Below are 115343 nucleotides of genomic sequence, written 5' to 3'. Positions count from 1 at the left end.
TCGACGTGCGCCGCGAGGGCGGGCTCTACCGGTGGGAGCGGCGCTATCTCGAGCGCGAGGACCGGGCCCGCATCCGGGTCGTCTACACCGAGCTGCACGACACCGTGGCCGCCGCGATCGCCGGGCTGTACCCCGACGCCGATCCGGCCGACACCCAGCTGCGCGCGGCCGCGCTGCTGAGCGCCATCGGCTCGATCACCGCTCACCGCACCGCGCTGTCCACCACCCGGCTGGTCAACCTGATCACCGAGATCTGCTGGGACATCCTGCGCACCGACCTGCCGCCCGCGCCCGCCCCGATCACCGGCGACCCCATCCTGCGCGGCCTGCCGGTCATCTCCAAGCGGGAACAGCTGCTCACCGAGGCCATCCGCATCTTCGGGCGGCAGGGCTACCACGAGGCCAGCATCGAGGAGATCGGCGCGGCCGCGGGCATCAACGCCTCCAGCGTGTACCGCTACTTCGCCAGCAAGGCCGACCTGCTCGCCGCCGCCTTCAACCGCACCGGCGAGCGGGTGGCCATCGGCAACAACGAGGCGCTGGCCGAGGCCACCAGCCGCTCCGACGCGGCCGTGCGCATCGCCGACCGCTTCTCCCGCATGACCTTCGCCATGCCGGAGATCCTGCCGGTCTACTTCTCCGAATTCTCCAATCTGCCCGCCTCCGAACAGCATCGGCTGCGCTCGGTGCAGCGGCAGAACGTGCTCGAGTGGGCCAACCTGCTCGATGGCGACCAGGTCGAGGCCCGCTTCCGGGTGCACGCGGCCATCGCCCAGGTCATCGACGTGGGCCGGCGCATCCGGTTCGACGGGCGGGCGGAGAACCTGGCCCGGGTGAGCGCATTGATGCGGTCCGTGCTGCTGGGCGGAAACGCGGGCGAGTAGCCCACTCCGGCGGACCCCGACTCCGTCATTCCGGCGCGCTTTCGGCCGGAATCTACTGCGGCCGGGGTGGATCCCGGCCAAATGCCTGCCGGGATGACGACTAAACCCGGTGCCGCATGCGGAACAGCGCGCGCGCCATGCGAAGTCGCCTCGGATGCTTCTCGAAGGTGGCCGAGGTGATCTGGTCGGGCGGATGCTTCTCGGTGATCGTCTGCGGCCGGGTGAATTCCCGCAGGACCCGCGGATCGCGAATCCGGCCGGGACCGTTCACGCCGTACACCGGCACCGCGTTGACCGTGATCAGCTCGCTGTGCAGCCGGGCCGCGAACTCCGGGACGCTGCGCACGTCGCGGGTGAAAACCGCGACGGTGCGCGACCTTTCGGCGGCGTTCACGCGATCGGCGGCCTCGTCCATGCCGGCCACCCGGTTCACGATCAGCACCGGCCCGGCGGCCTCGCCGGTGACCACCGTGCTCACCTCGGGGACCTCGGTCAGCACGATCGGCTCGATATAGGGCTCGCGAATCGACTCCAGGCTGCCGACGACCGGCCGCGCGCCCCGGGTGATGGCGTCGCGCACCTGGCGGCGCACCACATCGATCTGGGCGTCCAGGGTCATCGGTCCGTAGGAGGCGCGGCGATCCGCGCCGGGGCGCAGCCGCCGGGCCTGATCGGCGACCAGCTCCAGGAACGGTTCGTACACCGAGTCCGCCACGTACACGCACTGCACGCCCGCGGGCTGCTGTCCGGCATTGGCCATCGCGCCGTACACCGCGGCCGCGGCGGCGGTGTCCAGCTTGGCGTCGACCTGCACCACCATGGCTCCGCGTCCACCCTGCTCGACGACCAGGGGAGTGGACGACTGCGCGGCCAGCGCGGCCACCTCGCGCGCGCCCCCGCTGGACCCGGCGTAGGCCAGCTTGTCCACCCGGGCGCGGCACAGTGCGGCGGCGGTCGAGCTGTCGCCCGTGACCACTTGCAGCACAGGCTGATTCGGGGCCAGATGATTCCAGGTGTCGGCCAGCCACGCGCCCACGCCCGGCGTCAGCTCGCTGGGTTTGAACACCACGGCATTGCCCGAGGCCATTGCGCCCGCGATCGAATTCATCGGTGTGAGAACGGGATTGTGCCAGGGACCCAGCACCCCGACCACGCCCAGCGGCAGGTAGCCGATGGTGCCGGTGCGCTCGCGCCGCAGCCTGGCGCCGAGCCGGTTGGTGCGGCCCAGCGTCCGCTCGGCATGGCGCGCAACCCAATCCAGGTGCTCAACCGCCAGTGTCACCTCGACGGCCGCGTCCAGGCGCGGCTTGCCGGTCTCGCTGCTGATCAGCTCGACCAGGTCGCGGGTGCCGCGGGCCAGGCTGCGTTTCCAGTCCAGCAGCCAGCGTTTGCGCGCATCGAATCCCAATGCCGCCCACCATTGTTCGGCGGTACGCGCCGACCGGACGGTGCGGGTCAGTTCGCCCGCGCCCATGCTGGCGTATTCGCCGACGAGCTCCCCGGTCCGTGGATCATAGGACGACAGCACCTTGGAACGGCCCGCACCAGCGCGCCCGGTTGCCGGCTGCGCCGACTCGGCCATGGTCAACCTCTCGTGGCCTGTGAATGTCTCTCCCCGCCAACGCCAGACTATGGTTCGAGTCGCAGATGCGACAAGGTAGCGAAATCGCCGCATACCGGCCGGTCTGCGCCTGGATCAGCGGCTATTCGGGGACTCATCGGTTTGTGACCAAGCGCACAGTTTGAATACCGTTGCTTCTGCAAAGAAAAGCCCTCACTTCGGATGCACCGGTAACATCACGGCCGACGGAGTGGATCATCCCGGCGGGGCCGTATCCACTCATCCCTGCGGGATGCGGGGACCCGTCGAACGGGGCGACATCGTTCAGCCCGACCAGCCGATAGTGGAGAGTTGATGCCCAGCTTGGACAGACCGGAGTCCGCAGTGCCCGAAGATCCGGCCGTTTATGTCGAAGACGTCCGTAAGTCCTTCGGCGACGTACATGCGCTGCAAGGGGTCAGCTTCACGGCCGCGCGCGGCCAGGTGCTCGGCATCCTCGGTCCCAACGGAGCGGGCAAGACCACCACGGTCAAGATCCTGTCCACCCTGCTGCGTCCCGACTCGGGCGTCGCCCGCATCGCCGGGCACGACGTGCGCGCCGATCCGGCCGCGGTCCGCCGGTCCATCATGATGACCGGACAGTACGCGGCCCTCGACGAGAACCTCTCCGGCCGCGAGAACCTCGAGCTCTTCGGCCGCCTCATGGGGCTACCCCGCAAGGCCGCCCGGCAGCGCGCCGACGCCCTGCTCGAGGAATTCGACCTCACCGGCGCGGGCCGCCGCGCGGTGCGCCACTACTCCGGCGGCATGCGCCGCCGCGTCGACATCGCCTGCGGCCTGGTGGTCCGGCCCGAGGTGGTCTTCCTCGACGAACCCACCACCGGCCTGGATCCGCGCTCGCGCCAGGGCGTTTGGGATCTGGTCACCGCGCTCAAAACCCAGGGCATCACCGTCCTGCTGACCACGCAGTACCTCGAAGAGGCCGACGTGCTCAGCGACAACATCATCGTCATCGACAAGGGCACCGTCATCGCCGAGGGCACCGCGGACGCGCTCAAGGAGAAGACCGGCGGCAGCTACTGCGAGGTCGTGCCGCTGGATCCCAGCCAGCTGATCGCGGCCGCCGACGCGCTCGGCGATCTGGTGCCCGCCGCCGTCCGCGCGGAACTGTCCGGCGGCGACCGGCTTTCGATTCCGGCCCCCGACAGCGCGGCCACCCTGTCCGAGGCGCTGCGCCGGCTCGACGCCGCCGGCGTGCAGCTCGCCGACATCGGGCTGCGCCGCCCCTCGCTCGACGACGTCTTCCTCACGCTCACCGGTCACTCCGGAAGCAAGGAAACCGAACCCGAGGGCGAAGCGTGACCGCGGTCGCGGCCGACACCGCCGCCGACCTCTTCGCCGGGGTACCGCCCGCCCGGCCCAACAGCTTCGCGCAGTGGCGCGCCCTCACCGGCCGCGTCGTCTGGGTGATGGCCACCAAGGGCGAGCTCATCGTCGCGGTCATCGTGCCGCTGGTCTTCACTCTCGGCTTCTACCTGCCGCTGAAGTTCGTCATGCAGTTCCACGGCATCAACTACGCGCAGTTCGTCATGCCGATCATCGTGCTGCAGACCATGTCCTTCACCATGATGTCCAATGCGCAGCTGGCCGCCTACGAGGCCATGACCGGACTCAACACCCGCATGCAGACCATGCCCATCGGGGCCATGGTGCCGCTGGTGTCACGGCAGTCCGCGGGCTTCGTGCGCTCGACGGTCTCGCTCGCCGCGGCCCTGGGGTGGGGCCACCTGATCGGCTTCCGGTTCGTCGCCGGATGGGGGCAGACCGTGCTGTTCTGCGCGTTCTCCCTCGCGGTCGGCACCGTGCTGGCCATCGGCGCGGACGGGCTCGGGTCGCTGACCAAGAGCCCCGAATCCCTGAGTCAGGCACTGACTCTGCCGACGCTGATCTTCGGCATGCTGTCCTGCGGCTTCGTGCCCGAGAACCAATTCCCGATGTGGATCCGGGGATTCGTGCGCAACCAACCCATCTCGCAGTTCTCCTACGCGCTGCGCGACATGGCCGCGGGCGGCGTGACCTGGCATGTTCTTTGGGTGCCGCTGGTGTGGCTGGCAGGCGGCCTGGTCGTCTTCACGCCGCTGGCGGTCTGGGCGAGTGTGAGGCGATCATGAGTACCGCGACCACGGCCGCAGCGGCCGAACAGGATTCGTGGGCGGGGCACCAGCCGCTGCCCACGGTGGCGCCCCGATCGGAACGCCGGTTCTCGATCCTGGTGGAACAGAGCCTGATCCAGTGCAAGCGACTGCTCATGGGCTGGATGCGCGATCCCTCGACCACCATCCAGACGCTCGTCTACCCGGCACTGACCCTGGTCATGTTCCGCATCGTGATGGGCGACGCGGTCGGCTCGGCCACCGGCATGCCCGCCATCTACGGCTACGTGCCCATGGTGATGATGGTGGCCGCCATGTCCGGATCGGTTGTCAGCGCACTGGGATTCAAGGCCGAGAAGGCCACGGGCCTGCTCGGGCGCTTCCACACCATGCCCATCCACCGCGCCGCCGGACTCACCGGCCGGCTGCTGGCGGAGGCCGTTCGAGTGCTCATCACGTCGCTGTTCGTGCTGGCGGTGGGTCTCGTGCTGGGCTTCCGGTTCTGGTATGGGCCCGCGGCTTCGATTGCCATGCTGGGCATTCCGATCCTGTTCGCGATCGGGTTCGCGATCATGGTGACGGCGCTGGCCACCCTGACCGAGGGCATCATCCTGGTGGCGCTCGTCGGTCTGGTCAACACGCTGCTGATGTTCTTCAATTCCGGGTTCGTGCCGGTGTTCGCCTACCCCGCCTGGTTGCAGAAGACGGTGGAGAACCAGCCGATGAGCACGGCCATCGACGCCATGCGCGGGCTGTCCTACGACGGGCCCATCGCGACTCCGCTGTGGAAGACGTTGGCCTGGACCCTCGGCATGATCATCGTGTTCGCGTATCCGGCGATCCGCGGATACCGGCGGGCGGCCGAAACCGGCGCGTAGCCGAGCCCCGGTCGGTCTGTGGCGCGGGTCACGTTAAGGTGGCCCCATGGCTTACCTGGTTACCGGGGCGACCGGGTTCATCGGGCGGTTTCTGGTTCCCGAACTCCTGAAACGCGGTGCGGACGTCCACGTGCTGGTGCGTCCCGGCGAGGACTCCGTGCTGCGCTTCAACCGCTGCCTGCGCGAATGGGAGGCCCGGGACCGGGTGCGCCCGGTCCGCGGCGACCTGGCCGCGCCCGGCGTCGGCGTCGACGCGGGCTGGATTGCCGCACACCGCGGTTCGATCGACCATGTCTTCCACCTGGCCGGCGGCTTCGACGCCACCGCACCCGGCGGCACCCGGCGGGTGGCCGAGCTCGCGGCCGCGTTGGAAGCCGGACGGCTGCACCACCTTTCGACCGCCCGCATCGCCGGGACCTGGGACGGCCTGTTCACCGAGGACATGACCGACGTCGGCCAGCTGCTGCCCACGCCCTACCAGCGCGCCATGCTGCGCGCCGAACAGGACGTGCGCGAACAGACCGCGGTGCCGTGGCGGATCTACCGGCCCTCCATCGTCATCGGCGACTCCCGCACCGGCGAGATCGACCGCATCGACGGGCCCTACTACTTCTTCCGGCTGCTGCGCATGGCCGCCCAGCTGCCGCGCATCCTGCCCGTCGTCGCCCCGCAGCTGGGCGAAACCAATATGGTCCCGGTCGATTTCGTGGCCCGCGCCCTCGACCACATCGCGCACCGGCCCGGCGACGGGCCCCGCACCTACCACCTGGTGGACCCGCGCGAGCAGAGCGTCGCCGAGGTCTTCAACCTCTTCGCCGACGAGGCCGGCGCGCCGCACCTCATCGAGGTCATGCCCAAACGGACCCTCGACGTGACACTGCGGGTGCCCGGCATGGGCTGGGCGCTGCGCCAGCTCGGCGTCCCCATGGACGTTCTCGAGGACAGCGAATTCGCCTGCCGCTTCGACTCCCGCCACACCGCCGCGGCCCTCGCCGGCACCGACATCAAGGTGCCGCCGCTGGCCGCCTATGCCTCGATCATCTGGAAGTACTGGATCGAGAACTGGGTGTGAGGGCTCAGGAGGTCGCGCTGTCCTCGGGGAGGAGCAGGTCGCTCTCCGGGCGCGCGCGGCCGTAATCCCAGTTCACCCAGCGGTTCCGGTTGCGCCAGCCGACCAGGTCGAAGCGCCAGCGGAACGGATGGGTGGTGCCGACCGTCATCCACAGGGCCGTGCCGAGGGCGAGATAGTCGTCGTGGGCGGACAGCAGGGCGCGCTGCTGCCGGGGCGGGCGGGTGAAGAAGGCGTCGAACATCGAGATGGACTGGTCGGTGGTGAGGCGGCCCAGGCCGTACACCCCCCGCATGCGCATCCAGTGCACCAGCCGCGCCTGCCACGGCCACAACGCCTCGACCGGATCGGTGCCGGCCCGCACCGCGTCCAGCGCGGTGTCCACCAGCGACAGCGAATCGGCCACGCAGTAGCCGGTGATCGGATGCATCATGCCGCCGCGCGAACCGAACGGGATCACCTGCCCGCGACCGGCTTTCGGGGGCAGCTCGTCGAGGGGATAGTGCGCGGCCTCGGTCGGCTCGTCGCCGCGCAGCCGAATCCCGTGCGCCGCCAGCCGGTTCAGGGTGCGCCGCCGCAGTTCGTGCTGCGGCATGCCGCCGCGCAGGCCCAGGCTGGTCTCCTCGAAGATGACCGTGCCGTCGCCGAGGGGCACCGAATACAGGAACGACGGCGGCTCGTCCGGACCCGCGCCGTTCTCGTCGCGCCAGTCCAGCAGCAGGCCCTCGCCCGCGCTCACCATGGGAGCGGCGATGTCCTCGTCCACGAAGATGCCGTGCGCGCTGGCCGTGCGCCGCGAACCCGGCGCGGCCTGCCCGCGGGTGTCGAACACCGTCGCGGCCCGCACCTCGGTGCCGTCGGCCAACTCGACCCGGTGCGCCTGCACGGTGCGCGCGCGACCGGTGATCACCGTCGCGTCATCCAGCGGCAGCGCGTCGAACAGGCCCTGCTTGGACAGCACGCAGTAGGGCCGCGGAATCCGGTGCGCGGCGTCGGTCCACACCACCGGCGCCTCGATGCGGCTGGCGATCGCACTCCGGCCGAGCCACTCCGGCAGCTCGTCCACCCAGCACGAATACGTCGGGCCCCACAGCCGGGTGGGCCGTGGATCGATCGCGACCACCCGCATCCCCGCCGCCATGGCGCGATGCGCCAACGCCCGACCCGTGGGACCGAGCCCCACCACGCACACGTCGGCCGCCGCGCCGACCTCTCGGCCACTCATACCCGCATTCAAACAGCCGCGCCCGATCGCCGCCAGGCTGGCACCTACTTCGCTCCGGATGCGAACGATTCACATCGTTGATACCGTGGCCGCCGCATCGCGGGAACGTCGGGAATCCCGCCCGCGGATCACCCGGCGTGGGGGGATGGAGCGCGCGAAAACGTGCTTCTCCGTGAAAATTTGGACCAGCCGCCCCCGAGCCACCTGGACATATCGTGTCGCAATCACACGCCGCCCCGCCCGTGCTGTCGGTCGTCGTACCCGTCTTGAACGAGGCCCCGGTCATCGAACGCTGCCTGCAACGCCTCGTCACCCAGGACGCGATCGACGAGATCATCGTGGTCGACAACGGCAGCGACGACGGCAGCCCCGAGATCGTGCGCGCCTTCGCCGCCGCGCACCCCAAGGTCGAACTCGTCCACGAACACCACCGCGGCATCACCCCCGCGCGCAATACCGGATTCGACACGGCGAAAGGCGATTTCATCGCCCGCACCGACGCCGACACCCTGGTCCCGCCGCATTGGGGCCGCACCATCCACGACTTCCTGACCGAGCATCCGGAGACCGCCGCGGTCACCGGCATCTGCACCTACCACGACTCGCCCGTCGGCTTCCTCCTGGATTTCGGTGTCTACCTGCAGGATCGGCGCGGCAAGATCGGCGGCCCGGTCGGCAACATGTACGGACCGAACATGGCGCTGCGCCGCGACGCCTGGCTCGAGGTCCGCGCGGACACCCAGGTCCGGGTCGACGTCGCCGAAGACCTGGACCTCGCCCTGTGCCTGTCCAAACGCGGCCTGCGCATCGACCAGGTCAAGGACATGCACGCCCTCACCTCCGCGCGCCGCCGCCGCACCAGCCCCCACCACTGGTGGCGATTCCAGCTCATGGGCCTGCGCACCATCGCCCACCACGGCTACCGCGTGCTCCCGCTGCACCGGGTGCTCATCGTCGCCGCCTGGACCACCCACACCCTGCAATGGCCGATCTACCGGTTCTGGGACTTCGACCGCAAACGCTTCGCCCTGCGCCCGGGAGCCGCCCGCCGGTCCGCCGTGGGCCACTGAAAACGGCAAGTCCGCTGTCCCGCAGCGGACTTGCCGACAAGTTATAGGTGCAATCCGGTTCCGAACTCACTTGGTGGGCGGGGTGGCCGACGAGGACGTGGGCGGGGCGCCGTTGCCCGAACTGGACGGCGTCCCATCGGGATTGCCGCGAGCACGCGCATGAATGATCCGCGTGGCGGCGATGGTCCCGTTGGATTCATGGCCCTGCACCATGACCTGATCCCCGACCGCGAACTGCGCGGCGGTCTCGCTCTTGGACTTGGTGCCGAATTCGGTGGTGGGGGAAATGGTCACGGTCTCGGTGCTGCCGTCCTGCTTGGTGATCATCCAGGATCCGGACCCCTCGGTGGTGATCTTGCCCCCGATGCCCCGTCCACCCCCTCCGTGCCCACCCGGACCTTGCTCCTGACTACCGCCTTTCGCGGCATGATCACTCGGCGAACCGCAGGCCGCCAGGCCCAGCGTGGCCGCGACCGCCACCGCCGACCCCGCGATCGCGAGCGTGACGCGACCGGGCCGACGCCGCCCTCTCGGGGTCCGGGAACCGTCCGCGGCAGGTATTGAATCTGTCATGGCCGCAACGCTATTGACGGTGACTGTGAGTTCCCTCGGCGTCGGCTGGTGAGTCACTTTCAGCTCGGTGCGAGACCGGTCGGTCAGGGACGGCCGGTCAGCACGGCGGTGACGGCGTCCAGGAACGGTTGCCCGCCCGTCGCGTACCCGCCCGCGATCCCGCCCACCAGCAGGCCGATCGGGCCGGTCAGGAGGCTGAAGAAGCCGAGTCCGAGGACGGTCCCGATCAGCCCGCCCAGCACGCCGCCGACCGCGACCGCGGCCACGTTCTGATTGACCTCGTTGATGAGCTGTGTCATGGAGCTGACCGGCTGCATCTCGCTGATCTCGGTGGCGGTGACCGCGGGCGTGAGCACGAGCCGGTGGCCGTCGTCCGAGATCGCCCGGTCGACCTGGACGGCCGCGCCGGCGATCCGATAGGCCAGCGGGATCCGCGCCACCACGGCGCCCGTGTCCGAGGTCAGCATGACCTCACCGCCGTCGGCGGTGGTGGTGAACGCGCCGCCGGAGACGGTCGTGGTCAGCACCCGGGAGAAGTCGGAAACGGTTGCGCGGTAGCCGATGCCGTCCTCGACGCCGGTCGCGATCTGCTCGGGGAGAGTGGTTGGTGGCTGTGCCGGCGCGGTGGCCGCGGTGATCCAGACGGTGACGCCGGCCAGCAGGGCGGCCGCGGTACAGGTGCCGAACTTCATTCAGGATTTCTCTCTCGCCGGGTGGTACTTCAGCGATCGAACTCTGGTGCCGTGGAGGGTAATTCGCGAGCCCCGCCAAATCATCGTTATGTAATCGTGATTTGGTCGTAAGACCAGCCGCTGTTCTAAAAGATTCGAAATTCACAATTCGACGCGCCGTGTCCGGTCGTGTAGGAAATGTCGTGTTTCTCGGATCGACTTCGGACGCGGGTGGGCTTGGTTCGATACGGCAGCTGTGGAGGGTGAAGGCATGTCGCGGCGCAAGGGCCTGGCCGGAATCACGTTGGCGTGCTTGCTCGCCGGCGCGATGCTCGCGGTGGTGGCGGGACTGTTCACGATCCTGCTCGCCTCGCTCGGCCATCGACGGCCGGGGCCGGTTCCGGACGAAAACCTCGCCGCCGCGAACACATCGGTGAGAGTCTCTCCCGAAGACGCGGCCCCGCAAGGAAATACCGAACCCGAGAGCGGGGGCTTCGCCTCCGCCGTCCACCGGACGGCCACCGTGCGAATTCCCGGACGGAACGTGAATGCCGGTGACTGCGTGGAATTCGGCGCCGACGCCACCCATATCGAAAAGGTCGCCTGCGGCAGCGGGAATTCCGGCTACAAGGTGTCCGATGTGGCGGCGCAGGGCGGACGATGCCCGCGCGACGCCGACCGCACCGTCGCCCGCCCCGTACCCGGCGCGCCGGACACGCTCTGTCTCGACATCGATTGGGTGGTAGGCGATTGCATGGACCTGACCGCCGGGAACGCCCGGCGGACGGACTGCGCCGCGGACATCCCCGACAGCGTGCGCGTGGTGCAGATCGAGCAGGGCACCGCCGACGTGAACACCTGCTCCGCGGGCAATCGCGGCTTCGTCTACGACGAGCGGCGGATCGTGGTCTGCGTCAGCTCCCGATAGCCCGCGCCGGACCTCTACTTGGGCGTCACCCAGGTGGTGATGTCCGCGTGCACGACCTCGACGCCGTCCTTGTCGAAGATCGACACCGGCACCACCAGGTCCTGACCTTCGGTGATGAGCGAGAAGTCCGGCACCTCGGGCAGTTTCGCGACGGCCCGCAGCCCCGAGTTCGCCTTGGCCAAGTACTGCACGTTCATGGCCTTCGGAATCCAGCGATGCGTCTCCGGCACGGTCGCCTCCGACAGCATCCCCATCGCCACCTCGGCCAGATTGCACGCCGCGATCGCATGGAAGGTCCCCAGATGATTGTGGATCCCGAACCACTTGGGCGCGGTCACCTCGCACACCCCCGGCTCCAACCGCACCACGCTCGGCAACACGGTCCCGAAGTACGGCACCCGAGCCACCATCCCGAGCGAGAACAACGTATGCCCGATCCGATTGTCGGGAAGCTTCTTCCACCCGCGATACGTAGCGGTCTCTTTAGCCATACCCGTATCTTACTCATAAGTAAGTTCGACGGAAGCGCGGTGTTCCCCGCCCTCGTATAGGTAGTCGAATCGGTCACTCGTCGATTCGAGCTCGCGAGACCGGTTGGTTTTGAGTTAGCTGGACAGGTTGCGCCGGGGGCGCGGCTGGGCGCCGACGCCATACCGGTCGGCGGTCGGGGAAATCAGGAGTTCTTCACATCATGCGTATTCGTACCGCGGTGGCCACGGTTGGCATCGCACTCGCGGGGGCGGCTGCCGCCACCACCGCATCGGCCGGCTCGGCGGCCGCCTTCACGCCTTACATCAACCCGGGCGGCGGCATCATCGTCGGTGTGGCCCTCAATCACGACGAGACCGTGGCACTGGCCAACAGCTGGATCCCGGCGGCCATCACCCAGGTCAACAGGGGGCACGACCTGATCGCGCCCGACCCGTACTTCTCCGACATCCCGGTGTACAACGGCACGACCTACGCCACGCTGTCGCAGGCCGTGGGCGAGGCCGCCGATACGCCGGGCGGTGAGGTCAGCCTGAACGTGGTCGACCCCAACGTGCACCACGGCGGAAACTTCCTGCTGGTCGAGGATCTCGGCGGCTGGGACTACTACCTCGGTGACCGCTGACTGCTGGATCCGAGACGGCCGGTGCGGGAATCGAGTTCCCGCACCGGCCGTCGCGCTTTCACGACCCGTTGTGACCAGGGCCATTGGCTCGAGGGTGGGGGAGGGGGCGATTTGAAGTCGCCCCATGGCTCGAGGCATACTGTTCGGGTTGCCCACACCGGGTTGCGTCTTTTCCGTTGGATCAGCGCAGGTCGTGGGTGAGCAAGACCCAATTTTGCACCCCGCTGGATTGCGGCGTGGGTGCGTCCGGAACAATGTTCCGAGGCTTACAGGATTTTGGTCCGGGCCGAGGAATGGGCGGCGGAGCGACACGCCCGACCGCGTGGACCGGATGAACCATGACAGATGAACAGCGGCGATGGATCGGGCCCAGGTGGGCCGGTCGTGTGGTGGCTGATGCGTCTTCGTGTGTTCGGGCTGTGCAAATGAGGGTGGTACGGGAGCGAAAGCTTCTGGGCCACAACGTAAGCGGAGAAAAGGACACTCAGCGTGGCGGGACAGAAGATCCGCATCAGGCTCAAGGCCTACGACCATGAGGCGATCGACGCGTCTGCGCGCAAGATCGTCGAGACGGTGACCCGTACCGGTGCCCGCGTCGTCGGCCCGGTGCCGTTGCCCACCGAGAAGAACGTGTACTGCGTCATCCGTTCGCCGCACAAGTACAAGGACTCGCGCGAGCACTTCGAGATGCGTACGCACAAGCGGCTGATCGACATCCTCGACCCGACGCCGAAGACGGTTGACGCCCTGATGCGCATCGACCTGCCGGCCAGCGTCGACGTCAACATTCAGTGACGGGGTATTCGACTATGACTGACAACAAGAGCCGTCCGGCCGCGGGCATCCTGGGCACCAAGCTCGGCATGACCCAGGTCTTCGACGAGAAGAACCGCGTCGTTCCCGTGACCGTCGTCAAGGCGGGCCCGAACGTCGTCACCCAGATCCGCACCGTGGAGCGCGACGGCTACTCGGCCGTCCAGGTCGCCTACGGCGCCATCGACCCCCGCAAGGTGAACAAGCCGGTCTCCGGCCAGTTCTCCAAGGCCGGTGTCACCCCGCGTCGCCACATCGCCGAGCTCCGTCTCGCCGATGTCTCCAACCTCGAGGTCGGCCAGGAAATCGGCGCCGACGCCTTCGAGGCTGGTTCCTACGTCGACGTGACCGGCACCTCCAAGGGCAAGGGCTTCGCGGGCACCATGAAGCGCCACGGCTTCCGTGGCCAGGGTGCCTCGCACGGTGCGCAGGCCGTGCACCGCCGCCCGGGTTCCATCGGTGGTTGCTCCACCCCGGGCCGTGTCTTCAAGGGCATGCGCATGTCGGGCCGCATGGGTAACGACCGCGTCACCACGCAGAACCTCTCGGTCCACAAGGTGGACGCCGAGAACGGCCTGCTGCTGATCAAGGGCGCGATCCCGGGCCGCACCGGCGGCATCGTGATCGTCAAGAGTGCAGTGAAGGGTGGTGCCCGGGCATGAGCACCGAGACCAAGACCAACCTGACCCTCACGGTCAAGGCCGCCGGCGGCAAGACCGAGGGCACCGTCGAGCTCCCCGCGGAGATCTTCGACGTGACCGCGAACATCGCGCTGATGCACCAGGTCGTCGTGGCCCAGCAGGCCGCGGCTCGCCAGGGCACGCACGCCACCAAGACCCGGGGCATGGTCTCCGGTGGTGGCAAGAAGCCGTACCGCCAGAAGGGCACCGGCCGCGCGCGCCAGGGTTCGACCCGTGCGCCGCAGTTCGCCGGCGGTGGCACCGTCCACGGCCCGCAGCCGCGTGACTACTCGCAGCGTCTGCCCAAGAAGATGAAGGTCGCCGCGCTGCGTGGCGCCCTGTCGGACCGGGCTCGCAACGAGCGCATCCACGTGATCACCGAACTGGTCGCGGGTCAGACCCCGTCGACCAAGGTCGCCAAGTCTTTCCTCGCCGAGCTGTCGACCCGGAAGAACATCCTGGTCGTCGTCGGTCGCGAGGATGTCACCGCGTGGAAGAGCGTGGCGAACCTGCAGGGCGTGCACCCGATCGCCCCCGACCAGCTGAACACCTACGACGTCCTGAAGTCGGACGAGATCGTGTTCTCGGTCGAGGCGCTCAACGCCTTCGTGCACGGCCCGGCCGAAGCTGCACAGGAGGAGAGCAAGTGACCACCATCGCCGATCCCCGCGACATCCTGCTCGCGCCGGTGATCTCCGAGAAGTCCTACGGGCTGATCGAAGACGGCACCTACACCTTCCTGGTGCACCCGGACTCGAACAAGACGCAGATCAAGATCGCCGTTGAGAAGGTTTTCGGCGTCAAGGTGACCAGCGTCAACACCGCCAACCGTCAGGGCAAGCGCAAGCGGACCCGCTTCGGCTACGGCAAGCGCAAGGACACCAAGCGCGCGCTCGTGACGATCTCGGCCGACAGCAAGCCCATCGAGATCTTCGGAGGCCCGGTCGCGTAAGCGGCGGGGACTTCAGAAAGGCAGAAGAACTCATGGCAATTCGTAAGTACAAGCCGACAACCCCGGGTCGCCGCGGTGCCTCGGTCTCGGATTTCGCCGAGATCACCCGCTCGACCCCCGAGAAGTCGCTGCTGCGTCCGCTCACCAAGACCGGTGGCCGTAACGCGCAGGGTCGCATCACCACTCGTCACAAGGGTGGTGGCCACAAGCGTGCCTACCGTCTGATCGACTTCCGTCGCCTGGACAAGGACGGCGTGCCGGCCAAGGTCGCTCACATCGAGTACGACCCCAACCGCACCGCCAACATCGCGCTGCTGCACTTCGCCGACGGCGAGAAGCGCTACATCATCGCGCCGAAGGGCGTGACCCAGGGCACCCGCATCGAGTCGGGCCCGGGCGCGGACATCAAGCCGGGCAACAACCTGCCGCTGCGCTCGATCCCGACCGGTACCACGATTCACGCCGTGGAGCTGCGTCCGGGCGGTGGCGCCAAGCTGGCGCGTGCCGCCGGCATGTCGATCCAGCTGCTGGGTAAGGAAGGCGCCTACGCCGTCCTGCGTATGCCCTCCGGCGAGATCCGTCGCGTCGACGTGCGCTGCCGCGCCACCATCGGCGAGGTCGGCAACGCCGAGCAGTCGAACATCAACTGGGGCAAGGCCGGCCGTATGCGGTGGAAGGGCGTTCGCCCGACCGTCCGTGGTGTGGTCATGAACCCGGTCGACCACCCGCACGGTGGTGGTGAGGGTAAGACCTCCGGTGGTCGCCACCCGGTCTCCCCGTGGGGCAAGCCCGAGGGCCGCACCCGTAAGCCCAACCGTCCCAGCGACAAGCTCATCGTCCGCCGCCGCGGCAAGAAGCGTTAAGGAGGAGGTTAGACATGCCACGCAGCCTGAAGAAGGGCCCGTTCGTCGACGAACACCTCCTCAAGAAGGTGGACGTTCAGAACGAGAAGGGCACGAAGCAGGTCATCAAGACCTGGTCGCGTCGTTCCACCATCATCCCGGATTTCATCGGCCACACGTTCTCGGTCCACGACGGCCGCAAGCACGTGCCGGTGTTCGTGTCCGAGAACATGGTTGGACACAAGCTCGGTGAATTCGCGCCGACTCGTACGTTCAAGAGCCACGTCAAGGAAGATCGGAAGAGCAAGCGGCGATGAGCACTGAAACTCAGAACCCGACCGCGCGCGCGACCGCGAAGCACGTTCGCGTGACCCCGATGAAGGCTCGCCGCGTCGTGGACATGGTCCGCGGCCAGCGGGTCGAGGACGCGCTGAACATCCTGAAGTTCGCGCCGCAGGCCGCCAGCGAGCCGGTCGCCAAGGTTGTCGCTTCGGCGGCCGCCAACGCCGAGAACAACCTCGGCCTGAACCCGGCGACCCTGGTCATCTCGACGGCCTACGTCGACGAGGGCGCGACCATGAAGCGTTTCCAGCCGCGGGCCCAGGGCCGCGCGTTCCGGATCCGCAAGCGCACCAGCCACATCACCATCGAGGTCGAGAGCGTGCCCACCGCCGGCGCTGCCACTCGTAGCCGCCGGAAGGGAGGGGCAAAGTAAATGGGACAGAAGATCAATCCCCATGGCTTCCGCCTCGGTATCACCACCGACTGGAAGTCGCGTTGGTACGCGGACAAGCAGTACGCGGACTACGTGAAGGAAGACGTCGCGATCCGCAAGCTCCTCGCCACTGGCATGGAGCGGGCCGGCATCTCGAAGGTCGAGATCGAGCGCACCCGTGACCGTGTGCGTGTGGACATCCACACCGCGCGTCCGGGCATCGTGATCGGCCGTCGTGGCGCCGAGGCCGACCGCATTCGCGCCGAGCTGGAGAAGCTCACCAAGAAGCAGGTTCAGCTGAACATCCTCGAGGTCAAGAACCCCGAGTCGGATGCGCAGCTGGTTGCTCAGGGTGTGGCCGAGCAGCTGTCGAACCGTGTGGCGTTCCGTCGCGCGATGCGCAAGGCCATCCAGTCGGCCATGCGTTCGCCGAACGTCAAGGGCATCCGTGTGCAGTGCTCCGGCCGCCTCGGCGGCGCGGAAATGTCGCGCTCGGAGTTCTACCGTGAGGGTCGCGTGCCGCTGCACACGCTGCGCGCCGACATCGACTACGGCCTGTACGAGGCGAAGACCACCTTCGGCCGCATCGGCGTGAAGGTCTGGATCTACAAGGGCGACATCGTCGGCGGCAAGCGTGAGGTCACCGCGGTGGCCCCGTCCGGCCGCGACCGTGACGACCGCCCGCGTCGCGAGCGTCCGAGCCGCCCCCGTCGCAGCGGTGCCCAGGGCACCACGGCGACCAGCACCGAGGCCGGGCGTGCCGCGACTGCCGTCGCGGAGGCTCCGGCAGAGAACCAGGAGGGCTGACCTATGCTGATGCCCCGCAAGGTCAAGCACCGTAAGCAGCACCACCCGAAGCGCAACGGCATGGCCAAGGGCGGCACCGCGGTTTCGTTCGGCGAGTTCGGCATCCAGGCTCTGGAGCCGGCCTACGTGACCAACCGTCAGATCGAGTCCGCTCGTATCGCGATGACCCGCCACATCAAGCGTGGCGGCAAGGTCTGGATCAACATCTACCCGGACCGCCCGCTGACCAAGAAGCCGGCCGAAACCCGAATGGGTTCCGGTAAGGGTTCGCCCGAGTGGTGGATCGCGAACGTGAAGCCCGGTCGGGTCATGTTCGAGCTTTCTTACCCGAACGAGGAGACCGCTCGCGAGGCCCTGCGCCGCGCGATGCACAAGCTCCCGATGAAGTGCCGCATCGTGACCCGAGAGGAGCAGTTCTGATGGCTACCGCCAATCCGGCCGCAGAGCTCCGCGAGCTCGACAACGAGGCGCTTGTCGCGAAGCTGCGCGAATCCAAGGAAGAGCTGTTCAACCTGCGCTTCCAGATGGCGACCGGTCAGATGACCAACAACCGTCGCCTGCGTGTGGTCCGCCACGAGATCGCCCGCATCTACACGGTCATGCGCGAGCGCGAGCTCGGCCTGGCCTCCGGTCCTGAAGGCAAGGGAGACGCCGCATGAGCGACGTAAAGGGCCCGGCCAAGACGCCGGCCAAGCAGGAAGAGCGTGGCTCGCGCAAGGTGCGCATCGGCTACGTCGTTTCCGACAAGATGACCAAGACCATCGTGGTCGAGCTGGAAGATCGCGTGAAGCACAAGCTTTACGGCAAGATCATCCGCACCACCTCGAAGGTGAAGGCCCACGACGAGAACGAGATCGCCGGCATCGGCGACCGCGTGCAGCTGATGGAGACCCGTCCGCTGTCCGCCACCAAGCGGTGGCGTCTGGTCGAGGTCCTGGAGAAGGCCAAGTAAGCCTGCTCCGTGACTTGATCGAGTCATAGAACATCGGCCCGCTTCCCAGTAGGGAAGCGGGCCAATGTGTTCAAGGGGGGGAGGTCCCGCTTCCCATCAGGGAAGCGGGCCAATGTGTCAAGGGGGATGAGAGGTCCCGCTTCCCATCAGGGAAGCGGGCCTTATCTATTTCTGGGCATTTTTCTGTGAGTCCGTAGTTGATATGTGGGCATCTGTCCGAGTGTGACCAAACCGAAACACTGTATGTCCAAAGGGAATTAGCGTGTCGCCCCGTCGAAGCGCTAACTTGGTTGGGCTATGAGGGATGCTGCAACGACTTCGGGTGCCTGGCGTACTAATTCCGACGAGACGGTGACCTTCCGCGACGCTTCCGTCGCGTGGGCACTGGCCGCACATGAGGTGCTGGCCGAAACTGCTTCCGGCTACGGCCATTTCGTGACCGTGAACGAACTTGCCGAGCAGATTCAGGAGATGTCCGGTATCCGGACCAATGCCCCCACGCGCACCTGGATGGACGCCATCCTGCGCAAGGTGGCGCGGCGTTGCCACAATTCCGCCGAGCCGCCGCTGACCTCCCTGTGCGTCAAGCAGAACCACAAGGTCAGCGAAAGCTACAAGTACGTCCTCGAATTGGCGCACCTGCCCATCCCCGCCGACCTCGAGGTGCACGCCGCCTACGCCCGCTGGCAGTGCTACGCCGCCTACGGTGCGGACATCCCCTCGGACGGCGGCATCCCGCCCCTGATCCCGCGCAATGGCGGCGCGCCCCGCCGCGTCACCGCGGCCGGCCCGGTCTCCACCCCGAAGCCGGAGCCGGAGGCCCGCAAGGCCGTCTGCGCCTCATGCTTCACCGAACTCCCCGCGAACGGCGTCTGCTACTACTGCTGAGGCTGAGCGTCCTTGTGGCACACGGCTTCCAGCATGATCCCGTCGAAGCCGGTCCAGAACGTCGCGTAATAGGGCGGCGGGTACTGCGGGAATTCCTGTGGCACATGCAGGATTTCATCACCGCGCCCGGCCGCCCATTCGTGTACCCGCCGTACCGCGTCCCGGGTCGGCACCATGAACGCCAAATGCTGGAGTCCCGGCAGCGAGCGTGAGTACCCCGGCGTCTCGGCCGGGTAGAAGAAGACATACGTCCCGATCTTCCGCGCGGCGGGCCAGTAGGCGAACTGCGTGTCATCGGCCAGCAGCGGCTCGTAATCCAGCAGCGGCATCAACTCGTCGTAGTACTTCCGCGCACCCGTCAGATCGCTGACGTTGATCCCGAGATGACCCAGTGGCATGTTCTCGAACCTACCGGCGAAAGCTGTTGGGGGAGTGCCTATCAGACCGGGGTCTTCAGGTTCTCCAGCGTGTGCACCAGCGGGGCCAGTTCGGGGTTCTCGGCGGCGGCGGTGAGGGCTTCGCGCAGGGCCTTCGCGTTGGTGGGGCGGGCGGCTTCGAGCAGTTCCCGGCCGGAGTCGGTGACCTTGGTGTAGATGCCGCGGCGGTCGTCGGGGCACAGGTAGCGCTCGAGCAGGTGGCGGTCCTCGAGGCGGGTCACCAGGCGGGTGGTGGCGGATTGGGACAGCACCACCGCGTCGGCGACCTGCTTCATCTGGAGCATGCCGCCCTTGCCGTCGTGCTGGCGGGAGAGGACATCGAGCAGTGAGTACTCGCGGACGCTGAGGTGGTGGGCCGATTGGAGGGCGCGTTCGACGTGTGCCTCGATCTTGCCGTGCAGCAGGGACAGCGCGCACCAGCCCTGCGACAGGGCGGTCATGGCGGGGTCGGTGGCGGTCATCGCGTTTCCTCTGGTCGGGAGGGGATTACCACCAGGATAGCCGACGTCTGCAATAGCAAGCGCTTGCAAGTAACGCGCGTCTGCAACTATTGTGTGTGCACGTATAGCGCTCTTGCAACTTCTTGTCGGAAGGTTTTGTCATGCCACTCGCGCTGCTCGCCCTCGCCATCGGGGCCTTCGGGATCGGCACCACGGAATTCGTGATCATGGGCCTGCTGCCGCAGGTCGCGGGGGACTTCGGGGTATCCATACCCACCGCCGGGTGGCTGGTCACCGGGTACGCGCTGGGCGTCATGCTCGGTGCGCCGGTGATGACCGCGCTCGGCACGAGGATCTCGCGCAAGCGGATGCTCATGCTGTTGATGGGCCTGTTCATCGCCGGGAACCTGCTCTCGGCCGTCGCCCCGGTGTTCGGCGTGATGCTGCTGGGCCGGGTGATCGCCTCACTGGCGCACGGCGCGTTCTTCGGGATCGGGTCCGTGGTGGCCGCGGAGCTGGTCGCGCCGGACAAGAAGGCCGGGGCCATCGCCATGATGTTCACCGGGCTCACCGTCGCGAATGTCGTCGGCGTGCCGCTGGGCACGTTCGTGGGTCAGAGCCTCGGCTGGCGAGTCACTTTCGCGTTGGTGGCCGCGCTCGGTGTGGCCGGGCTGGTGGGCGTCGCCAAGCTGGTGCCGGATCTGCCGAAGCCGGAGGGCGTGCACCTGCGGCACGAGCTGGCCGCGTTCAAGAACGTTCAGGTGCTGCTGGCCATGGCCATGACGGTGCTGGGCTTCGGCGGTGTCTTCGCGGCGATCACCTACATCGCACCGATGATGACCGAGGTCACCGGCTTCGCCGACGGGTCGGTCACCTGGCTGCTGGTGCTGTTCGGCGCGGGCATGTTCGTCGGAAATCTGGTGGGCGGCAAGTTCGCCGACCGTGCTCCCGTGCTGATGCTGACCGCGTCGCTGGCGGGCTTGGCGGTGGCGCTGGGGTTGTTCACGGTGACCGCGCACGACAAGGTGGCGGCCGCGGTGACGATCTTCGCGATCGGCGTGCTCGGGTTCGCGACCGTACCGCCGCTGCAGAAGCGGGTGCTGGATCAGGCCCACGCCGCCCCGACGCTGGCATCCGCCATGAATATCGGAGCGTTCAATCTCGGAAACGCGATTTCGGCGTGGCTGGGCGGTCTGGTGATCGGCGCCGGGTTCGGTTACACCGCGCCGAATTGGGTGGGTGCGGCGCTGGCGGTATCGGCGCTGTTGCTGGCGTTCGTCGCCGAGGGGCTGGAGCGGCGCGCGGGCAAGTTTGCTCCGAATACCGTTCCAGCAAACAATATTTCGACAATTCCGGCTAACGAGGCGTACCGTACCGTTCATTCTTGAGCGCCTCTGCGGGCAGGTCTAATCTCGGCGGGGTGTCCGGATTCGGGCGTGGTTAATCGAGCGCGATCGGTGAGTTTGCATGCTCGACAATGTTTTACGGATCGCCATCGTCGGTGTGGGTCCCCGCGGGCTGAACGTCTTCGAGCGGATTTGCGCCAACGCCCGGCAGCTGGGTTTCTCCGCCGGTGTCGAGGTGGTGGCCATCGACTCGAAAAGGGTCGGTACGGGCGCGGTGTGGCGTACCGACCAGCCCGCGAACCTGCTCATGAACACGGTCGCGGAGCAGGTCACGATATTCACCGACGACAGCGTCGAGATGGCCGGTCCGGTGGAGCGCGGTCCCAGCCTCTACGAATGGTCGAACTTTCTGGCGAAAATAGGCAATTTCGCCGGACTGCCCGGCGGCGCATTCCAAGAGGCCCTGCGTATCGCGCCGGAAACGTATCCGCCGCGGGCCTTCTATGGTCATTATCTGCGTTGGGCTTTCGAGCGCACCCGCGACAGATACGCCGAATGGGTGCGCGTGCGCGAAATCGTGGCAACCGCCGTGGATGTTCTCGATGGGCCCGGCGGATTCCAGGAACTGGATCTGAGCACCGGCGAACGCCTGCGCGGCCTGCACGCGGTCGTGCTCACCCAGGGCCACCTGGCGGAGACCCCGCCCGCCACCCGCGGTTCCCTCGCCGATTCCGCACAGCGCCTGGGCCTCACCTACATTCCGCCCGGCAATGCCGCCGACGCCGATATGGACGCCGTTCCCGAACGCGAGCCCGTCATCATCCGGGGCCTGGGCCTCACCTTCTTCGACTACGTGGCCCTGCTGACCGCGGGCCGCGGCGGCCGGTTCAAGGAGTCCGACAGCGGCCTGGAGTACATCCCGTCGGGCCGGGAGCCGCTCATCATCACCGGCTGCCGGCGCGGCGTCCCGCATCACGCGCGCGGCGAACACCAGAAGGGCGTCACCGGCCGCTACGAACCCCTGCTCCTCAACGCCGACCGCATCGCCGGACTGCGTGAGCGCGCAAGGAGATTCGGTGACGTCTCCTTTCGTCGTGACGTCTGGCCGCACATCGCGCGGGAAGTGGAGTCCGTCTACTACACCCGCCTGATCGCCGACCGCGTCAGCCCGCACCGGCTGGCCTCCTTCCGCGACCGCTACCTGCTCGCCGCGACCGCCGCCGACGCCGGAGAACTGTTGAGCCGCTTCGGTGTTCCGGACGAGGATCGCTGGGATTGGAACGCCCTGACCAACCCCACCGGCGGCCGCTGCTTCACCGATCCCGCCGACTTCCACGCCTGGCTGCTGGCCTATCTGGACGCCGATGTGCACCAGGCTCACCTGGGCAATGTGGACGGACCGGTGAAGTCGGCCCTGGACGTGCTGCGCGATCTGCGCAACGAGGTCCGGCTGATCGTCGATCACGGCGGCATCGCGGGCTCGTCCTACCGTGACGACCTGGATCGCTGGTACACGCCGATGAACGCCTTCCTGTCCATCGGCCCACCGGCGCAGCGGATTTCGGAACTGGCGGCCCTGATCCGCGCGGGTGTGGTGCGGGTCGCGGGCCCCGGCATGCGGGTCCGGGCGGACAGCAGGCGCGAGTGCTTCGTGGCCGACTCGCCCCTGGTGGGCGACTCGGTGACGACGGCACGTTCCCTCATCGATGCCTGGATGCCCGTACCGGACCTGCATCGCACCGCGGATCCCCTGCTGGCCAACATGGTGCGCCGCGAGGAGGTGCGCGACTACGCGATCGCCTCCCCGGACGGCACCCGCTACCGCACCGGCGGACTGGCCGTCGCGCCCGGCTCGCATCACCCGGTCGACGCGCGCGGCCGAATCCATCAGCGCCGCTATGTCTTCGGCGTTCCGACCGAGGCGGTGCGCTGGGTGACGGCGGCGGGCCCGCGCCCCGGCGTCAACTCGGTGACCCTGGCCGACGGCGACGCCATCGCCCGCGAGATCCTCACCGCCCACCGCTACGAGGGTCCCGCCCCGAAACACTCCGGGGTGCAACGACATTCCGAGATCCCGGACGAGTGCGAAAGGCACGATATGACGGTGGAGTGCGGCCTGCTGGCCCCGGTCGGGGTGGGCACACCGGTGGAATCCCTGCTGGGAGACGATGCCTGGATCGAGGCCATGCTGGAGGTGGAACTGGCGCTGGCCCGCGCGCAGGCCCGCCTGGGCATGGTGCCCGACACCGTCACCGGCCATCTGGCACTGGCCGTGCGCGAGCACGAGTTCGACACCCGCGAGATCGCCCGCGCCTCCCGGGGTGCGGCCAACCCGGTGGTGACGGTCGTGGAGCGCCTGCACGACGCGGTCGCCGACGTGGATCCGGTGAGCGCCAACTACGTTCACTACGGTTCCACCAGCCAGGACATCCTGGACACCGCGACCATGGTGATCGCCTCCCGGGTGCTGGCCGTGGTGATCGCCGACCTGGACACCGTCCTGGCCGCCCTGGCCGAGCTGGCCCGCCGCCATCGCACCACCCCGATCGCCGGTCGCACGCTCGCCATGCACGCCGTGCCGACGACCTTCGGCGCCAAGGTGGCGATCTGGATGCAGGGCCTGCTGGACGCTCGCGAGCGCCTGACCCGCGTCCGCGCCACCCTGCCGGTCCAATTGGGCGGCGCCGCGGGCACTCTGGCCTCCTACATCGAATGCGCCCGCTGCGCCGATTCGGACCTGTCGCAGGCCCCGACCGGCGAGATCATGGAACGCCTGACCGGCGAGTTCGCCGCCGAACTCGCGCTCACGGTGAGCGCCACCCCCTGGCACACCGTGCGCACCCCGATCGCCGATCTGGCCGCCGCCCTGGCGCTGACCTCGGGCGCCCTGGGCAAGCTGGCCGTCGACGTGATCTCCCAGTCCCGCAGCGAGATCGCCGAACTCCTCGAACCCGCCGCCGCCGGCCGCGGCGAGTCCAGCGCCATGCCGCAGAAGCGAAACCCGGTGCTGAGCACCATGATCCGCGCCGCCGCACTGCAGGTTCCGGCTCTCGCCTCGACCCTGTTCGGCGCACTGCTGGCCGAGGACGAGCGTCCCGCCGGGGCCTGGCACGCGGAATGGCAGCCGTTGCGCGAATGCCTGCTGCTGGTCGGCGGCGCGGCCCACACCGCGGTCGAACTCGCCACCGGCCTGACAGCCGACGCCGACCGCATGACCGAGAACCTCTCGCTCACCGAGGGCCAGATCGTCTCCGAGCGGCTCTCGATCCGCCTGGCCCCCTTGCTGGGCAAGCCGGTCGCCAAGAAGACCCTGCAATCAGCGGCTTTCGAGGCCCAATCCACAACCCGCCCGCTGGTCGAGGTGCTGGCCGAATCCCCCGACATCGCCCTGTACCTCACCAAGCCCGAACTCGCCGACCTGCTTCGCCCCGAAAACTACCTCGGCGCAGCCCCCGACCTCGTCGACCGGGTGCTGCGCCGACTGTGACGCGCCGCGTGGACTACTTGCCTTCGCCGAATCGGTTCTTGGGCGGCCGGTTGGTCGAGGCGCGCCGGGTGGCTTCCTTCTCCTTGACCCGTTCGGCCTCCTTGCGGACCTCGATGAGGTTGTCGCGTTCGCGGATCAGCCATTCCGGCGGGTCGGCGAGGAGGGTATCGATCTCGGCGGCGGTCAGCGCGTCCGAGATCCCATTGCGGGCCAGCCCCGAATTGGAGATGCCGAGCTTGCGGGCCACCACGTCGCGCGGGAACGGCCCGTTCTTGCGAAGCTCGGTCAGCCATTCCGGGGGATTGACCCGCAGCTCTTCCAGCTGCGCGCGGGTGACGGGTGAGTTCCGGAATTCCTCGGGGGTTGCCGGGAGGTAGATGCCGAGTTTGTCGGCCGCGGTCAGCGGCTTCATGGTCTGGGGGTTCTTGTCCGGGCTCACCGATCAAGGGTATCGGGCGGCCCGGGCGAACCTGCTGGCCGGTGCAATAACCTTGGTCCAATGAGCCGTCTGGAGTCCATCGACACCACGCGCCTGCGCTGGTTCGTCGCGGTTGCCGAGGAATTGCATTTCGCCCGGGCGGCGCGCGGCCTCGGTATCTCGCGGCAGCGGTTGAGCGGAACGGTCATCGAGTTGGAGGAAGAGCTCGGTACCAAACTGTTCGTCCCGGGCGCGCAGCCCACGCAATTGAGCCCGGACGGGCAGGAAGTGCTGAGCGAGGCTCGCGCATTGATCGCCGCGGCCGACGCGGCGGAACCACGGGTGGAATCGGCCGCGACGGACCGGTTGCGCGTCGGTTTCGTGCCCGGCGTGACGGTCACCAAGTGGGAGCGCATCTGGGCCGACCGGTTCCCGGACATCGCGTTGACCTTGACCCCGATTCCGATGAAGGAACAGGAACAGGCGCTGCGCGAGGGCGCGGTCGACATGTGCTTCGTGCGCCTGCCCATCGACCGCGAGGGCATGAGCGCCATCCCGCTCTACCGCGAGCTGCCGGTGGTCGTGGTCCCCAAGGATCATCCGATCGCCCTGTTCGAGCAGGTCGCCACGAAGGATCTGGCCGATGAGCGCATGCAGGACGCCTCGGATCTGGACGACGCGGCCATGACGATGGAGTTGGTGGCCGCGGTCAGCGGCGCGGCGATCGTGCCGCATTCGATCGCCCGGCTGCATCACCGCAAGGATCTGGTCTACCGGACCGTCACCGATGTGCCCGAGACGGAGATCGCCCTGGCCTGGCCCGCCGCCAAGACCACCGAGCTGGCCGAGGAGTTCGTGGGCGTGGTCCGTGGCCGCTCGCAACGCAGTTCGCGGTCTCCGTCCGGTCAGCAGCCGGAGAAGAAGAAGCAGCCCGTGGCCAAGAAGGCCGTGGTGAAGAAGGCCGGGGTGAAGAAGGGCGGGGCCAAGAAACCCGCGACCCCGTCGCGGCAGGGTGGCGCCAAGAATCCGGGTAAGCGGCGCGGCCGCTAGATCTCAGGGGAAGTTCAGGGTCGAATCAGGGTTGCGCTATACGTATACGTCTACTTATAGTGACTGAAGTCGGACGTTGCGTCCGCGAACCCTGAGAAGCGATGCGGCACAGCGGATATCGACCCGCGGTGCCGTGTAGTACTCGCATGCCCATATGCGCATTCACTGATGATTTGGAGCACCCCAATGGACTTCGACAAGGACACCCAGGACACCGCCGCCACCACCGAGCTCGTGATCGACGCCCTCCCCGAGGGCATGCAGGAGGTCACCCTGCGCGTCGGCCCCGGCGGCGGCCGCACCCAGCGCTTCGTGGGCCGGCTGCTGTCGCAGGCGCACCGGGTCACCAAGGAGGGCAGCGAGACCGTGCGGGTGTACCAGAGCCGCAAGGGCAAGCTGGTCGTCCACAGTCACATCATCGACTGGAACGACTTCGCCACCGCCACCAAGCATGCCGCCCAGGAGAAGCGGGAGGAGTTCATCACCGCGAAGAACAACTCCGATTCCTCGGACTACTCGCCGATCATGAATTGGGCCAAGGGATTTAAAAACTGGCGCGAGATGCTCGGCCTGGACGACGATGGATACGGCGACTTCACCCTGGAGATCGTGGACTCGCTGGAAGAGCTGCGCGATCGGATCCCGGCGAAGGTCTACCGCATCGTCGCCGACGTCGTCGAGAACCCGTCCACTCAGGTCCTCGATATCTGATCACGGAGATATCGCAGCACGCATCTGAATAGCGCGGCCGAACCCTGAAAGGACTTCTCCCGCATGTTCTCCAGACTGGGGCGCTTCGTCGTCCGCTTCCCGTGGCTGGTGATCGCCGCCTGGGTGATCGCCATCGTCGCGGTCGTCGCGTCGGCGCCGAAACTCACCGCGACCACCGACCAATCCGACTTCCTGCCTTCGCATTACGAGTCGGTGCAGGCGATCAACCTGCAGCAGAAGGCGTTCCCCAACAGCAACGTCCCGGCCGCGCTCGTCGTCTTCGAACGCTCCGACGGGGCTCCGATGACCGATGCCGACACGGCCGCGGTCCAGGACGCCGCCACGAAGCTGACGCAACAGAACATCAAGGACATCACCGGGGTGCAGGTGGTGCCGCCCGCGGAGAACCGGGCGATCGAGGTGGTCGCGGTGCAGATGACCAAGGTCACCAGCCCCAACGACACCAAACAGTCCGATGCGGTGAAGTCCCTTCGTGACTCGCTGAAGGAGCAGGTGAAGGGCACCGACCTGAAGGCCGGTGTGACCGGTACCGCGGCCCAGAACCTGGATCAGCAGGATTCCAGCAAGAAGGGCCTGATCATCATCGGCGTCGCCACGGTGCTGCTGATCCTGGTGCTGCTGCTGGTCATCTTCCGCAGCCCGATCATCGCGCTGCTGCCCATCCTGGTGATCTTCCTGGTGGTGTCCCCGATGGTGAACGGGCTGCTCGGCATCGTGAGCGACGCGTTCCACCTGAAGATCGACAGCTCGGTCGAATCACTGCTGGTGGTAGTCCTTTTCGGGGTCGGCACCGACTACATCCTGTTCCTGATGTTCCGTTTCCGGGAGCGCCTGCGCGCCGGCGACGACGCCAAGACGGCCGTGGTCAACGCGGTCACCCGGGTCGGCGAGGCCATTACCTCCGCGGCCGCGGCGGTGATCATCGCCTTCGGCGCGCTGACGCTGTCCACGCTGGGCATGTTCCGGTCCATGGGCATCGCGCTGGCCATCGCGGTGGCGGTGACGCTGCTGGCCGGGCTCACCTTGATTCCCGCGCTCGTCTCGCTGTTGGGCACCAAGGTGTTCTGGCCTTCCAGGGCCTGGCAGACCGAGCCGAGGGGCGCGCGTTTCGCGGCGATCGGCAATGCGCTGGGCAAGCGTCCCGCGGTGTTCGCGACCGCCTCGGGCGCGGTGCTGATCGCCTTGGGCGTCTTCGCCTTCGGTTTCAACCCGACCTTCGACCTGAGCTCCGGTTCGACCTCGGACACCTCCGAATCCGTGGTCTACGGCAAGGAATTGCTCAAGGGCATGCCCGCGGGCAGCACCCAGCCCTCGCAGGTGTACCTGCAGAGCCGGCACGGTGCGCTGACGGCCGACGAGCTGAACACCTTCGGCGCGGCGCTGCGCGGGGTCAAGGGTGTCGGCGAGGTGGGCGCGCAGCCCGCGCTGTCGTCCGACAAGACCGTCGCCGAATATCAAGTGACGCTTGCCGACAAGCCGGAATCGGATGCCGCGCTGAAGACCGTGAAGGGTCCGCTGCGCGATACCGCGCACGCGGCGGCCCCGGTCGGCACCTCGGCCGTGGTGGGCGGCATGACGTCGGTGTTCGTCGACTTCCAGCACGCCATGAACCGTGACTACACGGTGGTGTTCCCGGTCGCGGGCATTCTCATCATGATCGTGCTGGCCCTGTTGCTGCGCAGTCTGGTCGCGCCGTGGTACCTGATGGCCTCGGTGTTCCTCGGCTTCGCCGCGACGCTCGGCTCGGCGGTGCTGGTCTTCCAGCACGCGCAAGGGGATTCGGGTCTGATCTTCACGCTGCCGCTGATCATGTACCTGTTCGTGGTCGCGCTCGGCACCGACTACAACATCCTCATGGTCGCCCGGCTGCGGGAGGAGGCCCGCGAGGGGCACGATCCGCACCGGGCGGCGGCCCTGGCCCTGCGGCACACGGGGCCGACGGTGGCGGCGGCCGGTGTCATCCTGGCGGGCACCTTCGCCTCGATGATGCTGGCGGGCAATACCGTGCTCACCTCGATGGGTTTCGCCATCTCGGTCGGCATCGCGATCGCGGCCTTCGTCATGGCGATGTTCTTCACCCCGGCGGTGACGGCCCTGATCGGCCGCCGCGCCTGGTGGCCGGGCCACGGCGGTGACGCCGAGCAGCCGGCGCAGTGGGATGAATGGGCGCCCACCGATGCGGTGAGTCGCCGCTAGCCGCACACGGTTTGCCGCGTTCGCCGGGTCCGTCGCTTCGAGCGGCGGGCCCGGTGTTCGTGCTGGTCGGTCCCGCTGTCCAACATCTGACAGAAACATGTTTCAGTTTTTTCCCAAAAGTGCCACGCGTGGAACTGGACAGGCGATACAGTTCGCTCGACGTTCGGTGCGGCCCGACCCGCCGAACTGTCCCGGGCCGACTGACCATAATCCTCTGTTCCCAGGTCAGTCGGCCCCCCTTTCTTGCGCGTCAGTGCACGGTGACGTGCCAGACCACCGCCGCGGCCAGCGCGCCCGCGCCGTTCACCGCCCAGTGCAGCGCGATCGGCGCGAGCAGGCTGCCGCTGCGCCGCCGCAGCCAGGTGAAGACCACGCCCGCGCCGGCCGTCGCGAGGACCGCGAGCCCGATGCCGAGGATCTGTCCGGCCGGTCCGCTCCCGAGGAATCCGGTGAGCCCCTTGTTGCCGCTGGTCAGCCCGAGTGACGAGGCGATGTGCCAGAGCCCGAAAAGCATTGATCCGGCGGCGAATACGCCGCGCGCCCCGGCCACCCGGTCCAGCGTGCCGTGCAGCACGCCGCGGAAGGCGAGTTCCTCGGGAATCGCGGTCTGCAGCGGGATGACGACCATGGACGCGATGAGCGCGCCGGAGATCGCGGCGTAGCGGTCGTTGAGGAAGAAGGGCCGGGTGATGGGCAGCGCCGCGCCGATGACCACGGCCGCGAGCACCACGCCCACCGCGGCCAGTGCCCACAGCGAGCCGCGGCGCCACTGTTTCGGCGAGAGTCCGAGCTCCGCCCAGCCGAGTCCGCGGCGGCGGACCAGGGCCACCAGCACTATCGCGGCGATCGGCACCGAGAGGATGCTGGCCCATTTGTTGGTGAAGTGCGCGATGAGGTTCGTGCAGACCAGCACGGCGACAACGACGGCTACATCCACGTAGGCGTGCAGCTTGTGACCGGCCGGAGTAGGCGGGAGATCGACCACCGCGACCGCGCCGTTATCGTTCTGAGACATCTCGGCCAGTGTACGAGCGAATTCTTGGAATCCGCTTCGAATGTGGTTAATCACGCTGCCGCAATACCCGCGGCAGGTCAGTTCCCGCGCGCCCAGCCCTCGGGATCGTCCCAGGCCCGCAGGCTGCGCGCGGTCTCGAACCGGCGCGGCTCCCGGGTGATCGGGTCGGTGAATTCCAGTGTCGAGGCCAGCAGCTGCAGCGGCCGCGTGTAGTCGTCGACCGATTTGTCGGTGAGTTCGGGATAGAAGTCGTCGCCCAGGATCGGCACCCCGAGGCTGTTCATGTGCAGTCGGAGCTGATGGGTCCGCCCGGTTCTGGGCCGCAGCCGATAGCGCCCCAACCCGTCGCGGTGGTCGAGCAATTCGACGTAGGTCTCCGCGTTCGGTTCGCCGTCGGTCTCGTAGGCCTGCAGCACCTGTCGTTCCTTGACGATCCGGCTGATCACCGTGCGCGGCAGCGCGAGTTCGGGATCGAAGCGCGCGATCGCCTCGTATTCCTTGTGCACCAGCCGCTTGTGGAACATGGTCTGATAGGCCCCGCGCCGGGCCGGATTCACGATGAACAGCACCAGCCCCGCGGTGACCCGGTCGAGCCGATGCGCCGGAACCAGATCCGGGAGATCGAGTTCGCGGCGCAGTTTCACCAGCGCGGTCTGCAGAATGTGCTGTCCGCGCGGAATGGTCGACAGGAAGTGTGGTTTGTCCGCCACGAGAATGTCGTCATCGCGATACACGATGCCGATGGGGAACGGGACTTCCTGCTCGTCGGGCAGATCCCGGTGGAACCACACCGCGCCGCCGGGCACATAGGGCGTATCGAGCGCGATGGGACCTTCGAGATCGACGATGCCGCCCTCGCGCAGCAGCTCGTCGATGCGTTCGGGGCGAACGCGGGGCAATCGCTCGACCAGGTGGTCGCGAATGGTCGCCCACTCGCCCACTTCCGGCAGTCGCAACCGGGCCGGATCCAGTCCGTGCCGCTTGGGTAGCGGGGGTTGCTGACGCCTTCTCACTCGCCAAACCCTAGTCCCAGGTTTTGTGCGGACCAGCGGGTACGGTTGGTCCACGCCCGGAATGCCCGGGTAAGGGACGAGCAACCGGGGGTCTCGTGTATCCGAATGACCAACCGCCCCAGGGTCAGCCGGGGCAGCCGGACCCGAATCAGCCGATGTACCCGCCACCGGCCGGGCAGTGGAACTACGGTCAGCCGGGTCAGCCGGGCTATCCGCCCGGGTACGCGCCGGGGCCGCCCGGATATCCGATGGCCCCGCCGCCGCAGGGCACCAATGGTTTCGCCATCGCCTCGTTCGTGCTCGGCCTGCTGGGCTGCTGTCTGCTGGCGGTGCCCTTCGGCTTCATCGCGCTGTCGCAGATCAAACAGCGCAACCAGGGCGGGCGCGGTCTGGCCATCGCGGGTCTGGTGATCACGGCGGTGTACGCGGTGCTGGCGGTCGGGTTGCTCGCCATCGGTGTGGCCACGGACTCGCACAAGTCGGCGTCGCCGGACAATTCGACCCGAACCTCGGATCCGAACGGACCGACCTCGGTCTCGATCAGCGATTTGAAGACCGGCGACTGTGTGCAGACGGTCAAGGAGGGTGACCACGTGAAGCGGGTGACCATCACGCCGTGCGATTCTGCGCACGACGCCGAGGTGATCACCACGGTGCAGCTGCCCGGTTCCTGGCCGGGGTCGGAGGACGCGGCGTTCAAGAAGGCGAGTGATACCTGCGCGGTCCAGCTCGACCAACTGATGAGCGGCAGTTCGATGTACGACCAGCTGGAGAACTTCATCCTCTATCCGGCCAACGCCGCCCAGTGGAATCTGTCCAATGGCCGGGCGAGCTGCATGGTGCACTACGCCGACGGCCGGAAGCTGACGGGGAAAGTACCGCGCTGAGCGTCGGTCTGGTCGTTCATGGAAAGTTAGCCTAACCTATCTTCGCGTCGGTGCTCGTGGGGAGCACCGACGGATGAAGGTGGGAGGCGGACTGATGACGGTCGAGTCACCGCCCGCGGTCGAGGCGCATGCCATCGACCCGGGCCCGGCGGCAGCCGACGGGGGAGTGCCCGACGAGAAGGCGGCGGCCAAGGCCCGCCGACGACGAGAAGCCGCGGCGCGCAAGGAGATCCTGGCTCCGGTCAGCGGTGCGCTGACCATCGCGGGCGTGGTCGTGGCGCTGGCTTCGGTGTGTTCGGTGGCGCCGTTCCTGCTCATCGTCTCGGCCTGCCGTGAGCTGCTGGCGAATTCGCCCGACACCGATCGGGTGTGGCGGCTGCTGTCGCTCGCGGTGCTCGTGCTGGTGGTGCGCGCGATGCTGCAGGCGGCGGCCCTCACCTGGTCGCATGCCGTGGACGCCCGCTACCAGCTGAGTCTGCGGCGTGCCCTGGCCGACAAGCTCACCCGGGTGCCGCTGGGCTGGTTCGGGGCGCGCAGCTCCTCGGAGGTGAAGAAGTATCTCCAGGACGATGTGGAGGCGCTGCACTACCTGGTCGCGCACGCCCGCCTGGACTTCATCGGCTCGGTGACCGTCCCGCTGGTGACGCTGGTCTACCTGGCCACGGTCGACTGGCGGCTGACCCTGGTCCTGCTGCTGCCGCTGGTGATCTACGCGCTGTGCATGCGCGCCATGCTCGACGAGCCGGGCCGCGAACGGCTTTCGGCCTACAACGCCGCCGAGCAGCGCACCCGCGTGGCCACCGTCGAATTCGTGGACGGCATCCAAGTCGTGCGCGCCTTCGGGCGGGCGGGCAAGGCGCACAGCGAGTTCCGTGCGGCCGTCGCGGCGCAGACCGAACGGCTGCGCCGACTGAAGATGCCGGTCATGACCGTGCAGTCGGTGTCGGACACCGTGGTCTCGCCGGTGTTCGTGATGCTGCTGGTCGTGGTGGCGGGCCTGGCCGGTGTCGGCCTGGACTGGCTGGAACCGCTGGATCTGTTGCCGTTCTTGCTGGTCGGGCTCGGCCTGGGCAGCTCGCTGCTGGGTCTGGGCTACGGGGCGCAGGCCCTGCGCACGGCCGGGGATGCCGCGCTGCGCCTGCACGAGCTGCAGCAGACCGCCGAATTGTCCACCGGGTCAGGGGAATCCGGGACACGCGAGTCGCCGGCCGGGCTGATCCGCTTCGAGGACGTGAGTTTCGGCTACCGCGCCGACCATCGGGTGCTGCGCGGCCTCGACCTCGAGCTCGCCCCCGGCACCATGACCGCCCTGGTGGGTCCCAGCGGTTCGGGCAAGTCGACGCTGGCCAAACTGCTGCCCCGCTTCTACGACGTGGACTCCGGCCGAATCACCATCGGGGGACGCGATATTCGCGATATCCCGAGCGAGGAGCTGTATCGCACGGTCGGATTCGTCTTCCAGGATGTCCGCCTGATCCGCGGCAGCATCGCCGACAATCTGCGGCTGGCCCGCCCCGACGCCGACGCCGCCGCCCTGGAGCGCGCGGCCCGCGCGGCCCGTATTCACGACCGCATCCTGGCCCTGCCGCGCGGCTACGACTCCGAGATCGGCGTGGACGCCATCCTGTCCGGCGGTGAGGCGCAGCGACTTTCGATCGCCCGCACCCTGCTGGCCGACACCCCGATCCTGGTGCTCGACGAGGCCACCGCCTTCGCCGACCCGGAATCGGAGGCGGCGGTGCAGGACGCGCTGGCCGAACTGGTGGCCGGTCGCACGGTGCTGGTGATCGCCCACCGCCTGCACACCATCACCGGTGTGGACCGAATCCTGGTGCTGGAGCACGGAACCCTGGTCGAACAGGGCGATCACGCGAGCCTCCATGCCGCCGGTGGCCTCTACCAGCAGCTCTGGGAGGTCAACGCCGCTGCTTTGGAGACCGTTGCCGGTGTGGGTGTCGGTGAGGGACGCAATGCCGACACCGGTGCCGGAGGTCTGTCCGGCACCGCACCCCGTAATTCCGCCGACTCCGCGCCCGGTCGTGCCGGCGCGGCTTCGGCAGGAATCCAGCCGGTGGCTGTGGATCTCGGCCGAGAGCATGCCGGGATGACGAGTGAGACTCCGGGTGTGGCGGATGAGGAGGCGAAGCGATGATCCGCAAGGTGCTCGGGCTGGTCCCGGCCGAATATGCCCATCTGACACCGCGATTGCTGCTGGTCATCGTCGCCCAGTCGTTGTCCCAGGCCGCCGCTTATGTGCTGTTGGTGCCGGTGCTGCAGGCCCTGTTCAACGATGATCTGGGACGGGCCTGGTGGTGGACGCTGTGGTTGGCGCTGGCGGTGGTCGCCGTCGTGGTGTTCGGGTATCTGCAGTCGCTGCTCGGTCTGCGCATCGGCGTCGGTATGCAGGACGGATTGCAGACCCGGCTCGGGGATCAGCTGAATGCGTTGCCGCTGGGCTGGTTCGACGATCGGCACGCGGGGGAGCTGTCGCGGGTGGTGGTGGAGAACGTCCGTGAGGTACAGGGTCTGATCGCCTACCTGCTGGCGAAAATGCTGACCGGCGTGCTGGTTCCGCTCGGCGTGGCCATCGGCATGCTCTTCGTCGACTGGCGCATATCTCTGGCCATGCTGGTGGCCGCGCCGGTGTTGTTCGTGGTGAATCTGTGGGCGAACCGCTCGTATGCCTCCGCCGACGAACGTATGCACGAGGCCGCTGCCGAGGCCAATGCCCGGGTGCTGGAATTCGCTCAGGCGCAACCGGTGTTGCGTTCGCTGGGTGCGGTCGGCGCGGGCAATCGCGCGCTGGACGCCGCCCTGGTCCGGCAGCGCAAGGCGGCCTCGGGCCTGCTGATCGCCGCCGTGCCCGGCCTCATCGTGTTCTCCCTTGTCGTGCAGGCCATCTTCCTGATCCTGGTGTATCTGGTGGTGGGCCGGGCCACCGACGGTGCGATCTCGGCGGCCGCGGCCATCGCCCTCATCGCGGTGAGCTCCCGCTTCATCGAGCCGCTGACCCAGGCCGCGCAGCTGGGCGGCGCGCTGCGCACCGCCGCGGCGGCCGCGGACCGGGTGACGGCGCTGCTGTCGGAACAGGCACTGCCGCAGCCGGAATCGCCGGTGGTCCCGGGCGCACCCGCGGTCGAATTCGACGGTGTCACCTTCGGATACGGCCCGGACAAGCCGGTGCTGACCGATGTCACCTTTGCCGCCGCCCCGGGCACGACCACCGCCATCGTGGGCCCCAGCGGCGCGGGCAAATCCACCCTGCTGCGCCTGGCGGCCCGCTTCCACGACGCCGATTCCGGTCGAGTCGCGGTGGGCGGCCACGATGTTCGCGTCCAGCCGACGGAGACGCTGCTGAACCAGCTGGCCCTGGTCTTCCAGAACGTCTACCTCTTCGATCGTTCGGTGCTGGAGAACATTCGGGCGGGCCGTCCCGGCGCGACCGATGCGGAGGTGCTGCGCGCCGGCGCGGTCGCCCGCGTGGACGAGATCGCCCAGCGCCTGCCCGATGGCTGGCAGACCTCGGTCGGCGAGGGCGGGTCCGCCTTGTCCGGCGGTGAACGGCAACGGGTTTCGATCGCACGCGCCCTGGTCAAGGACGCCCCGATCGTCCTGCTGGACGAGGCCACCAGTGCCCTGGACCCGCACAACGAGGCGGTCGTGGTGCGCGGTGTGCACGAACTCACTCGCGGCAGAACCGTTCTCGTGGTCGCGCATCGCCTGGCGACCATCGCGCACGCCGACCAGATTCTGTTCATGGACGGCGGTCGCATCGTCGAACGCGGCACGCACGTCGAACTGCTCGCTCTCGACGGCCGCTATGCCGCCTTCTGGAACGAGCGCACCCGGGCCGCGGGCTGGCGTCTGGAAGCGGCGGTCGGGTAGTCGGCCCGCGCTCGGCCGGGCATGCGAAAACCCGGGCATCGCATGGGATGCCCGGGATTCGCTGTTACCCGTTGATCAGAGGCTGCAGGGCACCATGGCGATGCTCGCGACGGTGCACTCGGAGTCGCGCGTCAGCTTCCAGGTGCCGTCGATGTCGCGCCAGGTGAGGGTCCAGTTCCACGGATCGAACCCGTCGACGGAGGTCTGCAGTCCGGCGGTCATGGTGTCGCCGGAGACGTTCACCGGTCCCAGCACCGACCATTTGAAGCTCGGCGGGGCGGCCGCGATGACGGTGCCGACCTGATCGATCAGCGGCAGTCCGGCCTCGCCCGCCTCGAGTTCGTTGGCCCGCGCGGCGCGGTCCGCGCTGGTGTCGAGGATCAGCGCGAGCTTCGAGTGAAGTTCTCCCACACCGGGATTCGCGGCCTTCATCGGCGCGGTGACCGGCAGCGCGGAGGCCGGGGCGATCGCGGCGGCGCTGCCGCCGAGGACGGCGGCCACGGTGACGGCGGCGGCCGCGACGCGGCGCCATCCGGAGGAGTGCACAGGCATGGACTTGTTCATTCGGTATCCCATCGTTTTCGGTCAGGTGTCCGATCCAAGGGCTTGCGCTGGAACCGGGACCCGACCAATATAAGGTAAGCCTATGCAAACATAAGACCCTACGGTTTGGAAGTGCGTCGTTCGATCCCGTTCCCCGATCGGCCTTTTCGACCTGCCTGCCGTGGGGGTAGCTGCACAGTGGCTGCCATCACAGTCAGGAGCATCAGTGGACACACTTCTCGTGGTCGGAGCCGGTCCCAAGGCCATGGCCGTTGCCGCCAAGGCGCACGTCCTGCGGGAACTCGGCCTGCCCGCACCGCGCGTGGTGGTCGTCGAATCCCATGCGGTGGGCGGCAATTGGCTGCCCAGTGGCGGCTGGACCGACGGCCGTCACCGGCTGGGCACCAGTCCGGAGAAGGACGTCGGCTTCCCGTATCACTCCACCTGGGCGCGCGGGCGCAATCGCGCGATCGACGAGGCCATGCGCGCCTTCAGCTGGACCGCCTACCTGGTCGAGCACGGCACCTACGCCGAATGGATCGACCGCGGCCGCCCGAGTCCGCAGCACACCCTCTGGGCCGACTACCTGCAGTGGGTCGCCCGCCGCAGCGGTGTCGAGGTCGTGATGGGTTCGGTCCGAACGATTTCCGCCGCGGCCGACGGCTGGCTGGTCACGATCGCGGATGCCGACGGCGCGCTCAGCACCCTCGACGCCGACCGCCTGATGATCACCGGTCCGGGCAACAGCCGCCGCGCGCTGGCCGACCATCCGCGGGTGCTGAGCATCGCCGAGTTCTGGGATCTGGCCGCCAAGCGCCGGCTGCCGGTGTCCTCGCGGGCCGCGGTGATCGGCGGCGGCGAGACCGCGGGCTCGGCCATGGACGAGCTGGTGCGCCACGACGTGCTGACCGTCTCGGTGATCTCGCCCAAGGCCACCATTTACACGCGCGGCGAAAGTTATTTCGAGAACTCGCTGTTCAGCGATCCGATCAAATGGCACGCACTGAGCGTGGACGAGCGCCGCGACGTCATCCGCCGCACCGATCGCGGGGTGTTCTCGGTGCGGGTGCAGGAGAGCCTGCTCGCCGACAGTCGCGTGCATCACCTGCAGGGCCGCGTGGTCCGGGTGGCCGCGCGCGACGAAGCGGTCGCGCTGACCCTGCGCAACGAGACCCGCGCCGATCAGCTGCACACCTTCGATCTGGTGGTGGACGCCACCGGCGGTGAATCGCTGTGGTTCCTGGAGCTTTTCGACACCGATGCCGCGGACCTGCTGGAGCTGGCGGTCGGCGGCCCGGTCGATCAGGCGCGCCTGGAGTCCGCCATCGGTTACGACCTGGCGGTCTCCGGTCTCGGGTCCAAGCTCTACCTGCCGAATCTGGCCGCCCTGGCGCAGGGTCCCGGCTTCCCCAATCTGAGCTGCCTGGGCGAACTTTCGGATCGGGTGCTGGCCTGCGCTCCGGACCGGGTGCCGCGACCGGCGGCCGCGGTCGCGGCGCACCACCGCCTCGGTAGGTAGACAACCGGCCTAGTAAATAGGTTAGGCTTAGCTTACTTCGAGCAAAGATGAGGTTCGGTTCAATGCGTATCGTCTCGTTCGGCTTCCAGACCTGGGGCCGGAAAACCCTGCAGGCCCTGATCGATTCGCGCCACGAGGTGGTGCTGGCGGTCAGCCATCCGGCCGCGGAGTCCACCTACAAGGCCATGTGGTCGGATTCGGTGGAGGAGCTGGCCCGCGAGCACGGGATTCCGGTGCACCTCACCGAACGTGCCGACGCCGAGACCATCGACCTGGTCAAGCGGGCCGAGCCGGACGTCATCGTGGTGAACAGCTGGTACACCTGGATGCCCGAGGAGCTGTACAACCTGCCGCCGCACGGCACCCTCAACCTGCACGATTCCCTGCTGCCCAAGTTCACCGGATTCTCGCCGGTGCTGTGGGCGCTGATCAGCGGCGAGGCCGAGACCGGGCTCACCGTGCACCGCATGGACGAGAACCTCGACACCGGCGACATCCTGGTGCAGAAGCGGCTGCCCATCGGCCCGGACATCACCGGCACCGAATTGGTGCTGGCCGGAATGGAACTCATCCCGGACGCCGTGAACGAGGCGCTCGACGCGCTCGAGCGCGGCACCGCCGTGTGGCGGCCACAGGACAAGGCCGAGCGCACCTATTTCCACAAGCGCGCCGATCGCGACAGCCGGATCGACTGGTCCTGGCCCGCGGAGGATCTGGAGCGCTTCGTGCGCGCCCTGTCCGCGCCGTACCCGCCCGCCTTCACCTACTACCGGGGTGAGCGCGTCGAGGTGCTGGACTCGCGGATCGCCGAATTCCATTGCGGCGGCACGCCGGGACGCGTCGTGGTGCTCGACGGTGGCGCGGCCGTGGTGTGCGGCCCGGAGGCGTTCCGGGGCCGCAACCGGGCGCTCGTCCTGACTCGGGTGCGCACGGCGGACGGGCGTGAACACGCGGCGGGCGAATTCTTCTCGCGCGGCGGCTATCTGACCGATTCGGCGGAGTAGGAGTTCACGTCATGGCTGCACAGCTCAGCTGGGTCCGCCAGTTCCACAAACCCGCGACGGCGGGGCTGCCGCCGCTGCTGATCTGCCCGCACGCGGGCGCGGGCGCGTCCAGCTATCGGGCGTTCTCGAAGGTCTGCAGCGAGCGGTTCGACGTGGTCGTCTTCCAATATCCGGGCCGTCAGGACCGGGTGCGGGAGGCGGCGCTGACCGCGCTTCCGGAGCTCGCGGCGGGCGCGTACGCGGATTACGTTGCCTCCGAGCATGATCGCGGGCTGCCGCTGACCGTGTTCGGGCACAGTATGGGCGCGATGGTGGCCTTCGAGCTGGTGCGGGTCGCCGAGGCGGCGGGCCGCGAGGTGCGGCTGCTGGCCCCGTCGGCGGCGGTGTCGCCGGGCCGGGCCGCCGAGCTGCCGCCGCATCCCAGCGAGGACGAGCAGATCCTCGACCACCTCGGCCGACTGGACGGCACCGGCGCGGACGTGCTGGGCAGCCGGGAGGTCATGCGGATGGCGCTCCCGGTGGTGAAGGCCGACTACCGGGCCTTCGACTCCTACGAGTGCGCGCCGGATATCAAGGTGCAGGCCAGGATTCAGGTGCTCGGCGGTGCCGAGGACCCCTTCGTGACACCGCGCGATCTCTACGGCTGGGCGAACCACAGCGCCCAGGAGATCGACGTGACCGTCTTCGACGGCGGGCACTTCTATCTCAACGAGCACACTTCCGGCATCGCCGACCTGCTGGCCCCGTCGTTGAACACGGTCGGGTGAGCGGCGTGGACGTGGATCCCATCGTCATCGCCGGTATGGCGATCGAAGCACCCGGCGGCGTGGAGACGCTGCCCGACTACTGGGCGGCGCTGTCCCAGGGGCGTGAGCTGATCGGCGCGTTCCCGCGCGATCGGGAGTGGCCGGTCGAGCAATTGCTGTCCCTGCATCGGCTCGAGGGCTGGAGCCGGGTGTCCGACGCCGGTGGATTCCTGGACGGGGCAACGGAATTCGATCCGCTGTTCTTCGGAATCACGCCGCGCGAGGCCGTGTCCATGGATCCGCAGCAGCGGGTCGGGATGCGGGTGGCGTGGCGGGCGCTGGAGAACGCGGGCATCGATCCCGGCTCCCTCGACGGAGCCGAGGTCGGCTGCTTCATGGGCGCGTCCGTCAACGAGTACGGGCCGATGTCGGCCGCGGTCACCGACTACAGCGGCTATCGGGTGACCGGCACCGCCCTGGGCGCGGTGGCCGGGCGCATCTCCCACGGCCTCGGGCTGATCGGGCCGTCCATGAGCGTCGACACCGCCTGCGCCTCCTCGCTGACCGCATTGCACCTGGCCGCCAACGCCATTCGCGATGACGAATGCGAATGGGCGCTCGCCGGCGGCGTCTGCGTGATGGGTTCGCCCGCCGCCTTCTACGAGTTCTCCAAGAACAATGCGCTGGCCGCCGACGGCCACTGCCGGGCCTATGCCGCCGACGCCACCGGCACGCTGTGGGGTGAGGGTGCGGGCGTCGTTGTGCTGGAACGGGAATCGCGGGCACGCGAGCACGGCCATCACGTCTACGCACGGGTGCTGGGCACGCGGGTCAACCACAACGGCAAGGGCGCGCCGCTGGCCGTGCCGAGTTCGACCGCGCAGCGGCGGCTCATCGAGAAGACGCTCGCCGCGGCCGGTGTGGACGCCGCCGCCATCGGCCTCATCGAGGGCCACGGCACCGGCACGCCGGTCGGTGATCCGCTCGAATTGACCGCTCTCGCACAGGCTTACGGTGCTCCGGAGCGTGTGCGCGGTCCGCTGCTGGGCTCGGTGAAGTCCAATATCGGTCACGCCCAGGCGGCCTCGGGCATGCTCGGCCTGATCAAGGTGCTGCTGTGCGGCCGCAACGGCCGGATCGCGCCGACCCTGTTCGCCGACAATCCCACCGACCGGGTCGACTGGGACGCCACCAGTTTGCGGCTGGCCACCGAACTCACTCCGTGGGAGCCGCTCGACGGCGTCCGCTACGGGGCCGTCTCCTCGTTCGGCGTCGCCGGTACCAATGCCCACGCCGTGCTCGCCATGCCCGCTCTGGAGGATCTCCATGTCTGAGTACCGGCTCCCGGACGGCACCGTTCCGGTCCTGCTGTCCTCCGAGACGGCCGGAGGGTTGCGTGCCGAGGCGGCACAGCTGGCTCGCTATCTCGCGGAGCGGCCGGAGGTGACGCCGGATCGCGTGGCGGACATGCTGTTCCGGACTCGCACCGCGCGCCGCCGCCGGGCACTGGCCATGGTGTCGGGCCGCGACGAACTGCTGTCCGCGCTCGAGGCCGTCGCCGCCGACGCCGAGCATCCGGCCGTGATATCCGGCCTGGGCGTGGCCACCGCGCGCCGGATCGGCTTCGTCTTCCCCGGACAGGGCAGTCAGCGGCCGGGCATGGGACAGCTGTATCACGAACTGTCCCAAGCATATCGGGACGAGGTGGAAGCCTGCGCCGAACTGCATCGCGAGCACTACGGCCACGTCCAGCCGCTGCACTATCTGCTCGGTGACGAGGGCCGTTTCGAGAACACGGTGTGGGAAGTCCAGCCCGCGTTGATGTTCCACATGACCGGCCTGGCCGCCATGTGGCGCGCGGCCGGGGTGCGGCCCGCCGCCGCCATCGGCCACAGTCAGGGCGAGCTCGCCGCGGGTTGGGTGGCGGGCGTCATGACCCGCCGCGACGCCGTCATGGCGGTGACGGAGCGCGCCCGGCTGGTGGAACGCATTTCCCCGCGCGGCTATTCGATGGCCGTGCTCGGCATGGACCGCGAGTCGGTGGAGGCCCTGCTGGCCCGCCACTCCGGCTGGGCCGAGCTGTCGGTGGTGAATTCGCCCCACATCCTGGCCATCTCGGGCGACCGCCACACCATCGTGGACATGGTCGCCGCCGCCCGGGCGCAGGGCTGTTTCGCCAAGGAGATCCAGGTCGCCTACCCGGCCCACACCTCGATCGTGGCCGAACTGCGCGCCGACTTCGAAAGCTTCCTCGGCGAGGAGATGAGCGCGCCGACCTTCGCCACCGGCGACATCCCCTGCTACGGAGCCACTCTGGGCGCGGAGATCACCCCCGACCTGGAGCACGAACAGTACTGGTACTGGAACCTGCGCAACCGCGTCCGATTCGACCGCGCCATCGTGGCCGCCGCCGTGGACGGCATCGACACCTTCGTCGAGGTGGCCGAACACCCCACCCTGCAGCTCGCCGTCCAGGAGAACCTCGGCCTCGTCCCCCAGGAACCGGCCCTCCCGCCCCGCGACTTCCGCGTACTCGGCACCTCCCTGCGCACCGCCGACACCCTCCGCGACTTCACCCGCAACCTGGCCACCGTCGCCGTCCACGACCTCGGCTACGACTGGCAGGCCCTGCGCACCACCGGCACAGTGCGCCTGCCCCTGCAGGATTTCCCGAACACGGTGATGAACCCCCAGCGCCTGTGGGCAGCCTTCGAACCACCCGCCGGGCAATCGATCCCGGAGCCGACCCGCCGCCGTCCATATCGCCTGGCGGAGACCTGGATCCGCCTCGACAAGCGCTCTCTGGTTCCTCCGCGCGACCTCCTGGTCATCGACCACACCGGCCGCAACCCGGAACTAGCGGCCGCGATCTGCACCGCCGCCCACAACCACGGCGGTTCCGCACACGTGCTCTCCGGCGCAGCCGCCCAGGATTCGGCGGCCTCGGCGACAGGCGCGACGCCCGTCGCGGGTACTGCGGCATCCGCCTTGATCGGAGTCTCTGTTGATCCGAGCGCGGTCCCGGACAGCACCGCCGGTGCCGAGAGCAGCGGTTCCGCTCGGCGCGAACTCGTCTCGGCCACAGGCTCGGCGACCCAGCCCGGTGGCGACGCGGCGACCGCCACCGCCGCTGTGGTCGACGGGTCAGGTGCTTCGGCCGCTTCCGCCGGCGCTGCGGTTGGTGCGAGGCACAGTGCCTCCACCGTGGGCGGAGACTCGGTCATTCCTCCCGATTCCCATGACACCGTGGTGATTCTGTTGCCGGAGATGCCGGCCATGGATGCGCCGGGCGCACTGGAGGCGGCGGCCGAGTTCTTCGCGAATCCGACGTGGCTGCCCGACTTGGCCGGGGTCCGCGATTGCTGGCTGGTCACCGTCGGCGGTGAGCAGGTGACCTCCGGCGATCCGGTGCCGCACCAGTTCCACGGTGCGGTGACGGCTGGATTCCGGTGCTTGGGTATGGAATCGCTCGGCGTTTCCTTCCGGCGTGTGGATCTGGCCGCCGGACAGGCGGATGCGAGTCGGGCGGCGGCGCTGGTGCGTGCGGTGCACGTCAAGAACGAGCCGGAACTCGCGCTGCGCGATGGGGCCGTGTACGCCAAGCGGCTGGAAATCGATGCCGTGCAGCGGGGCCCGGCCCGGGACGCCGACCTGGCACACGTGGTGATCGTCGGTGGTACCGGCACGCTCGGTGTGGAGTTCTGTGCTCACTACGCCCGCAGTGGGGCGGGCCGGATCACCCTGTTGAGCCGGTCCGGTGAGACCGCGGAGGTGACTCGCCGTCTGCGTCCGATCCGGGCGCTGGGTGACACTCCGATCATCGTCGAGTCCTGCGATGTCACCGACGCCGATGCGGTCGTGGAATTGGCTGAGCGGCAGGAGATTCCGGCAACCGTCCTGGTGCACGCGGGAGTCAACTACGTGCGTGCCGAGCTCGCCGAGGTCACGCCGGAGAAGTTCCGCGAGATGGCCGGGTCGAAGATCTACGGCACGGAGCACATGCTGCACACGTGGCCGCGCACCCCGGACTGCCGGATCGTGCTGTGCTCGTCTGCCGCAGCCACTTTCGGCGGTCGCGGCCAGATCCTCTACGCGACGGTGAACCGGATGCTCGACGTACTCGCCCGCCGCCTGCGCGCGGCGGGCGTCGACGCGGTCGCCGTGCAGTGGGGACTGTGGGATCTCGAAGGTCCGCTGCACGCGGTCGGCACCGGCCCCGTGCAGGCGGCCGGTGTCACCCCGATGCGGGCCGCTGATGCGCTGGCGGTCGGATTCACCGACCACGCCGACCATTCCGGCGCGGAGAACCGCCTGGTCGCCGCTGCCGACTGGAGCGACGTCCAGGCCCTGATGGTCGCGATCGGCCAGGGCCCGTTGCTCGACGACGTGGTAGCGGCCGCTGCGGAAAGTGCTGTGGTGCAGCCGGATTCGCCGGGTTCGGGACATCGGGACGGCAACTCCCCTCGAATCGCCGGCACACCGGCGGACGGGCACCGTGGCACCGCTGACTCGGCGGCATACCCGAGCGGGCCGGACCGCGTGCGGGCGACGGTCGCGCAGGGCGGCACGAAGGCGATGACGCAATTCCGCGCTGCCGCAGGGCAACCCGGCGCGGCGGGCGGGAATTCCGCGAACCTGGCCGAGCGGGTGCGGCGGCAACTCGGCCGGGTGATGGGCGCGGATGCCGACGCCCTCGACCCCTCGGTGCCGCTGGTGGCGCTGGGCCTGGATTCGTTGCAGGCCCTGGACTTCCGCAAGCGGGTGCAGGTGGAGCTGGACCGGGATCTGCCGGTGGCGGCGATTCTGGGCGGTGCGTCGCTGGACGATGTCGTCCGGTTGATGGCCGGCAGCCAGGCATAAGTCGACATACTTTCAGGAGCGAGACGAGACATGGCGAACGATGCCGAAACCCTGCTGGAGCGGCGTAGGGAACTGCTGCGCAGGCGGATAGCCGAGAGCGGTGTCGCCGCCGCGGCCGCCACGCCGGTCTCCGCGCCGCGCGCGGTCGCGGGGGAGCGGCATCCGCTGTCGGACGGGCAGCGGCGCATGTGGTTCCTGCAGGCGCGGGATCCGCGGGACACCACCCTCAATATCTGTGTGGCCTACCGGCTCCGCTCCGTCGACCCGCGCTCGGGTGAGCTGGACGGCGAGCGGCTGCGGCGCGCGATGGCCACTGTGGCCATGCGCCACGACATCCTGCGCACCACATACGGTCTCGGCGATGACGGTGAGCCGTATCAGCTCGCGCACGCCGAGCTGATGCCGGGCTGGGAGACCCACGACCTGGGTGAGTTGCCCCCGGCGAGCCGCGCCCGCCGCCTGGAAGTGCTGGCGCGCAGGGAATTCGGCCGTCCGTTCGACCTGTCGGCGGAATCGCCGCTGCGCCTGAGCCTGGTGCGTCTCGCACCCGACGAGCACGCCCTGATCCTGGTCGCCCATCACATCTGCTGGGACGACGACTCCTGGGGCGTCTTCTTCGGCGAGGTCGCGGCCGCCTACCGTGACACCGAACTCGCCATGCCCGCAGCACAATTCGTGGATATCGAGGTTCTCGGCGTCGAGCCCGCCACTGACGCGGATCTCGACTATTGGCGCGCCGCGTTGCGTCCGCTACCCGAGGCCCTCGAACTGCCGGGAAATTCCGGTGATTCGGGTTCTCGTCAGGCCGAACGCCGCACGCTCGCCCTCCCCGCCGACCTGATGTCCCGCGTGGAAGTCTTCGCCCGTGAGCGTTCGGCGACCCCGTTCATGGTGCTGCTGGCCGCCTACGAGGCGCTCGTGCACCGGTACACCGCCGCCGGCGACTTCCTGGTGTCGGTCCCGGTCACCGTGCGCCGCAATGCCACCGCCGAATCCTTGATCGGCTACTTCGGCAATACCCTGCTGCTGCGCGCCACCCTGTCCCCGCGGGACAGCTTCACCACCTGCGCCGACGCCGTCCGCGATACCTGCCTGAACGCGTTCGCGCATCAGGGTGTCGGCATCGATCGCGTGGTGCGCGAGGCGAATCCGGACCGCCTCGGCGGCCGGGACGGTCTCGATCAGCTGGTGCGGCTGGGTTTCAGCGTCCGCAAGAGCGTGTCCGGATTCGCCCTGGCCGGCGTCGAGGCCACCCTGCTCGATCTCGGCAGCACGGTCGCGCAGCTGCCGCTGAGCCTGGCGGTGGTGCTCGAGCCCGAGGGCGCGTACCTGGAGGCCGAATACCAGCTCGACATGCTCGACGGCCCGCTGGTCGACCAGCTGCTCGGCCACTATGCGCAACTGCTCGGCGCGGCCCTCGACGAGCCCGACCGGCGCATCGCCGATCTGGACATCCTCGGTGCGGCCGACGCCGCCCGCATTCTCGAGCTCTCGCACGGCGCGCTCGTCGACACCCCGGCCACCACCCTGGTCGAGATGTTCCAGCAGCGGGTGGCCGCGGCGCCCGACGCAATGGCCGTGGTCGCCCCGGACACGGATACCGAACTCACCTACGCCGACCTGAACCGTCGCGCGAACCGCCTGGCGCACTGGCTGATCGGCCAGGGCCTGGGCGCCGAGGACCTGGTGGGCCTGCGCCTGTCCAACTCGGTGGAGTTCGTGGTCGGCATGCTGGCCGTGCTCAAATCGGGTGCGGCGTATCTGCCCATCGATCCCGCGTATCCCGACGACCGCATCGACTACCTGGTCGAGGACGCCCGCCCGCGCCTGGTGCTGGGCCGGGTCGAACTCGACGCCGCGGAACTCTCGGCACTGGAGCTGCCCGAGCACGACCCGGACGACACCGACCGCGTGCGCGCCCTGCGCCCCGCGAACCTGGCCTATGTCATCTACACCTCCGGCTCGACCGGCAAGCCGAAGGGCGTCCCGGTCCCGCACGGCGCGATCGCCGAGCACTTGGACGGCTTCGTCGCCGAATGGGGCATGACCGCGGAAGACCGGCTGCTGCAGTCGTCTTCGGTGAGCTTCGACGCCTCCCTGCTCGACATCTTCGTCACCTTCACCGCCGGCGCGCGGCTGGTGATCCCGAAACCCGATGCGTTCCGGGACATTCCGTATGTCGCCGAGGTCATCACCCGCTGCGGTGTCACGGTCCTGCACATGGTGCCGTCCATGCTCAGCACCTTCCTGCTGCTGCCCGAGGTCAGCCAGTGGCGCGCGCTGCGCCACGTACCGGTCGGCGGCGAGGCGCTGCCGGGCGAGGTGGCCGACAAGTTCGCGGGCATCTTCGACGCCGAACTGCGCAACCACTACGGCCCGACCGAGGCCGTGGTGTGCGCGACCCACCAGGACGTGGTGGGACCGCAGGGCACCGCCATCGTCCCGATCGGCACCCCGAACCGGAATGTGTTCGTCTACCTGCTCGACGAGGCGCTGCAGCTGGTCCCGACCGGGGTGGTCGGCGAGATCTATCTGGGCGGCGAGCAATTGGCGCGCGGCTACCTGGGCCGGGCGGGCCTGAGCGCGGAGCGGTTCGTGGCCGACCCGTTCGGGTCCGGCGGTCGCCTCTACCGCACCGGCGACCTGGCCCGCCGCAATGCGGCGGGTGAGATCGAATTCGTGGGCCGCGCCGACGAACAGGTCAAGGTGCGCGGCTTCCGCATCGAGCTCGGCGAGGTGGAGGCGGTCATCGGCAGCCACCCGGGTGTCGGGCACTGCGTGGTGATCGCCACCGAGGACGCCGCCGTCGGCGCGATGCTCGCGGCCTACGTGGTGCCCGCCGACGCCGCGACCGTCGACCTCGAGCAGGTGCGCGCGCATGCCGCCGCGAGCCTGCCGGAGTACATGGTGCCCAGCGCGTTCGCGGTCATCGACGAGATCCCGCTGACGGTGCACGGCAAGCTCGACAAGCGCGCCCTGCCCGCCCCGCGGCGCGAAACCGCGCGCAGCTACCGGGAACCCGCCACCGACGCCGAGGTCCGGCTGGCCGCCCTGTTCGGTCAGCTGTTCGCCCGCGACGATGTCGGCGCGGACGACTCCTTCTTCGAACTCGGTGGGCACTCGCTGCTGGCGACCCGCCTGATCGTGTTGATCCGCAAGGAATTCGGCGTCGAACTCGACGTGCGCGCCCCGTTCGACACCCCGACCGTCGCGGGTCTGGCCGCGCTGATCGAGACCGCGCCAACGGCCCCGGCGGTGCGCGCCGAGGTTCCGAGTCTGGCGAAACGCGAACGGCCGGAGCGGGTTCCGCTGTCGTTCTCGCAGCTGGCCATGTGGTTCCAGCGCAAACTGGAGGGGCCGAGCCCGGTCGGCAACATCCCCTTCGCCATGCGCGTGGACGGACCGCTGGACATCACCGCCCTGGCCGCCGCGCTGGGCGATGTGGTGGCCCGGCACGAGGCGCTGCGTACCGTGTTCCCCGAGGACGGTGGCGTGCCCTACCAGTCGGTGCTGCCCGCGGGCCCGATCGACGTGCTGGTCACCGTGCTCGACGATCCCGACCGCCTGCCCGCCGCGCTGGCCGAGGCCGCCGAATACCGCTTCGCGGTGGAATCCGAACTGCTGGTGCGGCCCAAGGTGTTCGTGCTGGGCCGGAACTCGCACGCGATCTCGCTGCTGGTGCACCACATGGTCGCCGACCACTGGTCCTTCCGCACCATCCTGGCCGACCTGGCCACCGCCTACCGCAGCCGCATCGAATCCGGCGTCGCACCGCACTGGGAGCCGCTGGCCCTGGACTACGCCGACTTCGCGCTCTGGCAGCGCGAACTCGTGGCCGACGACCAGCAGCGCATCGACTACTGGCGGGACGCCCTGGCCGGACTGCCCGACGAGATCGCCGCCGCCCACGACCATCCGCGCCCGGCGGTCCTCGGCAAGAACGGCAGCATGAGCGCGTTCACCGTCCCGGCGGCCCTGCGCCGACGGCTGAAGGGTCTCGCCGAATCGGCCGGAGCCTCGGAGTTCATGCTGTACCAGGCGGCGGTCGTCACCCTGCTGCACAAACTCGGTGCGGGCGTGGACATTCCGCTCGGCACCCCCGTCGCGGGCCGCTCCTACCCGGTGGCCGCCGACCTGGTCGGCCTGCTCGCCAACATGGTGGTGCTGCGCAACGACCTGTCCGGCGACCCGACCCTGCGCACCGTGCTGGAACGCTCCCGCGCCACCGCGCTCGCCGCCTACGCCAACCAGGACGTGCCGCTGGAACGCGTGGTGGAAGCGGTCGCACCGCCCCGCTCGCTCTCCCGAAACCCGCTGTTCCAGGCCATGATGCACTTCCGGGAGGAAGACTGGTCGGCCACCGAGGCCGGCCTGGGCGAAGCCGAACTCTCGGTCCTCCCCATCGAATTCGACATCTCGCTCCTCGACCTGAGCATCAACTTCTTCTCCGGCCCCCACGGCGGCTTCGACGCCGGCGTCATCGTCAACACCGATCTCTACGAGGCGTCGACCGGCGACCTGCTCGCCCAGCGCATGCTGCGCGTCCTCACCGCCTTCGCCGAGAACGCCGACCTCGCGCTGAGCGAACTGGACGTGATGCCCGCCGACGAGCTGCGGGCGGTGGAGTCATGGGGCACCGGGTCCGCGCGGGTGGTCGATGTCGCCGCGGTTCTCGCGGACACCCGAGCCACGGGTCGGGCCGCAGTCCACTGCGGACCCGAAACCCTCACCTACAGCGAGTTCTTCGCACGATCGGCGGAGGTCCCATTCGAATCCCTGATCGTCGACGCCGCTATCGGCGACAGCTCCGGAACCCGGCTGGTCGCGGCCGCGCGGGGCAGCGTCGAACTCGCCGTCGAGGCGGTCTCGGCCTGCGCCGCCGGTGCGACCCTGGTCGTGGCCGACGACGCACAACGCCAGGATCCGACGGCCCTCGTCGAACTGATCCAGCGGTTCCGGCCCACCCGGGTCGCCGCCGACCCCGGCGTGCTCGCCCGCTTCGTGCACACGGGCGTGTCCATGCTGCCCTCGGTCCGGCACTGGGAGGTGCTCGGAACCGAGTGGCCCGCAGCGCTTCCCGATCTGCTGCCCGCACTCTCGTCCGGCTCCACGACCCGCTACGTCTACTCGGTCCCGGGATTCCCGGGAGCCGTGGCGCGCGGTCGGCTGACCGGCAGCGCCACGGCCACCCCGGCCCCCGGTGCACGTGTACTCGTGCTCGACGATGCTCTGCGAGCCGTGCCGCCGGGCGTGCTCGGCACCGTTCACATCGACACCACCGCGGTATCGACGGATCCGACCGGCATCGGGGCGGAGCCCGCTATCCCGGTCGCGAGCCTCGGAGCTGCCGTCCCGGCGGATCTGGTTGCCGACCCCTTCCATTCCGGTCGGGTGCTGGTGCGGACCGGGGACCGGGCGCGCTGGACCGTACGAGGTGAACTGGAGTTCGCCGTCGCACGGGAACGACCCACCGTGCGGCCCGCTGCTGCGGCGGGTGCGGGCGAATTCGCCGGTGCCGCAGGCGGAGCGGGCACCGAGCAGGCTCTGCTTTCCATCCTGGCCGAACTGTTGGAGCTGGAGGCCGACGAGATTTCCGGCGAGGACAACTTCTTCGCGCTCGGCGGGGACAGCGTCATCTCCATCCAGTGGTCGGTGCGGGCCAATCAGATCGGGCTACCGCTCTCGCCGCAGATGGTGTTCGAACACATGACCGTCACCGCACTCGCGGCGGCCGTGGATGCGGCCATCGCGGCGGGCGTGACCGCGGCGGATATCGCTGCCGCGGCGGGTGTTTCGGCCTCGGAGATGACCGCCACCTTCGGCAGCCCGGCGCATGCCGAACCTGTGAAGCCCGAAGTAGCCGAGCCGCAACCGGTTCCGCAGGCACATAACCACGCCCCGATGAGTGTTTCCGGGTTGAACCAGGACGCTCTGGCCGCGCTCGGTGCGGCATGGAAGGACGCGCGGTGAGAGAGGACCAGCACATGGCCGTCGACCGGACCGAGCCCGCCGAGATCGAAGACGTACTCGCGTTGAGCCCGCTGCAGCAGGGGCTGTTCTCGCTGGCCAGGCTGGCCGCCGACGGCGTCGATCTCTACACCATGCAGTTCGTCATCGATATCGGCGGACCGCTGGACGTGGGAGTGCTGCGCCGCAGCGTCGAGGTGCTGTTGGAGCGGCACCCCAACCTGCGGGCCGCCTTCTGGGATCGCGACCTGCCCAAGCCGGTGCAGATCGTGCCCACCTGGGTGGACCTGCCCTGGACCGAAATCGAGGCGCGGCCGGAGGAATTCGATGCCCTCGCCGCGGCCGACCGGGAGCGGGCGTTCGACCTGGGCAAGGGCCCGGCCCTGCGGGTGACCCTGGTGAACCTGCCCGGCGAGCGCCGCCGCCTGATCCTCACCACCCATCACATCCTCATGGACGGCTGGGCGGTCGCGGTGTTCTTCCGCGAACTCATCGCGGTGTACGAGGCCGGGGGAACGGCCGACACCCTGCCCGCCCCGCGCCCCTACCGCGACTACATCGGCTGGCTCGCCGCCCAGGACACCGCCGCCGCGAGCCGCGCCTGGGCCGACTACCTGAGCCCGCTCTCCGACCCGCTCATGCTGGCCGACGCGGGCGCGGCCGCGGTCGGCGCCGCCATTCCCGAACGCACCCGCCACTACCTGGACCCGGACGAGACCCAGCGCCTGGTCCACTGGGCGCGCACCAACGGCCTCACCCTCGGCACCGTCGTGCAATTCGCCTGGGCCGTCGTGCTTTCCCGCCTCACCGACCGCCGCGACCTGATCTACGGCACCACCATCTCCGGCCGCCCCGACACCCTGCCCGGCGTGGAAACCATGATCGGCCTGTTCATCAATACCGTCCCGGCCCGAGTCGTCCTCGACCGCACCGCCACCGTCCGCGACCACTGCCGCACCCTGCAACGCGAGCAAGCCGCCATGCGCGACAGCGGCTACCTGAGCCTGTCCACCATCCAGCGCACCGCCGGCCACGGCCCCCTCTTCGACGTCCTGTTCGTCTTCGAGAACGCCCCCATCGGCGCGGCCACCGACCCCATGGTCACCACCGACGGCACCCGCTTCCTCCCGGTAGCCATGGAAAGCCTGGTCCACTACCCCCTTTCGGTGGTCTCGCATTTGGAGGACGACCGCCTCGTCGTCGTACTCGAGGCCATCGCCGAAGCTCTGCCCCACCTCTCGGTTCAGGACATCGGTGCCCGCGTCCTGTCCGTCCTGCGCCAACTTCCCGACCACACCGACTCCATCCCGGACCTCCTGGATGTCCTGCTGCCCGCCGAACGGGCCGAGCTCGACAGTCAGCGTGGAGCTGGAGCGTCGACGCTCGGCGGTGCGGCGGGCGCGGATGGCCCGAGCCGCGCGGACGCTGCCCCGCAAACCCCGCTCGGCGTGCTGGACCTGTTCCAGCGACATGTAGCGTCCACCCCCGACGCACCGGCCTTGAGCGTCGCGACCGCGCGTTTCACCTACCGGGAGCTGCACGCCGCGGCGGGACGCCTGGCCACGGAGCTCGCGGCGCGGGGCATCGGCCCGGAAGACGTGGTGGCCCTGGCGCTTCCGCGCTCCGCCGAATCGATCATCGCCATCCTCGCGACCCTGTACACGGGCGCGGCATACGTCCCCATCGACATCTCGGCCCCGCCCATGCGAACCGCCTCGATCCTGCGTCAGGCCGACCCCGCCCTGATCCTGACCTCCGAGGCGTGCCTCCCACTCATCCACGCCGCCCACCGCCAAATCGTCGAGTGGCGCAGCACTGAGGCGAATCCGGACGAATCCCCTCGCTGGTGTGCCGTTCGACAGGAGGGTGGGGGCGCGGCGCGAACGCTGGTGGTGGATGACGCGGTCGTTGCCGCACGCATTGCGGCCGGGCCGATTTCGGCGCCTCGGGAGGTGCATCCCGACGCTTGCGCCTATCTGATCTTCACCTCGGGATCCACCGGTGAGCCGAAGGGTGTGATGGGTACGCGGGCCGCGCTGGCCAGCTACTTCGCTGATCACCGGGATCGGGTGTACCTGCCCGCGCGGGCGCGGCTGGGGCGGGCGTTGCGTATCGCGCACGCGTGGTCATTGAGCTTCGACGCGTCCTGGCAGCCCATGATCGGGCTGTTCGACGGGCATGCCGTGCATCTGTTCGACGAGACCGAGATGCGTGACGCGCGGGGGCTGGTCGAGGGGATCGTTCGGCATCGGGTGGACATGATCGACACCTCGCCGTCGATGTTCGCGCAGCTCGAGGCGGCCGGGCTGGTGGACGGCGATCACCTGACCGTGCTGGCGCTCGGTGGCGAGGCGATCGGACCGGCGTTGTGGGAGCGGCTGCGGGCGCTGCCCGCCACGGCCGTCTACAACTGCTACGGGCCGACCGAGACGACGGTCGAAGCCGTCGTCGCGACGGTCAACACCGGTGGGATGGAGGATCTTTCGCAGGCCGGGTCCGTTCCGGTGATCGGTCGACCGGTGGATCGGATGGCGGGTTACGTCCTGGATTCCGGGCTACGGCCGGTGCCGCGCGGCGTGGTCGGCGAGCTGTACCTGTCCGGCGCGCAGCTGACCCGCGGGTATGTCGGCCGGGCCGCGCAGACCGCGGACCGCTTCGTCGCCGACCCGTTCCGGACCGGCGTGCGGATGTACCGCACCGGAGATCTGGTGCGGCAATTGCCCTCCGGGGAAATCTCTTATCTGGGGCGGGCCGATGATCAGGTGAAGATCCGCGGCTATCGCATCGAGATCGGCGATATCGAATCGGCGCTGCTGGAGTTGTCCGGCGTGCGGGAAGCCGCGGTCGTGGTGGTCGATCGGCCCAGCGGGCCGACACTGGTCGGGTTCGCGGTGGCCGAGGACGAGGCCACCGGAATCATGCTGCGCGCCAGGCTCTCCGAGCGGCTGCCCGCCTACATGGTGCCCGCCCGCATCGTCCTGCTGCCCGCCATGCCGGTCACCCCCAACGGCAAACTCGACGTGCGCGCCCTCGTCGCCGCGGGCCTGAGCCTGCTCAGTGAATCGAGCACCGGCGTCGCGCCGCGCACCGACACCGAACGCGCCCTGTGCGCGGCCTTCGCCGAGGTGCTGGGCGGCCGCACGATCGGCATCGACGACGATTTCCTCGCGTTCGGCATCGACAGCATCGTCGCGATCTCGCTGGTGGACAAGGCCCGCCGGGCCGGACTCCCGATCAGCCCGGCCATGGTGCTGGCCACGCCGACCGTGCGCGACCTGGCGGCCACCGTGGATGCGCGGGCGGCACAGCGCGAGACGGCCGCGATCGAGCACGGCCCCGCCTACGGCGAGGTGCCCGCGACCCCGATCATGCGCTGGATGTACGAGTTCGGCGGCTACCGCCGGCTCGCACTGTCCACGCTGGTCACACTGCCGTCCGGAATCGACACCGCACGACTGGAAGCCACGCTGCAAGCCGTCCTCGACGGGCACGACATGCTGCGCGCCCGGCTCTCCCACACCGACTCCGGCCCCCGCCTGATCACTCGTGAGCCCGGCGCGGTGCGGGCGGCCGACCTGCTGACCGAGGTGACGGTCGACGGCGATCTCGGTGCGGCACTGGAGCTTCGATCACGCGAAGCCATCGACCGCATCGACCCGGACGCCGGGATCCTGCTGCAGGCGGTGCGGTTGCGGCATTCCCCGGGGGACGTGCTGCTGTTGACGGTGCACCATCTCGCGGTCGATCCGGTCTCCTGGCACATCCTGCTCGGCGACCTCGCCGACGCCTGGCGGCAGCTCGAGTCGGGTGAAACGCCGCGGCTCGCAGTGGAATCCACGTCTTATCGGCGCTGGGGACAACTGCTCGAGGCGCGCCGCCCGAGCCGGGATGTCCAGTCGCAACGCGAATTCTGGGCCACCCAGCTCGCGGGCGGTGACGCCCCGCTCGGCCGCCGCCGCCCCGACCCGCGCACAGACACCTGGGACTCCTACCGGATCACCCCGTCGTTCACCGATGCGGAGGCCACCCGCGGCATCCTGGCCGCGGCGGGCTGGGGTGACCGGGCGGCCGGAATCCACGAATTCCTGCTCACCGCACTGGTTCTGACGCTCAACACCTGGCGGACCGAGCGCGGCCAGGACGCCTCGGCGGGTGCACTGATCGCGATGGAAGGCCATGGCCGCGAGGACGCCCGAGTGGCGGCCGAGGCCGACACCTCACGGACCTCCGGCTGGTTCACCAGCGTCTACCCGCTGCGCCTGGCCGTCGGCTCCGGTCTCGATGTGACCCGCGCTGAAGCCGATCCGGCCGCCGCTGCCGTCCTTTTGGAAACCGTTGCGGCACAGTCGCATATGGTGCCGAACAAGGGACTCGACTATGGCACGATGCGCTACGGCGGCAGCGCGCCGGAATTGTCGGCGCAGGCCGAGCCGCAGGTGCTCTTCGACTACCTCGGCCGCATGGACCTGACCGCGGGCACCGGCACGGATCAGCCGTTCGCTCCCGTCACGGATCTGACCCTGCATCAACGACTCCCGATCGCCCCGGAGCCGGATATGCCGCTGCGTTACGCCCTCGACCTCATCGCCGCGATCCACCCCGGTGAGCAGGGGTCGCAGCTGGTGACCCTGTTCCGATGGAGCGCAATCCTTTTCGAGGAATCGGAGATCGACCGATTCGGTGCGATCTGGCAGCGCTCGGTGGCGGCGCTCACCGCCGCCAATGCCGCGCTCAGCCCCGCCTGAACCGCTCGCCCACCCGACCCGAACGAACATGAGGATGGAGAACCCGGTGTCGCAATCCACCACGGACGCGGCCATAGTCGTCGAAGCCGTCGAGAAGTCCTTCGGCGCTGTACAAGCCCTGCGCGGCATCAGCTTCAGCGCGCCCGCGGGCAGTGTGCTGGGGGTGCTCGGCCCCAACGGCGCGGGCAAGACGACCACCGTCTCGGTGCTGTCCACCCTGGTCCGCCCCGATACCGGCCGGGCCCTGGTGGCGGGCCACGACGTGGTCCGCGAGGCCGATGCCGTGCGCGCCTCGATCATGCTGACCGGCCAATACGCCGCCCTCGACGAGGTGCTCACCGGCCGCGAGAACCTGGTCCTGTTCGCCCGCCTGATGGGCCTGCGCCCCAAGCCCGCTCGGCAGCGCGCCGACGAGCTGCTCGAGCGCTTCGACCTCACCGCGGCCGCCGACCGCCGCGTCGGCCAGTACTCCGGCGGCATGCGCCGCCGCATCGACATCGCCTGCGGCCTGGTGCGATTGCCGAAAGTGGTGTTCCTGGACGAGCCCACCACCGGCCTCGACCCGGTCAGCCGCCAAAGCCTGTGGTCGCTGGTCCGTGAGCTCAAACAGCACGGCGTCACCATCCTGCTCACCACCCAGTACCTCGAGGAAGCGGACGCCCTCAGCGACAACATCATCGTGGTCGACAAGGGCACGGTCATCGCCGAGGGCACCGCCGATCAACTCAAGGCGCGCTCGGGAGCCAGCTACTGCGAGGTGGTCCCGGTCGAAGCGGCCGACGTCCCCGCGGTCCGCACCGCGCTCGAGGGTCTGGGCGAACTCACCGTCCCCGACTCCGCCGACCGCGTCGCCCTGCCCGCCCCCGACGGCGCGGCCACCCTCGGGGAGGTCCTGCGCCGCGTCAACGCCGCGAACATCGACCTGATCGACATCGCCCTGCGCCGCCCGTCATTGGACGAGGTCTTCATCGAACTGACCCGCCCGCAACCGGCCGGAGCCGGCGCGTGAGCCCCGACACCGACGCGCCCACCCCGCCCGCCGCCGACGGTGCGGCACCCCGCTTCACCGCAAGCGCGCCTGCAGGCGTGGCGGCCGCGCCCGCTTCGGGTGGTGCAGCGGCCGGGGGTGTAGCGAGCGCGTCCAGCTGTGTGGCGGCCGAGCCGGTGGCGGGTGGTGCGCACGTCGGTCTCGAAGCGGTCGACTCGCGCCCCGGGTCCGCCGCCGCACCGGCGTCGCCCGCTTCGGCGTCGCGGGGTGCCGCGGTCGCAGGGCGACCGGAGTTGCGTATTCCGGCGGGCTTGCAATGGAAGGCTCTGAGCGGGCGTACTATTCGCGCCGCATTGCGCGAAGGCGACCTGCCTTTCGGATTCGCCGCGCCCATGATCTTCTTCCTGTGCTTCTATGTGCCGCTGCGCAGGTCCATGGAGGCGGGCGGGCTCGACTACGCCCAGTACCTGCTGCCGGTGATCGTGTTGCAGGGCATGTTCTTCACGGCCATGTCCGCCGGGGATCGAGCCGCGCGAGACACCTTCAGCGGCATGGGAACCCGACTGCGGTCCATGCCCGTGCGACCCTGGCTGCCCATGGCCGCGCGGATGTCGGCGAACCTGGTGCGGGCCGTGGCGGCGCTCGCCGGCACGCTGGTGATCGGCCACGTCTTCGGGTTCCAGTTCCACGACTTCGCCGGCGCGGTCGGATTCCTGCTGCTCGCACTGGCTTTCGCCGCGGCCGTCGTGGTCGGCGCGGACACCCTCGGCGTGGCGACCGGCAAGCCGGAGATCGGCGCTTCGGCCCTGCTCGCCCCGCAACTGCTGCTGATCATGATGTCCACCGGTTTCGTTCCGGCCGAGGCGTTCCCCGGCTGGATCCAGCCGTTCGTGCGCGATCAGCCCGTCTCCCAGGCCGCCGCCGCGCTGCGCGGCCTCGCCGACGGTGAATTCCCCACGGCCGTGGCGATTGCCGCCGTCTGGTGCGGTGGGCTGATCGTGCTGTTCGCCGCATTGTCGGTGCTCGTGGAGCGGAGGCGTCCGTGAAAACCCTGCTGGATCAGAGTCTCGTCGAGGCCGGCCGGCTCATGCGCCGCTGGCCGCGCGAGCAGGAAGTGCTCACCTCCACCCTCATCCTGCCCGTCCTGCTGCTGCTCATGTACCAACTCGTGCTGGACAAGGTGCTCACGAACACCTCGGGCGCGGACGCCATCTACGGCTTCGTCCCGATGATCGCGATCACCGGGGCCATGTACGGCGCCATGGGCACCGGCCTGTCCCTGCACGCCGAACGCGAGAGCGGCCTGCTGCGCCGCTTCTGGGTACTGCCCGTGCACCGCTCGGCCGGACTGCTCGGCCGGCTGCTCGCCGAATGCGGGCGCACGCTGGCCGGGACGGTCGTCATCGTGCTGCTGGGCGTGGCCCTCGGCCTGCGCTTCCACGAAGGACCGTGGGGCGCACTCGGTTCCGTCCTGATCCCGGTCCTGCTCATCCCCGGTTTCGCAACCATGGTGATCACCGTCGGCGTCAGCCGCGTGGGCGACAAGGTGGTTCAGCTCTTCGCCGCCGTCACCCTGCTGGGCATGTTCTTCAACTCCGGCTTCGTCCCCGTCGAGAACTACCCGCACTGGCTCCGGCCCGTGGTCCGCGCCCAGCCCATGAGCTGCGCCATCGAGGCCATGCGCAACCTCACCGTGGGCGGCCCGATCGCCGCCCCGGTCCTGCAGACGTTGGCCTGGTCCGCCGGTCTCGCAGCGGTTTTCGGGGCTTTCGCCCTGCGCGGCATCCGGGCGGCCGCGCAGAGCTGACCCCGATCACCGCTCTCAGTGCGTGACCAGCCGCCAATCGTCGGGCAGGTTGGTGGCGGTCACGCGGTCACCCTCCACGGCCAGGTCGATGACCGCACCGCCGAGGCGCAGGTCGGTCAGTTCGACGCGGCCCCACCGGGCGGGCAGATGCGGCAGCACCGTCAGGGTGCGATGCGCGACATCGGGATCCAGCCCCAGGAAGGAACGGACCAGCAGCAGCGGCGCCGCGCTGGCCCACGCCTGTGGCGAGCAGGAGGTGGGATAGGGCACCGGCGCGGAGAACTTGGAACGCGGGAAACCACAGAACAATTCGGGCAACCGGCCCCCGAAGGCCCCGGCCGCGTCGAGCAGCCCGTCGGCGAGCCGATAGGCCAGCTCCAGCGCCCCGGGAATGTGGCGGTAGCGCAGCAGCCCCGCGACCGCGATCGCGGTGTCGTGCGGCCACACCGAACCATTGTGGTAACTCATCGGGTTGTACGCGCCCATACCGGAACTCAGTGTGCGCAAACCGAATCCGCTGTCCATCTCGGGTGAGGCGAGCTTGCCGATCACGACGGCGGCATGCTCGTCGGTGACGATGCCCGACCACAGGCAGTGCCCGATATTGCTGGTCAGGGAATCCAGTCGGCGTTTGTTGCCGTCGAGACCCACGGCGAACCAGCCCTTCTCGGGCAGCCAGAACGCCTCCGCGAATTTCGTCCGCAGTTCGGCCGCCCGATCGCGCAGGTGACCGGCCGTGGTCGGATCACCGAACTCATCGGCCAGATCCGCCCGCGCCAGCAACGCCGCGTAGACGTAACCCTGCACCTCGCACAGCGCGATCGGCGGTTCCGGCAGCCGCCCGAGCGCGTCGTTGATGCCGTCGAAACTGTCCTTCCAGCCCTGATTGATCAGCCCGCGATCGGTGGCGCGCCGATACTCCACGAACCCGTCCCCGTCGCGGTCCCCGTAGTCGGCGATCCAGTTCAACGCGGAATCGGCGGCGGGCAGCAGCGCCTGCACCGATTCCGTGTCCGCGCCCCAGCGCCGCGCCTGCGCCAGCAGCATGACGAAAAGCGGTGTGGCGTCGATGGTTCCGTAATAGGTCTCCCCGCCCAGCACCTGCCCGCTGGCCGGGCCGCGCCGCATCTCGTGCATGATGCGGCCCGGCTCCTCCTCGGTCATGGGATCCACCCGCTGGCCCTGCATCTCGGCCAGCTGCTGCAGCGTTCCCACCGCCAGGCCGACATCCAATGGCAGCGCCATCCACGCCGTCAGCAGCGAATCCCGGCCGAACAGCGTCATGAACCAGGGCGCGCCCGCCGCCACGAACGGCCGCCCGCCGCGCGAATCGTCGTGGATCTGCAAGGCGCCCAGATCGCTTTCGGTGCGCTCGAGCACCCACGCCAGCTGCGGATCCGACGCGGTGATCTTGGTGGCGGTATCGCGCCAGGCCGCGAGCTTGCGGCTGGGCTCGCTGGCCTCGTAGTGCTCGCCCGGCCGCACGGGGGAGTGGATCGGCTGATTGCCCATGGTGGGCTGGCACACGATCTCGGTCTGCCAGCGCCCACCGGCGGGCACCACCGCCCGCCACGACAGCGAACCCGGCAGCACCAGCGGCGTTTCCGACGACGACACCGCCAAACCCCGGGAGCGATCGGACCGATCGTTGAGCAGCAGCTCCACATCCGCCACGATCACCTCGGCGCGGGCATTGCCGCCGCGACCCTCCTTGACCGCGAACAGGTCGGCGAAATCCGCGTCCACATGCAATTGCAGGTCGACGGCCGTGGTCTCGCGGCCCAGATTCTCCACCGTGATGGTCTCCCGTAGACCGTCGGCCACCAGCCGCTCCCGAACGATCAATACCGTGCTGTCCGCTGCGCCGGCCCGGGGAGGCCGGCGCAGTATGAACCGGGCGGTGAAGGCCTCCGGGGTCAACACCGACAGCGGCTCCGGCCGCTGCCCGTCCAAACGCAACTCCCAGCGTGACAACACCCGCGCGTCCCGGAAGAACAGGCCGTACGGCGTTCCCGTCTCGACATCCCCCAGCTGGTCGGACAGACAGAACGTGCTGCCCTCCACCAGGGTGATCGCGCCACTGCCGCCGATCACGCTGGGTTCGCCGCCGTTCAATGCCTGGGGCACGCCGCCGGGCGCGCTCGGAGTGTCACTGTTCATGGAGACCCTTTCGCCGGGGCACGCGCCGCCGTCGCGCCGCCTTCGGAGTGGAACCGCTGTCCGACACAGGTTTACGGCCCGGCGTCAGCTCGCCGCCGGTCAAGGCATCTGGATGCCCGGAATGCGAGGTACCGCGCGCCGTCACCGTGGACGCGGTCGCCCGCCCGGGACCGGTGCCCGCCGCGCGGACCGGCACCGGGGTGTTCTGATGGGCGGGCGCCGATCCCCAGGTGTGAATGGCGATCCGCGCCGCCCGCCGCGGCCGGTGCTCGCGCACCACCCGCCGATAGATCTCCTCGTACCCGCGGCCGAGCGTATCCGCGCCGAAACGCGCGGCCACATGCGCGCGCATGGCGTGCGGGTCGTAGTCCTGGACTTCCTTGATGGCCGCGGGCAATTCGGCCGGATCATCGCAGACCCGCCCGGTGACCCCGTCCACGATCACCTCGGCGACCGCGCCGCCGCGCAACGCCACCACGGGCGTCCCGCACACCATCGACTCGATCATGACCATGCCGAACGGTTCCTCCCATCGCACCGGGAACACCAGACAGCGTGCCTTCGACAGCAACTCGCGTTTGGCCACGGCATCGGCCATTCCGAACATGTGATCGCGTTCGGTGAGCAAGGGCCGGACCGCACTCTCGAAATAGCGCACCTCGGGCGGCTCGGCGCACTTGCCCGCCAGGATCAGCGGCAGACCCGCCGCGTGCGCGGCGTCCAACGCCAGATGCGGCGCCTTCTCCGCGGTGAACCGGCCCAGGAACAGAGCGTAGTCGTCCTTCTCGACGCGGAAGGGCCAATCCTCCACGCGCAGCGCGTTGTGCACGCGGCCCGCCCAGTTCAGGTCGGGTGCGAGAGCGCGCTGGCGGTCGCTGATCGCCACCAGATGGGCGTCCTCGCCGAGTTCGCGGTAGTAGACGTAGGGGTCGCCGTCGACCGGTCCGTGCACCGTCACCACGGTCGGCAGGCCCAGCTCCCGGGAGACCGGCATGTTCAGCGGCCCCGCGAAAGTGTGATCGTGCACCAGGTCCAGGCCCTCGGTGGCGGCCAGCCGCTCGAGTGCGCGCCGCGCCTTCAAGGCGTGCACCACCTCCGGGAACGGATCGCCCAGACGCTCGGATTGCGCACGGTCCCACAACGATTGGAATTCGCCCTTGGTGCCGTTGACGCCCGCGCCGAGCAGCGTCACCCGATGTCCGCGTTCCACCAGTGCGTCCACCAGATCCGCCACGACCGCCTCGACCCCGCCGTACGCCTTGGGCGGGATGTCGAAATACGGCGGCACCACCATCGCGATGCGCAGGCGGTCACGCGCGACCGACGGGAATTCCAGTGCGGTGTTTGCGGGAACGGACAACGGGGAATGCGTACTCATGACGCCCCTCCTTCCAGGGACACAACCGTCGACGCCCGGATACTGGGACGCCGACCCTGGGCCTGGCCGAAGGAGATCGAAAGCGCTGATGCCGCAGGGCATCGTCAGCACGCTCCGAGTTGAACGCCTGTCGATCGTCGCGCCGGCTGGTGCCCGGCCCGATGCGTGAATGTACGAACGGCGCGGACGACTCCAGCACCGATGATGAGGTCGTCACCGTCGGTCGAACACGGTGACATCAAGGCCCGAGGGCACCCCGAGGCGTCGTCGCGCTCGGCGGCCATTGGGTGATTTCACGATAGCGCCGGAATTCGTGCGAATAGTGCGGATCGGAATTGTTCGGAGGTTCCGCGCACAAAGCTCGGTGCGAAGCTTGCAAATCGGTGCCCCGTTTACGGGCGTCAGGCCGCCGCGTACCCGTCATCCGCCGGGAAATCGGCCGATTCGGACCGTCCGGTCGCCTCGGAAATCGTTGCGGGAGCGTTAGATTCGATCATGTCCAGCACCAGCCAGCCCTCGGCCGTCCAACCGCCGTGGATCTCGGTGCGCACCAGCCGACCGCCCGGTGCGAACGGGTCGTCGACGAATCCCTCGGCGGAACCGTCCAGTTCGAGCGCCAGCGCCGCGCCACCCACGTAGACCCGGCCCGACCGGCCCGGCGGCACCAGCCGCAGCGACTCGTCGAGCACCAGCAGTCGCGCGCCCGGGATCGGGCGCACCCGGCCGGAGCCGTCCAGCGGGCCACGCGCCGCCACGCCCGCGTATTCCGGTGTGGTGTAGGCGAATCCGGCGCAGGAGCCGGGGGACAGTTCCCGCAGCAGCTCCGAAAGCGCGGCCGGGCAATCGCTTCCGAAGACATCCCAGCGCCGCACCGTGGGCAGCGCGGGGGAAGGCAGGAAGGCCAGCCCCGCGAGGGTGTCCGCGTCGGCCGCCACATGGGTCGGGGCGCTCAGGGCGATGAGCTCGGCCAGGGCGGCGGCGTCGGTGCGCTGCGCGGCGGTGGCCAGCACCAGGGTCGCGCCGTCGGCCAGGGCGGCGAGCAGTTCCACGGCGGCTTGCGCGTCGGGGGTCCCCGGGGCGGCGGCGGGCGTATCCCAGCGGGTGGCCAGCAGTCGCACATCCGGGGAGCCGTAGGCGCGGTCGATCGAGCAGTCGCGCCGGTCGGCGACCACGGCCCGGCGATCATCGGCGGCAGCCGCCACCGCGACCGGCTTCAGCCCGGTGCCGCGCGGCCCCAATTCGGCCAGCACCGCGCCGAATTCGGCGGCCGCGGCGATATCGCAGAGCAGGCGGGCCAGATCGTCGAGGGTCGGTCCGGCGGTTCCGGTCACGCCGCCGTCGAGACGTTCGTAGAGTTCGGCATAGGTGAGGATGTGGCCACCGCAGCGCACGGCGGTCCGCAGCGACGGCACGCGGCGACCGCAGTCGATGAGCATGGCGACCGACGGCACGTCGTACAGTTCGACGCCGTTGGCCCATTCGTCCACGAGCCGGTGACGCTCGACGGCGGACAAGACTTCCGGCACCGCACGCTCCATCGTTCCAAACCCCCGGGTTCTTACTTATGCAACCCTAACCTAATCGATCGAGAGCACGGTAGGCCACCCCGATCGGGATCGAATCGGCGACAACGGTCGACAATCTCTCAGGAAATTAGGCTAGGCTCACCTACCGCTCGGCCGACTGGCCGGGTCTCGGCAGACAGGAGAGTCACGATGGCTTCGGCGTTCACCCGGCGATCGCTCACCCGGCGCGCGACCCTGGCGGCCTTCGCGGGCGTGCTCGCGGTCGGCCTCGCGGCCTGCGGCGGCAAGAGCGACGACACCTCGGCGGGCGGCGGCGAACCGGTGACCATCACCCACGCCCTCGGCAGCACCACCGTCACCGGCACGCCCTCCCGCATCGTGGCCCTGGGCAACCAATGGCTCGACACCACCCAGGCCCTCGGCGTCACCCCGGTCGGCTACATCGACAACATCGCGGTCCTCAGCAAGGGCGCGCCCGCGTGGGAACCCGCCGCCCTGTCCGGCGCCAAGGCTCTGCAGACCACCGGCAACCTCGCCGAACAGGTCGCCGCCCTCAACCCCGACCTGATCCTGGCCGACCCCTTCATCGCCGACGCCAAGACCTACGCCGACCTCTCCAAGGTCGCCCCCACCCTCCCCGCCCTCGGCAAGGAGACCATCACCCCCTGGCCCGACCAGGTTCGTGCCCTCGGCCAGGTCCTCCACAAAACCGAGGCCGCCGACAAACTGATCGCCGATCTGAATACCCGCATAGACGGTATCGCCCAACGCAATCCGGCCCTGAAGGGCAAAACCTTCACCAGCTCCTGGCTCGCCGGCCCCTCCCAGCTCATGGTCCTCACCGACCCCAACGACGGCTCCAGCCGCCTGTTCACCCAACTCGGCATGACCATCCCCGCCCCCCTCGTCGCCCAGGGCGGCAACGGCGGCCGCCTGGCCCTCTCCCCGGAACGCCTCGACGAACTCACCGCCGACCTCCTCCTGGCCGGCTACTCACCCGGCATGGACGAAAAGTACCGAGCCCTACCGGGTTACAACGACCTCCCGGCCGTCAAGAAGAACGCCGTAGTCTTCCTCACCGTCCAGGAGATCAGCGCCATCAACCAGCCCACCCCCCTCTCCCTGCCCTACCTCCTCGACAAACTCGACCCCGCCTTCACCAACGCCGCCAAGTAGCCCGCGCGCTTGTCGGACTCGCCTGGAAGCATCGGGGTATGACGACGACCGGGGACGAGGTTCGGGCGGTGGCGCTTTCGCTGGCGCGGACCACGGAGCAGTTCGAGTGGCAGATGCCCACGTTTCGGGTGGCGGGGAAGCTGTTTTTGACGTTGCCGGAGAACGAGACGTCGATGGCGGTGCGGTGCCCGATCGCGGATCGGGACGAGTTGGTGCAGGCCGAGCCGGACAAGTTCTGGATCGCGCCGCACGAGGTGATGAACGCGTGGGTGCGGGTGCGGTTGGCGGCGTTGGACGATGTCGAGGAGTTGGAAGCGATCGTCACCGACTCGTGGCGGCAGGCCGCACCCAGGGAGCTGACGGAATCCGAGTGATCAATTGCCGTATTGGGTGGTCTCGGGTCGTTCGATCAGGACGACGTGGGCGGGTTCGTCGGCGACCGGGCGGTGGCGGACTCCGCGCGGGATGGTGAAAAGCTCACCGGCGGTGAGGGTTACCGGCTGACGGCCCTCGAGTTCCAGGCGGAAGGTGCCGTCCCAGCAGAGGAAGAGTTCGTCCTCGTCGTGGTGGTGCCAAGGGAATTCGCCGTGGATCTGGGCGACGCGGACCACGGAGTCGTTGACCCGGGCCAGTTCTCGCTGTTGGAAGGGGCCGGGAAGGGCGGCGATGGTGGCGGGGATCGAGGCGGCGGTGGTTGTTTCGCTCATGGGGTCAATCGTCGGCAACCGGAGGTGGTGAGGGGAAGGCCAATCGGGCAGGATTGGTTCTGTTATGGATCCAATCGAGGTAACCGAGCGGCTCGGACGGTGGTCGTCCGGGCGCGGGCCGCTGTATGTGCTGCTGGCGGGGCGGTTGCGGCAGCTCATCGATGACGGGGAGTTGGCGGCCGGCGCGGTGCTGCCGCCGGATCGGGTGTTCGCGAAACAGCTGGCGGTGGGCCGGAATACGGTGATCGCGGCGTATGACCTGCTCGAATCCGAGGGGCGGATCGTACGGCGGCGGGGGAGCGGTACCCGGGTGGCCGGGGGCGGCGCCGAGACCGCGAGCGACACCACCAGCGCACCCATGTTCTTGAATCTGCTCGAGCCGCACCCGGATGTGATCTCCCTGGCCTGCGCCGCGCCGGAAGCGCCGCCGGTCGAGGTGACCACGGCCTATGCCGACATGGTGCCGGTACTGGCGGCGATGACGGCCGAAATCGGTTACCACCCGGCGGGTCATCCACCGCTGCGCGCGGCGATCGCGGAACGGTACACCCGGCTCGGCGCACCCACCGGGCCCGAACACATCCTGGTCACCAACGGCGGTCAGCAGGCTTTGTCCCTGCTGGCGCGCGCGTTGGTGCGGCCCGGCGATCGGGTGCTGGTCGAAACACCCACGTATCCCGGTGCATTGGAGGCCTTCCACGAGGAAGCGGCACTGCTCACCACCCTCCCGATCGGATTCCCGGGATTCGAGGCGGCACTCCGGACGCAACGCCCGGCCCTGGTCTATCTGACGCCGACCTTCCAGAACCCCACCGGCGCGGTGCTTTCCGGTCTGCGCCGCCAGCGGATCACGGAAATCACTGCGGCACAAGATGTTCCGCTGATCGCCGACGAGATCACCGCCGATCTGGCCTTCCCCGGCGTCGCGACGCCACCACCGCTGGCCGCCGAAGCCGACGGCGTGATCTCGATCGGCTCATTGAGCAAGAACCTGTGGGGCGGACTGCGAGTCGGCTGGATTCGAGCCGCGGAACCGGTGATCGCCCGCCTGACCCGGCTGCGCGCCGTGCACGATCTGGGCGGGAACCTCCCCGCCCAGCTGGCCGCCACGGCACTGGTGCCGTGCATCGACGCCACGTCCGCAGCGCGCGGCCACCGCCTGCGCGCGGGTCACGACCTGCTGCGCGCGAAACTCGCCGCCGCCCTGCCCGAGTGGGAACTCCCACCGGTCACCGGCGGCCAAACCCTGTGGGTGCGACTGCCTTACGGCGACGGCACCTCCTTCGCCCAGACCGCGCTGCGTCACGGCGTCGCGGTGCTCGCGGGTACCGGTCTGGATCCGGGCGGCGGCAGTGAGGACCGCGTCCGCCTGCACTTCCGGCATCCCGACGCGGTGCTCGGGGCGGCGGTCGAACGGCTCGCCTCCGCGTGGCGGGCCTACCGCCCGCCCGCGAAACGTGTTGCCGCACCGCCACCGCTGGCGGTGTGAGCGGTCAGAAGGTGACGCGCTGGTCCTCGGGGCGGAAGAGTTTGTCGCCGTCCTTCACCTCGAAGGCGGTGTAGAACTCGGCTTGGTTGCGGACCACCTGGTTGGCGCGGAACTCGTCGGGGGAGTGGGTGTCGTTGGCGATCAGGTTCTCGGTGTACTGAGGGGTTTGCTTGGAACGCCAGTTGCGGCCCCAGGATTCGAGCATGGGCTTGTAGTCCGGGTTGTCGACGCCCGCGCGCTTCTGGTTGATGCGGTAGGCGGCGAAAGCCATTTGCAGGCCGCGATTGTCGGCGACGTTCTCGCTCAGCGTGAGGGTGCCGTCGACGTGGTGGGCGGGATCCAGCCCCGCGGGGACCAGACTGTCGTACTGCGCGACGATCTTCTTGGTGCGGTCGTCGAACTTGGCGCGATCCTCGGCCGTCCACCAGTCCTTCAGGTTGCCGTCGGCATCGTACTTGGAGCCCTGATCGTCGAATCCGTGCCCGATCTCGTGGCCGATGACCGCACCGCCCGCGCCGTAGTTGACGGCCGCCTCGGCGTTCTGGTCGAAGAACGGCGGCTGCAGAAACGCCGCGGGGAAGACGATTTCGTTGTTGACCGGCTGGTAGTAGGCATTGACGGTTTGCGGCGTCATACCCCATTCGGTCTTGTCGACCGGCTTGTCCATCTTGTCGAACATCTTCTTGGACTCGAAGACATTGGCGGCGCGCAGGGATTGGATGAGCTGCCCGCGCGTGATGGTCAGCCCGCTGTAGTCCTCCCACTTGTCCGGATATCCGATCTTCACGCCCATCTTGCCCAGCTTCACCAGCGCGGCGTCCTTGGTGGGCTGCGACATCCAGCTGGAATTGGTGAAGTTGTCCTTGTAGGCGGCGACCAGGTCGGCCACCATGTCCAGCGCCCGCTTCTTGGCCTCGGGCGGGAAATGCTTTGCCACATACAGCTTTCCGAGCAGCTCGCCCAGTGTGCCGTCGACGGTGCCGACCGCCGACTTCCAGCGCTCGGGCCGCTGCTGCTGCCCGCTCATCACGGTGCCGAAGAATTCGAAATTGGCATCCGAGATCGCCTTGGGCAGGTATCGCGCGTATTCGCGCACCACCGAGAGCTTCAGGTATTCGCGCCACACGGCGATATCCACGTCGTGCCAGAGCTGCCCGGCCGCGGTGACGAACGACGGTTCGCCCACGATCACCGTCGCGAACAGGCTCTTCGGCCGATCGGTATTGCCGGAAAGCCAAGGATCCCAATCGAATTGCGGAGCCAGCGCCACCATGTCGGTCCACGACATCTTGTTGTAGCTGGCCTCGGTGTTGTGCAGTTTGACGTTGTCCCAGAATCCGGCCGCGATGCGCTTCTCCAGGTCGAAGACCCGCCCCGCCAGTGCCACCGGATCGGCGAAACCCGCACCGGTGGCGATCTTTTCCAGGAAAGTCCGGTACGCGGCCAGCTGGTCGGCGTATTCGGGCTTGCGATAGTACTGCTCGCCCAACCCGATTCCGGACTGCCCGATCGAGGCGATGTACGCGCTGGAGTTCTTGCGGTCCACCGAGACGCTCATGCCCATCAACCCGCCGATCGGCAGCTCGGCCATCACCTTGGCCAGTGCCGCCTTGTCGGCGGCCTTGTCGACGTCGGAGAACATCTCGTTCAGCGGCGTCATGCCCAGCTTCTCGATGGTGTCGACGTCCATCCGCGCGTCGTACAGGTCGCGGATCTTCTGCTCGGGCGTGCCGGACTCGGGGTCCTTGATGCCCTCGATGATCTCCCGCAGCTGCCCCTCGACCCGATCCCCGACCTCGTCGAAGGTGCCGAACGACACCTTGTCCGCGGGCAGCTGGTACTCGGTGAGCCACTTGCCGTTGACGAAGCGGTACAGGTCGTCCTGCGGCCGCACCGCCGGATCCGAGCCGGACAGGTCGGGCCCGGTGAGATGGGTCGAGGTGACCGTGTTCTTCGTATCGCGCCCACACGCGGCCAGCGTGGCGACCGCGGGCGCGAGACCCAGCGCGATCAGAAAACGACGACGGTCGAGACCGGCCGGACGACCCGACGAACTCACAGGCACTACCTCTCCCCGAAGCTGCGATACCGACGCGAGGCTACCGGGGATGGCAGCCCCGCGCGGGATGTCGCGGTCGCCCGGAGGGCATCAGGGCTCGCTCAGAGCGTGACGCGCTGGTCCGGCGGCAGGTATTCCTTGTCGCCTTCCTTCACGTCATAGGTGCTGTAGAACTCGCCGAGGTTCTTCACCACTTGATCGCACCGGAATTCCGCGGGCGAATGCGGGTCGTTCGCGAGCTGATTCTCCAGCGCCTCGTCGGTCATCTTGGTCCGCCAGGTGCGGCCCCAGGATTCGAACATCGACTTGTAGTCGGGAGTATCGGTGCCCTTGCGCTTCTCGGCCATGCGATAGGCCGCCAGCGAAATCTCCAGCCCGCGCAGATCCGCCAGGTTCTCGCCGACGGTCAGCTCGCCGTTCACGTGCTGATCGGCGGGCAGCCCCTCCGGCACCAGCGCGTTGTACTGGTCGATGAGCTGCTGTGTCTTGGCCTGGAACGCCGCCTTGTCCTCGGGCGTCCACCAGTCCTTCAGATTGCCGTCGGCATCGTATTTGGAGCCCTGGTCGTCGAAGCCGTGCCCGATCTCGTGGCCGATCACCGCCCCGCCCGCGCCGTAGTTCACCGCGGGCTCGGCATCCGGGTCGAAGAACGGCGGTTGCAGGAACGCCGCCGGGAACACGATCTCGTTGCCGCTGGGGTTGTAGTAGGCGTTGACGGTCTGCGGCGGCATGCCCCACTCGGACTTGTCCACCGGCGTCCCCAGCCGGTCGAACATCCGCTTCGCTTCGAAAGTGTCCGAGGCGCGCAGGGATTCGACGAGCTTGCCGCGGGTGACGGTCAGCTTGGAGTAGTCCTCCCACTTGTTCGGGTACCCGATCTTGGCGTCGATCTTCTCGAGTTTGGCGATGGCCGCCTCGCGCGTGGGCGGCGACATCCACGTCGAACTCTTGAAGTTCTCCCGGTAGGCGGCCCGCAGGTCGTCGACCATCTCCAGCGCCCGCTTCTTGGCCTCGGGCGGGAAATGCTTGTCCACGTAGAGCTTTCCGAGCGCCTCGCCCACGGTGCCGTTGACCGTGCTCACGGCCGCCTTCCACAGGTCCGGCCGCTGCTTCAGCCCCGACATCTCCTTGCCGAAGAAGTCGAAGTTCGGGTCGGCGATGGCCTTGGGCAGGTAGGTCGCGAACGCCCGCACCAGACCCAGCTTCAGATACTCCCGCCAGGCGGCGATATCGACATCGGCCCACAGCTGCGCCGCACCCGTGATGAACGACGGCTCGCCCACGTCGACCTTGTCGAACAGGTTCTTCGGCCGATCGGTGGTGCCCGAAAGCCAGGGGTCCCAATCGAATTGCGGTCCGAGCGCGGTCAGCTCCGCCCAGGTCTTCAGGTTGTAGGTGGCGTCGGTGTCACGCAGTTTCACGTTGTCCCAATGGAATCCGGCGATTCGCGTCTCCAGGTCCACCACCCGGTCGGCCAGCGCGGTCGGATCCGGGAAACCGGCCCCGGCCGCGATGCGCTGCATGTAGGTCCGGTACTTGGCGAGCTTGTCGGCGTACTTGGGATCGCTGTAGTACTGCTGATCCAGGCCGAGCCCGGCTTGGGAGACCGACGGCAGATAGGCGTTGGAGTCCTTGGGGTCGGGGCCGACCCCGATGCCGATCAGCCCCACGCCCGGCAGCGCGCCCATCACCTTCGCCAGCTCGGGCTTGGCCGCCGCCTTGTCGATCTGATCGAAGAGATCCTGCAGCGGCGTCATGCCGAGCTTCTCGATCTCGTCCTTGTCCATCCGCCCGTCGTAGAGATCGCGGATGCGCTGCTCGTCGGTCCCGGACTTGGGGTTGTGGATACTCTCGATAATGTCCTTGAGCTGCTGCTGCACCCGCTCCTGGACCTCGTCGAAGGTGCCGAAGGACACCTTGTCGGGCGGCAGCTGGTACTCCTTCAGCCACTTCCCGTTGACGAAGCGGTACAGGTCGTCCTGCGGCCGGATCGCCGGATCCGAGCCGGACATGTCGGGCCCGGTCAGCTGCGCCGAGGCATTCGCCGTCTCGGATTTCGTGGAACAGGCGGGCAGTGCGGCCACCGCGGGCACCAGGCCCAGAGCGATCAGGAACTTGCGGCGGTCGAGAGCAGGACGCTCGGACGTCAACGCGGATCTCCTCTACCGGGATAATCGGATAGCTCGGACGTTGCTCGCGCCGACGCTAATCGACCCGGCTGAGGAACCCCTGAATCCGCGCCGAGCGGGTGCCCGCGACCCCGATTTGGGTCCGACCTGGGGCTTCGTTACTATGGACCGGTTGCCTGCGGGAGCTATGCCCGCACTTCGGCCGCGAACCCACAGTGGTTGATCTCCAGCTTGGTGTGAAACCGCTGGCAGGCGTGCGTTTGAAGGGCAACTGACCATGCCCGTCGGGTCGGCAATCCGGCGTGCATTTCGTCCAGGTCTAGGAGGAGCTGAAGTGATTCAGCAGGAGTCGCGACTGCGCGTCGCCGACAACACGGGTGCGAAGGAAATCCTCTGCATCCGCGTTCTCGGTGGTTCGTCGCGTCGCTATGCCGGCATCGGTGACATCATCGTCGCCACTGTCAAGGACGCCATCCCCGGTGGCAACGTCAAGAAGGGCGAGGTCGTCAAGGCCGTCGTCGTGCGCACCGTCAAGGAGCGTCGTCGCCCGGATGGCTCGTACATCAAGTTCGACGAGAACGCCGCGGTGCTCATCAAGGCGGACAACGATCCGCGTGGCACCCGCATCTTCGGCCCGGTCGGCCGTGAGCTGCGTGAGAAGCGTTTCATGAAGATCGTCTCGCTCGCCCCGGAGGTGCTCTAACTATGAAGGTGCACAAGGGCGACACGGTCATCGTCATCTCGGGCAAGGACAAGGGCGCCAAGGGCAAGGTCATCCAGGCCTACCCGGCGACCGGCAAGGTCCTCGTCGAGGGCGTGAACCGCATCAAGAAGCACGTCGCGAACTCCGCGAACCAGCGTGGCGCCAGCTCGGGCGGCATCGTCACCCAGGAAGCGCCGATCCAGGCCTCCAACGTGATGGTCGTCGACTCCGACGGCAAGCCGACCCGCGTGGGCTTCCGCACCGATGAGAACGGCAAGCGGGTCCGCATCTCCCGTCGCAACGGGAAGGACATCTGAGATGACTTCTACTGAGAACAAGGTGCAGCCGCGCCTGAAGGCGCGCTACCGCGCCGAGATCAAGGACGCGCTGCAGAGCGAGTTCAACTACGCCAACGTGATGCAGATCCCGGGCGTGGTGAAGGTCGTCGTCAACATGGGTGTCGGCGACGCCGCCCGTGACGCCAAGCTGATCAACGGTGCGGTCGCCGACCTCACCCTGATCACCGGCCAGAAGCCCGAGATCCGTAAGGCCACCAAGTCCATCGCGCAGTTCAAGCTGCGTGAGGGCATGCCGATCGGCGCGAAGGTCACCCTGCGCGGCGACCGCATGTGGGAGTTCCTGGACCGCCTGATCTCCATCGCGCTGCCCCGTATCCGCGACTTCCGCGGCCTGTCGCCGAAGCAATTCGACGGCAACGGCAACTACACCTTCGGTCTCTCCGAGCAGTCCATGTTCCACGAGATCGACGTCGACAAGATCGACCGTCCGCGTGGTATGGACATCACCGTGGTGACCACGGCCACCAACAACGAAGAAGGCCGTGCCCTGCTCAAGCACCTCGGCTTCCCGTTCAAGGAGAACTGATCCATGGCTAAGAAGGCTCTGATCAACAAGGCCAACGCGAAGCCGAAGTTCGCCGTGCGTGCCTACACCCGCTGCCAGCGTTGCGGCCGTCCGCACGCTGTCTACCGCAAGTTCGGCCTGTGCCGTGTCTGCCTGCGCGAGATGGCCCACCGCGGCGAGCTCCCGGGCGTCCACAAGTCGTCCTGGTGACTTACCGGTCCTCGTGACCGCGTAATACCAATCCCGAAGGCCCCCGCCGAGATTCGTCTCGGCGGGGGCCTTCGGCGTTCGCGTCGCTCGTTACGTCTACTCCTCGTCGTGGATCTCCCAGAACCGTGCCCTGAGCCGGCAGCGGACCTGCTCGTTGAGGTCATAGCATTGGATCGAATCCGATACGTCCTGCAACAGCGCGCGGTCGATCTCCGGAGGGATCCATGGTTTCGCACGCTGCAGTTCCAGTTTCTCTTCGGCGCTGGCGCTTTCGCGGAACGAGGCGAGCACCCGCCGCACCACCTCATCGATGTATTTCTCGTGTTCGTCGCCGTATCCCGGTAACACGTGGGCGGGTGATCCCGTCGACACGGTGTAGGCGAGGACGCTCGTTGGGCGGGCCGCGGCCGGGTCCACGGACAGGCTCGCGAGGTCGCGAGGTGTCGGGAAAGCCGGCCGGGGCGCTGCGGCAGCGGGTCGCGGTGATGTGGCGGCCGGTCGCGCGGGGATCGGTTTGGGTTCCGGCCGGCGATCGACCTTCAGTACCGCGGCATCGACCGTGTCGCCCCCGATGATGTCGAGTTCGTCGGCGGCCAGAATCAGGTGCTTGCTCACCGCGTGCGCCTTCTTGTCCGTGTTGGGCACCGCCAGCAGCACGACTTGCACCCCGTGTACCTGCGCCTCTTCGACCGCTTCGGTGAGATCGTCGTCGCCGGAGAGCAGGAAGAACACATCGGATGCGTTGTTTCGGGCATGGGCCACCAGATCGAGCCCGATGCGCAGATCGACCCCTTTCTGCTCCCCGTTGACCCCGAACCGACCCAGGCGGAGCTTGACTCTGGGCAATTCCCCGATGCGTTCCTGCTGCACGTCGGGCACGCCGTTGCGGGCGGAGTCGTACCAATGCGCGCGCAGCATCGGCAGGCCCGAACGAGTTTCGGCGAGCTGCGCCAGCGATTTGATCAGTTTGTCGTAATCGACGTGGATTCCGCTGCGCAGTGAGGTCCCGGTGACGCGAGTAGCGGCGGAAGCGAGTAGATAACCAGCATCGATATAGAGGGAGCAGGTAGACCTCATCCAACCACTATGACAGTTGCGGGACAGGGCTTTACAGCGATCGCCACCTATACGCCGGACGACCCGCCGACAGTCGCGACCGCGGTATGAGGGCGGCGAAGACCTGACCGTCCCCTCCAGCATTGCGGCCAGGGCGTCGCCGGGAACCAATCCTGTCAATGCGGTGTTCGCGCGAGCAAGATCTCGGGCTGTCCCAACCTGGTGGTAGCGTCTGGCGCTCTACCCCTGATTAGGGGGAGTTCGAATGTTCCGCCAGTGCAAGAGGTCTACATGCAGTTCGACGATGGGGTCGACGTCGAGATACCGACCATGGCCGCCTTCGTGAAACGACTGCGGCTGCGGCGCAAGTGGACTCAGCGGCAACTGTCCGAGCACGCCCACATCGGACTCGGTACCGTGCAGAAACTCGAGCAGGGCGACAAGGTCAGCGTGGGGGACCGGGCACTGACCGCCCTCGGCGACGCGATGTGCTTCGACGAGCACGAGCACGCGCACCTGCGGGCACTGGCCGGTCGGCCCGACTTCTCCCTGGGTGAGGCCGCCTCGGCCGCGGACATGGTGACGCTGCTCGACCGGCTCACGATCCCGGCGGCCTGGATGGGGGGCTGGGATTTCGGCGCCGCGAACGATCCCTTCCGCGCGCTGTTCCCGGGAATGGTGGAAGCGAAATCCATGCCGCACTGGATGTTCGGCGATCCGCGCGCCAAACTGGTGCTGCCGGACTGGCACTTCGACGCCCTGGTCATCGCGGGCGTGCTGCGCCACTATTGCGCGGTCGAGCCCGGCGGTCCCACCGGCGACATCGTCCGCGAGCTGGCCGCGACCAGTGGCGAGTTCCGCCGCATGTGGGCCTCCGGCGCCGTCTACGTCCGGCGCCCGGATGTCGAGCGCCGGGTCTGGTCGCCGAGCACCGGGACCATGAGAGTGGTTCGGGAATCGCGGATTCCGGCCGCCTCGGGCTGGCTGATCCTGTGTCTGCCGACCGATGGTGAGAACTGATCAGGCCGGGAGGCCGTCCAGGAATGCCCGGATCTCGGGAGTCACCAGTTCGGGGTGGGTGAGATTGCAGACGTGGGCGGCCGTCACCGCGGAGATGGTCTTCAATTCCGCCGGGCCGCCCAGCCCGTCGGCCAGCACCCGCAGATGTTCATGGGTGAAGGACTGGTCGCCGATTCCGCGCAGCAGCAGCGCGGGCGCGGTGATCTCCGCGAGCAGTGCCGTGATGTCCTCGCGATCGATGAGGCAGTGCGCGGCCTCCGCGAGCCGGGCGCGGTCGCCGGCCCGCCATTTCTCCACCCACGGCCGCTGATGGCGGTCGCGGTCGCCACCGATCATGACCGCGGCCATCGTCGGCGCGATGTCCTCGACCGGCACCGTCCCGCCGACCCAGCTCCGCACGACGGCCCGCTCGAAGCCTTCCCGCTCCTGCTCGGTGTAGGCGGCGCCGGTGGTCCCGATCAACACCAGCCCGCGGGTGCGACCAGGCTGCAGCAACGCCATCCGCAGCGCGGTGAACCCACCCTGTGACAGCCCGCCGACCACCACGCGATCCAGCCCGAGCGCATCGGCGACCCGCCAACCGTCCCACGCCGAATCCCAATAGGTGAACGGCCTTCCGACATCCTCGGTCCGCCCGTGCCCGCGCGCATCCACCGCGATCACCCGATACCGGTCGGCCAGCCCCTCCCACTGCGGAAGCCACATCTCGGCGTCCATGAAGAACCCGTGTCCCAGCAGCAATGCCGGACCGTCGGTTTCGCTGTCCAGAAAGTGGACCGTGCTGCCATCGTCCGTGGTCACATACGGCATCGGCCCGAACTCCCTTGCCATCGCATCCAACTCACGTACCGGACGGACACACTAGCCGACGATCGGCCGCCGTCCTCTGGTGAATCGGGTTAGGTTGGGGCGGTGGCTCTGTTCTCTCGATCGTGGACAGCATTGCGCGCGGCGGTTGCCGAGCTTCGGGACGAGGACTTCGCGCAGCCGTCGGGGTGTGCCGGGTGGCTGGTGCGGGATCTGGTGTGCCACCTGATCATTGACGCTCAGGACGTGCTGATCACCCTGGTGACGCCCGCCGACACGGAACCGACCCGCGACGCGGTGTCCTACTGGAACGTCACCGGCACACCGCCGACCGGCGACGACCCGCTCGACGCGCTGATCGTGCGGCTCGCCGCGGCCTACCAGCAGCCGGCACTGCTGCGGTTCCACCTCGACGACGTCGGCTCCGCGGCCGGTCGCGCCGCCGAACTCGCCGACCCCGCCCTGCGTGTCGAGACCCGCGACGAGGTCCTCACCGCGAGCGACTATCTCGGCGCATACGTCCTGGAATGGACCCTGCACCACCTCGACCTGATCGCGCACCTCCCGGGCCGATCCGAACCACCCGCCGAAGCCCTCGCCGAGTCGCGCCGAATGCTGGAGCAGATCGCGGGCACCACCTTCCCCGCATCGATGTCCGACAAGGACGCACTGCTGATCGGCACCGGCCGCCGTGCCCCGACCAGCGCAGAGCAGACCGAACTCGGCGACCTGGCAACGAGACTCCCGTTCGTCCTCGGCTGAACGGCCGTGCGCTGAGCCATTCGATTGGTCCTCGTCGCATGCGGCGCGCTACCGTGACGACTCGTCCGAAATGGGTGGTTACGGGGAGGGTTCGGGATGCGTTGGGCGGTTGCGGTTTCGGCGCTGTTGTTGGCGTTGTTCACCAGCGGGTGCGGGTTGATCGGATCCACCAGTGCTGTGCAGCAGGGTGATTGCCTGAAGAAGTCCGGGGATGACGGATTCGACAAGGTGTCGTGTTCCTCCTCGGACGCCGGATTCGTCGTGCTCGACCGGGCCGGAAGCGGGAAGGCGCACGAACGCTGCGTGGATGTCGCGGGCACCGAATACGTCTACAACGACAAGGGCAGCGGCTCGATCTGCGTCGGCGTCAAGGGCGCCGATCCCGCGCACGCCGCGAACGCGGCCCAGAAGGGCGACTGCCTCACCGACACCGCGGGCAGCACTGTCCAGAAGGTCGACTGCACCGACCGCACCGCGGTCTACCGGGTCCTGGCCCGCCCCGACGCCACCGAGTTCATGACGGACATGGCCTGCAACAACGTCACGGGTACGCAATCCACCTACAGCTACTTGCTGAAGGCCAAGAAGGGCATGGGCGCCTTCGGCACGGGCATCGTATTCTGCCTGATCGCAAAGGATTCCGACCCGACCCGCACCATCGACAACGCCAAACAGGGCGACTGCCTGCACAAGTCCGGCGCCAACGACCTCACCGTCACCTCCTGCACCAGCTCCGACGCCGACTACAAGCTGCTGGCCACGATGACGAGCGAAACCATGTGCACCAGCATCAAGGGCTCCATCGCCACCTTCGACTACCAACTCCCCGGCAGCATCCCCAAGGCCCTCTGCCTCGGCTCCGCCCACTGACGCGTGGTCTCACACCGGTACGACGGTCAGCAGCGGTTCCAACGCTTTGAAATCGTCGGCGTTGCGGGTGAACAACGGCAGGTCGTTTGCCGAGGCGATGGCAGCGATCATCAAGTCCATCTTCCGGGGCTTCGGGCTGCGGCCTGATGCGACAACGAGTTTCGCCATCGACGTGAACCGTCGAGCCGATGCGGTGCAGAACGGCAGTGCATCGAAGCCATGCTCGATCGCTAGTAGACGCTCCGTACGCAGGGCCAGCGCCTGGGGTGTGGTGGCGAGGGCTATCCCCAACCCGAGCTCGGCGAGCGTCACCGTGCTGATCCGCGGTCGCACAGGCAGTTCGGAGTCCTCGATGAGATCGATATCGATGAGAACGCAGGTGTCCAGCATGCCTTCGGGGAACCGTTCCGTGGATACCTCAGTCATCGAGGCGATCCTCCCCGAAAGCGGAATCGATCTCCGCGCGCTCTTCCTCGCCCGAGCCGTTGCGCCCGATGCGCGCGATCAGCGCTTTGAGTTCCGCGGTCGTCATTTCGCGGCGAGCGGATATCGGCTTCAGTTCGCCGACCGGTCGTCCGTTGCGGGTGATGACGAAGTCTTCTCCGGCCTCCAACGCATCCATCACGCCCGCACTTCCATTGCGCAGCTCGGCTTGGGTGATGGTTCGAGTCATGGGCCGAGTATAGCGTTTGATGCTATGTGATGCTATATCGACGTCAAGAGCAGGAGTCGAGGGCAGCGTTCTTGGCGGCGACGTAGCGGTCCTGGGCGGACGTGAAGTCGTCGTGGTTGCTGGTGCCCTGGCCGAGTTTGGTCATTTGGGTGCCGAATGCTGTTGCGGCTCGGGAGTATTCGGTCAGGGTGGATTTGAAGTCGGCGGGGAGGGAGGTGCCGACGAGGGCGTCGCTGACGTTCTTGCCCGCGGTGTCGAGGGCGGTGGCGGCATCGTTGATCGCGGGGAGGGCCTCGTCGCGGGATGCGTTCTGGTCGGCCTTCTGCGCGACGGCGTCGATCTTGAAGTTGGCGTCCAGCGCGCCGGCGAGGAACGCGCCGCAGACCGCGCCCTGGTCCGAGGCCGCGTGTGCGGCGGCCGCGGAACTGGAGACGCTCGCGACCGAGGATCGGTAGGCGGTGACGTCCGCCTCGTTGGCCACGCCCTGCCCGTCGATGGTGCTCGAGCAGGCCACCGCCGTGAGACCGGCGGTCACGGACGAGATGGCGAGAATCGTTCCGATGACACGTTTCACAGCTCCTCCTCGGCCCCCCGATTTGGTCGCTGATCTGCGGTTGTCTACACTAGACCGGTTGCTCGGGCACAGCTGTGTCCATACGTGGTCTCGCGTGTGGCGGTTGCTCCGGGCGCAAGTGCTCAATCCGGTCGGGCAACCCCGGCTGGACCGCCCCTATTTGTCGTAGGCCCACGACCGCCCTTTGACGGTGCTGAATGGGAACCGCGGCGAGAGAGGTAACGGTCGAACATGACCATGACCGATCCCATCGCAGACTTCTTGACCCGTCTGCGCAACGCCAACTCGGCGTACCACGATCAGGTGAAGGCTCCGCACTCGAAGCTCAAGGTGAACATCGCCGAGATCCTCAAGCGCGAGGGCTACATCGCCGACTACCGCGTCGAAGACGCCACCGTCGGCAAGAACCTGATCGTCGACCTGAAGTACGGCCCCTCGCGTGAGCGCTCCCTCCAGGGCGTCCGCCGCGTGTCGAAGCCGGGCCTCCGGGTTTACGCGAAGTCCACCAACCTGCCCAAGGTGCTCGGCGGCCTCGGCGTGGCGATTATCTCCACGTCCTCCGGTCTGCTCACTGACCGTCAGGCCAAGCAGCAGGGCGTGGGCGGCGAAGTCCTCGCCTACGTCTGGTAAGGGAGGTAGGAACAATGTCGCGTATCGGTAAGAAGCCGATCCCGGTTCCCGCCGGCGTCGAGGTGACCATCGACGGCCAGAACATCACCGTGAAGGGTTCCAAGGGCACCCTGTCGCACGTGGTGGCCGAGCCGATCACCGTCACCCGCGCGGAGTCCGGTGAGCTCGAGGTCGTTCGCCCGAACGACGAGCGTCAGAACCGCTCGCTGCACGGCCTGACCCGCACCCTGATCAGCAACATGATCGAGGGCGTCACCAAGGGTTACGAGAAGAAGATGGAAATCTTCGGCGTCGGTTACCGCGTGGCCGCCAAGGGCTCGAACCTCGAGTTCGCCCTGGGCTACAGCCATCCGGTTCCGGTCGACGCCCCCGAGGGCATCACCTTCGCGGTGGAGTCCCCGACCAAGTTCTCGGTGTCCGGCATCGACAAGCAGAAGGTCGGCCAGATCGCCGCGGTGATCCACGGCCTGCGTAAGCCCGACCCGTACAAGGGCAAGGGCATCCGCTACGCCGGCGAGGTCGTTCGCCGCAAGGTCGGAAAGACGGGTAAGTAAGCCATGGCACAAACCGAAAAGCAGAAGGCCGCCCGCAAGCCGGTCGGTAAGGACATCTCGACCACTCGTCGTCTGTCGAAGACGCGTCGTCATTTCCGTCTGCGCAAGAAGGTCGTCGGCACCACCGAGCGTCCGCGCCTGGTGGTCAACCGCTCCTCGCGCCACCTGCACGCCCAGCTGATCGACGACTCCGTCGGCAAGACCATTGCCGCCGCGTCGTCCATCGAGGCCGATGTGCGTGCGCTCGAGGGTGACAAGTCCGCCAAGGGCGCCAAGGTCGGCGAGCTCATCGCCGCCCGCGCCAAGGCCGCCGGCGTCGAGGCGGTCGTGTTCGACCGTGGTGGTCACGACTACCACGGCCGTATCGCGGCTCTCGCCGATGCCGCCCGTGAAGGTGGGCTGAAGTTCTGATGATCAACACTGCGCACATTGCAGGCACCGCCTGCGCGAACGAAGGGAACGTCTGATGCCGGGACGTCAGCGGCGTGACGGCGGAAACAACGGTCCCGCCGGACAGAATGGTGGCAACAACGACCGCGATCAGCGTGGTGGCGGCCGTGGCCGTCGCGACGACAATCGCCGGGACAATGCCGCCGAGAAGAACCAGCTCGAGCGCGTCGTCGCGATCAACCGCGTCTCCAAGGTCGTGAAGGGTGGTCGTCGCTTCAGCTTCACCGCCCTCGTGATCGTCGGTGACGGCAACGGTCTGGTCGGCGTCGGCTACGGCAAGGCCAAGGAAGTTCCCGCGGCCATCCAGAAGGGCGTCGAAGAGGCTCGCAAGAACTTCTTCCGCGTTCCGATGATCGGCTCCACCGTGACCCACCCGGTTCAGGGTGAGGCCGCGGCCGGTGTCGTCATGCTGCGTCCGGCTTCGCCCGGTACCGGTGTGATCGCCGGTGGCGCCTGCCGTGCCGTGCTCGAATGCGCCGGCATCCATGATGTTCTGGCCAAGTCGCTCGGTAGCGACAACGCCATCAACGTCGTGCACGCCACCGTTGCGGCTCTGAAGATGCTGCAGCGTCCCGAAGAGGTCGCGGCCCGTCGTGGCCTGCCCCTCGAGGACGTCGCCCCGGCCGGCATGCTGCGTGCGCGCGCGGGACAGGGAGTCTAGATATGGCACAGCTGAAAGTGACCCAGGTCAAGTCCAGCATCGGCGCCAAGGCGAATCAGCGGGATTCGCTGCGCACCCTCGGGCTGCGCGGCATCCGCAAGGTCGTGGTGCGTGAGGACAACGCGCAGAACCGCGGCCTGATCAACGTCGTGCGCCACCTCGTGGAAGTTGAGGAGGTCTAAGCATGACCATCAAGTTGCACCACCTGCGTCCTGCCCCCGGCGCCAAGACCGAGAAGACCCGCGTGGGTCGCGGTGAGGGTTCCAAGGGCAAGACCGCGGGCCGCGGTACCAAGGGTACGAAGGCTCGCAAGAATGTCCCGGTCCGCTTCGAGGGCGGTCAGATGCCGATTCACATGCGTCTGCCCAAGCTCAAGGGCTTCACCAACCCGTTCCGCACCGAGTACCAGGTCGTGAACGTCGGTGACATCGCTCGGGTGTTCCCCGAGGGCGGCACCATCGGCAAGGCCGAGCTGGTCGCCAAGGGCCTCGTTCGCAAGAACGAGCTCGTGAAGGTGCTCGCCGAGGGCGAAATCGCTGTGGCCGTGCAGGTTTCGGCGGACAAGTTCTCCGGCTCCGCCAAGGAGAAGATCGTCGCGGCCGGTGGCACCGCCACCGAGCTGGCCTGACGGTAACCTGAAGTAGCAATGGCACCGGGCGAGTCGCGAGCTCGCCCGGTGTCGCTGTTAGAGTTCAAGTGTTGTCTGCCAACACCGTCATGGTTCTCGGCGTTCTCATCGCTGAATCCGTGGCCTGACCTATGTCGTTAGCCAGGAGGATCTGTGCTTTCCGCCTTCGTGTCGGCTTTCCGGACCCCGGACTTACGGCGGAAGATTCTCTTCACGCTGGGACTGATCGCGCTCTACCGGCTCGGTGCGTCGCTGCCCTCGCCGGGCGTCAGTTACAAGAACGTTCAAGAGTGCGTCAAGATCGTCAACGGCGGTGATTCCGCCGGTATCTATCAGCTCATCAACCTCTTCTCGGGTGGTGCGCTGCTGCAGCTTTCGGTGTTCGCGATCGGCATCATGCCGTACATCACGGCGAGCATCATTATTCAGCTGCTGACCGTTGTCATTCCGCGGTTCGAGGAACTCCGCAAGGAGGGCCAGTCGGGTCAGAACAAGATGACCCAGTACACGCGATATCTGTCCATCGCGCTGGCCGTGCTGCAGTCGACCGGTCTGGTCGCGCTCGCCTCCCGCGGACAGCTGCTTCGCGGCTGCCCCAAAGCAATTCTCGACGACACCTCGATCTTCGGCATGATCATCATCGTGCTGGTCATGACCGCGGGCGCGGCCCTGGTCATGTGGTTCGGCGAGCAGATCACCGAGCGCGGCATCGGTAACGGCATGTCGCTGTTGATCTTCGCGGGTATCGCCGCCCGTATCCCCTCCGAGGGCAAGCAGATCTACGACAGCCGCGGCTGGATCACCACCGCTCTGGTCGGTGCCGCCGCCGTCGTGGTCATCGTCGGCGTGATCTTCGTCGAGCAGGGCCAGCGCCGGATTCCGGTGCAGTACGCCAAGCGTGTGGTCGGTCGCAAGATGTACGGCGGGTCCTCGACGTATCTGCCGTTGAAGGTGAACCAGGCCGGTGTCATCCCGGTCATCTTCGCCTCGTCGCTGTTGTATCTGCCGAACCTGTTGGCGCAGTTGACCCAGAAGTCCTCGGGGAACCCGGCCAAGTGGCAGGAGTTGATCCAGAAGTATCTGGTCAATCCGTCCAACCCGGTCTACGTGGGCATCTACTTCGCGTTGATCGTGTTCTTCACCTACTTCTATGTCGCGATCACCTTCAACCCGGAGGAGCGCGCGGACGAGATGAAGAAGTTCGGCGGCTTCATCCCCGGTTACCGTCCGGGCAAGCCGACCGCGGACTACTTGAACTATGTCTTGAGCCGGATCACCCTCCCCGGCTCCATTTACCTCGGTGCTGTCGCTGTTCTGCCGAACCTGCTCCTCGGGATCGGGGCCTCGGGCGGTATGACGAACCTGCCGTTCGGTGGTACCGCGGTGCTGATTGTTGTGAGCGTCGGCCTCGATACCGTGAAACAGATCGAGAGCCAGTTGATGAACCGAAACTACGAAGGGTTCCTGAAGTGAGACTCGTACTGCTCGGACCGCCCGGTGCCGGGAAAGGCACCCAGGCCGAACTGTTGTCGGAAAAGCTCGGTGTTCCGCACATCTCCACCGGGAACCTCTTCCGCACCAACATCGCGGAGCAGACGCCGCTGGGCCGTGAGGCGCAGCAGTACCTCGACGCCGGCAACCTGGTGCCCTCGGACGTGACCAACCGCATGGTCGAGGCGCGCATCGCCGAGCCGGACGCTGTCAACGGCTTCATCCTGGACGGCTACCCGCGCACCGTGGATCAGGCCGAGGCGCTGGAGAAGATGCTCAAGGAGTCGGGCCAGGCGCTCGACGCCGTGCTGTCCTTCGTGGTCGACGAGGACGTGGTGGTCGAGCGCATGCTGGCCCGCGGCCGCGGCGACGACACCGAAGAGGTCATCCGCAACCGCATGCGCGTCTACCGCGAGGAGACCGAGCCGCTGCTCGAGCACTACGACGGACAGGTTGTCTCGGTCGAGGGCGTCGGCGAGATCGACGAGGTCAACGCGCGTGCGCTGAAGGCGCTGGGTCGCTGAATGGTCTTCGGCCGAAAGAGCAAGCGGGTGGTGCCCTTCCGCACCGCCGGTGAATTGGACGCCATGGCGGCGGCTGGCGCAATCGTCGGTCGCGCGCTGGTGGCCGTGCGGGCCGCCGCCAAGCCCGGGGTCTCGACCCTGGAGCTGGACGAGGTGGCCGAGTCGGTGATCCGTGAGGCCGGGGCGATTCCGTCGTTCAAGGGCTACCACGGGTTCCCGGGTTCGATCTGCTCGTCGGTGAACGACCGTGTGGTGCACGGCATCCCGTCCAAGACCGACGTGCTGGCCGAGGGCGACCTGGTCTCCATCGACTGCGGCGCGATTCTCGAAGGCTGGCACGGCGATTCGGCGTGGACCTTCGGTGTCGGCACCATCATCGAGGCGGACCGCCTGCTGTCGGAGGCGACCAAGCTCTCGATGGAGGCCGGCATCGCCGCCATGCTCCCCGGCAACCGCCTCTCCGACGTCTCGCACGCCATCGAGCAGGGCACCTACGCCGCCGAGAAGGAGCACGGCCGCAAATACGGCATCGTCTCCGGCTACGGCGGCCACGCCATCGGGCGTGAGATGCACATGGACCCGTTCCTGCCCAACGAGGGCGCTCCCGGCAAGGGCCCCGAACTGCGCGTCGGCTCGGTGCTCGCCATCGAGCCCATGCTGACCCTCGGCACCACGGAAACCCATGAGCTGGACGACCATTGGACCGTCGTCACCGACGACGGGTCCCGCGCCGCCCACTGGGAGCACACGGTCGCCGTCACCGAAGACGGCCCGCGCATCCTGACGCTGCGCCCGGAGTAGCCTCCGCGCAACACTTTCCGCACCCGCTCCAGCGCCGCTGGGGCGGGTGCGGTCGTTTGTCCGATTGGCGCGGTTTGGGGGGTGTCGCTACGGTTGGCCGCGGACGGGAGTTTGCTTGGAGGGGGAATCGCCGATGGAATCGAACGCGCCATCGGGAGCCGGAGTGCCGGAACGGTTTCGGATCACCGGGGCGTCGGGTGATGTCTACAGCATCGATGGTGCGACCGTCAGCGGCGCGTACGGGAGTTCCTGGCTGCACGAGTGCCGGGATCAGGCTGGGCGGGCACGGCTGTTTCGCGAGTTCGGGACGCCGCTGACCGATCCCGGTGATCTCGATCGCGTCGGCAAGGTGACCGCTACCGGGCGGGGGATCGTGCTGGGCGCGGAGCAGGCGGCGGTGCCGGTGCCGGTGCCGATCAGCTGGCCGATCGATCAGGTGTGGCGGGACGGTGCTCTGGCCGGGGTGATTCTGCCCGCGGTATCCGATGAGTTCGCGCGTGCCGACGGAATACCGCAGACGCTCGACCAGCTGATCGCGGCCGACAGCGCGGTCGAGACGGAAACCCGTGTGGCGGTGGCGATCCGGTTCTGCGAGCTCTTCGAGATGCTCGAGCGGAACGAGTTGGTGCACGGGGATATCGCGCCCCACAACCTGCTCTGGTCACGCAGCGGCGTCTATCTGCGGGGTGGGGACGGCCTGCGCTCGGCGCAGGCGGATCCGGTCCGGCAGCGGATCGCCGATGGATGGGGTGATCCCCGAGTGCATTTCGGCGCGATCGCCGGGCACGATCGGTACAGCGACCGACTCGGGGTCGCGTTGCTCGTGTACCGAACGCTGTTGCTCGAAGCGAATCTGCCCGCGCTCGTGAACGGGCGGTGGTTCATGCGGTCCGAGCTGCCGTCCGGATTGGATGCGGGTCTGCTCGCGCTGATCGAGCGGGCCTTCGACAACCCGTCGGCCACCGAGGCGCGTCCCGCGGCGGGTGAGTGGCGTGCGGCCTTGGTGGCCGCGTTCCGTGCGGAGGACGGGGTAACCGATCGCCGGGATGCGTTGTCCGCCATCGGTATGCGTACTCGGCCGGTCGTCGAATCGCCGTCGCCGGTGGGCGAACCGGCGGGTCGGCCGGTGATGACACCGGTGGAGGAGCCGGCGGCGATTGCGACCGAGCCTGCTTGGAGCGCCGGTGCCTCGGTTCCTCCGACTCCGCCACCGCCCGGCGCCGGGCTCTTTCCCGTGAGACCGCCGGAACCGCAACGCATGTCGGGTGGGCCGGCGGCCGCGCTGGTGGCGGGCGCGGTCGTCGCGATCGTCCTGATCGTGCTGGGCGTGCGTGCCATGCGGCATTCCGATCACGGCGACGCGTCGTCGACCTCGACGTACTCGCCCTACACCTACACCAGCACCTCGTACTCCTACTCTCCGCCCACCCCCACCACACCCGCGTTCAACTGGGCGTCCCTGGACTCGGCGGCCACCGACAAGACCCCGTTCACCGGGAGCGCGCTACTGCCGCAATCCTTCCGGGACGGCAAGAACGTGAATTACACCCTGCGCTCGAGCGGCGTCATGGACTGCATCACCGCGGACATGTCCTCGAACGTGAAATCGATTCTGCGGAGCTACAACTGCGGCCAGCAGGTGGCGGGCTCCTACGTCGACGACTCCAACCAGATCATGGTCTCGGTGAACGTCCTGGCGTTCAACACGACCGCCGACGCGGACCAGATGTACGCCACCATGAAGGGCCAGACCCAGGATTGGGCGATCTGGTGCCCACACGACGGCGCGGGCGCCGAGGTCTGCAACAACAATCCCTCCCGCGCCCGCCGCACCGGTTACAGCGCCCATCAGTCCCGCTACGTCTTCGAGACGACCGCGCTGTACATCAACCTGAGCCGCGACGCGAGCACCGACGACTGGACCGATCCCGCCGCAAAGGCCGCCGCGGACAAGGCCGGCCCGGAAAACTACTGGCACAAATGACAATCGACGCACGACCCGGTGAATCGGGTCGAGTCCGCCGCTCTCGTTTTTCATCGAGGACCGGGGTCAAGAGGCTCGTCGGTTCAGCGGTGGACCCGCGCACCCACGCCGTCTGCACCCTGATCGGCGGTACGGTCGCGTTCCTCCCGCCGCCCCATCCCTGATCGCTCGGGCGTGGCGCGGCGGAGGCGGGCCGAGTTCTGGTTCGATGGGGTGATGGCCGACAAGGTTGTCCTCATCACCGGAACTTCTAGTGGAATCGGGCTGGCGGTCGCCGCCGCGGCGGTGAAGGCGGGGTACAAGACCGTCGCGACCTTGCGAAACCTGGACAAGGCCGGGCCGGTTCGGGAGACTGGCGCGGATGTCCGGAGCCTGGATGTCACCGACTCCGCCTCGATCGAGGATTGCCTGGCGGGCGTGGTCGCCGACTACGGCCGGCTGGACGCCGTGGTCAACAACGCGGGGGTCTCGGTGGTGGGCACCGTGGAACATCTGCCGATGGCCGATATCCGGCGGGCGATGGAGGTCAACTTCTTCGGGGTGGTCGCGGTGACCAAGGCGGCGATGCCGCTGCTGCGGGCTTCCAAGGGGCGGGTGGTGACGGTGACCAGCGTCGGCGGGGCGGTGGGGCAACCCTTCAACGAGGCCTACTGCGCGGCGAAATTCGCGGTCGAGGGCTTCATGCAGAGTCTGGAGCCGGTCGCCGCGACGGTCGGCGTCGGGGTGAGTGTGATCGAACCCGGCGCGGTGACCACGGAATTCGTCAACAACGCACGCATCGACGTGCCCGCCGCCATCGAAGCGGCCGGTGCCTACGCCCCGGCGCTGGAGGCCTACATCAATCGCACTCGCGGGGCATACAGCACCGCCCAGACCGCGGACCAAGTGGCCGAGGTGGTACTCCAGGCCCTCGCCGCATACCCGATCGTCTTCCGCTGGCAGACTTCGGATTTCGCCCGCTCCTTCGTTGCCGACAGCCTCTCGGACCTCGACGGCTCCATCGTCGCGGGCCTGACGTCCAAGTGGGTCCGCTAGCTTCAGAACAAGCGAATATGCCTGACGCCGACCAGGACTCGACGCAGTTGCGTGCGGAGTCGGCCGTCGGTGTTGGGCGCGAGGGTGAGCCCGGCGGACGCGGCGATCCGATCGGCCACCTCCCGCAGCGAGAGCTCATCGGTCTGGATGTGCTCGGCGAATTCGGGCCGCGCCAGCGCGTTCAGGCACCGATCGACCTGATCGAGCGCGAAACTCTCGTGCCGCAACCCGCCCAGCGCCCGCTCCCGCAGCCGCCGGACCACCGTCTCGGGCCGCGCCATCAATGCGAAATGCCGCACATCGTGCCCGGTTTCGCGCAACCGCCCGACGGTCTCCGCGAAATACGCGGGCTCCACCACGGTCATCGGCGCGATCACGGGACCATCATGCTTGCTCAGCACCAGATCGAGCGTCTCGAAAACCCCCTGCCGCCAAGCCGCTAGATCCTGAAAGTCGGGCCGCAACTCCCTCGGAATCACCCGATGCAGCCCGAACCCCACCTCCTCGGGATCGCACACCACACTCCCCGGCAACCGCCGACGCAATTCGAACGCGGTATGCGTCTTCCCTCCGCCGAATGGCCCGTTGATCCACAGCAGCATGCCCGCCACCCTAGCCGCGACCACCGCTCACCCGGCTCAGCCTTCGAGCAGGATGGTGACGGGCCCGTCGTTGACGAGTTCGACCTGCATGTGCGCCCCGAACCGCCCGGTGGCGACGGTGGCCCCGAGCTCGCGCAGGGTGGCGGCGAAGGTGTCCACCAACGGTTCCGCCACCGGGCTGGGCGCGGCCGCGTTCCACGACGGTCGTCGCCCTTTGGCGGTGTCGGCGTAGAGCGTGAACTGGCTGATCACCAGAATCGGTGCGTCCAGATCGGCGGCCGATCGCTCCCCGTCCAGAATCCGCAGCCGGAACAGCTTGTCGGCCATTGCCTTCGCCGTCGCCTCGGTATCGGTGTGCGTCACACCGACCAGCGCGACCAGCCCCTGCGCCGCCCCGTGCACGGCCGGATCGATGCTCCCGACCACCTCGCCGCCGACGCTGACCTGAGCCGATGTCACGCGTTGCACCAGTATCCGCATGGGTATCGATCTTCTCAGACGACGAAGTCACTGCCGTCGGGCTATCCTCGAGCAGCCACACATGCCCCGAATTTCCTTGTGCGCCACTGGGAGTTCACGACAGTAGGCTGTGCTGGCACGGATAGCGGAAAACTGGGCGGAGCGACAGTAGTTACCGATGGCAGACGATAACAAAGACAAGACAGCCTGGCCGGGACTCATGGATCAGGCGAAGGCGGGCACCCTCCAATTCGATCCCAGCTCGGCGGACCAGGGCGAGCAGTATTGCGCCACCCTGATCGGCCAGCTACTGGCGCTCAAGAAGACGGCCTCCGGCGCGGGTCTCGATTCGCTCGCGGACATCGGCACCCTGACCTCCGGTCACCTGCTGACCCACGAGTTCAACAAGTCGGGTACGGCACTGCTGAACGATTTCGATACGCACGTCGCGATCCTCACCGATATGGGTGAGACCTTCGACGCCGCCGCGCGCGCGTACATCAACGCGGATTCGAATTCCGCGGACGACTTCAAGTACCGCGGCACGCCCATGCCGACGACGGCCGCCGATATCAAACTGGATCCGCCGGGTAAGAAGGACGCCGACGATATCGACGATTCCACCCACCTCTCCGATGACCTGAAGAAGTTCAGGGACGACAAGTCCAAGGCCAAGGCGGGCTTCGATCCTCACGTCGAGGGCAAGAAGTCGCTCTCTTGGGACGATATGTACAACCTCGGTCAGGCGATGCAGCCGGCTCCCTACGCGACCGCGGGAGACATGTGGAAGTGGTTGAGCGAGCAGGTCGACAAGTACGTCGGTGACTTCCAGAACAATATCCAGACGCTCGACGGCACCTGGAAGAGCGCCGTCCCCAATGGGGGCGCGGACGCCGCGCAAGCGGCGGTGAAGCAGTACTGCACCGACCTTGCGCCGTGGGTGGAGACGATGAAGACCACCGGCGATCTGCTGAACTTCACTTCGACATGGATGACCTCCACCAAGGAGAACATGCCGCAGAACAAGGAGTCGGACAGCTGCGACGACTCCTGGGATACCGACGACTACCGCGATGAGTGGGTGGATGACTACCAGAAGCCGATGAAGGACACCGCGGCGACGTTCCCCGTGCTCGCCACGCCGACTCCGCTGCCGCCGCCCCAGAAGCCGACCGACGACGGCACAAAGAAGGATGACGGCACCAAGAAGGACGACGGTACCAAGAAGGACGACGGCACTACGAAGGACGACGGCACCAAGAAGGACGACGGCACCAAGAAGGACGACGGCACCAAGAAAGACGACGGCAGCAAGGACAACGGAGGCGGGGCCGACACCGGTGGTGCGAACACCGGCGGGTCCCACAGCGGGGGCGGAAGCGGCGGCGGGGCCAATACGGGCGGGGCGTACAAGCCTGAGACACCGAAGATTCCGGGCCTCGAGAACAAGCCGGACCCGAACGCCACCAAGCCGGACCCGAACGCCACCAAGCCGAACGGCACCAACCCCAACGCGACCAATCCCAATGGACAGAATCCGAACGGCGGCAACCCCTCCGGGACGAATTCGGGTGCGGGCGTGCCGCAGGCGACCAACACCTCGAGCGGCGGTTCCGGTTCCGATGGAATGTCGACGATCGCGAGCACCTTGAGCTCGCTGGCGAGTGCCGCCTCGACCGGCCTGCAGGGGCTGTCGTCACTCGGCACCACCCTCGGGCAGCTTCAATCCGCGCTGGGCTCGGGCGATATCGCCAAGCTGGCGGAGGCGCTCGGGGTTCCCCAGGACACGGTGACCACCGCGCTCACCGCGCTCGAGGGTTCACCGGACAAGCTGAACGATCTGAAGCAGTTGCTCGGTCTGCCCACCACCGACACCCCGCAGCCTGCCGCCGGGTTGCCGGACGGCACCACGCCGACCGGCGGCTCGGTGGTCAGCCCGGCTGCCGGTCAGGTGACCGGGACGCCGTCGGCGAGTGTGCCCCCGGCGGCAGGCCTGCCGCCGGGGGCGCCGGGCGCGCTGCCGCTGGCTCCGGATGAGCCGTCGTTCACCAACCTCTTCAATCGCGCGGGTGTGAACGGCGAACTTGCCCAGCCTGTTCTGGGTGTGGCGGCCGCACCCGCCGTCCCGGTAGTCACCGACGGCGTCCACGCGGGTGCCGAACCCGCGCCGGTCGACTTCATCGAAGCATTGACGCACGACGTCGAGGCGCATGCGCCGGTGATCGAGTCATGAAGTGGGAGTTCACCGATCTCGAATTCCAATCACTGTGTGAGCGCTTCAACGAAGGCCGGATGCCTCGGCCGTTCCATTTCACGAGTCGCATCGTGCTGGAGTCCGACTACGACCGGGAGATCGCCGAAACGCAGGCCCGGCTCCTGGCGGAGCTGGGCCCGAGCTTCGGCACGGCCTTCGAGGTGATCGCGCGCCCGGAGGTGTGGGTCGGCGCGCAGGCCTGGGTGGACAACGACTTCCGCAATCCGGCCCATCGGCTCCGGTTGCACGGTGCGCGGCGGGGGCGGCGTGCCTTCGTGATCCGGCAGGAGCCCGGCGAAACGCTGCACCACAGCGGCAATATCACCCTGTTCGAATGCGAGCCGGAGGAAATGCCCGCGTTGCTGGTCGCGCAGCTGCCGCCCCGGGAGGCGGGCTGGCAACCGGCCGTGTCGATAGTGAAGGGCGGCGCGCCCGCGCCGGATCCCTACGAGAGCTCGATGGGCGGAGCCTTCGATTCGTTCGAGGACTCCCTCGAGACACGCAGTCTCGCTTTTCTTTCCACCCCGGCCGAGCGAACCGGCGCGATGCGGGTGGTGTCGGGCCGGTCGAAGTACGGTCCGCGCGGCTTGACGGTGTCGACGCTGCTGTGGCGGGATCTGCCGGACGACGGTCGCTACCTGATCGATCTGGATCCCGAGACGCCCATCGCGGTCGGCGTCGACGCTCACAAGTTCGCCGCGGCCCTCGCGGGCAGCATCGATCGGATTCTGCAACAGATGGAATGGCGTGGCGAGGACGAGATCTGAGCGTGGCGGAGGGCGCGGCAGCAACGACGGTCCGCGCCCTCCCGCCCGAATCGGCACTCTCCGTTAAGATTCCGGCTACTGGCTGGTTGCCCGGGGCTGACAAGGTCAACAGCATGAGCGGTCGGCTGGAGTCCTACCATGATCTGCTGATCACGGCGTCGCGAAAGACTGGTGACGTGCGGGACGGAATCCAGGGTGTCGTGGACACTTTCGAGTCCAGCGCCGACGGGCTGGGGGAGCCGTGGGGCAGCGACAGCCTCGGCAAGCAGTTCGCCGAGGGTGCACAGGGATATCTGGCCAGCAAGAAGAACATTGTCGACGGGGCCAAGAACATGGCGGGCACCTTTGCGAATTTCTCCAAGTCACAGCATGACTCGGCCGTGGAGCTGGAGAAGAAGGAGAAGGAGAACGCCGACCAGTTCAAGGGTGTGGCGCAGGCATGAGCAACGATCAGGCCAAGTCCGATCTGGCGGAGATCCTCGACGGCTTCCGGGACCAGATGCGCACCATCACCGCACTGCAGCGTGAGCGCGCGGCCCTGACCGCGTCGGCCACGGTGCGCGGCAAGCGGGTCACCGTCACAGTGAACGCGGACGGCACTGTCATCGAGACCCGATTCGGTTCCGGTATCGAGGAACTCGAGTACTCCGAGATCGCCAAGGCGGTGACCGAGGCCGCCCAGCAGGCGTCCGCCGAGGTGGCGCGCCGCAGTCGCGACATCATGGCCCCGGTGTCGCAGAACCGGAACCGGCTGCCCAAACTGACCGACATCATTCCCGGAATGCCGGATCTCTCCAAGGAATTGGCGATTCCGGAGCCTCCGGTCGTCTCCACCGCACCGCCCAAGTCGCCGGAGCGGCTCGGCGGATTCCAGGATCCGGGCCCAGATGCCGAGCAGCCGCGTCGAGGCGGAGCTACCGATTCCGGATGGTAATGCGCACGCGCTGGGCGAGGTAGCGCCGGATGGCCCTCTACCTGCCGCCTGAACTCGAATGGCTGGGCTGGCTCGTCGGCGTGGAATGGCCCGACGGCAACGAAGACCAGATGTGGGACCTGGCGAACTATTGGAAGGACGCCGCCAACGGTCTCCGTGGCCAGGTCACGAAGATGGACGAGGCCAAGTACGCGACGCTGGCCGCGTACGTGGACGGCGACGGCCGCGACGCCATGGCCAAGCAGTTCGACAATATGGCCGGGGTCGGCGGCAAACAGGACGGTAATACCTCGATCCTGGATCTGGCGGACTTCTTCGACCAGATCGGCGGCTCGGTGCACGACACCGGCACCGAGATCGAGTCGACCAAGCTCATGTTCTATTCGTCGCTGGCCATGCTGCTGGGCGAAATGATCGCGGCATGGGCTTTTCCACCCACCGCGCCGGCGGCGGAGGCCGCGGCCCAGGCCGCAACCCGGGTCGCGGTGCGCATCATCGCCAAGCGAGCGCTGGCCGCGATCGAGCGGTATGTGGGCAAGCTGGTGGGTTCGACATTGGCGAAATTCATGGTGCGGCACTTCGTGTTGGACGCCGGCCTGGGCATGCTGCAGGAAGTCGGCATCGAGGGCTACCAGATAGCTGCCGGGCATCGCAGCGGCTTCGATATGGCCAAGATCGGCGTCACGTTCGTCAGCTCGGCCGCCGGTGGTATGGCGGGCGGCAAGGTCGGCAAGATGCTGGGCGAGCACTTCGAGCAGTCAGCCATGAACCATTACCTGGCCGCCGCCATCACCGGCACGAGCGCCGGATTGGCCGGTGGCGGAGCAGGATTCCTGGCCGGTACCGCGACACAGCTCGGTATCGACGCGTATCAGCACGGATGGGGCGAGGCGTTCAAGAACGCGGGCAACGCGTTCACCAATTTCGATCCGCGCATGCTGACCGGCGGTATGGTCAACGGCGGTCTGTCCGGCATGAATCACACCGCCGCGCACCAGTTCTGGGATCCGCGAGTGGCGCGGATGCGCGCGGGGATTCCCGAGGTGTTCAATGTCGGCTCCCGGCCCGATGCGGGCGGGACGGGCGACCTCGGCGGAAGCTCCCATGGCGGTGGCAACATCAACGTGCACGCGAGCTCCGACGGCGGCGCGCACGGCGGTAATGATGTGGCCGGGAACGCCAACGGTGGCGGCAATCCGGGCGGCGCTGCCCACGCCGGTGACAACGGCGGGCCACAGACGCATCCTGCCGGATTCTCTGGTGACGCGGGCGATTCCAATGGCGGCCGGACCACTGGTGACGGAAGTACCGAGCACCCCGCCGGTGGCGATCAGAACGCCAACGGCGGCTATAGCGGCACGGACTCCCGTTCGCCCTCGGAGCGGGCCGCGACCGACGATCCGAGCGCGGCGACCGGCGGTGATCACGGCGCCCAGTCCCACACTCCCGCCGATGCGAACACCGGGGCGCACGGCCCGGCCGACTCCGGCATCCAGCCGCACGCGAGCGCCCAGGAAAACCCGGGCGGCACTGCGGAATCCGGTGTCCAAGCGGGTCACCGCGATACCCCCGCGCCGACCGTCAACGACTCCGGGCCCGCGAACACCTCCGCGCCCGCCTCGGGAACCGGTCCCGCCACCAACGGTGGATCGGGCTCTCAGAGCGCCCCGGCCTCCGCCCCGAGCACCGACTCGCGAACCGCCCCAACCTCTTCGACCGGCGGGAATTCCTCTGCCACCGCCGACACCGGTACGCGCACCTCCGGCAGCACGTCCGACGGAACATCCAAGTCTTCCTCGGACGCGAGTTCCGCCTCCGCTACCCCCGCGGAATCCGCCGCACCGAACCCGGATTCGCGCGCAGCCGTCGCGGGGGACACTCCGCAGAGCGCAACAGCCGCTCCGGTCACTGCACACGACGCGAGTGCGGCCCCCGCGTCGGCCCCGGCCGCAGACCACGCGGACTCGGCGATCACCGCTTCCTCCAATGGAACCCAGGTCCCGAGCGGCTCGGTTCCTCAGCACAGCGCCCCCGAATCCCGCGCAGTCTCCGAGCCGGCCCGACCGGCCGCCGACGCGCGTCCGTCCGCGGACGGACGCCCCGCCGCGGACGCCCGCCCGGCATCGGACGCCCGCCCGGCTCCCGATGCACGGCCGACCGGGGCCCGTGCGACCGATGCCACCGGTGCCCGCGCCGACGCCCCGCGTGCCGATGCGGCTCGCCCCGCCACCGGCGCTCAGGCCCGCCCCGCGGGTCCCGAAGCCGGCGGTCGCATCCACGATCCCGCCACCGTTGAGCCCACGACCGCACATCCGGCTTCGGAAGACCCTGTCGTGCAGCCGGAATCGGACCGTCCGCGGCCCACCGATGCCGAGACGCGACACTCGGACTCGCCCGAGTCCGAACCAGCGGCACTCGAGTCCGACGAACGCCCGGACACCGAGACTCCGGAGATCCGCGAACCCGTCGTCGGTGACGAAGGCGGTTCCCGGGCAGGTCTCGAGCCCGAGCACGAACCGACGACATCGCACTCGGAATCCGATCAGCCGGTGGAGCAAGGTGGCTCGCGTGATTCCGAGCCGGAATCGTCGGCCCTCGACGAACAGCACGAGCCGACCGCACCCCGGGACCCGGAACCGCACGTCCCGGAAACCCACGATCCTGCCGACCCCCACCCGGAGTCGGCAGGTCGGGACGGGACCGAACACCCGTCCGAACCTTCATCGCAGAACGACGAATCCGCCCCGCGCCGAGACGATCTCGCGCCACCACGCGACGAGCTCACGCCCGAACGCGACGACCTTGCGCCGGAGCGTGATGAACCCGCGCCGGAGCGTGAGAAGTCCACGCCGATGAGTGATGAAAGCGGGCTCAGGGGTGAGGATCCGGTCCGCGAGGCGGACGATCCGGGTTCGCGGCAGAGTGATTCGCAGCCGGAGGGCGACCATGCCGCATCGCGCGATGGCTTCGGGGACCGCCCCGCGGACATGGAGGCCGGCACCGGCCGACCAGATCCGGCTGGGCCCGAGCATGGTTCGCAGGGGTCGCGGCCGCCGACGGAAAGGTCTTCCGAGCAGCAGCATTCCGCCGGGCGCCATCCGGAATCCGCTGGTGCGCACCAGGATCAACGCGACCACGACGGCAACGAGCCCAGGAATCGTCACGAGCCGAACGCTGCCGACGCGGCACTGCTGCTCGCATCTGTTCCGCTCGGCGAGCACACGCCCGGGCGAACGCCGGAGCATCGGGGACCCGCGGGTGAGCGACCGCACGAGGCAGTCGGCGGGGACCGCGCATCGGACCGCTCCGCTTCCTCGGAGCGCGTCGCCGAACAGCGCGGCGGGGTGCCCGAGCGTGGGGACGGCGCCACGTCCCATCCGGGCAAGCTCGATGACGAATCGGATCCCGTGGCGTCGCACGGTGATTCGGAGCCGGAGCAGACCACCGACGCCGCGAGTTCCAATCACGGCCGCTGCGCCGAACTGTCCCTGCGCCTGCTGAAGTTCCTCACCGGCAACGACTCCATCCACCCACCGGTTCGCAAGGTCGGCCCCGAGGGCATGTCCATCTCCGAGGTGGTCGCGAGTGCGGGCGGCAGGCTGCGCACCTTCGGCGATCATGAGGCCGTCGCCGCGCGGCTGCGCGATCTGGGTGACGGCGCATCCGCACTGGTCGTCGACCGCTACGCCGGTCCCGCCGACGAGCACGGCGTCGGCGCCCACGCCTATCTGCTGGTCAATGACGGTGGCGAGATCAAGGTCCTGGACCCGGCGGTCGGCCGCGAACACGGCTTCCCGCCGGAAATCCCGCGCGAGACCAAGGCCACCCACGCCATCCTCTTCAAGGCCGATGGCACGGCCGTCGACCCGCTCGCGGCCAAGACCCGCGCCTCCCTCGATCCGGCGTACTTCGGCCGGCACGCCCGCCCCGAAACGCAGTCCGCCGAGTCCAAGGACGCCGCCGACGAGAAGCTCCCACCCGAGCAGAAATCCGAGACACCCGCCGAGCCCGAACCGGCCCGCGCCACGAAGGATTCGTCGCACTCGGTAGACCAGCCGCACTCGGTAGACCAGCCGCACTCGGAGGATCCGTCGCACCCCGGGGATCGGTCGCGCCCGGATCCGAAACGCTCCGAAGATCAGCCGCATTCGGAGGATCAGCGTTCGGTAGACCAGCCGCGCGTCGAGGATCCTTCGCAGGTCGCCGAGCAGCCGCGCCCTGATCAGGAGCCGCGGTCCGCTCGAGAGTCGCGCCCTGAACAAGGGTCGCGGTCCGACGAACTGTCACGGCCCGACCGAGAGCCGCATACCGAGGAACACTCGCGTCCGGAGGAAGCTCCCACGGATTCCTCGAAGGGTGGCGAGCATCCGAATGACCGGGAGTCCGGCGAGGTTCGTCCGGAGGAGCGACCGTCGCCTGGGGCCGAGACCACCGAGCGGACCGGCCGTCCCGATCGTCCCGGCGTCGAGCACCCCCAGTCGAGCCGTTCGAACGAGCATGCGCCCGCCCGTGATTCGGAGCGGACGCCCGTGCGCACCGAAGAGCCCGCCCTGGTGGGGCACAAGGCCGCCGACTCCCGAGCCGATGGTGAGCTGCCGGCCCACGGCGGCGACCGGAATGAGCCGTCGGTCGGTGCGGAGCAGCACCCGGTCCACGACGGATGGGACTCCGAGGGCCCCAAGCCGGAGTGGACCTTGCAGGTCGATGACGAGTGGTCCGGCCTGAACTCCGAGGAGATCGCCGACAGACTCGAACAACGCTGGGATATCGACGTTTTCGGCTTCGACTCCCGATACCACCCCGAGGCCCTGCGGGAATTCGCACGTGCCATCGACGCCATGTTCGAGAAGTACCCCGGAACCAACCTGCGTTCGGTCGGCATCGGGGATCTGCCGGACAAGGTTTACGCGCGCTCGTCCACCGAGAAGAGCCCCACCGTCGGCTGGTATGGCGAGAAGGTCGTCTTCAACGCGGATTACGCTCGCGACCCCTCCGAGATGCACCAATTGATCCGCCGGGACGAGGCTTCGGGGCACGACGTGCCGGGCTCGGCCGACCGCCCGATCTACGCGACGATGGTGCACGAGTTCGCGCACGCCATGGACTCGTCCGGCCAGGGCCGAGCCCGTGATCGCATGTTGCTCGCGCTCGGCGAGCACTATGCGGCCGAGAACGGCAATATGGCCGGCTTCCGGCGCTGGCTGGAACAGAATCTCTCGGGTTACAGCTTCTCCGGTCGGGATGCCATGCATCGGCGCCTCGACAAGGTCGAGGCCATCGCCGAGGCCTTCACCGAGGTCGAACTCAACGGCGACAACGCGCGGCCCGCTGCCAAGGTCATCCACCAGGTCCTCGTCGACGCCCTCGCCGAACATACCGCCGCGCACCCCTCGGAAGGCGGCCCCCGCACCCGAATCGAACCCCCGGCCGAGCACACCCCCGACCCGACGGCCAATCGCGAATCGGCCGGGGCGCACGATCACGCCGGCGCCGATGAGCCGAACGCCGTGCACGAGCCGAAACCCACATCCGAGCCGGATATCGCCCACGATCCGACGACCGAGCGCGCATCGGCGGCGGTCCATGATCCCGAGCTCGCGCGTGAGTCGTCTGCCGAATCCCGTTCTGGTCCAAGGGAAGACGAGCACCCAGATGCTGCGGCGGAGCGACCGGCAGCCGCCGAACCCCGCGCCACCGATCCGGAGCGCGAGCCCGTGCGATCCGAACAGCGCCGACCCGACGAACCGCGCCCGGAGGAGGTGCGTCCCGCGGGCGAGACCCGCCCGGAAGAACTGCGGGCCGAGGAGGTTCGCGACAAGCGCGCCGATTCCTCCGATGGCGATCACCCGTCCGAGCACCCGGCGCGGGCAGGCGAGGCCGAACCCGGTCGTGGACAGCGTCCTTCCGGGTACGACGACGGAAAGCCCATTCCCCCTCCGGAATCGGAGCGGGGTCCGCGGGTGCCCAAGGAGGAGTGGCTCGCCGCCACCGGCGAGGACCGGCACACCATCAACCTGCCCCTCGACGACTGGTCGTCGATGTCACCCTCGGAGGTGGGCCAGGAGCTCGCCGAGCGTTGGGGAGTCGAAGTCTCCGGGTTCGACGACGCGACGGTGAATCCACACGTCGCTAGGGAATTCGCGCGTGCGGTCGACGATATGATGCGCCGATACCCGGCCGTGCGGAGCCTGAAGCGCATCGAGATCGCGGAGATGTCGGACAAGAACATCTTCGCCGCCTGTGAGCGCCCGGTTCCGGGCCGCTTCGAGCCCGCCCTGAAATCCGAAGCGATCGTGTTGAACTCGCACTACGCGCACGATTACGCGACCCTTCGGAAGGCGATATCCGCCGAGGTGAAGGCCGGTATCACGCCGCGCGGTGCCAATTTCCGCCCCGTGCACGCGGTGATCGTGCACGAGATGGCACACGCGATGGAGATCGAGGGCACCCCCGGATCGATCCGAACTCGGCCGTCCAAGACCGCGCTGCAGGTCCTGCGGGACCATTTCGAGGCGACCCGGCCCGACTTGGGCCGCAAGGAGTTCCGCGCCGCCTTCGGAGAATGGTTGGATCAGCTCAGCGGATACAGCCGCAGCGGGGCCGAGCGCCTGGGCCTCGGTCGCAAATACGAGTTCAACGCGGCCGAGGCGATGGCCGAGGCGTTCCAAGAGGTGGAGTACAACGGCGAGCGGGCCTCCGAACCCGCGAAGGTCCTGTACTGGCACCTGATGGACAGCATGGCGGAGCACGCGCACATCGACGCCGGCTATCACATGCCGCCCGACGCGATTTCGCGGCCGAGCGGCGCACACGACGAGTCCGCCCCGGTCGAACCCCGGCGCCGCCCCGGTGACACGGAATCCACCGCCGAGCCGGGCAAGACCGAACGCGGCGACGAGGGCGGTCCTCGCGCTCGCGACTACAAGATCGGCGGCCTCGGCGAGTCCGAGGGCAGCGGCCGAGACGACGCCGGCCGGAATGCATCCGAGGGCGAAGGCTCCAACGGGGCCGACGGCGAGCGCCCTGTCGATCCGGCCGCCGGGGGAGCCGGTGGCAAGGAGCCGCCGACGCCCGGCAACGAGGCCGCGCCCAGTCCGGAGCCGGAGCCGAACGGCGGTGAGTCGCCCGCCGGTGGTGGTGAGCAGCCCGAAACCCCCGGCGCGGCAGCCGGGCCCGAGCCCGATCAGCGCAGTCCCTGGTTGCAGCGCCAGGAGGCGATCCAGGCCGACTGGAACGCCGAAATGGCGGACCAGCATGCGAGATTCATGCGTCGCCTCGCCGATTCGATGACCGAGGGCAGTGCCGACCACGCCTACTACGAGAACCGCGCGACCGATGCGGCGGCCCGGGCACAGGAGGCCAGGGAAGCCGCGGATCGGCTGTGGGAGAGCGCCGGTGGCCGACCCGACGAGCCGGTCACCTTCAACGATCCGAACGCGGACCCGGTCGAGCCCGGGCGGGGTCCGGGCTCGACCGCGGAAGCGACACTGCCGGATACGCGCCTGCACACCGAGGCGGTGGCCGATCCGGACTTCCCCGGGGCGCACACCCAGGAATTGCTCGTTCCCGCACGGGATGTGGTCATCCCCGCCGATCCGGTGGATGCGTCCCCGGCCCTGCACGCGGTGGCCGACTACCTGGGCCGCTCCGAGGCGCCGCCCGCCGTCCGCGAGCACACGCCCGCCGAGCGGCAGTACGTCCGGCAGATGATGGACGCGCTCGGTATGGAGGGATCTCTCGGCCAGCAGCGCGATCCCCTGGCGGCCATGCGCGATGTGGCCGAGAATGCCCGCGCGCGTGGTGGTTTCGGCGATCCCAAGGGCGACCGCCCGCCTCGTGCCCTGCGTCCGGAGGACTTCGGCCACCTCTCCGAGGAGGACCGTTTCGTCCCGAAGCCGGTGGAGCGTCCCGAGGGCGAGGCCGCCCGGAAGCTGCCGTTGGAACCGTGGTCGGAGGTGGATCACGGTCCCGTCGACGGTGAACCGCGACTGCTCTCACTGCCGGAGTTGCGCGAGGAGTTGGTCGACCGCTTGGGGCTGCGCCCGGAGGACATCACCCCGGAGCACCTGTCCGAGCTGGCCGGCGACCTCCAGTACCGAAACCTGCTGCGCGCCGGTGCCATCGAGGCCCTCAGCGATGCCGTGGATCGCCACTCCCGCGCGGTCACCCCGGAGGGCCGCGAGGCGTACGGGAAGGTCCGCGACGAATGGGCGCGGCTGCTCGGGGTCGACCCCGAGCATCTGGCTCGCGATCCCCAGGGGGTCCTGACCGGGCTGCGCGACGAAACCCTGCGCCGCGCACGCGATGTCGCCGATCTGATGGCCGCCACCTTCCACGAGCCGGATCCGGGAGCGGGCCAGCGGCTGGTGCTGGAGGCCGACGGCCACCGGGTGCACGTCGAGCTCACCGAGGGACCGGACGGCGCGCACCGACTCGAGGTGGCCGACCGCCCGAAGCTGCCCGTCGAGCCGGAACCAACCAAGTCGAAATCCCACGCGGAGGATGAGGAAGTCGGAGTGTTCCGCCGGGCTTGGCGCAAGCTCAAGGGCGGCTACCAGGCCCAGTACCCCAAGTACATGTCGGGCTACCACGAGGGCGGCGACGCCGTCGGTCAGGCCGAGGCGGTCCGGGGCATCGGGCACATGGCGGGATACGAATTCCCCATCACCGACCCGAAGGAGGATCCGGACCCGATCCTGCACATCATCGAGGGTCACGAATTCCCCGACAAGATGGCAGAGATTCCCGCCGCTCGCCTCATCAAGGAGAGCTGGTCGATGTACAAGGAGCGCGAACGCCTGCCGCTCCTGAAGTACGGGACCAGTCGCGTCGAGGATGTCGCGGCCGAGCAGGTGCCCCTGCGAACCCGCGACGGCGGCGAGTACGTCTACGAGTACACCGACGCGGATCCCGAGCTGCGCGCGGAGTTCGAGGCCAGCGCGCGCCTGGGTGGGTTGGAGACCGCGGCGGACTACCTCGACGGGGTCGAGCAGCGCAAGCAGCAATCACCCACGGTGACACCGGAATTGCCGGGCCCACCCGAACGGCACTGGGCCTCGAATCTGCCCGAGCCGGTGGCCCATGCGGCCGAGGCCCGTGACGCCGCGCTCCGCGATCTGTCGCGCCTGGCCCGTGAACACGGCATCGAGTTCTCCGGAGGCGATCCGACAGCCTTGCGCCGCGCGGTCACCGAGGAGGCGTATCGGCTGCTCCGACGGGCGGGCGCGATCGAGGCCCTCAACCATGTCGGGCACGAGTTCAATCGCCTCGAGGCGAAGGTTCCGTCGCGTCCGGTCGCCTACAACGACAAGAACCCGCTGGCCCGCGCCGTCCGTGACGTTCATCCGGTCGCCGAGGCGACGCGCCTGCAACGGGAGGCCGACGAGCGGCGGGCGAAGGCCGGTGCGGCACCGGACGATCCGTCGAAGAAGTTCCAGCCGGAGCCGGTCCGGCCCAGCTTCCTGGACGCGGTCGGCACCAACAACAACGGTGAGTGGGTCAACCACTTCGAGGACGCGGACGAGGGTTTCCGGCAGAGTGAGCGCGGGGAGCTCTTCCAGGACGCGCTGAACCGGGATCAGATCCGCGAGGAGCGGTCGAACTGGGCCCAGGCGCTCGGCATCGGTCTGGAGGAACTCGGTCCGACCAAGGCCGAACTCGACCACACCATCGCCGAACAGCGGATGGCAGTGCGTGACGCCCGGGACCGGCTGACCGAATTGTCCGCCGCTGTCGAGCATTTCATCGAGCTCGACGAGAAGTCGGCGCACGAGCAGGAGAAGCTGTCCGACCGCACGGCGCACGCCTGGATGGACGAGCGCGGCGGCGTCATGCTCGACGAGGCGGTCGGTGTGCGCCCGGGCGAGCACCCCGGCGAACCGAACCGGCTCGTCGTGCTCAGTGGCGCCGAGGATCACCATGCCCGGTTGGCCGAGGCCCTGGCGGCGTATCCGGAACTGGGCCGGATGCTCAATCGTGGTGAGCTGCAACTGGATTACCGCGACATCACCTTCGACGAGCGCGACGGCCGGGTGCATGTCGACGCGGGCGACACCCCGCAGGTGCGCTTCCACAACCCCGACCTGGGTGGTGACCGCGCCCCGATGCTCATGGTGCGCGACAGCCATGGTCCCTGGGAGGTCGTCCGGCCCGAGGGACACGCCACGCCCGAACCGGAGCACTCGAACCCGGTAGAGTCCGGCACGCCGCGTGATCCCGAGCTGGTGCGCGCCGAACGTGATGCGGCCGCCGCCCGCCTCGGCATCGACCTCGGCGGGGACCTCGACCGCAAGATCGCCGAACTGCGTCAGGACAATCTGCTGCGCGCCGCCCAGATCGAGGGCATGGCGGACTACATGCGCAGCAGCGACGCCATCGACAACTTCCACGAACTCAACGACCGGCTCGGCGATCTCGGGCACGTGCTGGGCATCGATCCGGCGGAGATGTCGCCGCAGCGCGTGGCCGAGGCGATCGCCGATCCGGGGACGAAGCGTGCGCGCCGCAGGCAGGCCATCGGCGATCTGCTGAATTACGCGGATCAACTGCGAAAGCACACCGATGAACGGGCGGCGCTCGCGGCGCGGGACCGGCTGGCCCGACGGCTCGGTGTCGCGCCGGAGGATTTCCACGGACCCAAGCACGAGAAGAACGAACTCGAGACCGAGGTCGTCGGTTACGGGCCGAACGCCAAGTCCAACAACACGCCCGCGGTGGTCCGCGCCATCAACGACGCGCTGGGTCGCGACGGTGAGCGGCCGCACGTGGTGGCGGCGCTGACCGAGTACGCGCACGCGCTCGGCGCCATCGACCCGTTCCATCCGGAGCTGCGCCTGGATCCGAGCACCGATCCGCGCGCGGCCGACGGGGAGCTGCCCATCCACGCGGACTCCGCGCCGGAGCTGTTGCACCGGCTGCTGGGCGAAACCGTCGGCGAGCCACCGCTTTCCGGCGAGCCGTCGCATGCCTCGGAGGTCTGGTCGCATCTGCTGGGGGTGGATGTCGACGATATCCCTCGCGCGGTCAAGCTCTACGACGAGCAGCTGAAGCGCATGCACGCTCGGATGACGCCGGCGGAGTTGGGCCGAGCACTGCACACCTTGCAACACGGGGATCCTCGGCTGGCCTACCCGGAATACCGGATGGGGTTCGACCCCAACCGACACCCGCTGTCCGCGCCCGAGTTCGTCGAGGTGGTCAAGGCCGTCCGCGACGCCCGTTTCGCCCAGGTGTACGAGATCTACCGTGACGGCCGGATCGAGACGGACGAACGACCCAAACCGGCTGAGCTCCGGCAGATCGTCAACGACATGCGCGCGGAGGTCCGGGCGCGCGAGGTCGATATCGACGCGTTGGCGCGGCTGGCCGCTGAACATCGAACGCTCACCAGTACGCCGGAACCTGCTGTGCCACAGCGACATCCGCTCGATGAGGCACACGACCTGGCCGAGGCGCACCAGGCCCGCGATCGGGCACTCGGTCAGCGCGAGGCCGCCGTGAATCACCTGGACACCGGCTCGGAACGGCCGCTGCGCGCGAGCGACCTGAGTCCGGAGCGACTGCGCGGCACCCTGGACTACTTGGCCGCCCGGCTCGGCGAGGACGGCCACCCGCTCAACTCCGCGCAGCACATCGCGGAATTGGGCCGGGCCGCAACCGAATTCAACGAAGCCGAGGCACGAGTCAACGATCGCGAGGCGCGAGTGGCCGCGGCCGTCGAGACCGCGAGGGGCGCGGGCGAGACACCGGCGGAGGTCTGGGCGCGCGAAGTCGACAGAGCGGGAGCCGATCTAGTCGCCGCGGCCGTCGAGGCGCCGGCCCGGTTCGGTGACAACCCCGAGGTGATCCTCAGGCAGCTCGATCAGATCTCCCGCAGCCTTCCGGTCAGTGGGCTCGAACTCGCTCCTGAACAGCTCGCCCCGCTGCGCGAGGCCGCAGCTCGGTACCAGACCGCCCTGGATTTCCAAGGTGCGGTGCGGCCCGAGCCGATCGAGTCGGTTCGCGCGGGGGAGTCGCCGCAGGCACAGGCCGATCGCGAACTGCGCTACGCGGTGCAGGACGCCGATATCGCCAAGGTGGCCGTGGACGCGGCCGGTGCCGGTCTCGGACTCACCGATGCGGACCTCACCCGCGACTGGATCGCCGACACCCGCAGGGAATTCGGCGACACCCCAACCGAGCAACTCACCCCGGAACAGCGCAGCCGCCTGCGCCTGGCCGACGTCGCCGAGCACTACCTCGACGTCCAGGACCGTGTCGAGCGCTGGCAGGCCCAGGTCGACCACCTCGCCGCCGACGCCCGCAATGCCGCCGACACCCCGCAGGCCGCCGCGGCCCGAGCCGTCGACGCCGCCCACGCCGACCTGCGTGCCGCGATCGACAACATGCACGAAGTAACGGGTATCCAGGTCGAGGAATCCGATCTCGCCACCCGCGACGCCTTCGCCGAAGCCATGCCGCGCATGGCGGACCGCGCCGGAATCGTCCCCGGTGTCACGGACCCACGCGACGCCGCCCGCACCCTCAGCGCCATCGGCCACATGCGCGGAGCCGCCGAAAAATTGCACGGCGCACAAGATTTCGCCAACTGGATCGACGAGCACGTCACCAACCACAACTCCGGCGACGACTCCGGCCCCGCCGAGCCCGGCTCCGACGGCTCGGGCGCGCCTCCGACCGGCGGCGGTACGCCCGGCGATGAGGGCGGGAAACCTGGCGGCGAGGGCGGCAAACCTGGGTCCGACGGATCCGGAAATGCCGAAGATCCAACGGATCCCGCGAAGAATGCCCAGCAGGGTGGTGCGGGCAGGGGCGGCGACGATGGGTCGGGCAAGCCTCCGGTCGGTTCCGGCGATCCGGACGGCGGGCAGGACCCGGACCACGGTAAGCCGAGCGGTGGGTCCGGCGATCCGGGCTCCGGCGGTGGCAAGGGTTCCGGCGGCGACACCGACCCCGGCTCAGGTTCCGGCGGCGAAGACCAGAACCCCGGGAACAACGGGGAGCCCCCGACGGGCAAGGGCCCCGGCACCCCGGACCCGAACGCCCAGACCGTGGAGCTTCCGCAGGGCTCGGGCCCCGCGGGTTCCGGCGACCCGACAGTCGAACTCCCGCCGAAGCCGGGGCCGAAGGGATCTGGCGATCCCACTGTCGAACTTCCCAGTGGCTCAGGCCCTGTGGGCTCGGGCGATCCGACGCTCGAGCTCCCGCCGAGATCGGGCCCGACAGGTTCTGCTGATCCGACAGTGGAGTCGCCGCCGAGGGGTTCCGAGGACCCGACAGTAGAGTTGCCGCCGCCCTCTGCGGAGGCTGCGACGGTTGAGGTGGTGCCTGCTGCGGAGGGGGAGCCGCTTTCGGTGAATCCGGCCGTGGCGTCACCGACGTTGAAGGCGGTGGCGGACTTCCTGGCGGATGCGCCGATGGAACACAATGCGCGGCAGAGGACTCCGGAGGAGCTCGCCTATCTGGCCCGGTTGGCCGATGGGCTGGGCATGGTCGAGCCGCTGTCGAAGCGGCCGGACGCGCTCGCCTCGCTGCAGGAGCTGGCCGAGATGGCCAAGGCGCGAGGGTTCTTCGGCGATCCGGCCACTGGGTCCGGGCCGGGGTCGATGCGGGCTCCCGAAGACTTCCGCCCACTCAGCACCGACGAGCGATACGGTGGCGAGGAGTACTGGCGCACCGAGGTCGATCCGCGTGAGCTGCGTGCCTTCGAGGCCGAGCTGCGCGATCTCGGGATCGCCGATCGCCTGGGCCAGGCCGAGGCCGCCGAGGCCGCGGCGGGGCGGCAGGCCCTGGGGCAGAACACTTCTCACGGCTCGGTGCGCGATCTTCCGCTCGAACCGTGGTCGGACACTCCGCACTACGCGGGTGACCAGCCGCGCGCGCTGACCCTCGACCAACTGCGCCAGGACATCGCCACTCGCCTCGGCCTGTCCGCCGCGGACCTCACCCGCGAGCGTCTGCCCGAGGTCGCCGGTGAGCTGCAGTACCGGAACATGTTGCGCGCCGGTGCGATCGAGGCGCTCGACGAGGCCGCCGCCCGCCACGACGCCGCGACCGACCCGCAGGAGCGGGTGCGCTTGGCCCAGGTCCGCGACGAATGGGCGCACCTGCTCGGTGTCGACCCCGACCGGCTCGCCCCGGTGCACCGCGCGGCCATCGTGACCGAGCTGCGCGACGAAACGGTCCGGCGCGCAGCCGATGTCGCGGATCTGATGGCCGCGACGTTCCATGAACCCGACCCTGCCGCACCGCGGCACCTGGCGCTCGAGATCAATGGCGAGCGTGTGCACGCCACCGTCCGCACCGATGCCGACGGTGTCCAGCACCTGGAACCGGCCGCGCGGCCGGCCCTACCGGGCGACCGCCTCCCGGCCGAGCGCCCGCCGGCCCGCCCGTCGCTGGGCCGCCGCCTCTGGGACCTCATCCGAGGCGGATACAACGATCAGTACCCGAAGTACGCCTCGGGTTCGGGCATCGACGGTCAGGGCCAGAAGCAGCTCTTCCACTTCTTCGGCGACAACGTCTTCCACAACGACTTCATCTCCCATCTCCCCATCAATCCGTCGCGCCTGGGCAAGGAGATCTTCACGTTCTGGAAGGCCCGCGAGGACCTGCCGTTCGTCAACCGCCTCACGGCGCGCGTCCCGGACATCGCCACCGAACATGTGCCCATGCGCACCAGCGACGGCGGCGAGTACGAGCCGTGGTTCAGCGAGGTCGATGACGCGACCCGGGCGCGCGCCGCCGCGGACCTGGCCTTCGCGGGCATTTCCCAGGACGATCCGGTGGCCGCCGGACAGCGTCCCGACCCCACCACCGACCCCGCCGCGGTCAACCAGCGCGACCCGCTGCCCCAGCTGCCCTCGGGTGTCGACCCCGCCGGAGATGTTGGGGAACAGGCCGATCCGGCGCTACACGCGCATCAGCCCGATCCCCAGACCGCTCGGGACTCGCTGCCGAAGACACTCGCCGACGGCCTCGACGCTCGCGACCAGGCTCTGGGCGAGGTCCTGAAGCAGGCCGCACGCCAGGGCATCGACGTGCGCACCGCCGATCCAGCGACCCTGCGCCGCCTGGTCGACGAACAGGCGTACGTGATGAAGCGCCGGGCCGGTGCGATCGAGGCGCTGGACGATGCCGCCCGACGCTACAACGCGGAAGACGCCGCCATCCCGTTCAGCCGGGATATCAACTACTTCGAGAAGGACCCGCTGGGCCGCTTCCTGCGCGAGCTGGTGCACAGCGATCCGACCCGGCACGAGTGGGCGGCCACGCGGCTGGCCCGCAAGCTCAAGCTGATCGGCAAGGACGATCGGCTGTTCACCGCTCTCGAATGGTCCGGCACGCCCAACGGCGGTGAGCCCGCCCGCAACTTCGACGATCTGACGCCCGACGAGCTGGACCGCAAGGAGGACCTGCACTTCAAACGCGGCCTGGAGCGCGACCAGGTCCGTGAGGAGCGCGGCAACTGGGCGCAGCTGCTCGGCGTGGGTCTCGACGAGCTGACCCCGGAACGGTTGCCGCACACCATCGCCGAACTGCGCATGGCGGTCCGCGAACACGCCGACCAGGTCGTCGACCTCGGCCACGCTGTGGACGAATACGTGCGGGCCGACGACGCACTGCGCGCCTCGGCCAACGACCTGGCCCACGACGCGGCCCGCACCTGGACCGATCAGCACGATGGCGCACCCCTCGACCACGGTGTCTCCGTCCTGCCGGGTGATCCGCCGCGCCTCACGGTGATTCGCGCCGACGGCACCCACGAACGGATACTGGCCGACTACTTGGCCGCGCACCCCGAGATCGGCCGTCAGCTCAACGACGGTCGGCTCGAGCTGGATTTCCGGACCGTCACCATGGATGAGCACGGGCAGGTGAGCGTCGTCCCCGAGCACACGCCCGAGGTGCGCTTCCACGAGCCCGATCTCGGTGGAGGCCAGAAGATCACGGCTACCACCTTGCGCGACCATCCGGCGGGCCCGTGGCGGGTCGTCGAGCACGCCCCCGCCGAACCGGCCGCGCACCCGACACCGGAACGGACCCCGCTCGAGGGGCACGAATTGGCGACGGCGCGTGCCGATCTCGCCGAGAAGCTGGGGGTCGATCCCGCCGACCTGGCCCCCGACAAGCTGGCCGACACCATCAGGGGCCTGCAGCATGACAATGCCCTGCACGCCGCGCAGATCGAGGGCGTCGCCGACTTCATGCGCAGCAGTGACGCCATCGAGTCGTTCAACGACCTCGACGCCGCGCTGCAACAGCTGTCCAACCGGCTGGGTGTGGAGCACTCTCAGCTCAGCCCGGAGCGGTTGGCCGAGGCCATGGCCGACCCCAAGCTGCGCGACGTGCGCCGCCTGCAGGCGGTCGAGGATCTGGTCCGCTACGCCAAGGCGGTGCGCGGCGTGGACGAGCGGGCGGCGCTGGCCGCCCGCGACCGGCTCGCGGAGCGGCTGGGCGTCGCGCCGGAGGACCTGTTCCCGGCCAAGTACGACAAGAAGACGCAGCTGTTCAAGCCCGATGCCAAGAGCATCGACCCCAAGGCCCTGCTGCGGGCGTTCAACAACATGCAGCACCGCGAGCTCGAGCGGCCCGAAGCCATCGCCGCGCTGACCGAATACGCGCGCACGCTCGGCGGCATCGACCCGTACCACCCCGAGCTGCGATTCGATCCGAGCACCGATCCGCGCGTCGCCGAGGGCGAGTTGCCCATCCACGATCCGGAAGCGCCCGTCGTGCTTCGCGACTTCAGTCCCGAATTGATGGGTGAGCCACCGCATTTGGCCGACCCGCAGTGGGTCGACACCGCGTGGGGCAAGCTGCAGGGCCTCGAGCTCGGCGACGATCCGAAGCGTCTGGAGAAGGCCTACGACGCCTACCGGGACGGCAAGATCGAGAAATTCGAGCGGCCGACCGAGGCCGAAACACGCGCGGCCGTCGCGGAACTGCGGGCGCAGGTTCACGAACGGGCGGCGCAGATCGAGGAGCTGCGGCAACTCGCGGAGGACTACAACCGGGCCGACGCGGCGACCCAAGAGCAGTCGGCACATCCGCAGCACCTGCTGCCGAGCCGGGCCGCGGCCGAACTCGATGCCGCCCGCGGTGAATTCGAGCGTGCGGGTAAGGTCCGGAACTACGCGCTGTCGCGGATCACGCACCCCGACGCCCACGCGCCGCATCTCGAGGGCGCTCCGGGCCGCCGGGTCGACGCCGCGGATCTGACGCCGCGGCGGCTGCCCGCCACCATCGCGCACCTCGAGCAGCTGCCCGTGCACGAGGGCGCGCGTGCCCACCACTTGGCCATGGTCGCCGAACTACGCACGGCCGCAGAGCATTACAACGAGGCCGAGGCCCGGCTGCACACGGCGGAGCACGAACTGGACCGAGCCTTGATGGCCCACGCCTGGCCGGACGAGGCCCCGGTGGACACGCTGCGCCGCGAACTCGACCAGGCGCTGCGTGATCGCGGGCGCGCCCTGGAGGGCGTGCGGGTGAACGCCTCGGAACTCACCCCCGAGCATTTCCGCGCCGCCCTCGACGAGGCCCTCCAGCGCGCGCACACGCCCGCGGAACAGGTCGAGCTCGGCCCGCGCATCGACCGTTTGCACGACGCGGCGGTGCGGGTGCATCAGATCGAGGAGCTCATCGCCCGGCACGAGGCGGACGCGCGGGCGCAGGCTCGCGCCGCCGAGACTCCTCTGGAAACCGCCCGCCGGGAATCGCGGGCCGCGCAACAGGAACTCCGCGCGGCCCAGACCGACCGCGACGCGGTCATGACCGCCCCGAAACCGACCGATCCGCAGGAGTTCGCGGCCCACAGCCAGGCCCTGCGCGACGCCGTCGACCGCGTCGACCAGGCCCGAGCCGCCGCCGACCGCTGGTCCACGGAACTGAAGCGGCTCTTCGCCGCCGAGAACCGCGCCGCCGTCACCCCCCACGAGGCCGCCGCCGCGGCTCGTGCCGACGCCCGCACCGCCCTGCGCCAGGCCATCACCGACTTCCGTGCGGCGACGGGCCTGCAGGTCGCCGAGATCGATCTCACGCCTACCCACCTCGAACCGACGATCGCCGAACTCGAGGGCAAGACGACCCTGGCCAACGGCCCGGGCAGCGCCACCGCATTCGAAGACCTCCGCGCAGCGGCCGAGCGCTCCCACCACGCCGACGCCCTCGCCGAATGGGTCGAGAACAACATCCCGCGCCCCGGCTCAGGCCCGACCCCCACCCCCGACGACCCGGAAACCGGGCCCCACGACCCGAATTCGGGCCCCCAGGGCCCCGACACCACCCCCGGCGGCGCGAAGCCGGGCGATGGCTCCGGCGAAGGCACCGCCCAGCCTGACCCTGACCCGAACCCCCACGTCACCCAGGTCCGCACCACCGGCGAGGACCCCACCGCCGACCCGATCCCCAGCCCCAACCCTCCGATCATCCCGCCCGGGGCGGTCGCGGCCATGGAAGCCGATCGCCTGCCCACCGGCACTCCCGAGGCCGCCCGCATCGAACCCCAGGACCCGAACTCCGCTGCCCCGGTACCGAATCCACCCCAATCCGAGCCGGAGGTCCCCGCCACAGGTACGGGAACTCCGCACGGCGCCGGGCCGACAGGCCGTACCGGCGAGAGCGCCGAAACCGGCTCCGGCCCAGCGAAGGTCGCCGCAGAGCCCGGTAACTCGTTGCCGCCCGAGGTTTCCGAGGCCAGCGACGGCGACGGGAACGACTCTGGTTCGGCGAAGCACGTCGCTGAGCCCGGTAGGCCATTGCCGCCCAGGGTTTCCGAAGGCACGGACAATGGTGGCGTTCCGCCCGTCGAAGCGGGCTCGGGCGCGGCCGGTGGGAAGACCGAGGGGGATGGAGGCGACCCCGGTAACCAGACGGAGGGGCGGGCTGTGCCGGATCCGCAGCGGTCGGGGATGAATTGGGAACATGTGCGGTCGCATCTGCCGAAGGTGCCGCGGGAGTTCGATCCTGAGTTCCCGCAGTACACCCCGCAGCCTTCGCAGCAGGCCGCGCCGTGGACGCTGCCGCCGGACGCGGATCAGCCGTCGGCGCCGCAGCAGCCGGCACCGCCGTATCAGCCGCAGCCGCAGCAGCCGTATCCGCTGCCGCCGGGCGAGCCCGGCGCGCCGTCGGATCCGGGGCAGCCGGGAATGTCGGGTGGCGGGATGCCCGCTCAGCCGCAGCTACCCGTGATGCCGCAGCCGCCGGTCATGCCGCAGCAGCCCGTGATGCCGCAGCCGGTGATTCCGCCGTACGGGAGCGTGCCCACGCCGCCGGATCCGGGCCGGCCGGGCGGTCAGGTGCCGCCGAGCGGGCAACAACCGCCGTGGGGTTCGTGGCCCGGTCCGCAGGACCCGGGTGGTTCGCCGCAGTGGCCCAATGGGTCTCAGCAGTGGCCCAACGGATCCCAGCCGTGGACCAACGGATCGCAGCAGTGGCCGGGCTCACCAGACGGACAGAACCCCCAATACCCGGGTTCGCCGCAGTATCCGGGCCAGACGCCGCACGGCCCGCACACCCCCGGCGGTCCCGGTGGACCCAATGGTGGTGCGCCGCACGGTCCGACGGGTGCTCCGGGGTGGAATGCCGTCCCGGGCGGCCCGTCCGGCGGGTACGAGAACGGCGTCGCCCCGAATGGCAACGGTGCCAACGGAACCGGCGCTACGGGCATGCCCGGCGGGTTCCCGGGTGGGCCGATGGGCGGCGGTGCGCCCGGCGGCCGGCCCGCGGGCGGGGCCGATGGCGGGCGCTCGCGCGGCACGGGCCGGTTCCCGCGCGCCTCGGGCCCGGCATCCTCGGACGCCGGGGTGTACCTGCGCTCGCATTCCGGCTTCGGCGAGTTCGCCATGCTGAATCCGCTGACCGGTGAACTGAACTCGGCCCCGGTGGGCGCGGGATCGCTGGCCGGTGTCTATGACGATCTGGATGGTCTGCGGGTGGCGTTCTATCGCGACCAGCAGGCCGGTCTGGTGCTGCGGGTGGGCGATCAGTGCATCGAGGTGGACCGGTTGGGCGCGGACGTCTTCTGGGAGCGCACCCAGCAGGGCTTCAACCGCCTGTTGGTCGGCGTCGGCGGCACTCCGCAGTGTGAGGTCCGCTATCGCACGCTCCCGCAGGACGCCGACCTGGGCCTGTTGATCCGTGATGTGCTCGGCGATCCGGCGAGGCGGGCGGGAATCTTCGGGTGATCGTGGTCGAGTTCGCCGATTCTTACGGTTCCTGCAACCGCGTGGTCGCCCGGGATATGTGATGCTGGGATCCGGTTCGGCAGAGGGAGGAGAGGGACATGCGGCACGGCTATCCCAGTGACGACGAGTTGCGGGCGAATTTCGAAGAGGTGCTCGGACACGTCCTGGAAGGTCGCGGCGTCCACACCGCCACCGGTCTCGACGACGACACCGAGGACGCCCTGTGGGCGATCGCCGAGGCCTACCCGAACGCCGCCCCCGAACTGATCGCAGTGGCCCGCCGGGCCCTCGAGGGCCAGCTCGACGGCAGCAATGCCGAGCGCTGGCGCGAGCAGATGGACAACTGGTTCGACGAACGCGAGGACCGCAAGGCCGCGCGCGAGCAGGGGTCCACGGAGCAGGGCTGACGGAGAAGAGCGCGTGACCACCCCCACCGGGAACAACGAGAACCACACCGGCGCGACGGCCGCCGGGATCGCCGATCCGGTCGAAACCCTCAGCGTGCCCGAGGATTCCGATCCGGACATCGGATTCAGCGCCGACCCGGACATCGGTTTCAGCCTGACCCCGCCGGTCATCGACATTCCGCAGCGCGCCCGCGGCCTGGCGCACCGCATCGCGCAGGGGCTCCAGGAACTCGGCCCGCCGGGCTGGGTCCGGGTGGACGCCGCCTTCGCGCTCACCGTGACCGGTCAGCGCTCCCGGGTCGTCTTCTCCGACGAGCAGGACCGGCAGGCCACGGTGACGCCGTCCGCCGAGATCCTCGCCCAGGTCGCCGAACACCGTCGGCTCTCGGCCGATCTCGGCGATCCCTGGTGGCGGCTGGAATTGCGGCTGACCGCGTCCGGTGAGCTGAACGTCGATCACGACTACGGCGACGAGCCGTTCCCGGCCGACCAGCTGTTCGGCCCGGCGGACTACCTTGCCGACTTGCGGACCTACCCGCGCGACGACCTCCCCATGTGGCTGGCCGCCTATCTGCGCCACGACGACCGCCAGTCCCGAGATCCCCGACAGGCCGCCGTGGCCGCGCGCGCCGATCGCGAATCCGGTTACCTTCCCGTGGTTTCCGAGGGTGATTTCCCGAGTCTGCCGCTGCTGTGGTCGCGTTGGGCCGCCATCTCCGCCGCCTTCGTGGCGATCGGCTCCGAATGGGGTCCTCGCCTGCTGCCGTCCTTCGGCTGGTTCGAGGGCTCAAAGCGCTCGGGCTCCTCGCTCTACCTGCTGCCCGGTGGCCGCGCGGTGCTGTCCGGAGGTGTCTGGAACGCACCGGAATTGGCGGCCGCCTACAACGGCCGCGCGGCCCTGCCGCAGCTCTACGCGGGCGCGCCGGAATGGGTCGCCAACCCGGTGCTGAATACCCGGGCGGTCGGCGGCATGCTCACCTTCTGCTACTGGTGGGAGCGCGGCCGCTGGTATCGCGGCGAGTCCCCGGCCGCCGCCGACGTGGCCGCCGCGGTGCCCGGTATCTGGACGGCCGCCACCGTCACCGACGTGATCGCGGGCCTGGTCGCCGAGGCCCCGACTCCCGAACAGCGTTCCGCGGTAGCCGAATTGGTGGCCGCCGCAGAACGTCACGATGTCACGCACGGCGCACTGGCCGCGGTCTTCGGCGCCGACGCGAACCTGGACGCGGCGCATTACGCCCTGACTCTCGCCGGTGTGGCCCGCCTCGGCCCGGAGCCGCTGCCCGAGGCCGACGCCCTGGAGGCCGTCCGTCACCATGTCCGGGCGGCGGGCGAGGAGAGTCCCGCCTACCCGTTGGATCGGCTTCGCGCCGAACGGCTTTCGGTCGGATGGATGGTCTACGTGCCGACCGATCCGGACGAGCTGGTGATCGACCGCGCCCTCCATTACGTCGCCGACGACGGCGTGGTGGAGCGGACCACCTCGAGCATGCCCGCGTCCGTCTACCTGCCGGGGCTGGAACATCGGTTCCGCCAACGACATTCGCAGTGAAACCGGCCGGACGAGTGTGGCATCGGTGTCGGCGGCCAGTAATCTCTGAGTGGTCGGTCGAGTTAGGAGCGGTACATGGGTGACGGTGGCGACGTATACAACCCTTGGCTCGGGCCCCTGCACAACGCGCACCTGAAAAGCGACCGGTTGCAGCTCGATCCGGGCTCGGCCGAAGCCGGCGCCAAGTTCGCCGCCGAGGCCATCAGCGCGCTCAACGCGGCCAAGGGCTATACCTATCTGTTGGATCAGTATTCGGGTTTCAGCGATAACGGTGTTCTGCAGTCGGCGCTGAATCTCGAGGATCGGTTCGCCAAGGAGGGCGGCCGGGTCGGCAAGATCATCGACGACTACATCACCATCCTGAACACCATGGGCGACACCTTCGTCGCCGCGGGCAAGTCCTATCGGCAGACCGACGATCAGTCGAAGTCGGATTTCGCCGTCATCCAGAACCAGGCGAACATCGACATGCACTGGGACGGAATCCCGTTGGACGGTACGACGCAGCTGGACAGCGGGACGGGATGGGACTCGGGGACTCCGACGCCCTCGGACGCCAACGGCATGGGCGATATGGCGAAGGTCGCGCAGGAGAAGTCGGGTCGCTACACCGACGCGATCGGCTCCGAGGATCCGAGCCACCACGACGGCAAGTGGTTCTACGACGTAGGTCAGGGCATCAACCCGACTCCGATCGCCAACCGCAGCGCTCTGTGGAAATGGATCGCGCAGGTGATCGGCAACTCGTTCGAGACCCTGTCGGGTTGTGTCAAACGGCTGGAGTCCGACGGCCATTGGACGGGCGAGGGCATCAAGGGCGCGATCACGGCGTGTCAGGTGACCGAGGCCCAGGCCAGACAGTTCTCCACCGACCTGTTCGCCGTCGCCGAGAACCTCCTCTACACCGCCACCTGGCTGAACCAGACCAAGGCGGGCATGCCGACGATGTGGTCGAACGATTACGCGGGGACCTCGACCGAGGCGTACATCATCAGGACCGGCACCGCCGCCTTCACCGCGTGGTACATCCCGGGGATCGCCAACTCCTCCACCACGGTTCCGATTCTGGTGGATCCGACCGATCCGCCGAAGACGGACAACTCCGGGTCCCCGCGCGACGATTACACCGGAACCGGACCTGGAACGAAGTACGGCGGCCCGCACGGCCGCGTCTCGCCGAGCGGTGGCGGTGGCGGTGGTGGCGGCGTCGGTGACCCGAGCGCCAAGCACCCGGGTGGCAAGACCGATCCCAAGGGCGACCATCCGGCCAAGGACGATCCGAAGAACAAGGACCACAAGGACCCGGGCGGCAAGGACGCCAAGGATCACAATGGCAAGGACGGCAAGGATACCGGCGGCAAGGATCCCGGCGGCAAGACCGACCCGACCGGCAAGAACCCG

Annotated in this window: 91 protein-coding genes (2 of these 91 only partly in view); 67 read left to right on the top strand and 24 right to left on the bottom strand. The window is 68.6% G+C overall.

Annotated elements, in window-relative coordinates; translation table 11 throughout:
• Window positions 1–884 carry the 3' portion of a TetR/AcrR family transcriptional regulator gene (locus tag GPX89_RS17715; RefSeq protein ID WP_157388637.1) on the top strand. Its footprint begins 388 nt before the window's first position, so only the last 884 of its 1272 coding nucleotides appear in the window; its start codon lies beyond the left edge, outside the window; its stop codon occupies window positions 882–884.
• A 100-nt stretch (window positions 885–984) separates the two neighbouring features.
• Here the strand turns inward: GPX89_RS17715 and GPX89_RS17710 are convergent, their stop codons facing one another.
• Window positions 985–2466, bottom strand: coding sequence for an aldehyde dehydrogenase family protein (locus GPX89_RS17710; RefSeq protein ID WP_157388636.1), 1482 nt, complete (start codon window positions 2464–2466; stop codon window positions 985–987).
• Between the two features lie 333 nt (window positions 2467–2799).
• Here GPX89_RS17710 and GPX89_RS17705 point away from each other — a divergent pair, with 333 nt between their 5' ends.
• Genes GPX89_RS17705 through GPX89_RS17690 form a run of 4 tightly spaced genes read left to right on the top strand, consistent with a single transcriptional unit; the run spans window position 2800 to window position 6548 of the window.
• Window positions 2800–3807: an ATP-binding cassette domain-containing protein gene (locus GPX89_RS17705; protein WP_157388635.1), complete on the top strand. Its 1008-nt coding sequence runs from the start codon at window positions 2800–2802 to the stop codon at window positions 3805–3807.
• Window positions 3804–4616: an ABC transporter permease gene (locus GPX89_RS17700; RefSeq protein ID WP_328601943.1), complete on the top strand. Its 813-nt coding sequence runs from the start codon at window positions 3804–3806 to the stop codon at window positions 4614–4616. The genes GPX89_RS17705 and GPX89_RS17700 overlap by 4 nt, the downstream gene beginning before the upstream one ends.
• Complete coding sequence (locus GPX89_RS17695; protein WP_157388634.1) at window positions 4613–5476, top strand: ABC transporter permease; 864 nt, start codon at window positions 4613–4615, stop codon at window positions 5474–5476. Before GPX89_RS17700 ends, GPX89_RS17695 begins: the two co-directional genes overlap by 4 nt.
• 46 nt (window positions 5477–5522) lie before the next feature.
• Window positions 5523–6548, top strand: coding sequence for an SDR family oxidoreductase (locus tag GPX89_RS17690; protein WP_157388633.1), 1026 nt, complete (start codon window positions 5523–5525; stop codon window positions 6546–6548).
• A gap of 4 nt (window positions 6549–6552) precedes the next feature.
• Here GPX89_RS17690 and GPX89_RS17685 read toward each other — a convergent pair whose 3' ends face one another.
• On the bottom strand, window positions 6553–7770 hold the full coding sequence (locus tag GPX89_RS17685; RefSeq protein ID WP_157388632.1) for a lycopene cyclase family protein: 1218 nt from the start codon (window positions 7768–7770) through the stop codon (window positions 6553–6555).
• 215 nt (window positions 7771–7985) lie between these two features.
• Between GPX89_RS17685 and GPX89_RS17680 the strand changes: the two genes are divergently transcribed.
• Window positions 7986–8840 carry a glycosyltransferase gene (locus tag GPX89_RS17680; protein WP_328601942.1) on the top strand — a complete coding sequence of 285 codons (855 nt, stop codon included), beginning with the start codon at window positions 7986–7988 and terminating at the stop codon, window positions 8838–8840.
• Window positions 8841–8906: 66 nt separating this feature from the next.
• On the opposite strand, the gene GPX89_RS17675 is transcribed toward GPX89_RS17680, so the two are convergent.
• On the bottom strand, window positions 8907–9413 hold the full coding sequence (locus tag GPX89_RS17675) for a DUF5666 domain-containing protein (RefSeq protein WP_157388631.1): 507 nt from the start codon (window positions 9411–9413) through the stop codon (window positions 8907–8909).
• Window positions 9414–9496: 83 nt separating this feature from the next.
• Entirely contained in the window at window positions 9497–10105 is a 609-nt protein-coding gene (locus tag GPX89_RS17670) for a hypothetical protein (RefSeq protein ID WP_157388630.1), read from the bottom strand.
• A 250-nt stretch (window positions 10106–10355) separates the two neighbouring features.
• Between GPX89_RS17670 and GPX89_RS17665 the strand changes: the two genes are divergently transcribed.
• Window positions 10356–11012 carry an LppU/SCO3897 family protein gene (locus GPX89_RS17665; RefSeq protein ID WP_157388629.1) on the top strand — a complete coding sequence of 219 codons (657 nt, stop codon included), beginning with the start codon at window positions 10356–10358 and terminating at the stop codon, window positions 11010–11012.
• 14 nt (window positions 11013–11026) lie between these two features.
• On the opposite strand, the gene GPX89_RS17660 is transcribed toward GPX89_RS17665, so the two are convergent.
• Window positions 11027–11503: a hotdog fold domain-containing protein gene (locus GPX89_RS17660; RefSeq protein WP_157388628.1), complete on the bottom strand. Its 477-nt coding sequence runs from the start codon at window positions 11501–11503 to the stop codon at window positions 11027–11029.
• A gap of 200 nt (window positions 11504–11703) precedes the next feature.
• On the opposite strand from GPX89_RS17660, the gene GPX89_RS17655 reads away from it, so the two are divergent.
• From GPX89_RS17655 to GPX89_RS17595, 13 genes are all read left to right on the top strand, one after another.
• Window positions 11704–12126, top strand: a complete 423-nt coding sequence (locus tag GPX89_RS17655; RefSeq protein ID WP_157388627.1) for a hypothetical protein — start codon at window positions 11704–11706, stop codon at window positions 12124–12126.
• A 489-nt stretch (window positions 12127–12615) separates the two neighbouring features.
• Window positions 12616–12921 (top strand): 30S ribosomal protein S10, encoded by a 306-nt coding sequence (gene rpsJ, locus GPX89_RS17650; protein ID WP_003938093.1) that lies wholly within the window; start codon window positions 12616–12618, stop codon window positions 12919–12921.
• Window positions 12922–12935: 14 nt separating this feature from the next.
• Window positions 12936–13601, top strand: a complete 666-nt coding sequence (gene rplC, locus GPX89_RS17645; RefSeq protein WP_157388626.1) for a 50S ribosomal protein L3 — start codon at window positions 12936–12938, stop codon at window positions 13599–13601.
• The gene (rplD, locus tag GPX89_RS17640) at window positions 13598–14269 is read left to right on the top strand and encodes a 50S ribosomal protein L4 (RefSeq protein ID WP_157388625.1); all 672 of its coding nucleotides are present in this window, start codon (window positions 13598–13600) and stop codon (window positions 14267–14269) included. The genes rplC and rplD overlap by 4 nt, the downstream gene beginning before the upstream one ends.
• Window positions 14266–14571, top strand: a complete 306-nt coding sequence (gene rplW / locus GPX89_RS17635) for a 50S ribosomal protein L23 (protein ID WP_033091018.1) — start codon at window positions 14266–14268, stop codon at window positions 14569–14571. The genes rplD and rplW overlap by 4 nt, the downstream gene beginning before the upstream one ends.
• A 32-nt stretch (window positions 14572–14603) precedes the next feature.
• The gene (gene rplB / locus GPX89_RS17630) at window positions 14604–15434 is read left to right on the top strand and encodes a 50S ribosomal protein L2 (RefSeq protein ID WP_120741268.1); all 831 of its coding nucleotides are present in this window, start codon (window positions 14604–14606) and stop codon (window positions 15432–15434) included.
• A 14-nt stretch (window positions 15435–15448) separates the two neighbouring features.
• On the top strand, window positions 15449–15730 hold the full coding sequence (gene rpsS, locus GPX89_RS17625; RefSeq protein WP_019931198.1) for a 30S ribosomal protein S19: 282 nt from the start codon (window positions 15449–15451) through the stop codon (window positions 15728–15730).
• Complete coding sequence (rplV, locus tag GPX89_RS17620; protein WP_040804205.1) at window positions 15727–16128, top strand: 50S ribosomal protein L22; 402 nt, start codon at window positions 15727–15729, stop codon at window positions 16126–16128. Before rpsS ends, rplV begins: the two co-directional genes overlap by 4 nt.
• Window positions 16129–16935, top strand: coding sequence for a 30S ribosomal protein S3 (gene rpsC, locus GPX89_RS17615; protein WP_033091021.1), 807 nt, complete (start codon window positions 16129–16131; stop codon window positions 16933–16935). It abuts the gene before it with no gap.
• A gap of 3 nt (window positions 16936–16938) precedes the next feature.
• Window positions 16939–17355, top strand: a complete 417-nt coding sequence (gene rplP / locus GPX89_RS17610) for a 50S ribosomal protein L16 (RefSeq protein ID WP_157388624.1) — start codon at window positions 16939–16941, stop codon at window positions 17353–17355.
• On the top strand, window positions 17355–17594 hold the full coding sequence (gene rpmC / locus GPX89_RS17605; RefSeq protein WP_157388623.1) for a 50S ribosomal protein L29: 240 nt from the start codon (window positions 17355–17357) through the stop codon (window positions 17592–17594). Before rplP ends, rpmC begins: the two co-directional genes overlap by 1 nt.
• Window positions 17591–17887 (top strand): 30S ribosomal protein S17, encoded by a 297-nt coding sequence (gene rpsQ / locus GPX89_RS17600; protein WP_157388622.1) that lies wholly within the window; start codon window positions 17591–17593, stop codon window positions 17885–17887. The genes rpmC and rpsQ overlap by 4 nt, the downstream gene beginning before the upstream one ends.
• A 297-nt stretch (window positions 17888–18184) precedes the next feature.
• Window positions 18185–18775 carry a hypothetical protein gene (locus GPX89_RS17595; RefSeq protein ID WP_157388621.1) on the top strand — a complete coding sequence of 197 codons (591 nt, stop codon included), beginning with the start codon at window positions 18185–18187 and terminating at the stop codon, window positions 18773–18775.
• Here the strand turns inward: GPX89_RS17595 and GPX89_RS17590 are convergent.
• On the bottom strand, window positions 18766–19173 hold the full coding sequence (locus GPX89_RS17590; protein WP_157388620.1) for a VOC family protein: 408 nt from the start codon (window positions 19171–19173) through the stop codon (window positions 18766–18768). The two genes, GPX89_RS17595 and GPX89_RS17590, sit on opposite strands and share 10 nt — an antisense overlap.
• 41 nt (window positions 19174–19214) lie before the next feature.
• Window positions 19215–19673, bottom strand: coding sequence for a MarR family winged helix-turn-helix transcriptional regulator (locus tag GPX89_RS17585; protein ID WP_157388619.1), 459 nt, complete (start codon window positions 19671–19673; stop codon window positions 19215–19217).
• A gap of 140 nt (window positions 19674–19813) precedes the next feature.
• Here GPX89_RS17585 and GPX89_RS17580 point away from each other — a divergent pair, with 140 nt between their 5' ends.
• On the top strand, window positions 19814–21040 hold the full coding sequence (locus GPX89_RS17580) for an MFS transporter (RefSeq protein WP_157388618.1): 1227 nt from the start codon (window positions 19814–19816) through the stop codon (window positions 21038–21040).
• A gap of 79 nt (window positions 21041–21119) precedes the next feature.
• Window positions 21120–24485, top strand: coding sequence for a 3-carboxy-cis,cis-muconate cycloisomerase family FAD/NAD(P)-binding protein (locus GPX89_RS44650; protein ID WP_235947484.1), 3366 nt, complete (start codon window positions 21120–21122; stop codon window positions 24483–24485).
• 13 nt (window positions 24486–24498) lie between these two features.
• On the opposite strand, the gene GPX89_RS17565 is transcribed toward GPX89_RS44650, so the two are convergent.
• Window positions 24499–24897, bottom strand: a complete 399-nt coding sequence (locus GPX89_RS17565) for a DUF5997 family protein (protein WP_157389132.1) — start codon at window positions 24895–24897, stop codon at window positions 24499–24501.
• A gap of 87 nt (window positions 24898–24984) precedes the next feature.
• On the opposite strand from GPX89_RS17565, the gene GPX89_RS17560 reads away from it, so the two are divergent.
• The 3 genes from GPX89_RS17560 to GPX89_RS17550 all read left to right on the top strand — a co-directional run bounded on the left by GPX89_RS17560 (window position 24985) and on the right by GPX89_RS17550 (window position 28881).
• On the top strand, window positions 24985–25953 hold the full coding sequence (locus tag GPX89_RS17560) for a LysR family transcriptional regulator (protein WP_157388617.1): 969 nt from the start codon (window positions 24985–24987) through the stop codon (window positions 25951–25953).
• 186 nt (window positions 25954–26139) lie between these two features.
• Window positions 26140–26664, top strand: coding sequence for an EXLDI protein (locus tag GPX89_RS17555; protein ID WP_198347483.1), 525 nt, complete (start codon window positions 26140–26142; stop codon window positions 26662–26664).
• 63 nt (window positions 26665–26727) lie between these two features.
• Complete coding sequence (locus tag GPX89_RS17550) at window positions 26728–28881, top strand: MMPL family transporter (protein ID WP_157388615.1); 2154 nt, start codon at window positions 26728–26730, stop codon at window positions 28879–28881.
• A 250-nt stretch (window positions 28882–29131) separates the two neighbouring features.
• On the opposite strand, the gene GPX89_RS17545 is transcribed toward GPX89_RS17550, so the two are convergent.
• Window positions 29132–29896 (bottom strand): CPBP family intramembrane glutamic endopeptidase, encoded by a 765-nt coding sequence (locus tag GPX89_RS17545; RefSeq protein ID WP_157388614.1) that lies wholly within the window; start codon window positions 29894–29896, stop codon window positions 29132–29134.
• Window positions 29897–29973: 77 nt separating this feature from the next.
• The gene (locus GPX89_RS17540; protein ID WP_328601940.1) at window positions 29974–30909 is read right to left on the bottom strand and encodes an RluA family pseudouridine synthase; all 936 of its coding nucleotides are present in this window, start codon (window positions 30907–30909) and stop codon (window positions 29974–29976) included.
• Window positions 30910–31064: 155 nt separating this feature from the next.
• Between GPX89_RS17540 and GPX89_RS17535 the strand changes: the two genes are divergently transcribed.
• The 3 genes from GPX89_RS17535 (at window position 31065) to GPX89_RS17525 (ending at window position 35681) form a co-directional block, all read left to right on the top strand.
• Window positions 31065–31796: a DUF4190 domain-containing protein gene (locus GPX89_RS17535; RefSeq protein WP_157388613.1), complete on the top strand. Its 732-nt coding sequence runs from the start codon at window positions 31065–31067 to the stop codon at window positions 31794–31796.
• Between the two features lie 94 nt (window positions 31797–31890).
• Complete coding sequence (locus GPX89_RS17530) at window positions 31891–33948, top strand: ABC transporter ATP-binding protein (protein WP_198347482.1); 2058 nt, start codon at window positions 31891–31893, stop codon at window positions 33946–33948.
• Entirely contained in the window at window positions 33945–35681 is a 1737-nt protein-coding gene (locus GPX89_RS17525; protein WP_157388611.1) for an ABC transporter ATP-binding protein, read from the top strand. Before GPX89_RS17530 ends, GPX89_RS17525 begins: the two co-directional genes overlap by 4 nt.
• A 75-nt stretch (window positions 35682–35756) precedes the next feature.
• Here GPX89_RS17525 and GPX89_RS17520 read toward each other — a convergent pair whose 3' ends face one another.
• On the bottom strand, window positions 35757–36245 hold the full coding sequence (locus tag GPX89_RS17520) for a hypothetical protein (RefSeq protein WP_235947482.1): 489 nt from the start codon (window positions 36243–36245) through the stop codon (window positions 35757–35759).
• Between the two features lie 205 nt (window positions 36246–36450).
• On the opposite strand from GPX89_RS17520, the gene GPX89_RS17515 reads away from it, so the two are divergent.
• The 10 genes from GPX89_RS17515 (at window position 36451) to GPX89_RS17470 (ending at window position 57860) form a co-directional block, all read left to right on the top strand.
• A complete protein-coding gene (locus GPX89_RS17515) occupies window positions 36451–37743 on the top strand; it encodes a SidA/IucD/PvdA family monooxygenase (protein WP_328601939.1) in 1293 nt (430 codons plus the stop codon).
• 62 nt (window positions 37744–37805) lie between these two features.
• Window positions 37806–38747, top strand: a complete 942-nt coding sequence (locus GPX89_RS17510) for a methionyl-tRNA formyltransferase (RefSeq protein ID WP_157388610.1) — start codon at window positions 37806–37808, stop codon at window positions 38745–38747.
• A gap of 11 nt (window positions 38748–38758) precedes the next feature.
• Window positions 38759–39514: a thioesterase II family protein gene (locus tag GPX89_RS17505; protein ID WP_157388609.1), complete on the top strand. Its 756-nt coding sequence runs from the start codon at window positions 38759–38761 to the stop codon at window positions 39512–39514.
• Window positions 39511–40827 carry a beta-ketoacyl [acyl carrier protein] synthase domain-containing protein gene (locus GPX89_RS17500; protein WP_328601938.1) on the top strand — a complete coding sequence of 439 codons (1317 nt, stop codon included), beginning with the start codon at window positions 39511–39513 and terminating at the stop codon, window positions 40825–40827. Before GPX89_RS17505 ends, GPX89_RS17500 begins: the two co-directional genes overlap by 4 nt.
• On the top strand, window positions 40820–44353 hold the full coding sequence (locus GPX89_RS44645) for an SDR family NAD(P)-dependent oxidoreductase (RefSeq protein ID WP_235947479.1): 3534 nt from the start codon (window positions 40820–40822) through the stop codon (window positions 44351–44353). Before GPX89_RS17500 ends, GPX89_RS44645 begins: the two co-directional genes overlap by 8 nt.
• A gap of 30 nt (window positions 44354–44383) precedes the next feature.
• Window positions 44384–50323, top strand: coding sequence for a non-ribosomal peptide synthetase (locus GPX89_RS17490; protein ID WP_157388608.1), 5940 nt, complete (start codon window positions 44384–44386; stop codon window positions 50321–50323).
• A gap of 14 nt (window positions 50324–50337) precedes the next feature.
• Window positions 50338–55065, top strand: a complete 4728-nt coding sequence (locus tag GPX89_RS17485; RefSeq protein WP_157389126.1) for a non-ribosomal peptide synthetase — start codon at window positions 50338–50340, stop codon at window positions 55063–55065.
• Window positions 55066–55099: 34 nt separating this feature from the next.
• Window positions 55100–56074, top strand: a complete 975-nt coding sequence (locus GPX89_RS17480) for an ATP-binding cassette domain-containing protein (protein WP_157388607.1) — start codon at window positions 55100–55102, stop codon at window positions 56072–56074.
• Complete coding sequence (locus GPX89_RS17475) at window positions 56071–57099, top strand: ABC transporter permease (protein ID WP_328601936.1); 1029 nt, start codon at window positions 56071–56073, stop codon at window positions 57097–57099. Before GPX89_RS17480 ends, GPX89_RS17475 begins: the two co-directional genes overlap by 4 nt.
• On the top strand, window positions 57096–57860 hold the full coding sequence (locus GPX89_RS17470; protein WP_328601935.1) for an ABC transporter permease: 765 nt from the start codon (window positions 57096–57098) through the stop codon (window positions 57858–57860). Before GPX89_RS17475 ends, GPX89_RS17470 begins: the two co-directional genes overlap by 4 nt.
• A 15-nt stretch (window positions 57861–57875) precedes the next feature.
• On the opposite strand, the gene GPX89_RS17465 is transcribed toward GPX89_RS17470, so the two are convergent.
• From GPX89_RS17465 to GPX89_RS17455, 3 genes are all read right to left on the bottom strand, one after another.
• Complete coding sequence (locus GPX89_RS17465; RefSeq protein ID WP_157388606.1) at window positions 57876–60020, bottom strand: amylo-alpha-1,6-glucosidase; 2145 nt, start codon at window positions 60018–60020, stop codon at window positions 57876–57878.
• Window positions 60010–61398 (bottom strand): glycosyltransferase family 4 protein, encoded by a 1389-nt coding sequence (locus tag GPX89_RS17460; RefSeq protein WP_235947477.1) that lies wholly within the window; start codon window positions 61396–61398, stop codon window positions 60010–60012. The genes GPX89_RS17465 and GPX89_RS17460 overlap by 11 nt, the downstream gene beginning before the upstream one ends.
• Window positions 61399–61799: 401 nt before the next feature.
• Window positions 61800–62924: an AMP-binding protein gene (locus GPX89_RS17455; protein ID WP_157388605.1), complete on the bottom strand. Its 1125-nt coding sequence runs from the start codon at window positions 62922–62924 to the stop codon at window positions 61800–61802.
• A gap of 189 nt (window positions 62925–63113) precedes the next feature.
• On the opposite strand from GPX89_RS17455, the gene GPX89_RS17450 reads away from it, so the two are divergent.
• Window positions 63114–64100 carry an ABC transporter substrate-binding protein gene (locus GPX89_RS17450; protein WP_157388604.1) on the top strand — a complete coding sequence of 329 codons (987 nt, stop codon included), beginning with the start codon at window positions 63114–63116 and terminating at the stop codon, window positions 64098–64100.
• A gap of 38 nt (window positions 64101–64138) precedes the next feature.
• The gene (locus tag GPX89_RS17445) at window positions 64139–64474 is read left to right on the top strand and encodes an MmcQ/YjbR family DNA-binding protein (RefSeq protein ID WP_157388603.1); all 336 of its coding nucleotides are present in this window, start codon (window positions 64139–64141) and stop codon (window positions 64472–64474) included.
• Here the strand turns inward: GPX89_RS17445 and GPX89_RS17440 are convergent, their stop codons facing one another.
• On the bottom strand, window positions 64475–64807 hold the full coding sequence (locus GPX89_RS17440) for a cupin domain-containing protein (RefSeq protein WP_157388602.1): 333 nt from the start codon (window positions 64805–64807) through the stop codon (window positions 64475–64477). It lies immediately after the preceding gene.
• Between the two features lie 64 nt (window positions 64808–64871).
• Here GPX89_RS17440 and GPX89_RS17435 point away from each other — a divergent pair, with 64 nt between their 5' ends.
• Window positions 64872–66296 carry an aminotransferase-like domain-containing protein gene (locus GPX89_RS17435; protein WP_157388601.1) on the top strand — a complete coding sequence of 475 codons (1425 nt, stop codon included), beginning with the start codon at window positions 64872–64874 and terminating at the stop codon, window positions 66294–66296.
• A 4-nt stretch (window positions 66297–66300) separates the two neighbouring features.
• On the opposite strand, the gene GPX89_RS17430 is transcribed toward GPX89_RS17435, so the two are convergent.
• Together GPX89_RS17430 and GPX89_RS17425 are read right to left on the bottom strand one after the other, a co-directional pair.
• A complete protein-coding gene (locus GPX89_RS17430) occupies window positions 66301–68355 on the bottom strand; it encodes a M13 family metallopeptidase (RefSeq protein ID WP_328601934.1) in 2055 nt (684 codons plus the stop codon).
• A 101-nt stretch (window positions 68356–68456) separates the two neighbouring features.
• A complete protein-coding gene (locus GPX89_RS17425) occupies window positions 68457–70505 on the bottom strand; it encodes a M13 family metallopeptidase (RefSeq protein WP_157388600.1) in 2049 nt (682 codons plus the stop codon).
• 313 nt (window positions 70506–70818) lie between these two features.
• Here GPX89_RS17425 and rplN point away from each other — a divergent pair, with 313 nt between their 5' ends.
• Genes rplN through GPX89_RS17405 form a run of 4 tightly spaced genes read left to right on the top strand, consistent with a single transcriptional unit; the run spans window position 70819 to window position 72261 of the window.
• On the top strand, window positions 70819–71187 hold the full coding sequence (gene rplN / locus GPX89_RS17420) for a 50S ribosomal protein L14 (RefSeq protein WP_033090674.1): 369 nt from the start codon (window positions 70819–70821) through the stop codon (window positions 71185–71187).
• A 2-nt stretch (window positions 71188–71189) separates the two neighbouring features.
• Window positions 71190–71504: a 50S ribosomal protein L24 gene (gene rplX, locus GPX89_RS17415; protein WP_033090673.1), complete on the top strand. Its 315-nt coding sequence runs from the start codon at window positions 71190–71192 to the stop codon at window positions 71502–71504.
• Between the two features lies 1 nt (window position 71505).
• Window positions 71506–72072, top strand: a complete 567-nt coding sequence (rplE, locus tag GPX89_RS17410) for a 50S ribosomal protein L5 (RefSeq protein WP_157388598.1) — start codon at window positions 71506–71508, stop codon at window positions 72070–72072.
• A gap of 3 nt (window positions 72073–72075) precedes the next feature.
• A complete protein-coding gene (locus GPX89_RS17405; protein ID WP_029923637.1) occupies window positions 72076–72261 on the top strand; it encodes a type Z 30S ribosomal protein S14 in 186 nt (61 codons plus the stop codon).
• Window positions 72262–72357: 96 nt separating this feature from the next.
• Here the strand turns inward: GPX89_RS17405 and GPX89_RS17400 are convergent, their stop codons facing one another.
• Window positions 72358–73338, bottom strand: coding sequence for an NYN domain-containing protein (locus GPX89_RS17400; RefSeq protein WP_157389121.1), 981 nt, complete (start codon window positions 73336–73338; stop codon window positions 72358–72360).
• Window positions 73339–73608: 270 nt separating this feature from the next.
• Here GPX89_RS17400 and GPX89_RS17395 point away from each other — a divergent pair, with 270 nt between their 5' ends.
• The gene (locus tag GPX89_RS17395) at window positions 73609–74337 is read left to right on the top strand and encodes an MmyB family transcriptional regulator (RefSeq protein ID WP_157388597.1); all 729 of its coding nucleotides are present in this window, start codon (window positions 73609–73611) and stop codon (window positions 74335–74337) included.
• On the opposite strand, the gene GPX89_RS17390 is transcribed toward GPX89_RS17395, so the two are convergent.
• Complete coding sequence (locus GPX89_RS17390) at window positions 74338–75147, bottom strand: alpha/beta fold hydrolase (protein WP_157388596.1); 810 nt, start codon at window positions 75145–75147, stop codon at window positions 74338–74340.
• Between the two features lie 102 nt (window positions 75148–75249).
• Between GPX89_RS17390 and GPX89_RS17385 the strand changes: the two genes are divergently transcribed.
• Together GPX89_RS17385 and GPX89_RS17380 are read left to right on the top strand one after the other, a co-directional pair.
• Window positions 75250–75906 carry a maleylpyruvate isomerase N-terminal domain-containing protein gene (locus GPX89_RS17385; protein WP_328601933.1) on the top strand — a complete coding sequence of 219 codons (657 nt, stop codon included), beginning with the start codon at window positions 75250–75252 and terminating at the stop codon, window positions 75904–75906.
• 96 nt (window positions 75907–76002) lie between these two features.
• The gene (locus tag GPX89_RS17380; RefSeq protein ID WP_157388595.1) at window positions 76003–76776 is read left to right on the top strand and encodes an LppU/SCO3897 family protein; all 774 of its coding nucleotides are present in this window, start codon (window positions 76003–76005) and stop codon (window positions 76774–76776) included.
• Window positions 76777–76785: 9 nt separating this feature from the next.
• On the opposite strand, the gene GPX89_RS17375 is transcribed toward GPX89_RS17380, so the two are convergent.
• The 3 genes from GPX89_RS17375 to GPX89_RS17365 are packed head-to-tail and all read right to left on the bottom strand — an operon-like array spanning window position 76786 to window position 78023.
• Entirely contained in the window at window positions 76786–77166 is a 381-nt protein-coding gene (locus GPX89_RS17375; RefSeq protein WP_157388594.1) for a type II toxin-antitoxin system VapC family toxin, read from the bottom strand.
• A 28-nt stretch (window positions 77167–77194) separates the two neighbouring features.
• Entirely contained in the window at window positions 77195–77449 is a 255-nt protein-coding gene (locus GPX89_RS17370; protein WP_157388593.1) for a type II toxin-antitoxin system Phd/YefM family antitoxin, read from the bottom strand.
• 43 nt (window positions 77450–77492) lie between these two features.
• Window positions 77493–78023 carry a hypothetical protein gene (locus GPX89_RS17365; RefSeq protein WP_157388592.1) on the bottom strand — a complete coding sequence of 177 codons (531 nt, stop codon included), beginning with the start codon at window positions 78021–78023 and terminating at the stop codon, window positions 77493–77495.
• Between the two features lie 231 nt (window positions 78024–78254).
• On the opposite strand from GPX89_RS17365, the gene rpsH reads away from it, so the two are divergent.
• From rpsH to GPX89_RS17310, 11 genes are all read left to right on the top strand, one after another.
• Window positions 78255–78653: a 30S ribosomal protein S8 gene (gene rpsH, locus GPX89_RS17360; protein ID WP_040804311.1), complete on the top strand. Its 399-nt coding sequence runs from the start codon at window positions 78255–78257 to the stop codon at window positions 78651–78653.
• A 14-nt stretch (window positions 78654–78667) separates the two neighbouring features.
• Window positions 78668–79207, top strand: coding sequence for a 50S ribosomal protein L6 (gene rplF / locus GPX89_RS17355; RefSeq protein ID WP_157388591.1), 540 nt, complete (start codon window positions 78668–78670; stop codon window positions 79205–79207).
• A gap of 3 nt (window positions 79208–79210) precedes the next feature.
• Window positions 79211–79618 carry a 50S ribosomal protein L18 gene (rplR, locus tag GPX89_RS17350; RefSeq protein ID WP_157388590.1) on the top strand — a complete coding sequence of 136 codons (408 nt, stop codon included), beginning with the start codon at window positions 79211–79213 and terminating at the stop codon, window positions 79616–79618.
• Window positions 79619–79673: 55 nt separating this feature from the next.
• A complete protein-coding gene (gene rpsE / locus GPX89_RS17345; protein ID WP_033087351.1) occupies window positions 79674–80318 on the top strand; it encodes a 30S ribosomal protein S5 in 645 nt (214 codons plus the stop codon).
• A gap of 2 nt (window positions 80319–80320) precedes the next feature.
• Window positions 80321–80500, top strand: a complete 180-nt coding sequence (rpmD, locus tag GPX89_RS17340; RefSeq protein ID WP_157388589.1) for a 50S ribosomal protein L30 — start codon at window positions 80321–80323, stop codon at window positions 80498–80500.
• A gap of 2 nt (window positions 80501–80502) precedes the next feature.
• Window positions 80503–80946 (top strand): 50S ribosomal protein L15, encoded by a 444-nt coding sequence (gene rplO, locus GPX89_RS17335; RefSeq protein ID WP_051177955.1) that lies wholly within the window; start codon window positions 80503–80505, stop codon window positions 80944–80946.
• Window positions 80947–81099: 153 nt separating this feature from the next.
• Window positions 81100–82419 (top strand): preprotein translocase subunit SecY, encoded by a 1320-nt coding sequence (gene secY, locus GPX89_RS17330; RefSeq protein ID WP_328601932.1) that lies wholly within the window; start codon window positions 81100–81102, stop codon window positions 82417–82419.
• Window positions 82416–82961, top strand: a complete 546-nt coding sequence (locus tag GPX89_RS17325) for an adenylate kinase (protein ID WP_328601931.1) — start codon at window positions 82416–82418, stop codon at window positions 82959–82961. The genes secY and GPX89_RS17325 overlap by 4 nt, the downstream gene beginning before the upstream one ends.
• Entirely contained in the window at window positions 82962–83762 is an 801-nt protein-coding gene (map, locus tag GPX89_RS17320) for a type I methionyl aminopeptidase (protein WP_157388588.1), read from the top strand.
• A 163-nt stretch (window positions 83763–83925) separates the two neighbouring features.
• Window positions 83926–85746, top strand: coding sequence for a serine/threonine-protein kinase (locus GPX89_RS17315; protein ID WP_157388587.1), 1821 nt, complete (start codon window positions 83926–83928; stop codon window positions 85744–85746).
• Between the two features lie 216 nt (window positions 85747–85962).
• Entirely contained in the window at window positions 85963–86781 is an 819-nt protein-coding gene (locus tag GPX89_RS17310) for an SDR family NAD(P)-dependent oxidoreductase (protein WP_157388586.1), read from the top strand.
• Between the two features lie 2 nt (window positions 86782–86783).
• Here GPX89_RS17310 and GPX89_RS17305 read toward each other — a convergent pair whose 3' ends face one another.
• Both GPX89_RS17305 and dtd read right to left on the bottom strand, forming a co-directional pair.
• Window positions 86784–87383: an AAA family ATPase gene (locus tag GPX89_RS17305; protein WP_157388585.1), complete on the bottom strand. Its 600-nt coding sequence runs from the start codon at window positions 87381–87383 to the stop codon at window positions 86784–86786.
• A 36-nt stretch (window positions 87384–87419) separates the two neighbouring features.
• Entirely contained in the window at window positions 87420–87863 is a 444-nt protein-coding gene (gene dtd, locus GPX89_RS17300; RefSeq protein WP_157388584.1) for a D-aminoacyl-tRNA deacylase, read from the bottom strand.
• Between the two features lie 157 nt (window positions 87864–88020).
• On the opposite strand from dtd, the gene GPX89_RS17295 reads away from it, so the two are divergent.
• From GPX89_RS17295 to GPX89_RS17260, 8 genes are all read left to right on the top strand, one after another.
• Window positions 88021–90075, top strand: coding sequence for a hypothetical protein (locus tag GPX89_RS17295; RefSeq protein WP_157388583.1), 2055 nt, complete (start codon window positions 88021–88023; stop codon window positions 90073–90075).
• Window positions 90072–90863 (top strand): ESX secretion-associated protein EspG, encoded by a 792-nt coding sequence (locus GPX89_RS17290; protein ID WP_157388582.1) that lies wholly within the window; start codon window positions 90072–90074, stop codon window positions 90861–90863. The genes GPX89_RS17295 and GPX89_RS17290 overlap by 4 nt, the downstream gene beginning before the upstream one ends.
• A gap of 113 nt (window positions 90864–90976) precedes the next feature.
• Window positions 90977–91306 carry a hypothetical protein gene (locus tag GPX89_RS17285; RefSeq protein ID WP_157388581.1) on the top strand — a complete coding sequence of 110 codons (330 nt, stop codon included), beginning with the start codon at window positions 90977–90979 and terminating at the stop codon, window positions 91304–91306.
• On the top strand, window positions 91303–91797 hold the full coding sequence (locus GPX89_RS17280; RefSeq protein ID WP_198347480.1) for a YbaB/EbfC family nucleoid-associated protein: 495 nt from the start codon (window positions 91303–91305) through the stop codon (window positions 91795–91797). Before GPX89_RS17285 ends, GPX89_RS17280 begins: the two co-directional genes overlap by 4 nt.
• Before the next feature lie 29 nt (window positions 91798–91826).
• A complete protein-coding gene (locus GPX89_RS17275; RefSeq protein ID WP_157388580.1) occupies window positions 91827–111983 on the top strand; it encodes a WXG100-like domain-containing protein in 20157 nt (6718 codons plus the stop codon).
• 98 nt (window positions 111984–112081) lie between these two features.
• Window positions 112082–112390 (top strand): hypothetical protein, encoded by a 309-nt coding sequence (locus GPX89_RS17270; protein ID WP_198347479.1) that lies wholly within the window; start codon window positions 112082–112084, stop codon window positions 112388–112390.
• Window positions 112391–112403: 13 nt separating this feature from the next.
• Entirely contained in the window at window positions 112404–113942 is a 1539-nt protein-coding gene (locus GPX89_RS17265) for a hypothetical protein (protein WP_198347478.1), read from the top strand.
• A gap of 75 nt (window positions 113943–114017) precedes the next feature.
• Window positions 114018–115343, top strand: partial view of a hypothetical protein gene (locus GPX89_RS17260; RefSeq protein ID WP_157388579.1) — the 5' portion only. It continues 558 nt past the right edge of the window; 1326 of the gene's 1884 nt are visible here — the first part of the coding sequence; its start codon is at window positions 114018–114020; its stop codon lies beyond the right edge, outside the window.

Origin of the sequence: Nocardia terrae (assembly GCF_009760405.1) — a bacterium.
Classification (GTDB): domain Bacteria; phylum Actinomycetota; class Actinomycetes; order Mycobacteriales; family Mycobacteriaceae; genus Nocardia; species Nocardia terrae.
The sequence above is the reverse complement of the archived record's forward strand: the minus strand, read 5'-3'. Positions and strand labels throughout refer to the sequence as shown.

Bases quoted from the DNA above. Each gene is read 5' to 3' on its own strand.
- rpsQ (WP_157388622.1), top strand. From the start codon at position 17,591: ATGAGCGACGTAAAGGGCCCGGCCAAGACGCCGGCCAAGCAGGAAGAG.
- GPX89_RS17445 (WP_157388603.1), top strand. From the start codon at position 64,139: ATGACGACGACCGGGGACGAGGTTCGGGCGGTGGCGCTTTCGCTGGCG.
- GPX89_RS17675 (WP_157388631.1), bottom strand. From the start codon at position 9,413: ATGACAGATTCAATACCTGCCGCGGACGGTTCCCGGACCCCGAGAGGG.
- GPX89_RS17545 (WP_157388614.1), bottom strand. From the start codon at position 29,896: ATGTCTCAGAACGATAACGGCGCGGTCGCGGTGGTCGATCTCCCGCCT.
- GPX89_RS17710 (WP_157388636.1), bottom strand. From the start codon at position 2,466: ATGGCCGAGTCGGCGCAGCCGGCAACCGGGCGCGCTGGTGCGGGCCGT.
- rplE (WP_157388598.1), top strand. From the start codon at position 71,506: ATGACTTCTACTGAGAACAAGGTGCAGCCGCGCCTGAAGGCGCGCTAC.
- GPX89_RS17380 (WP_157388595.1), top strand. From the start codon at position 76,003: ATGCGTTGGGCGGTTGCGGTTTCGGCGCTGTTGTTGGCGTTGTTCACC.
- GPX89_RS17705 (WP_157388635.1), top strand. From the start codon at position 2,800: ATGCCCAGCTTGGACAGACCGGAGTCCGCAGTGCCCGAAGATCCGGCC.
- map (WP_157388588.1), top strand. From the start codon at position 82,962: ATGGTCTTCGGCCGAAAGAGCAAGCGGGTGGTGCCCTTCCGCACCGCC.
- rplV (WP_040804205.1), top strand. From the start codon at position 15,727: ATGAGCACTGAAACTCAGAACCCGACCGCGCGCGCGACCGCGAAGCAC.
- GPX89_RS17290 (WP_157388582.1), top strand. From the start codon at position 90,072: ATGAAGTGGGAGTTCACCGATCTCGAATTCCAATCACTGTGTGAGCGC.
- GPX89_RS17285 (WP_157388581.1), top strand. From the start codon at position 90,977: ATGAGCGGTCGGCTGGAGTCCTACCATGATCTGCTGATCACGGCGTCG.
- rpsC (WP_033091021.1), top strand. From the start codon at position 16,129: ATGGGACAGAAGATCAATCCCCATGGCTTCCGCCTCGGTATCACCACC.
- GPX89_RS17585 (WP_157388619.1), bottom strand. From the start codon at position 19,673: ATGACCGCCACCGACCCCGCCATGACCGCCCTGTCGCAGGGCTGGTGC.
- GPX89_RS17580 (WP_157388618.1), top strand. From the start codon at position 19,814: ATGCCACTCGCGCTGCTCGCCCTCGCCATCGGGGCCTTCGGGATCGGC.
- GPX89_RS17295 (WP_157388583.1), top strand. From the start codon at position 88,021: ATGGCAGACGATAACAAAGACAAGACAGCCTGGCCGGGACTCATGGAT.
- GPX89_RS17485 (WP_157389126.1), top strand. From the start codon at position 50,338: ATGGCCGTCGACCGGACCGAGCCCGCCGAGATCGAAGACGTACTCGCG.
- GPX89_RS17375 (WP_157388594.1), bottom strand. From the start codon at position 77,166: ATGCTGGACACCTGCGTTCTCATCGATATCGATCTCATCGAGGACTCC.
- rpmC (WP_157388623.1), top strand. From the start codon at position 17,355: ATGGCTACCGCCAATCCGGCCGCAGAGCTCCGCGAGCTCGACAACGAG.
- GPX89_RS17280 (WP_198347480.1), top strand. From the start codon at position 91,303: ATGAGCAACGATCAGGCCAAGTCCGATCTGGCGGAGATCCTCGACGGC.
- GPX89_RS17490 (WP_157388608.1), top strand. From the start codon at position 44,384: ATGGCGAACGATGCCGAAACCCTGCTGGAGCGGCGTAGGGAACTGCTG.
- GPX89_RS17535 (WP_157388613.1), top strand. From the start codon at position 31,065: ATGTACCCGCCACCGGCCGGGCAGTGGAACTACGGTCAGCCGGGTCAG.
- rplF (WP_157388591.1), top strand. From the start codon at position 78,668: ATGTCGCGTATCGGTAAGAAGCCGATCCCGGTTCCCGCCGGCGTCGAG.
- GPX89_RS44645 (WP_235947479.1), top strand. From the start codon at position 40,820: ATGTCTGAGTACCGGCTCCCGGACGGCACCGTTCCGGTCCTGCTGTCC.
- GPX89_RS17435 (WP_157388601.1), top strand. From the start codon at position 64,872: ATGGATCCAATCGAGGTAACCGAGCGGCTCGGACGGTGGTCGTCCGGG.
- rplB (WP_120741268.1), top strand. From the start codon at position 14,604: ATGGCAATTCGTAAGTACAAGCCGACAACCCCGGGTCGCCGCGGTGCC.
- GPX89_RS17370 (WP_157388593.1), bottom strand. From the start codon at position 77,449: ATGACTCGAACCATCACCCAAGCCGAGCTGCGCAATGGAAGTGCGGGC.
- rpsS (WP_019931198.1), top strand. From the start codon at position 15,449: ATGCCACGCAGCCTGAAGAAGGGCCCGTTCGTCGACGAACACCTCCTC.
- GPX89_RS17465 (WP_157388606.1), bottom strand. From the start codon at position 60,020: ATGAACAGTGACACTCCGAGCGCGCCCGGCGGCGTGCCCCAGGCATTG.
- GPX89_RS17670 (WP_157388630.1), bottom strand. From the start codon at position 10,105: ATGAAGTTCGGCACCTGTACCGCGGCCGCCCTGCTGGCCGGCGTCACC.
- GPX89_RS17565 (WP_157389132.1), bottom strand. From the start codon at position 24,897: ATGAAGCCGCTGACCGCGGCCGACAAACTCGGCATCTACCTCCCGGCA.
- dtd (WP_157388584.1), bottom strand. From the start codon at position 87,863: ATGCGGATACTGGTGCAACGCGTGACATCGGCTCAGGTCAGCGTCGGC.
- rplO (WP_051177955.1), top strand. From the start codon at position 80,503: ATGACCATCAAGTTGCACCACCTGCGTCCTGCCCCCGGCGCCAAGACC.
- rplX (WP_033090673.1), top strand. From the start codon at position 71,190: ATGAAGGTGCACAAGGGCGACACGGTCATCGTCATCTCGGGCAAGGAC.
- GPX89_RS17685 (WP_157388632.1), bottom strand. From the start codon at position 7,770: ATGAGTGGCCGAGAGGTCGGCGCGGCGGCCGACGTGTGCGTGGTGGGG.
- GPX89_RS17550 (WP_157388615.1), top strand. From the start codon at position 26,728: ATGTTCTCCAGACTGGGGCGCTTCGTCGTCCGCTTCCCGTGGCTGGTG.
- GPX89_RS17525 (WP_157388611.1), top strand. From the start codon at position 33,945: ATGATCCGCAAGGTGCTCGGGCTGGTCCCGGCCGAATATGCCCATCTG.
- GPX89_RS17660 (WP_157388628.1), bottom strand. From the start codon at position 11,503: ATGGCTAAAGAGACCGCTACGTATCGCGGGTGGAAGAAGCTTCCCGAC.
- GPX89_RS17390 (WP_157388596.1), bottom strand. From the start codon at position 75,147: ATGCCGTATGTGACCACGGACGATGGCAGCACGGTCCACTTTCTGGAC.
- GPX89_RS17310 (WP_157388586.1), top strand. From the start codon at position 85,963: ATGGCCGACAAGGTTGTCCTCATCACCGGAACTTCTAGTGGAATCGGG.
- GPX89_RS17560 (WP_157388617.1), top strand. From the start codon at position 24,985: ATGAGCCGTCTGGAGTCCATCGACACCACGCGCCTGCGCTGGTTCGTC.
- GPX89_RS17275 (WP_157388580.1), top strand. From the start codon at position 91,827: ATGGCCCTCTACCTGCCGCCTGAACTCGAATGGCTGGGCTGGCTCGTC.
- GPX89_RS17520 (WP_235947482.1), bottom strand. From the start codon at position 36,245: ATGAACAAGTCCATGCCTGTGCACTCCTCCGGATGGCGCCGCGTCGCG.
- GPX89_RS17590 (WP_157388620.1), bottom strand. From the start codon at position 19,173: ATGCCACTGGGTCATCTCGGGATCAACGTCAGCGATCTGACGGGTGCG.
- rplD (WP_157388625.1), top strand. From the start codon at position 13,598: ATGAGCACCGAGACCAAGACCAACCTGACCCTCACGGTCAAGGCCGCC.
- GPX89_RS17530 (WP_198347482.1), top strand. From the start codon at position 31,891: ATGACGGTCGAGTCACCGCCCGCGGTCGAGGCGCATGCCATCGACCCG.
- GPX89_RS17395 (WP_157388597.1), top strand. From the start codon at position 73,609: ATGCAGTTCGACGATGGGGTCGACGTCGAGATACCGACCATGGCCGCC.
- GPX89_RS17510 (WP_157388610.1), top strand. From the start codon at position 37,806: ATGCGTATCGTCTCGTTCGGCTTCCAGACCTGGGGCCGGAAAACCCTG.
- rpmD (WP_157388589.1), top strand. From the start codon at position 80,321: ATGGCACAGCTGAAAGTGACCCAGGTCAAGTCCAGCATCGGCGCCAAG.
- GPX89_RS17695 (WP_157388634.1), top strand. From the start codon at position 4,613: ATGAGTACCGCGACCACGGCCGCAGCGGCCGAACAGGATTCGTGGGCG.
- rpsE (WP_033087351.1), top strand. From the start codon at position 79,674: ATGCCGGGACGTCAGCGGCGTGACGGCGGAAACAACGGTCCCGCCGGA.
- GPX89_RS17405 (WP_029923637.1), top strand. From the start codon at position 72,076: ATGGCTAAGAAGGCTCTGATCAACAAGGCCAACGCGAAGCCGAAGTTC.
- GPX89_RS17450 (WP_157388604.1), top strand. From the start codon at position 63,114: ATGGCTTCGGCGTTCACCCGGCGATCGCTCACCCGGCGCGCGACCCTG.
- GPX89_RS17665 (WP_157388629.1), top strand. From the start codon at position 10,356: ATGTCGCGGCGCAAGGGCCTGGCCGGAATCACGTTGGCGTGCTTGCTC.
- rplC (WP_157388626.1), top strand. From the start codon at position 12,936: ATGACTGACAACAAGAGCCGTCCGGCCGCGGGCATCCTGGGCACCAAG.
- rplP (WP_157388624.1), top strand. From the start codon at position 16,939: ATGCTGATGCCCCGCAAGGTCAAGCACCGTAAGCAGCACCACCCGAAG.
- GPX89_RS17480 (WP_157388607.1), top strand. From the start codon at position 55,100: ATGGAGAACCCGGTGTCGCAATCCACCACGGACGCGGCCATAGTCGTC.
- rpsH (WP_040804311.1), top strand. From the start codon at position 78,255: ATGACCATGACCGATCCCATCGCAGACTTCTTGACCCGTCTGCGCAAC.
- GPX89_RS17305 (WP_157388585.1), bottom strand. From the start codon at position 87,383: ATGCTGCTGTGGATCAACGGGCCATTCGGCGGAGGGAAGACGCATACC.
- GPX89_RS17595 (WP_157388621.1), top strand. From the start codon at position 18,185: ATGAGGGATGCTGCAACGACTTCGGGTGCCTGGCGTACTAATTCCGAC.
- GPX89_RS44650 (WP_235947484.1), top strand. From the start codon at position 21,120: ATGCTCGACAATGTTTTACGGATCGCCATCGTCGGTGTGGGTCCCCGC.
- GPX89_RS17440 (WP_157388602.1), bottom strand. From the start codon at position 64,807: ATGAGCGAAACAACCACCGCCGCCTCGATCCCCGCCACCATCGCCGCC.
- GPX89_RS17505 (WP_157388609.1), top strand. From the start codon at position 38,759: ATGGCTGCACAGCTCAGCTGGGTCCGCCAGTTCCACAAACCCGCGACG.
- GPX89_RS17270 (WP_198347479.1), top strand. From the start codon at position 112,082: ATGCGGCACGGCTATCCCAGTGACGACGAGTTGCGGGCGAATTTCGAA.
- GPX89_RS17655 (WP_157388627.1), top strand. From the start codon at position 11,704: ATGCGTATTCGTACCGCGGTGGCCACGGTTGGCATCGCACTCGCGGGG.
- GPX89_RS17400 (WP_157389121.1), bottom strand. From the start codon at position 73,338: ATGAGGTCTACCTGCTCCCTCTATATCGATGCTGGTTATCTACTCGCT.
- rplR (WP_157388590.1), top strand. From the start codon at position 79,211: ATGGCACAAACCGAAAAGCAGAAGGCCGCCCGCAAGCCGGTCGGTAAG.
- GPX89_RS17690 (WP_157388633.1), top strand. From the start codon at position 5,523: ATGGCTTACCTGGTTACCGGGGCGACCGGGTTCATCGGGCGGTTTCTG.
- GPX89_RS17460 (WP_235947477.1), bottom strand. From the start codon at position 61,398: ATGAGTACGCATTCCCCGTTGTCCGTTCCCGCAAACACCGCACTGGAA.
- GPX89_RS17555 (WP_198347483.1), top strand. From the start codon at position 26,140: ATGGACTTCGACAAGGACACCCAGGACACCGCCGCCACCACCGAGCTC.